This is a genomic window from Streptomyces sp. NBC_01390 (assembly GCF_045040105.1).
In the GTDB taxonomy this organism is placed as follows: domain Bacteria; phylum Actinomycetota; class Actinomycetes; order Streptomycetales; family Streptomycetaceae; genus Streptomyces.
The window spans coordinates 1,552,184-1,667,100 of record NZ_CP109551.1 but is presented as its reverse complement, the minus strand read 5'-3'; the positions used below and the strand labels follow the sequence as shown (position 1 = coordinate 1,667,100).

Genomic DNA, 114,917 nt, shown 5'->3' with positions numbered 1-114,917 from the left:
GCGACTACTTCGCTCGCCTCGCGAGCACCGCACGCCACCATCTGGGCGCCGACCATGCTGACGTCCTTAGTGTCCGGAGCCAACTCGCGACCTGGCGAGGAAGGGCGGGAGACGCCGCAGGAGCAGCTGACGCCTTCGCCGAGCTACTGCAAACCCGCCGCAGGATGCTGGGGTCCCGGCATCCCACCAGTCTCGTCACGTACGCCGCTGTTGCCGACTGGCAGGGTGTGGCGGGGAATCCGTCCGGAGCCGCGCAGGCGTACACCGCCCTGATCCCGGAACTCGAGCAGCTTCTGGGCAGCGATTCCCAAGACGTCCACGCCGCCCGGAACAACCTCGCCCTTTGGCGAGGAGAAGCTGGCGATGCGCAGGGGGCAGCCGCCGCATTCGAAGACCTCCTGAATGACCGCCTGCGAGTGCTGGGCCCCGACCACCCCGAAACCTTCGCGACCCGCGCCAGCCTCGCCTCCTGGCGAGGAGGAGCTGGCGATGCGCAGGGGGCAGCCGCCGCATTCGAAGACCTCCTGAATGACCGCCTGCGAGTGCTGGGCCCCGACCACCCCGAAACTCTCACCACCCGCGCCAGCCTCGCCTCCTGGCAAGGCCGGTCGGAAGGCACCGTCGCAGCCGCCGCGAATACCGTCGCGCTGCTCGTTGAGCTGCTTCCCGGCATAGAGCGGGTTCTCGGCGCCCACCACCCGAACATCCTGAGCATCCGTGCGAGCCTTGCCTACTGGCGGGGAAGCGCAGGAGATGCACCGAGAGCCGCGGTTGAACTAGCCACCCTGCTGCCCGACATGCATCAGGTCATGGGAGCACACCATCCAGTGACCCTCACGACTCGTGTTGACCGGGACTGTAAAACGTTCGGTGTAACTCCCGATCATGGAAGATGCATCGATGACCAGCAACAACGTGACTGAGCCCGAGGCCGTCGAGCCGTCTGAGGCGCCGGCGAAGTCTGTGGACAACCGACTGATTGACGAGCTGGTGGGCCGGGCTCAGGCCGAGGGCCTTCAGCTGACCGGCGAGGGCGGGCTGCTCCAGCAGCTGACCAAGCGGCTCCTGGAGTCCGCTCTCGAGGGTGAGATCACCGACCATCTCGGCTATGACAAACACGATCCGGCCGGGAAGAACGGCGGCAACTCACGGAACGGCACCCGGGCCAAGACCGTGTTGACCGATGTCGGCCCGGTGGAGATAGCCGTGCCCCGCGACCGGGAAGGCAGCTTCGAGCCGAAGATCGTCAAGAAGCGGCAGAAGCGTCTGTCCGGCGTGGACGAGATGGTCATCTCGCTCGCGGCGAAGGGCCTGACGACCGGTGAGGTCCAGGCCCACCTGGCCGAAGTCTATGGGGCCGAGGTGTCCCGGCAGACGATCTCAACGATCACCGACAAGGTTCTCGACGGGATGGCCGAATGGCAGAACCGGCCCCTCGACGCCGTCTATCCCGTGATCTTCATTGACGCCATCCACGTGAAGATCCGTGACGGGGCGGTTGCCAACAGGCCCATTTACGTGGCCCTGGCGGTCACTGTCGAGGGTCGGCGGGACATCCTCGGGCTGTGGGCGGGCGACGGCGGCGAGGGCGCCAAGCACTGGATGCACATCCTCACCGAGATCAAGAATCGCGGTGTGAACGACGTCCTCATGCTGGTCTGCGACGGGCTCAAGGGCCTGCCTGACGCGGTCGAGGCCGTCTGGCCCCGCACCACGGTCCAGACCTGCGTGGTGCACCTGCTGCGGAACTCATTCCGTTATGCCGCCCGCCAGGACTGGGACAAGATCGCCCGCGTCCTCAAGCCCGTCTACACCGCGGCGACCGAGGAGGCCGCACTCGAGCGGTTCGCCGAGTTCGCCGATGCCTGGGGCCGGAAGTATCCGGCGATCGTGCGGCTCTGGGAGAACGCGTGGGAGGAGTTCACCCCGTTCCTCCGCTTCGACACCGAGATCCGGCGCATCGTCTGCACCACCAACGCGATCGAGTCCGTCAACGCCAGGATCCGGCGGGCGGTCAAAGCCCGCGGACATTTCCCCACCGAGCAGGCCGCATTGAAGTGCGTCTACATGGCCATCACGTCCCTGGACCCCACCGGCAAGGGACAAGCCCGCTGGACCATGCGCTGGAAGACCGCACTCAACGCCTTCGACATCACCTTCGACGGCCGCCTCTCGGCAGCCCGTCAGTAACTCCAACAACCCCAGTTACACCGCTCGTTTGACAGACCCTGTTGACCTTGCCCACTGGCGGGGAAAGATGGGAGACACGGCAGGGGCCATAACAATGATGGCCGGTCTACTACCGCTGATGGACCGCGTGCTCGATCCCCAACACCCGATCACTGTCGCCGCTCGCAAGGCGTTCCTGCACTGGTACAACATGGAATTCGAACGCCTGGGAGAGCTGCTCCAGTCGCGTTTGAGTTCGAGAGGGGACTGAGCGCCGGCTGATAACAGGTTGAACCCTCCCGCAGCTCGTGTGACGGATCGGTGGGGCCGTCTTGAGGTCGCCCCATCGATACGGCCATGGACCGGATCGGGGGCGGGGCGCTGTGTCCGTGTCAGAACTCGGCGTACTCGCGCAGGGCCGTGAGGAACACGGTTGCGTCCGCTCGTGCCGGGCCAAGGCCCCGACGGATCTGAGTGCTCTGCTCGATGAGGAACGCTCGCTGTTCTGTGGGGAGATGGTCGAGGACTGTGCGGTGCGGGCTGCGGCGTGACGGCTGTGGAAGCCTGCCCAGTACCGGCATTCCGTGGCGGGCGAGCTCGGTATCCACCATGGAGTCGAAGGCGTCCGGACCGGGCTCCTCGTGTGGGCCTTGAAGGAGTAGGCCCGTCATGGGTAGGTCGGCGAAGGGGACCCTCGCCAGGCGACGGTGCAGCCAGGCCATGGCGGATTCGGCGGGAGTGAGGGGGATGGTGCGGCGCTGCAGTTCCCCGGCTTGCGCTGTGGTGCTCTTTGTCGTTTTCGGGAACGTGCTGCCTGTGACGACGAGGTGGTCGTCGGCCAGTGGGGAGAAGCCCAGCAGGGGCATGTCCGACCAGTGGAGCTTGACCATGATGATGTGGTCGAACTCCGCGCGTGCTCGGGCGAGGGCGGTCTCGAGGGCGTCGCCCATGAAGTCGGCCGTCCCTGTGAACATGGCGCCGGATCCGCCCGTCAGGCGCGCACGATGCCACGAGGCTGGGGCCAGACCGTGCGGATACTTACTGTCCACTCGGAGCACCAGTGTGTGGAGCCCCTGGTGCGCCCAGACGGCGGCGAGTTGTTCGGCGGCGTCCGTCGGGCCGTCTCCCCAGGGATCGAGCAGCTGGAGTACGTGTCCTGCACGGCTTGCACCGGCAGTATCTGCTTCGGGGTGAGGTTCCTTGAGGAACGTGGACAGGACATGGGCGCGGGCACGGCCGGGCCGTCGAGCGGGGCGGTCGTCTGTGCCGTGCACGGTGTGGACGGTGAGCCGTGCCGAGTTGAAGGTCTGAACGCACTGCAGCTGGTTGCAGCGGTGTCCGTCGGCGTCTGCGATCAGCCCTGGTCCGGCTACGGATTCGGCGAGTGCCGTCGTCACGTTGTCGTCGTGCATGCGGTGGCTGTTCGGCAGGCAGCGCTGCACCGTCCAGGCCAGCCCTGTTTTGTGCGGCTCGGCGGTGATGGTCACCGTGCTGCCGGCGGCAAGGGAGTTCCACAGATGCAGACGGCGCAGCAGCGCACTGGCCAGGCGTGGCTGGACGGTGTGCGGGTCTACGGGCTTGGCCGTCTTGCCTGTCGTCTGCCCGGGGCGGCTGCGGCGCATGGGCCGCGGCATCGGGTCGTGTGGGGTGTCCTTGGTCCACAACGGCACGTGTCCCCGGCCCTCCACCTGTTGCCGGTGCGCGTCCAGAGCGGCGGCAAGAGGGCAGTCCTGGGGTCCAAGGACCACGACGCGTCCGCCACCAGTTCTGCCGAGGACCAGCTCGATGCCCCGGGGAACGGTTGAGGCCCGCAGGTCGACGACGCCGTGCCGGGACCTGCGTCTGTCCCGGTGAGGCAGCAGAAGCAGCAGCGGGGCGAGCAGTTCCTCGGACTCCAGGCGCAGCACCAACTGGTCGGCGTAGGGGACGACTTCGTTGATGCCCAGAGGGTGACGTCCACGCCCCCCGCCGAGAGCTTGCAGCAGGTAGGACTCCAGCCGGGCCTGGTCGCTGTTCTTGGCGGCGGGCAGCAGCTTGGACCAGTCCCGAAGATCACTCAGGCGATCTCGGGCTCCCATCAGGCTCTCGCCGGTGAACTGGCGGCGGACGTCGACGACGTACTGCTCAATGAGCATCACGCTCTCCTTTGTTCCTGCCCCGACCCGGCAGGAGGTGCGTGAAGAGCAGAATCCAACGGCCCGTGCTGACATTCTTTGAAGAGGTGTTCTCCGTCGGTGACAGGGTCGGTTCGCGCCACCCGGAACTGGCCGCCACGTACAGCCAGGCAGGCAGCAGACAACCGTGCCGCCCTGTGCCGACGCAAGCTCGGGGCGCGTGAGGAAGGAGAGTTCCCCCGAACGGAGGACGGCCGGTCCTCTCAGGGCCGGCGGCGGGTGCGGGCAGGCGTATCGGGCCCGCGGATGAACTCCGCGCACGGGACGGCCACTACCTGTGAAGACTCCCCGACCGATTCAGGACGTCGTCACCTTGCCAGGGTGGGGAGTCACCGGCTCCGCCTGGAGCGGAGGGGTTCTGGCAGCGCAGGCGCTGCGCCGGCCTGGATCGTGCGCGGAGCCTGGCCTTCCGCAGGCGCCGGTCGCACGGTCCGTACGCCATGTCCTTCGGCGAGTTCGAAGGCGATGTCCTGGAGAAGGGGTGCCGGGGAGTGCGTGGACAGTTCCAGGGCCCAGGTGGGCTGGTGGATGGCGTTGCCGCCCCACACCGTCCAGGTCGGCAGAGCGCTGCCGGGGCGCTGTCCTGCGGCGAAGGCGTCGAACTGGATGCCTGCGGCTTCTTCGCCGGGAGCGTCCCAGCGGATGTAGCGGCCTTCGATGGTCTGCTGCCAGCCCGCGTCGGCGAGCGGGCGCGTCGCCTGCGTGAGGGTGGTCTCCGTGATGCTGGCGGCTGGACCCCATGCTGACTCGCTGGCGGCGGAGTTGAGCAGGGCGAGCACGATCTCGGCGGGGGCGGCAGCGGTGGCGGTGGCGTGCCACAGGCGCTCGCTGACCGGTGTCTCGTACGCCACGAGCGTCCATTTGGTATCGCGCCCTTGGGCCTCGTGGTCGAAGAGCGCCCGGAGGGTGAGTGATTCGTGGTTGGCGATGGTGGTGTTGTCGTCCCAGGTGCGCCATTTCTCCCAGTCGCCGTGTGTATCGAGGAAGGCGTCGAGCAGGGCGTCGTGGTCGCCGGCATCGGCCAGGTAGGCCGCAACGGTCTCCGGCTCCGGGTGGGACGGTTCGGCCGTGGTCGGGGTGAGGTCGAAAGTGGCACGGGCCTCGGCGGCGGCGCGTTCGGTTTCGGTCAGGGGCGCCGCGCCGGGGAGCATGTCGCCACCGTGGACCTTCTCGAAGGCGAGCAGGGCCTGGGCTGGGGAGTCGAACGTGTCGGCGATCTGGCGCAGGTGGTCCTCGCCGTGGAGGTAGACGGACGTGCCGCCCCGGGAGAGGTAGGTGCCGACGGCGACGGTGGTGTGGCCGTCGTGGGCGTGGGCGTGGGCGTGGATGAGGAGCTGGCCGTGGCGGATGTCGTCGTGGATCTTCTGGGCTTCGTTGGAGACCGCGCGGATTTCGCTGCGGGTGCACCAGGACATCGGGTAGTTGGCCCAGGTCCATTCCTCGTCCATGGCCTCCCGGAGCCGGGGGGTGATCTCGACGGCGATGCCTTCGGCGGACAGGTGCTTGGCCGCGTCCTGGGCCCAGTAGGGCTCCTCATGGTCGATGCGGACCAGGACCAGCACGTTGTCAGCGACGACCGTCCAGTCGGCAGCTTCCAGGCCCAGATGGGCAACGTGGGCTTGGGAGCCGGTCAGGACGGCGGTCACGGCGCTGGGATGGGTGGGGTGGCTGTCGAGGCGGACGTGGGCGTCGATGGTGGGAGTCACGTTGGGGTGTCGTCTCTTCTGCCGGTGGCCGGGCCTTCGGGTCCGGCCACCGGCGTGTGCGGGGGCTATCGGGTTGCTCGCGCGGCGCGGGTGGTGTGCGCGGGCGTGGTGGTCGGCGGGCCGGCACGGGTGGTGGGTGCCGGGCGCGGTCGCTGCGGCGGGATCGTTCCGGTGGCGTGTTGCCAGCGGGTGCGGACGGCGCCGATGTCGGCGAGGGAGCGGCGGGCGCCGACGACGAGCTGGAACGGGGTGTTCGCCGGGTCGGCGGCGTACGCCTCGATGTGCCGGCCGGTGTGCTCGGCGGTGGCCAGGAGAGAACGCTGCAGGGCCCGCTCGCCCCAGTGCTCCACGGAGCCGGCCGGTTCGGCCAGCAGGCGCAGTACCTCGCCCGGTTCGCTTCCGTCGTCCAGCAGACCGCGCTGCTGGGCTTCCCACAGAACGGTGACGGGGTCGACGGGCTCGCGGCGGCGGGCGAGGGTGGTCAGGCACTGCCACAGCCCGGCGTGCAGCGGCCGGTTGAAGTCCTCGGGGAGTAGCCACCGGACGGATTCGACATCTGCGGGGTACGCGGTGGCGGTCGCGAGCAGCAGCTGCTCCTCCTCGACCGCCTCGGTGTAGTCGGGCGCGACGGTCGGCGGCGGTGCCGTGGTGCGGGGCAGGACGCCGGCGCGTGGCGGGAAGCGGCTCGCGATGTCGTCCACGACTGCGGCGAGCACGTCGGCCTCGGCGAGCACCGTCTGGACGGGGTGTGGGAGGGAGACATCGTGGACGGTCTGGACGAGGTGTTCCGCGGCGGCCTGCAGACGGCGGCGGGCGTGTTCGGCCTCGACCATGCGCGCGTAGGCCGACGCGTGGCGGGGCCAGGGGCAGATCTGGATGACGGCGTGCAGGTATGAGGCGGTCAGTCCGTGCGCCTGCTCGCGGCCTGCGGCGAGCAGCTGGTCGAGCCAGTTGGTGCTCTTCGCGTGTTCGGTCGGATCGGGCGGGGGCAGGGTGCTGATCGCGGCGAACAGGGCGGCGTGCGCGGCGGTGGAGAACGAGTTGGCGGTAATCCCGGTCACGTCGCCGAGACGGTGCGGGGCGAGGAGGAGGGCACCGAGAAGGGCCTGCTCGGCGTAGTGCACGGGCGGCGGCGGATGTGTGTCGGGCAGGTCGTCTTCGTCGGGTTCGGGGCTGTGGGGCATCAGGCAGCCAAGGTGAAATCGTCGGGGTCGAGGGTGACGCCGAGGTGCGGGGCGAGGAGGTGGCCGGCGAGCAACGGTGGGACCGCGTTGCCGATCTGGCCGAAGACCTGGCCTTTGTTGCCGGCCCAGGGGTAGTCGGCGGGGAAGGTCTGCAGGAGGCCCGCCTCGCGGGCGGTGATCCGGATCGGCTCCGGCACAGCGGGGGCCTCCGCGTCCTGCGTTCGCGTAGCGGCTGGTTCTGCGACCCACGTGCACTCGTTCGCGCGGTGTCCGAAAAACAGCGTTCCCGCCGGCTCCTCGATGGACCGGACGGTGGCGTTGGCCTGGTTGTTGCTGCGCAGCGACCAGGACCAGCGGTGGGCCTGGGCGGTGAACGTCGGCGCCGGAGCGCCGGCGGCACGGTCGGTGCCGTGGCGCGCTGCCCACCCTGCGCCTTCGCGGCGGGACTGCAGAACCACTCCGCCCGGCCTGGGCATCCAGGTGCCGCGTTCCCGGGCATTGGACAGCGTCTTTCGGGAGCCCGAAGGGAAAGGCTCGGGTCCGCCGCCGGGTCCGCCGCCGGCGCACACGGTGGGGACAGGCCGGTCGGTCGCGCCCCACCCGAGTGCCTCAGCCATGCTCACCCAGCGGGCGCGGCCCGGACCGAACAGCGATTCGGGCTCAGCGACTTGGGAGTGCGTCGGCGTTGGAGGCTGTGCCGTACGGACCCGGGAGGCGAGCAGGATCGCCCGCCTCCGCGTCTGCGGAACGCCGAAGTCGGCGGCATTGAGGATCCCGTACCAGACCGAGAAACCCCAGCTGCGAAGGACGGCCGCGTACTGGCGCCACAGCGGCAGCACGTCGGGGACCTCCTCCATGGCCACCCATTCCGGTTCGCCGACCGTGTTGAGGGCGTGCAGGTAGCGCATCGGCTCGGCCGCCAGCAGGGAGCGCTCGTCACGGCAGGCGGCCAGGAGCTGTGCGCGGGTGTCGCGGCCGGTGGCGAGGTCGGCGACCGCCTGGTGGACCAGGGGCTGGTCCACCAGGCCGAGGCGCTTGCCGGCCATGGACCATGCCTGGCAGGGCGGGCTCGCGATGAGCCCGGCGGTTTTTCCGAGGAAGGGCCGGACGGGATACAGCGCCACGTCGGTGCGAATCGTCAACTGCCCTGCCGCCGCACGGGTTTTGCAGGCCCACTCATCCCATTCCAGGCCCACGTCCCGTACGCCGAGGACGTCAAGCGAGTGGCTCCATCCCCCCGGCCCCGCAAACAGGTCCAGGATGGTCAAGAGGCCAGTCCGAAGTCGTCCTGTACCGGCTCGGCTTCACCGCGGCAGGCCCACGGGGAACAGCCGTCGACGACGCCCTGCTCCAGCTCCTGAAGGTCCGGTCCGCTCTCGGTGAGTTCCTGCTGCATCGCCGCCCATTCGGCGGCGGTCACGTGATCGATGGGAGCTTCGCTGAGAGGGACGCGGGAACGGTGGAGAAACGCCTCGCCGAGCAGACGGTTGCCGGTGGCGTTGGCGCGCGCGTTTCCCTTGCGGATGGCCGCGTCGAACTCCACCACGTCCTCCCATTCCTCCGGGGAGTTGTCGCGGATGTTCCGCCACTGGGCGTTTCCGTGGAAAGGGCACCCGAGGCAGCTCGATTTCGGGGTGTCGGCCAGACCGAGCGACGTCAGATAGCGGACGCAGTCGGACCGCGACCAGCCCATGTCGATGAGCGGGTGTCGGTTGCGCATGTACTTGACGTCGGCGTCCTTGGCCCGGTGGAATTCATCGGTGGAGATGCCGACCCACTGCTCGACGAAGATTCCCTTGGGGATGCGTGTCGGATAGGGATATCCGAGTAGTTCGCGGACCTTCTTCTTGATCGGCTTGATTTTATATTCCCCGGTACATTGTCGCCTGGTCATACCCGGCTTTCCGTCCTTGTTCAGGACGTAGAGCGGCATTGACGCAAACCTGTGGTCGGGGTCCAGGGCATCCTTGCGTATGTTTCCGGACGATACGCGGAGAACGGGTATGCCTGCGGGTCCGGCTATTTCTCGCTCCAGCCGGTCGAGATGGGAATAGACGCCTCTTGGCTCCCAGCCCGTGTCGGCGAAAATTGTGTAGTCGACCTTCGGGAGTATGCCTTGTGCGGAGAGGGCGAGCATGGCGCTGGACTGGATACCGGCACCTAGTGAAATTGCCCGGAAGGCAGGGAGTTCGGAAATGATCGGTCCTGGGGGTGAGGAGGGTGGGGGCCCGGATCGGCGGCGAGGCGGGCGATGCGGTCGCTGATGAGCGCGGGGTGGCGGATGGGCAGCGCGTGCGTGGTGCGGGGGAGGATCTCCAGGCGGGCGGCGGGGAGTTGGGCGGCCATCTGCCTGGTGTGGGCGGCGGGGATGTGCCGGTCGTCGGCGCCGGCCATCAGCAGGAGTCGGTCACCGAACTGGTTGAGCACGGTGGCGTCGCGCGGCCCGTAGGCGCGCAGGCACTGCCACAGGTCGGCGAGATCGCGGGTGTGGGTGTGGCGGATGCCGTGGCGGCACGGCGGTGGCCCGTCGGCCGGCCGGTCGGGGCGGGTCGCGAGGCTGTAGGGGTGTGCGCTGGGCAGCCGGTGCCGCAGGAGGTCCACAGCCCGGGGAGCGTGGGTGCAGGTCAGGGCGAACAGGCTGCGTCCGGCGGCCAGCAGCAGGGCACGCGGACTGCGGCCGGGCAGCACGCTCGCCCCGCGTGCGGTGGCCGACAGCAGCACCATGCCCCGTACGCGGGCCTGGTGTTGGGGGTGCAGTGCGGCGAGTTCCTGCAGGACGAGGGCGCCCAGGGAATGGCCGGCGAGGACCAGCGGTCCGGCGGGGACGATGCTGGTGAGGATCTGGTGCAGGTCGTCGGCAAGCTGCCGGATCGTCAGCGGCGCCTGGCCGCGCGGGGTGTGGCCGTGCGCGCGCTGGTCGTAGCGCACGACGGTCAGGCCCAGGCCGGTCAGGTGCCGGGCGTGGTGGCGCCACAGGTCGGCGGTGACGGACGCGCCGTGCACCAGCACGACCGTCGCGCCGCCGGGACGCGGGCGCACCGGGGTGTCGCGGTAGACGGACAGGCGAGTGCCGTCCGCGGCGGAGACCGACAACACCTCGGTGGCGGACGGAGGGTTGCGCACAGGTAGGACTTCCAAAAGGGGGATCAGTAGGGGGCAGCCGTTCGCCGTCCGCGCCGGGTTGGGGGAACCGGCGGTTCGGCACCGCACTGCGCTTGCCGCAGTGGGGCGGGCGGATGCCGGGGAGGCGGCCCCGAAGGGGCGCGGGCAGTCAGCGCCGCACGGAGTCTTCGGCGGCGTGCTCGGGCGGCGGGACGGGGGTGGCGCTGCCGGGTACCGGCTCGTACCACGGCCGGGCGGTGCCGTTGCCGTCGGAAGTGGCGAGGAGGCGCTTGTGGCTGGGCTGGTGGCGTGTGAGCGCGCGGTGGGCCTCGGCGGCCGTGTTGCGCTGGATCCCGGCGGGGATGCTCAGCGGCGCGGGCCCGGCTTGATGGCGGGGGCAGCAACGGCGGGCGGCCGTGTCGTGGTCGACCGGCGCGGAACGCTGACGGTTGCCAGCGCAGGACCGCGAGCCGCCCGGGCACGGGAGAGGTCCCGCGACGTGGGCACCGCCGCAGTCCAGCGTGCTGCGGGGGCGTCTGGCATCAGCGGGCGCAGGTGGGCGTGGCACTCGCGCGGCACGCAGGCGCGTTCACGGGAGACCGGCGCCGGATCGGCTGGCGCCGTGGCGGGGGCCACGACCAGGTGGGCGGGGGTGGCGCTGTGGAAAACGGCCTTCTACGGCGCCCGCCGCGCATCCGGGGCGGCAATGATCCATCCGTTGGCGGTCGAGCCGATGAAGGCGTCGTGGTGGTTGGTGAGAGCCATGGTGCTTCGGAGGGTTGTGGTGCGGTGAGCGCGATCCGGGGGTGTGGCGCAGCCCGGTCAGGCGGCCGTGCCGTAGTCGTCCTGCCGGGGTGCGTGCTTGGCGATGGCGCGGGCGGTGATGGCCTTGGACGCGCGGGCGGAGGCGGCGGACAGTTCCTCGGCGCCGGGCTCCAGATACCAGGGACGCAGGTCGAGCATAGCGGCGCGCATACCGGTGGCGAAGCAGAGCGCGGTGCCCTTGGGCAGGGCACGGATCGCGTCGGGCGGCAGGATCCGCTCCTGCCGCATCGACACGGAGGTCGACTTGCCGGACTCCGAGTGCGAGGTCGAGGTGGTCTCGACATCGTGGTCGCCGATCAGACGGGAGAGCTTGTCGGCGAAGTCGGGGTCGTCGATACCGCTGCCGATGACCTTCACGGTCGAGGCGGACCACAGGGCGTCCATGCCGGCGTCCCCCCAGACCTTCTGGCCCTGGCGGTAGGACTGCAGGATCGTGACCGGGATGATCCCGCGGCTGCCGAGGTGGGAGTACAGGTCCGGCAAGTCGCTGATCTTGCAGACGTTGGCGGCCTCGTCGAGGATCGCCAGCATGGGCGGGTCGAGGCGCCCGCCGGCGCGTTCGGCCTGGGCGGTCGCGGCGCGCATGACCGAGTCCGCGCACGCCGCGATCAGCGCGGAGGCGCCGCCGCCTCCGTCTTTGCTGAGCAGGAAGAGTGTGTCGGTGGAGGTGACGAACTGCGCCGGCTGGAATTCGGGGACGTTCTTCTGCGGTGTCACCCAGGCCGCGATCTCGGAGTTGAGCAGCGCGGCGGCGTACTGGCGGGCGGTCTCGTAGATGCCGTCGCGGGTCTCGGGCGGTCCCTCGACGGTGCCCTTGAGCTGGGCGGCGACGGCGGCGAAACCGTGATCACGGAGGATGTCGAGCGGGGTCCGGTCGGCCGGGAAGGCGAGCCACTGCATGATGTCGGTGATCGGCCGCTCGTCGAGAGCCGCGGCCAGGAGCAGCTGGGACAGGATGTTGCTGCCGGCCTTGGACCAGAAGTCGCCCTGCTGGGACGCATCGACGCTCGCGGCGAGGAAGTGGCCGGCCAGCCGGTTCGCCCCGTCCAGGGTGGTCGCGCCGGCCAGGGGGTTCCACCACATCTCGCGGGCAGCGTGGGCGATCTGCTGCGGGTCCATGGTCCACACCCCTCCCGCCTTCGCCCGCGCTTCGTAGGCTGTGGTGAAGGCATCGCCGGCGGCCTTGTTGCTGGTGAGCAGCACCGGTCCGGGGGCGTGAAGGATGGAGGGGATCGCGAGCGAGGTCGTCTTGCCGGACCGGGGCGCCATGATCGCGACGGCGACGTCCTCGAACCCCATGCGCACCTCGTGCCTGGTGCCCTGCAGGTTACCGAGGAGGACGCCGGTGTCCTTCGCGTCGATGTGCTTGGCGTCCTGAAGGCTCGGCCGCAGGGAACGGGCCTTGGCGGTGATCGCCCTGGCCATCAGGGGCTCGATGTCCCGGGCCTTGGCCATATCTGTGATCGTCTTTCTTCGGCCGCCGCCGCAGCTCTTGTGCCGGGCCCATACGACGCCGACCGCCGCCCCGAGGGCCAGGAACAGAAGGACGGGCACGATGCGGGCGCCGATCAGCAGGAATGTTTCTCCTGCAGTTGGCCAGACCTGCTCCGGGTGGAGCAGGGCGGCGGTCGGCTGGTACGGCGCCCAGCTGGCCCCGGTGAGGTAGGCGGTGATGTTGCCCGACAGCCAGGCGAGGTGGGCGAGGGGGACGACGATCGCGAGTACACCGAGGAGGAGGCGCAGGACGAGGTCGTAACCGTCGGTGGAACTGTTCGGGGAGGAGGGAGGTGACAAGGGCTACGTGCTTCCGGGCGGGGACGGAGGGATCAGCGGCTGCGGCCGTTCTTGGCCGGCGCAGGTGTCTCGGCCGTCGGTTTGGCCGGCGGGAGGGTGCGCCGGGCAGCGAGGGTGTGGACGCGTTCTTCCAGCGCCCCTGCGACCAGTACGGCGAGCACGTCTGCGGTCCGGCGTGCGACGACGTCCGGGTCGTGGGTCGGCAGACTGTGCACGCTGCCGGTGCGCGCTGCGGGGGCCGGATCGGCGAGCGCGGCGGTGAACGCGGTGACCAGGCGCGCGGGAGTGTGCTCGCCGAAGCGGGCCTGCCACACCTTCTGATGCAGGCCGAGCGTGACGGTGACGAACCAGGCTCCCGGATCACCGGGCGTTCCCAGGCGCTCGACGTACGCCGCCTTGTCGGGCGAGACGAGGCCGTCGTCGCCGTACGGTGACCAACCGATCTGCCGGAGCGGTTCGTACGGGTCGGACGACGCGCTCACTGCTGAGGCGGGGGCGGTGAGGGTGTCGGTGACGGCGGCGATGAGTTCGACCGGGGTGCGGGCGCCGAAGCTTGCGTACCAGGCGGGCCGGCCGGGCTCCGGGGCGTGATGGAGCGTCCACCACTGGCTGTCGGGGTCGGGCTCCAGACGCAACAGAGCTTTCTGGTCGGGGCTGGAGAGTAGGACGCGCGGCATCAGGGGGTCGTTGCCGTGGCTCCAGCCGCAGGCGCGGTGGAGGGGGACGGTGATCCAGGCAGGGTCACCGCCGCCGGCGAGGTGACGCGGTGTGATGAGGTCGACCTCGACGGTCTCGGGATTCAAGGGCATGCTCACCTCCGTGCCGCAATCCGCCGGACGGATGCGGGGACCGGTGTGGGGGCCAGAGGCGAAGGGGCCTTGAGAGCGGCGGAGTTGATCTCCCGGAGCGCCGTGCCGTGAGTGGCCCAGTCATCGAGGTAGCTCCACGATTCGGCGTGATGCCCGGCGAGGGCGTCGTCGAAGTCGGCGGTGCCGGGCTTGGCGGTGGCGGGGAGGGCGTCTCGGGTGGCCAGCCACTGCTCGTGCAGTTCGTCGAGCCGGTCGAGGGCGCCGCGCAGGACGCCCAACTGGTAGACCCAGCGGCTCTGCACCGTGTTCTCCCGCAGCAGGGCCAGCTGCGTCTCGGCGGTGGCCAGCAGGTGACGGGCGCCGTAGCGGAGCGGCTCGAACGCCGTGAGGGTGTCGGCGTCGCGCTGGCTCGCGCGCATGCCGTAGGCGTGATCGTCGTGGGGCCAGCCGTCCAGGTCGGTGTGCTCGTCGGAGTAGGCGTCCCAGGCGTCGAGGATCTTCTCGCTGTCGCTCAGATAGTCGTCGAGGTGACGGAGGAAATCGCGGTGTGCGTGGTGGTCGGTGGAGATGAGGTGGGAGTCCTGTCCGTTCAGCGGCGAGCGGCCAGCCGGGCTGGGCCAGCCTTTGCCGGGGTTGTCGTGGGCTTCGTCTGCTGCCGGCGGGCGGAGAGTGCCCGGGCACGGAGCGACTCGATACGGGTGGTGTGCGCGTCGACCACCTCCTGTGGGCGCAGTGGGCTGGCCTCCTGCACCACGCTGTAGTGGCCGGTGCGGTCGTACATCCCGCGCTGGAGGGGGCTGCGGTCGGCCAGCGCGGTGAGGAACGATCCGACCAGGTGGGCGGGGGTGTGCTCGTCGAAGTAGGCGTGCCAGATGCGCGGGCCGTGGAACTCTCCGTGGCCGGGCTCACGGGTCTCGACGTGCCAGGACGGCCGGTCGCGGAATTCGCTCAGCGGGCGCAGTTCGATGTGACACATGGAGTCCGGCGAGCGCGCTGTGCCGTCTGCGTCGCGGTGCCACCCCGCCGAGGTCACCGGCTGCCACGGGTCCGGCTGCTGTGGCGGCGGGACGACGAGGGCGTCGGTGAAGCCGGCGAGGACCTCGGCGGGCACGAGTTCACCGAACTCGGCGTACCAGCCTGGCTCGGTGTCGGTCGACTCCGCCCGCAGGCGCCACCACGCGGAGGTGGCGGACTGCGGGTCGAACTGGAGCCGGTGGCGCAGGTCGGGGCTGCGCAGGACGATCTCGGCACTCAGAGGGTCGGAGACGGCGCTCCATCCGGCGGCGGCCAGAGCGTGGGTGACGTGGCGGGCGTCTCCGGGGCCGGCGAGGTGGCGGGGGCTGGTGTCGAACGGGATGCGCCCGGCGTGCTTGTCGGCGAACGCGGCGAGCTGCCGTTCGCTCAGCGGCACAGGCCGCACCCCGGCTCACCGGCGCCGGAGTTGCCGTACAGGTCGCGGAGGTCGTCCAGGACGTAGTGGAGGGTGTGCTGGTCGGCCTGCTCCCACGCGGCCGTGCGCAACTCGGTGATCAGAAGGTCGACCTGAGCGGTGCGCGGGGCGTCCGGGGCCTCCTGCAGGGTACGGGCGAGGGCGCGCAGGGTGTCGGCGAGCTGGACGGGCAGGCCCGTGTACTCATCGAGAAGGGGCTCGACGAGGGCGAGGGCTTCCACGGGGTCGGGGTTCTCGCGCAGGTAGTCGGTGAGGTCAGACAGGGTCTCGGTCGCGGTGCGGATGGTGTCCGGGGTGAGTGCGGGCATCGGGCTCCTTGGGACGGGGCATCGGGTCAGCGGCGGGTCCGTGCGCCGCCGGCGGGCGTATGGGGACGTGCGCTGGTGCGTGGCCGGGTGCTTCGGGCGCGGCTCTGGGCCCAGGTCGCGGCGCGGGCAGCCGTGATCCGGGCCTGTTGCCACGCACGGAGCTGGGAGGGCTGGACGGAGACCGACCAGGTGCGGACCTGTGCGCTGTGCGGGACGCGCCCGCGCGGGCGCATCACGGGATCCGGGTTGGCGAGTTCGGCCGAGAAGGCGTGCACCAAGTGCATTGGGGTGTTGGGCGTGAAATTGGCCGTCCAGCCGTTTCCCTGCTTGTCCTTCGCTCCGGCCCACCACAACGCCGCGCCGTCGGGGCTGTGGTGGTACTGCATCCACGCGGCACCGTCGGGGCTGGTCGCGGTGTAGTGCTCGCCCTCGAAACGCGTGTGCCAGTTCTGCTCCTCCAACGGTGCCCAGACATTGGGAGCGTGGGCGGAGCCGGGGCGGGTGAGGGCGTCGGTCAGACCGGCGACGATCTCCACCGGGGTCTGCCGGCCCAGGTGCGCCGACCACGCGCCGCTGGGTCCCTCCGCTTGGCCGTGAACGGTCCACCCTCCGGGCAGGACGTAGGGGTCGTAGGCGACACGGACGGTGCGGTCGGGGCTCTCCATGAGCAGCGGGCCGTTCGTCTTGGACTTGTCCCGCCAGCCCGAGGCGCGCAGGAACTCCGAGACGTGCCGGACGTCGCCGCCGCCGGCGAGGGCACGGGGCTGGACGAGATAGTGCTGCTCGGCCTGCTCGCCTGGCCCCCAGCCCTGCCACTGCTTCTCCTTCACCGGTGCCGCCGTACGACGAGCGGTGCGGGTGCCGGGGGCTTCGCCGCGGTGGTGGCGGGCTGGGTGCCGACGTGCTGCAGGGTGTCCTTGTGTTCGTCCAGGTCGAGGGTGATGTCGTGCAGTTCGTTCGAGGCGCGGCCTAGAGCGAGCCATACCTCCGCGGGGAGGGCGCCTCGTTCGGCCTGGTCCTTGGCGAACACGCTGCCGGTGGCGACGAGGTGGGTGACGGCGCCGAGGACTCCGGCGTCCGGGTCGAGAACGCGGGCGATGACCTGCGCGGCCTGCGTCGGGGGGAGCTGAGAGAGGTGGTCGGCGAGCTGGCCGAGCTGGCGGGTGATCTCGTCGGCCAGTCTCACCGGGTAGGGGGCGGGGTGGGACATGCTCCTCCGGGTCAGGGGGACGGTCAGTGGTGGTGGCGGTTGCCGACGCGCTGCGTCTCCGCGAGGACGGCTTCCGGGCGGGCGCCGGCCAGCGGGGAGGCGCGGTCGGGGCCGGTCGGGATACAGGCGCGCAGGTAGCGGCGGAACAGGGCCGTCGCGAGTCGGGGCTTGAGCCGGTGGCTGATCGGTGGGGGTGTGCGGGGTGCTACGGGGTTTCTCCGGGGATCGAGCGGTGCGGTGGGCGGGCGGCCCCGGCAGGGTGCCGGGGCCGCCCGGGCGCCTTACGGGGTGCGGCGGGCCGGTGCGGGGCGTGAGGGGGAGCCGGCCGGTGCCGGTTGCTGCGCGGCAGGGCGGGCCGCACGGGTGCGGATGTCGTGCACGGCCTGCCGGTAGGTGGCTTCGTCGAAGACGTCGGGGGTGCAGTTGACCTCGTACCCGGCCAGGAGCAGAGCGGGGATGGCGCGGGTCGCCAGTCGCTTCTGCTCGTCTGCATCGAGGTGTTCGGGCACGGTGTGCCAGATGTACAGCGGCGCGTCCGTGGGGTATTCGTGGCGTTCCAGGCCGAGCTGTTCCAGCAGGTCGTGGAGTTCGGCGGGGGCGCCGGTGGGGGTGTCGGCGTGGATGGTGGTCGTCAGGGCCTTGATGTAGACCTCGACGTCCGTGCCGTATTCGTCGGCCAGGTTGGCCATGTGTTTCTCCCCGGGTGCAACGGCGGCGGGAGGCCGGGGGCTGGGCGTTGCTCGGCGGCGGTGTGGGGGCCGCCGGTTGCGGAGCGCGGGCGGCGTGGTTGCGGGCGCGGAGGATCACGTGCGCGGCCTGGCTCAGGGAGCTGACGGTGTCCCCGAGCCGTGCGAGGGGTTCGGGTTTCTCGCCGGGGGCAGCCCGCTGGAGGTCACTGGCGGCGATCCAGCCCCGGACGACCACTTCCCTGGTGAGCGGCAGCAGCCCGTTGACCGGGGCGGCGATCTCGGTCAGCACCTCGGCCACCGCACTGCCGGTCTCGGCGGCAGCGACCCGCTCGGCGAGCTGGGCGAGGTAGCGCAGGGCCGCGTCATGTTCGCTGTCCGGCGTGGCCAGCGCGTTCAGAGCGGGGTCGAGGTGGACGCTGTGACCGGCGGAGAGCAGGGCGTGCGAGGCGGTGGTCGCCTTCAGACGCTGCTGCTCGACGGGCAGGCCGTGCGGAAGCCGGTGGTAGTCCCCGCGGGGTCCGGGGACGGAGAGGAAGCCGCCGGTTCGCTGGAGGATGTCCGCCGCCTTCTCGGTGCCGCCGATGGCGACGACCAGGCCGGTGCGCGGGTCCTTGGTGATGGTGATGTACTCCAGCACCCAGAACTCGGGCTCCGTCTGCTTCATCGAGCCCTGGCGGTCGGCGTACGGGTGCTTGCCGGGGAGGGCGGCATGGAGGCTGGGGCGGAGGTGGGCGCGGTCCGGCCTGCGGGATGCTGGAGGGCGGTGCCGATGCCGAGGGCGTCGAGCTGCGGGCCGATCTCTCGCAGGGCGCGCGCCTGCGCCCTGGTGTCGTCACCGCTGAGGCGGTAGATGCCGCCCTGCGGGTCCTGGACGAAGCCGTTGGCCACGAGGACGGCGCCGGCACGGTCGTCGACGGGTGCGGTGGCGACACTGCCGTCCTGCTGCCAGGTCAGGACAACCCGGTCCGGCTGGGAGGGCTGGATGCCGCCCAGGGCGGTGTGCCGGACCTGGGCGAGCGCGCTGTCGTAGCGGGCGAGCAGGTCGCCGGCGATCTGCTCCGCGCTCAGGAACGGGTCGTCCGCCAGGGCGATGCCGTTGGGCTCGGGGACGGCGCGGTACGCCTCGTCGGGCAGGGCGCGAGGGGCGGTGGCGGCGATGAGGAAGCCGTCGCGTTCGTCGTGCCGGTCCACAAGGACGAGCTGGGCGCCGTCGGGGCGGCTCAGGACGGCTGCCTGCCGGAGCGGGTGCTCGGCGAGCAAGGCGGCGACCAGGTCCAGGTCCCAGATGCGGTCGGCGAGTTCGGCGAGGTCGTCCTTGGCCTGCGGCGGGAGGTGCGTGCTGGTCCAGGTGCCGGGGAGTTCGCCGGCGAGGACGTCGGCGTACGAGGCGAGGCGCTCGGAGGTGTCGTAGTCGTGCATGGTGTCCTTGAGTGAGGTGGGAGTCAGCGGCGCAGTCCGGCGGCCACCGGTGGCGGCGGGGCCGGGAGCGTGCGCGGCGGGGGCGGGCAGGCGCACACGGCGGAACGTTCGCGTTCGGTGGCGGGGACATCCCCGGTGCAGGTGCTGCGGCCGGGGTGCGGTGCGTGCCGGTCGGCCAACTGGTTGCGGGTGTGGGCGAGGTCGGTGCGGATGAGGTGGAGGTGCTCGTCGGCGAGGTAGCGCAGCCGCCGGGCGATGGAGGGGTCGGCCGGCTGGCCGAGCCCGTCGTGGAAGTCGGCGGTGGCGGTGAGGACGTCGTCCAGCGCGGCGAGGATGCCGTCGTGGGCGGCGGTCAGCTCGACCAGGGCGTCGGCCGCTTCTTCCGTGGTGGTGGCCTCGCGAATGCGCTCGGCGAGGTGGGCTACGGAGGAGCCCAGCGGCAGGTAACTGGCCGGACGGTAGTCGGTGTCGAAGTCCGTGGTGCAGTCGACGTGGTACCCGGCGGCCCGGAGGCGGGCGACGGCGTCGGTGGCGAGATCGGACTCGTTGTCCTCGGTGAGGCCGGTGGGGGCGCGGTGGTAGGTCTCGTGGGTGCGGACGACGGCGACGAAACCCGCGCGCTGGAGGATGCTGTGTGCCTCGGAGTCACCGCCGCGGGCGAGGAGTTCGTCGGAGTGCGGGTCACGGCGGATGTCCAGGAAGCGGTCGGTACGGGGCAAGGAGACGTTTCTCCTACGGCGATCGGTGGGCGGTGTACCGGGCGGCGGGCGGTACGGCGGCGATCGAGGGCTGGACCAGGTGGGCTGCGGTGCTGTCCAGGTCCTGCTGGATGGCGTGGAGGCGGCGGGCGATCAGCTCCAGGCGGTGCGCCGTGTCGGTGCCGGCGGCGCCGGGCTGGCGGGCGATCCGGTGCGCGGTGTGCTCGACGAGTCCGCGGACCGTGGCCAGCGGACCGACCTGCTCGTCGGCGAGCTGCGTGAGGACGCTCGCGAGCTGGGCCGATGCCGTGGGCGCCGGCCGGACGGAAAGCCCCGCCGTGGGGCCGGTGCGCACGGAGATCAGGCGGAGGTCCTGCTCGATGCGGCGCGCCTCGTCCGAGAGCCGCCGCAGGATGTCCGCGGGCGGGGTGTGCCACGCGCCGTCGAGGTGGATCAGGTTGGCGATCACATCGAGGCGTCCGGGCTGCGCCTGAACGGCAATCCACCGGCAGCCGTGCTCCTTGCCGGGAATCTCGATGCCGGCGGCCCGGGCGAGCCGGTGGGCTGTTTCGGCCCACTCCGGTCCGGTCAGCTCCCGGTCGTCCGGGTGAAGCCGGATGTCGAGGTGGAGGATCGCCCGCCGGTCGTCGTCCGGGCCGGCTGCGAACGGGTGCTCCAGGTAGGGGTCTTCGAGGTGCTCGGCCCACTGGACGCATGTCCAGGTCTTCTGTTCGTCGTCCAGGGTGAAGTAATCCAAGCCCGGCCAGTGGGCGACGACCGTGTACGTGGTCAGGCCCTCGTTCGGCGAGACCGGCCGCCCCAGCGCCTCGGCGAGCGGGTCGTGCGGCGTGTGGGTCCGCTCGTGCAGGCGGGCAATCACCGGCCGCCCCGGATGTCGGCGATGTGCACCAACTGGTTGAGAGCGGTGGTGGTGTACCAGCCGCAGTCGATAAGCTCGTTGCGGCCGGCGTACCGCGGCAGGAGAGCGTCCTCCATGGCCCGCAGGTAGATCAGGCAGTCCGGGCAGCGGCGCGAGAGGTGCACGAGGTAGCGGGGGTTGCCGGTGACGTAGGACTGGGCGCCGCCGGTCGCATCACGCAGCCGCCATCCGTCCTCGTCGGTCGGGGTGTGCCAGGACGGGGCGACGACGCGCATCGCGTCGCCCCACAGTTCCCCGCCGGCCACCCCCTTCAGGACGACGACGGTGTCACCGGCCTGGAAGTGCTGGTGCGTGATGTCCCGGTCAGGGGTGAGCGGGTCGGGTGTCGGCGCGAAAGCCGACGTGGGCGGGGGCTGGGACATGCGGTTCCTTCCACGCAATCGGTAGCGGGGTGGGAGGAACAATGGTCCGGAGGAACGCCGGTTTGGCTAACCGGCGTTTCCCGGCTATGTTCCCCCGCCGTCAACGGAACGGGTTCTCCGTACCGCGGTCGTTCTCGCCTACAGCGTCGAGGAGTTCGAGCAGGTCAGCGCCTTCTGTGGCGAGGTGAAGCCGCCATCAGGAAGGACCCATGCTGGGCACTGGTCCGGCATCTCGATCACGTCGAGCAACTCCAGGTCGCCGACCGGGCCGCCAGCCTGCTGCTGTGGTTCGCCCCGTCCAGCCGACGGCTGTATCGACCGCCTCACTACCGAGCACATCGTTGACGGGAGCGGCACACCGGCTGAGAAGCCCAGGCGGGTCCGTGCTGAGACTCCCTTGCCCTTGGGTGATCTGACCCGTCGGCTCCTCGGGCGCTGGAAATCCTTCTCGGAGCCTGGTTCGACATCGCCGAAGGCGGCTTGGTAACACGGGGGTGGGAAACGCCACGCCGAGGATGATTCCGGGGCCGGGCACGCCGACGATCACGTCGAGGAGCGACCATCGGAAACTGGCCTCAACGGCCATGTCGGGCGGGCGGCATGCGAGTTGAGGGCCGACGCCTTCTGTATCGGCATGTTCGGCAGCGCGGCGGCATGTCTCGCAGGGCTGGCTGGTGTGCTGCTGTTCGGCGTCCGGGGCGGAGGACGCGCGGGTTGCGTAACCAGGTCTTCAACCGGCTGCTGCCGAATCGTTCCTGTGACTCTGTCCGCCTCCCGCGCGACCGGGTTGACCTGCTGACTTTCTGCTGCCCGCCTTCTGGGTGTGTCGTTTTCACGTGCGTTGGCAACATGTCCCCGGATTCATCTGTTTGAGCCATTCTTCCGAGGTTCACATGAACGGCTTTTGGGGGGAGCTCGGGGCGGCAAGTCTGCGTTGTGGCACGCGTGTTTTCGATATGAGCCAGGAAGTGATCGGAAAGGAGTGCGAGTTGTCGTGATGAGGGGCCGAGAGGGGCGACGAGGTGAGGCCGCTCCGTTTTCATGGCCGAGATGTGCCGATGCGATGCCAGGGAAGGGAGCTATAGCGTTCCGGCGCCACACATGAGTCAGGGCCCCGATGCCGCGGAGCCCTGACAGTGAACCATGTGTGCTTCGAACGAAAGGAATTCGAACATGGCTCACTTGCGCCGGCTGCTCGAAAGGCTGCTTCCGGCTTCAACAGAGGTTAGCTTTCCGCTGAATTTCATGACCCAAACCAGGTCGCTGAGTTCCCTTGCCGTCAAGGTGCACTGGAGTGCTGCTGCGATGACGTTGCTGGCCGCGACGACGGCCGTCTGCGGTCCCGTGGTACCCGAGAAGGTGTGGTGGGGCGTCGTTGCGGGGGCGCTCGCAGACGGATCGGTGATCAGTTACCAGCGCTTCCGGCGCCGTTGACACATGTGGTGCGGGCGGACGCCGGTGAGGCGTCCGCCCGCACCACAGGGCCTCTTTGTCTTCCGGGTGGCGGGGCCGCGCTGGTTTCCACTCCTGGGAACGCCACAAGTTCAGCGGATGGACGAAAATCATGCAGCAGGGAGCAACTCGCCGGGGACGCGGCGAGTCGTACGAGTACAGCGTGTGCGCTTTCGCCTCGTGCGGACGCCGGTTTCGCCGGCCCAGGAAACCGGGCCGGCCACGTAAATACTGTCAGGACGCCTGCGGACGCCGTGCGCAGCGCCTGCGCAACAGGGAGGCGACCGCCGAGTCGGGGGTGGTCTATGCGCCGCGCTGGGGGCCGGGCGTGGCCCAGGACCTGCAGGCGCTGGCGGCCGAACTGGTGGAGGCCGAACGCCGCGACGCTGGTCTGGAAGAACTGGTCGAGCGGGCCCTGGCGGTGGGCGCGGAGGTGACCCACTATCTGGGCGCGGCTGTACACGATGCCCGGGAGCGCGGGGCGAACTGGAGCGAGGTGGCGCGCAAGGCCCGGGTCAGTGAGGCCACTGCCCGCGCCAAGTGGGGGCCTCAGAGTGTGCGTCGGCAGATGGGTGTCCGTGCCCAGCGCACGGCCGTGCCGGTGACGGCTGTCGAAGCGGACCGGTCCGCTGGCGCTTCCTCGCACCGGCAGAGACTGGGCGCTGCCGTGTCCTTCCTCCTGCGGGTGCGCGGTCGTACGGCGCAGGAGGTCGCGCGGGAGGCGGAAGTTTCCCCGTCTTGCGTGTCACGGCTGCTGGCCGGGCAGCGTGTCCCGGACTGGCCGACCCTCTACACGGTGGTGGTGGCGGCCGGCGGGGCTCCGGCGGAGTTCCGGGTGCTGTGGGAGTGGGCGCGCGGACACCGCCAGCCGCGGCGGCGCTCCGCCGCCGTCGCCCTGACCCGCTTTCAGGGCACGCTGCGCGGCTTGCAGTGGGCCGCGGGCACGGCCCACGCCGGGCCACCGGCCGACGGAGTCGCCCCGGACATTTTGGATGCCGTCCTCACTGGTGATCTCGTTCCGGACTGGGAGACCACGCACCGGATCGTGCTGCAGCTCGGCGGTACGCCGGCCGAGGTGCGGTCCTTGTGGGAGGACGTCCAATACACGTTCCTGATCGCCCACGATTTCTTTCCGGCGCAGGGGGTTCCCGGTGCGAGCGACCTCGTCTGATGCGGTGCCACCGGGCCGGCCGCGCCGGGGGCCCTTCGTCCCCAGGCGCAAACCCCCAACGCCGTACGCCCGCCAAGGGGCCCGCCTGGCGGTGACAGCGGCCCGCGGCCTCGGCGAAACGGATGTGGCGATCGGCATGCCCAGTGCCTTTGCCGCGTTCTGTGTGCGCCACCTGGATATCTACACCCGCTACGCGGCCGTGCGGATGAGGGATAGCGGCCAGGCCCAGGCGCTGGCACAGGCGGCGCTGGGCGATCTGGCCATGATGTGGGCGGAGGCGTTGGAGAGCCCGTCCCCCTCCGCGTTGGCCTGGAGGCTGCTCGCGGCCCGCACCGGCCGGGCCGCGGCGGGGGGAGGGATGGAGTTATACCGGGTGCTGCCGGTGGCGCAGGCGGATGCGGTTCTGCTGCGCTACCGGCTGGGCCTGTCGGCGCAGGACGCTGCCGAGGTGATGGGCTGGGAGCCGGGTGAGTTCACCTGTCTCCTCAAGGCCGCCGTACGGACCGGAGCCGCCCGGTAAATACCGTTGGTACCCGGCGGGATGTGGTGAAAGCGCCCGCGCGCGCCGGTGCCGGTGCATCAATTCTCCGGCGAGCCGGATTGCAATTTCACTCCTGAGTGTCAACCGGAATGTGCTGCCGGGGTGGAATGCCTGGTGCATAACTCCTAGCATGGTGCCCACTTGACGCGCCGTCTCACAGGTCCTCCTGTGCACTAGCGCGCGGCGGGCAAACGGCATGCGGGGGCAGATGCTGATGATCGATGTGACCCAGGCCAGCGACGCGCGCATCTACAACCGCCTCTTAGGCGGCACGGACCACTACCCCGCGGACCGCGAGGCCGTCAGACGCCTCCTCGCGCTCGCGCCGAATGCCCGGGAACTCGCCCGCATCAACCGCCAGTTCCTGGTGAGAGCCGTGCGGTATCTCGCCGGGAACTGCGGGATCGGGCAGTTTTTCGACCACGGCGCGGGCTTGCCCACCCGCGACAACGTGCATCAGGTCGCCCAGCGTGCCAACCACGGCGCCCGGGTGGTCTACATCGACAACGACCCGGTCGTCGTCGCCCACGCCCGGATGATGCTCGACGGGGAACGCACCCTCATCCTTGACGCCGACATGCTCGACACCTCCGACGTCCTCGCCCGTATTCGGCAGGCGGGCTTCCTGGACGAGGATGCCCCGGTGGCGGTGCTGTTCGTGTCCGTGCTGCACTGCGTGGCCGACGAACGCGATCCGTGGAGGCATGTGCGGGATCTGATCGACCAGCTGCCCTCCGGAAGCCACCTCGTCCTGAGCCATCTCGCCTGCGACGACCAGGCGCTGCGTGAACAGACCGGTGAAGTGATGCGGCGGCTGACGGGGCGGCAGTGGGCCCGGGTGCGTTCCTTCGCCGAGGTGGACCGGTTCTTCGAAGGACTGCAGCCGGTCGGCGGCCCGATCGGCGATGTCGCCGCGTGGAGACCGGGCACCGACCTGAAACTCCAGCTCGCCGACCGCACCTGGATCGCCTACGGCGGGGTGGCCTGCACGCCGTAGGCGTCAGCCGGCGAACTGGTCGATGTACCGATGGATCATGGCCAGGGTCTCGTCCCGGGTGGTTGCCCTGGACCACAGGGTCGTCAGCGCCAGACGATAGCGCTGTACACCTTCGGGATCGGTGAGGTAGCTGCCCCCACTGGGGACCTCCAGATACACCATGTCCTCCTCCCGGTCGGCCGGGAAGGACAGCAGCGTGAGGGCCGGCGCGGGAGCCAGTCCCTGGGCACCCGCTCTGAACGGCAGGATGCGGATGTGGATCCGCTCTTCGTTCTCCTCCATGTTGTACAGCGCGCGCAACTGGCCGCGCATGACGGAGTCTCCGCCGACAGCCCTGGCGAGGATGCTTTCGTCCATGAGCGCGAACAGATCCGGCGCGCCGGGCTCGTTCAGCAGACTGCGCCGTGTCTGACGTACTCTCCCGGCTCGTTCGAGCCTTGCCTGGCGCTGGTCTTCGGCGGCCGGTGAGACGGCGGGGATGGCCTGTTGCATTAAGGCGCGGGCATAGGAGGGGGTCTGCAGCAGGCCCGGCACATACTGCGCCTCGTAAGTGCGGATCTCCTGGGCGGACGCCTCGACGCTGATGAGGCGTTCCAGCCAGCCCGGGATGGCGTCGCGGAACTCTTCCCACCACTGGGGGGCTTGCGAGGAGCTGACCAGCCTCTCCAGCGCGTCCAGTTGGGCCTGATCGGTGACCCCGTAAAAACGGGCGAGCGCGAGGACCGTGTCCGCCTTGAGAGGTGTGGACCCGTTCTCGATACGGCTGAGTGTGGGGGCAGATCCGACTTGGCCGACCTGGCCCACCACGTCCTTCAGCCGCAGACCGCGTTCCTTGCGCAGCCGGCGCAAGTGGGTGCCCACCACCATCCTGCCCGCGCCGGGCTGCGGGCTGCCCGGGTCGTCGTCCCTGACAGCCCGCAGAAATTGACCGCCCGACACCCAGACTCCTAGGTCACCAGTGGTTTCGACATGAGACCCCAGACTGGGGATCGAGCATGGCTGACCGCAAGTCCGGAACGTCGAAATTCAGTCGGCCAGGCCGTCGAACTCGCCCTGCTTCGCACCGGCGAGCATCGCATCGATCTCCGAACGAGTGAACACCAGTGCGGGTCCGCCGGGGAAACGCGAGTTACGGACTGCAGTGCCGCCGTTCGGCAGTGCTGCAAATTCTACACAGTTGCCGCCCTCGGGAGTGCTCTTCGAGCTTTTCACCCACCGCACCTCCTCGATGGAGTCACCCGCCACACCATTTGCGTAGTCTCTCAATGGTCGCCCTCTCACTGTTCCTGCCCTCACGGATTCCGTGCGGGCCGCCCATGCGGAACCGTGTTCGGGCAGGCAGGGCGACGTCCGCGTACGCCCCGTGAAATTTCATGGGGCCGTGGAATAACGTCGATATTAGGGGGTCGATTTCATGAATGCCGTCCCTCGGAAGGGTGTTCTTTCTCGTATGGTGATCCAATGAATTGGGGTGAACATTTGTGCGACAAGCTGAGGGTGCGTCGTATGTCAGCTTGGCTGGATCTGCAGGGGTAGCGCTTCCTGGCGAAACCTGGGCGCTCGACTGGGGTCTGGCCATGGGGATCTCAGTCGCCAACTTCGCCGCCAGCAGGGTCGACGCGAGCGCTGAAGGACTCCTGAATGCCCGGGCGTTCACCCGCTGTCATCTTCAGCGGTGGCACCTGCAGGACGCCGTCGACGACGTGGTTGCGGTCGTGGGCGAACTCACCGCCAACGCCGTGCGCCACACCGCCGCCGCGACAGGCGGAGCCTGGCTGGCCCTGGCCACGAGTCCCCGCACGGTCATGTGCGTCGTACGCGACCCCAGTTCGCGAGTCCCCGTCCGGCGCGCCGCCGTGTATCCGGCGACCGAGGGACGGGGCTTGAACGTCATCGCGGGTCTGTCGTGCGTGTGGGGCTGGAGCGTGGAAGACGACGGCAAGGCGGTGTGGGCCCGCGTCCCTATCTGACCGCTGACCGCTGACCGCTGACCGCTGACCGCTGGCCGCTACCGGTACGGGTTCTCGGTGCCCCGGTCGCTGCCGGTGGCTGCGTCGAGAAGTTCCGGCAGATCGGTGCCCTCGGCATCCCTTTGGTCGATCCACCACCCGGCCCGGCTGATCGTGCGGATCTTCTCCTCCAGGAGCGCCCAGTCGGTCTCGTCCCAGGTGCCTTCGGCGACCAGGGCGGCATACGCGCGGGCGGCCAGCTGGTGGCGGGAGCGCTCGCCCCAGTCCAGGGCCCGCTCGGGTCCTTCCAGCGGCGGCATGCCGAAGCGGGCGGCCCACTCCGCGGCGGCCTGCTGCTCGGCGGCCCGCTTGGCGGCGAGCCACTCCTCCTTGCCGGCGCTGTCGGCGTCGCGGGCGGCCTTCCAGCAGTCGGTGCAGTCCCGTCCCGTGAGCCAGCGGGCGAAGGCGGCACGCCGGTCGGCGGGCCGGTCGGACAGATCGTGAACGACCTCGTGGCCGCAGGCGTGCTCGACAGGCCACTTCAAACGGACCCCCGGGGAATTCCGTTTGATGGGCGTTACGTTCGAGGTCGGGCTGCTGGTCTGGGGCTTCAAATCGGGTGCCTTTCGTTGGCGGTTGGGGTGGTGGCCTGCGTCGTTGCGGAGGGTCGTGCATCAGATGCACGATTCATGCGGCGGACGGAGGTGGCCTGGAGTGCTTGGCGGTGGTCTCGGGGACGCTTCCGCCTTCTGCGTCGTCTCAGCGTGTCCTGCGGATGGCGTCTGTGGCCGCCGTGGCGATGGCGACGGGAGCGCTGGAGGGCTGGGGCAGGTGCAGCAAGGTGGTCCCCGGCAAGTGGCGGGACTCCGCGGTGAGGGTGAGCTGGAGTACGGCGCAGCCGGCGGTCGTGAGCTGCTGGACGCGGGTGACGGCTTGAGCGGTTTCGTCGCTGGCGTACCGGGCGTCGGTGACGATCACGAGGAGGCGGCCGGCGCCGGGGCGGCTGAGTTCGAGGCCGTGGTCGAGTGCGTCGATGGCGTCGCCGAGGTTGTGGTGGCCGCCGTTGGCATCGAACGTCGTCACGCGCTCTGGTGCTCGGTGGGTGGGTCGGGTCAATGCGGTCAGGTGCCTGTCATAGGCGATGGTGGCGGTAAGGGAGTCGGGGTCGGTCAGGGCTGCTGCGCGTGCCACGATCCAGGCAGCGGACGCGACGGGCGCGCAGGCGGCACGCATGGAGCCGGAGACGTCGACGGCGATACCCACACGCAGCGGTGGGGTGGGGGAGTTCCGGCGGCGGGTGTGGGTGAACGGTTCCGCGGTGGGGACCGACCCGGCCGCGCGCTGAGCGTCGCGGGCGAGGGCAGCGCGCATGTTGAGGCGGCCGGGTGGTGTGGGGCTGGTGGTCCGCTCCTCGGTCCGCTCGCGGTAGGCGGCGGCACGCAGGGCGCGGCTCAGGCGCGCGGCGGCACTCTGCTCGGCGGCGGTGGGCCTGCGGGTGCCGGTGACCGGGTTGCCGTAGGGCGCCGGTGTGCCGTCGGGGGTGACGGTGGTGCCACGGGCGTTGAAGACCGACTTGGCGGTGGCGGCGGCTTTGCGTCGCTGGCCGGCCCGCTGGGCGCGGTCCTGAGCCTGCGCCTTGGACTGCGCGGCCATGGCGTTGGTCGCGGCGGCCTGTGCCGCGAGGTCGGCGGCGTCGGTGGCGGCCGTGCTGTCCATGACGACCCCCACGGCGCCGGACAGCAGATCGGTGAGGTTCTCCGGCACGGGCAGGGCGGGGGCCGAGGTGTCCAGAGCGTCGCACCATTTTTGAGCGTGCGCGAGCATGGTCGTGGCGTCGTGGTCGGCGCACTGGTGGGCTGCGGTCCAGATGCGGGTGAGTGTGGCCAGCAGGTTTGCGCCCAGCACCTTTTCGCACAGATCGGCGACGGCCCGGGTCTCGCCGGCGTCCAGGATGCCGACGTCACGGCGGCCGAGGACCAGGGCCGCCACGGCGGCGGCGTGCTCGATGCCCTGGAGGGTGGGGTGGGCGATGTCGGGCATGACCAGGGTTCGGGCACTGGTGCGCAGGTACGTGCGGTCCGTGGGCCGCGTGATCAGGTGTGCGCCTTCGACGCGGCTCTCCTCCAGCAGGAGCGCGGCCTCGACGACACGGGGGTCCGCTCCGGCAGGCTGTGTCCAGACGGAGTGGGCCGCGTGCGCGGCCTCGTGGACGAACACTCCCCAGGCGGCGGGATACCGCTCCTCGTCGCCCACGATCCGCGGATGGATCTCGTGGGGCTGGAGCGGGGCGAACAGGCCGGCGTCGAACTCGACTTCGCCCAGAGTGGGGAAGAACGCGGCCGGTGCGCCGCTGCGCGTGCCGGGGCGGCAGGTGACGAGGAGGTCCTGGCGGCCGGAGAGGGCGACCAGCCGATCGCCGAGTTCGGCTCCCACGCGCAGCCACGCGTCCGGGGAGGAACGGGGTTGCGCGGGCGGCGCGCCGTCGTCGTCCCATCGCGCGAGGTCGGCGTCGTCGTCCGGCGTGGTGGCGGGGGACTGGACGTGGTGGTGGGCGCTCATCGCGAGCGGCCCCGGTGCGCGGAGCCGGTGCTGCCCGGAGGCTGCCGGACGGCCGAGGCGGGGAGCTGCTTGCCGAGCGTGAGGGGCGCGATCTTCTTGACGCCGACAGCCTTGATGACGGCGGCGGCGACGGCGTCGCGATCCTCCACAGGAGCGATGCCGACGAGGTTCGCGAGCGCGGCTTTGGTGCCGAGGACGGCCTCGGTCTTCTGGTAGCTGAGCAGCTCCCGCAGTTGGGGGGCCCAGCCCAGCTCGCCGAGTTCGACCTGGTGGGCGAGGTGTCGGGCGACCCGGACCACCCGGGCATCGATCCTCAGCGCCAGGGCGAGGTCATAGTCCGTGCCGATCTGGATCTGCACGCTGAACCGGCTCGCGAGCGCCTCCGTCAACACCGCCCCGTGGACGCCGGGATTGTGGCCCGCCACCACGTAGAAGCCCGGCTCGGCCTTGATGGTCTCGCCCTTGTGGGCCTTGACCTGGATCTGCCTGCGCCCGTCCATCGCGGGATACAGCGCCGCCAGGACCTTCGGCGAGATCAAGGTGGCATCGTCGATCAGCAGGGCGCGGCCCTCGGTCATGGCGGTGACCAGCGGACCGTACTGGAAGACGTAGCCTCCGCTGTCGGCCTGCGTGTACTCGCCGATCAAATCGCCGACCGTGGTGTCGCCGTCACCGGCGACGGTGAGCAGGTCCGGGAACGCCGCCTCGACCAGACTCGTCTTGCCGGTGCCCGGAGGGCCGTAGAGCAGCACCGGCACGTCGGCGTCGCGCAAGCGATTCAACGCCTCGACGTCGGGCAGATCGGCCAGCTCCCGGGGGTGGTAGACCTGGCCCCCCGCGCGGCGGATCGGGCCGGTCTGCCTGGGCGTGGCTGCTGCGGGAATGGTCGTGCGGGCCGTGACCGCCTGGGCGCGGGGAAAGTGGGTGCCCGGTGGGCTGATCACAGCGGTCTGCGCGGCTGCGGCGGTTCTCGCGTTCGCGCGGAACTCCGGTTGTCCGGTTCCGCCTTGATCGGCCTCGCCGCGTCGCACCAGGGTGAGGGCGGAGTTGCGGACGGCGCCGTGGGAGTGGCCCAGCTGCCTGGCCATGTCCCCGATGGTGAGCGTGTCCGCCGGCCGGTCGGCCAGCAGTCGGGCCACCTTGGCCCGTAGCTCGCCGCCCTTGGTGCGCGCCGGACTGGCAGGCGTTCCGGGTGTGGTCAAAACGAGGCCCCTTCAACAGGCGCGGGTGCGGGCGGGGTTGGCGATGCGCTGGAGAGGCTGGCCGCTCTCGGAGCGGATCACGGACTGTGCCGACATCGGCGACCGGGCCAACCGGGGCGTACCTCATCGCTCACCGGCCGACCGAGGGCTCGGTCCAGGTGCACGGGATGGCCGGCGACGAGCAGCTCGCTGGCTGCCGAGCAGGCCCGTGCGTCCGCTCCGTACCGGGTTCCGTCGCTCGGCAGGCGCAGCCTGGCGTCTCTTCGAAGCCGGCCTGGAGCAGGATCCGCCGGGCGGCGGCGTTGTAGCCGGTGGTGGTGATCTCGCCGGTGATCGTGTGCCGGATCGTCATGAACGGCTCTGCTGGTGCTTCGGGCAAGGCGGGCCTCCTATCGGTGGTGGCGTGAAAGCGGTGGGGTGTTGGGCGGGTGCGGCGGGGGCCGTCGCGCTCGGGCCCGCTGAGCCGGTACAGCCCGGGTTCTGCGGGAACGGCCTCGAACTGCTCGCGTTCCAGGTACCAGTGGGTGAGGTGCGCGGGCATGGAGGCGACGAAGCCGTGCGTGTCGTGGTCGCCGAAGACGAAGTGAGTGCTGGGTTGCAAGGGGGCGGGGTTCTCCTCACGTTGTCGGGGTGGAGCTGTCAGTGGCTGCGGTGCGCGGCGATCTGGTCGGCGACATCGCCGAGATACGGACGGCCGCTCACCTGGAGAGAGGCCCGGTGGCGGCGGGCGATCGGCAGCAGCTTCGTCATCGCCACCGGCACGCTGTCGCCGGGCGTGTGGAAGCTGCCGGCGTCCCGCTTGGTGAAGCCTGCTTCTGCGAGGGCGGCGTGTGCCCATCGCCACTGCTCGCCGTGGGAGAAGGCGATCAGCCCGTCGAGATGGCGGCTGTAGGCCACGGTGATCTGGGCGGGAGGGTGTGGCGGCAACTCGGCTTTCCTCGGAGGGGAGTTCATGAGCGGGTCCGCTGCGGCACGGCGGTACTCCGGGCGGCCGGGCGGGTCGAGCGTGACGTGGGGGGAGCGGCAGGGGGCGGCGCAGTGCGCAGGTCGGCGGCGGTGTTGCGTAGCTGGGCACGGGCCGTGACGTACTTCTCGGCCGTCAGCATCCGCAGAACCTGCGGGTCGTTGCGCAGATGCGAGTGGGCGAGGTCCGGTACGGCTTCACGCTGGAAGCCGGTCGTGGCGTAGGCCAGGGCCTCGGCCAGGGTGTCCAGAGCGCGTGCGATGCCCGCGGCGGCCTTGGCGAGGCGGACCAGGACGAGGCGTTCCGGGGCGTGGACAGTGGCCGGGGCGGTGAACCGTTCCTGTGCGCGTTCGGTGGCGTGTTGCAGATGCTGGGTCAGCGTGCCGATGTCGTCGGCGAGTGTGACGAGGCCGACGGCCTCGGGGCTGGTGGGAAACTCGGCAGCCAGCTCGTCCAAGCGCCGGGCCAGGTAATCGAGCGTGGTCTGGGAGACGGCGGACGTCAACGCACCACCCCGACCATCTCGTTCGTCGCACGGGCGGAGAGGGCGGCTCGCAGGCTGCGCCCGTAGTTCCACGCCTGCCGGCGGGCGGCGGGCTCCAGGACGTCGTGGGCGTCCTGGGCGGTCATCTGGCCGGGGTGTTTGCGGTAGCGGTAGACCGGTACGGGCAGCAGGACGCCGGGCGCGAGGCAGGTGACGCCGATCGCGGCCATGTAGTCCTCACCTTGGACGAGTCCGCCCATCGGGGCGGCCCGCACCAGGTCGGTGCGCGCGAGGATCGTGGTCGGACCGATCGGGATGGTGTCGGACGGTGTCTTCCAGTACGTCCATACGTCGCCGGCCGCGTGTCGGCCGGGCGGGGTCGGGCAGCGCCACAGGGAGGTGGTGCCGTCCGGGTGGAGGTCCTCGCTGTATCCCGCACACCAGCCCAGGCCGGTGGACTCCAGCACGCGCAGTCGGAGGGCCATCGCGTCCTCGGTGAACAGGTCGTCGTCGTCCGCCCAGTTCACGTAGATGGTGCCTACCTCGTTCAGCGCGAGGTTGCGGGCGCAGGCGGCACCGACCGGCCTCGGCAGGGCGAGGATGCGGACGCGTGGGTCGTCCGCGATGGGTGCGGGCAGGCAGCTGGGGTCGGCGCCGTCGAGCGCGATCACCGCCTCCCAGGGAACGCTCTGCCGGGTGAGGCTCGTGTACATGGCCGTCAGGTGCCTGAGCCGGTCGCTGCGCAGTTGGGTGGCGATGACGACGGTGATCTCGGTGGCGAGCTGGGTGCGGATGACGGCGTCGTCGGTGGTGCTCATCGGCGGCGCCCCTGGCGCGGGTTGCCCGGTGGAAGGGGTGGGTGGGAGCGCGGGCCGTCCAACGAGTGCACGGTGATGTGGAAGTCGCGGTGCCGTAGCCGCTGCAGGCTTTGGATCAGCTGACGCCTGGTCTGCTCGGGGGTGAGCGTGTCGGGCAGATGGCATTCGCCGGTGGCGGGGTCGAGGAGGAAACCGCCGCGCGCGAGCAGCTCGATGAAAACGGGGATGTAGCCGGTGCGGATCCGTGGGCGCTGCTGTGCGTCGAGAGCGACGTGGACCTGGAAATGTCCGGGACTGCTGCGCCGGATCGGGGTGGCAGAGGCGAGACGGTAGTCGGTCAGCAGCCGGCGGTGCAGCCTGGCTGCGGCCCGGGCGGGGTCGGCCGGTACGACGATGCCGCGCGGGGCCCTGAGGCCCTGGACATGCTGGTGGCTGGTGTTGGCCGGCAGCATCGGAAGGACGAGGTACTCGTCCGGGCGGTGGGGGCGGGGCATGACGTACAGCTGCAGGCCGAAGTGGTGCGTCAGCACGCTGCGCTGGACGGTGTCCGTCTGGAAGGCGCTGTAGGGCAGGGGGCCGCTGTCCCAGATCCGGTTGCTGGCCGGGTCGTCGGCGATGGGTACCGCGGTGGCGGCGGGCTGCCAGCCGGGCAGGCGCTCGGCGAGCGCGTGGGTGAACTCGGTTACGTGCAAGAGCGGTTCCTCGTGCGGCGGGTTGTCTGGGCGGTGCTGGTCACGAGGAAGTGGCCATGCCCTGGGCGTCGGTGCGGCGGCACGTGTAGCCGAGCAGCGTCGACTTGCCCGGCGCGGTGGGGACGGTGGCGGCGTCGGAGCAGGTGAACGTGTAGGTGAAGTACGGGGAGTTGGTGGTGCCGAGCCAGGCGCGGTCGTCCTTGTCCGGGATGATCTCCAGCCCGGCGGCGACGGTGTCGCGCTGGGTGTGCGTGTGCGCGAAGACGACGAGGGCGCTGCCGTTGGTGGTCCTGAGCGCGTAACTGTCGGTGAACTCCGGGCTGGCCGCGGAGAACGCGGTGCTGCCCCGGGTGCCGAACTTGCGGATCATCTTGTCGTGCACCGTGATCTGCCGCGTGGACGCCTTGGCCGTGGCGAAGACCTTCTTGCCGCTCAGGTCTCCGCCGGTGGCGAAGTTGTCGCCGACAGCGGTACGCAGGACATCGACCGGGGCGGCGACGTTCTTGGTCGAGGTGGCGTCGAGGGCGGTGGCGTAGCCGTCGGCGTCGAGGGCGATCTTCGGGAGCTGCTTCTTGTCGTCGAGATCGACGCAGGAGACCATCTCCCACCGCTTCGTCGTCGCCTGCTCGGCCATGACGAGGAGACGGGGGGATGTGTCGGCCTTGCCGTTGTAGGTGATGGCGGCGAACCACTGCTGCTGGCCGGCGGTGAACCGTGGGATGTAGACGGTGGTGAGATCCAGGTTGTAGGACCACGGCTTGTACGGTTCGCGGTCGGCCCGGGGCAGGCCCTCGTCCTGCGTGTAGTCCGCAACCGACATTGCGTACAGCGCACCGTCCTCGATCGTGTCGAGCACCCGTCGGTTGTGAGTGGCGTTGGCCTCGTTGTTGATCTTGGAGTAGTGGGCGATCTGCGCGAGGGCCTCCTTCTTGGTCAGCGCCGGTTCGGCTGCCGGCGTGGGAGAGGCGGTGCGCGTGGCCTTGGCCGTGGTGTGGCCGTCCTCGGCGCTGTCTGAGGACGTGCAGGCGGTCGCGGTGAGTGTGACCGCGACGGCGGCGGTGAGCCGGAGGGCGGTGCGGCGGGCGGAGGCGTGCAGGGGAATGAGGTGCTCCGAAAGGGAAGAAAGGGTGGGTCAGCGGGTGCGGGAGGGGTCAGCGGAGGCCGCGGGCCGGGGCGGTGTGGTCGCGGACGGCGTGGTCCGGGTGTCGGCGGCGGCGCGCAGCTGCTTCGCGGCGCGGGCGAGATGCGTACGGACTGCGCCCATGGAGTCCACGAGTCTCTGGTGCGCGTCGGCGGTCGTCCGGGCACGGGCGGGAGTCGGGGACTGGTGGGTGAGGTCGGCGAGGTGGCCGAGGTGGTGGACGGCCGAGCCGAGGGCGGCGAGCGCGGCGCCAGTGGGCTCGGCGGCGGCGGCGAGCGCGTGGGCGGTGCGCCGGCCGGTGGCAGTGACCTGGGCGGGGTAGCGGGTGGCGGCCCGGTGGCGGAAGGCGTGTTCCCCGGCCAGGTAACCCAGCAGGCTGGCCAGGTGGCGGACCTCGTCGTCGAGGATCTCGCTCAGCCCGGGATCCAGACGGATCTGGTCGGGCATCGGGAGATGGTCCATCACGGTGTTGAGACGGTCGGCCACGGTGTGCAGCAGCATCCGCTGGTCGAGATCAGACACCAAGGGCAGCTCCAGGCTCTGGGGCGGGATCATGGCAGTTTCCTGACCTGGCAGGACGCGTCGTCGGAGGTCTGCCCGCGGAGGCGGAGCCGTCGACGGCGCGTCGGCGACGGCGAAGGGCTGTGTGCCGCCGACGAGGGAGGGGCGGCCGTCGAGTTCGTCGAGCCAGTTGAGGAGCTTGGGCAGGTTCTTGTCGGGCCCGTACGCGAGGTAGGTGCCGTCGGCGCTGTCGCAGCCGAACCACTCGGCTACCCCCAGACGTAGCCGGGAGTTGACACGGCCCATGTGCACGCCCTTGCCGAGGGCCTTCGCCTCGCGGGCCAGCCGCTCGGCGACGGGGCCGAGTTTCCACTCGGTCGATCCGGCCAGGAACAGCACGTCGAAGCCGTCCCACGGCAGCAGCCCGGGCGCATCGCAGCCGTCCTGGGCCGCGTAGGCCGCGGGGATGCCCAATTCGCGGATGCGGGCCAGCCACGGCAGGGACTCGGTGAGGGTGCCGGCGGCGTCGAACGGCTGGTCCGGGGCGAGCGCCCACAGACAGCGATCGGGCCCGTACCGTTCCACGGTCCGCAGCAGCCAGGCGAACCACGCCTCGGCGCCGGGCCAGTAGCGGCCCTTGCCGTCGCTGCCGAACCTGGAGTTGTCATAGGCGTCCAGCGCACCGTCGGGGATGCGGCTGCCTTGCGCGGGCGTGGTCATACAGCCGATGCGTCCGGCGCTCATCGCGGCCCGTATGTCAGGTCCCGAGGGAGTGCCGAGGTACAGCACCGGGCACCTCCCCGTCAGGCGGAAAGCGAGGGCGGTGGGATAGGAGTATGGCTCGGTGCTCGGCGGAGGACGGGTCTGTTCGACCTGCGTGGGGCCGGGTCACCGCCTGCGGGGACGGGCCGGGCGGGGGCGTATGGCGGCCGGGTCGGTCTGGTGCCGGGCTGCGGGTGGATTGGCGTGTGGGGAGGCGTGGAGGTCTTCGAGCCCGAAGGCGGGCAGGGCGCGGCCGTCCTGGGTGAAGTGGATCTCGACGTACTGCGCGTGCAGGTCGTCCTCGGGATCGGTGCGCCGGAAGACGCAGAGGGTCTCCCGCCAGGCGCCGTCGGGGCCGTGGCAGGTGCTGGTGATGCGCAGAGACCAGGGGTCTTCAGGCGCGGGGCAGTCCTTGCCAAGGGGGTGGTCCGGCAGATGGGTGTGAGCGAGCAGGGCTTCGAAGAAGGCCAGGTCGTCAGGGGTGAGCGTGTGATGATCAACGTAGGAGAAGGACATGGGCCGTTGGATCGATTCGTCGGTCGGTGAGGGTGTCGGGCGCCGTGCACCTGACGCTGCTTCCATGCCCTGCGGGCAGCGTCAAGGGCGGCCCGGTTGCGGGGCAGCATGCGTCGGTTGACCGCGGCGGCGCGGACCGGATCGGTGGGGACGGTGATGCTGTCCGGTTCACACGCTGGGGAGATCTGGTGGGTTTTGAAGCCCTCGGGCTCCAGTGCGGCCACCACGAACTGGTGCCGGTACAGGGGCCGGTCGTGATGTAGAACTGCTCTCCGTCGGGGCCGTGCAGGATGGCGTCATGGCTGAGGACGTACTGGCTGACGATGTAGTCGACGTGGCCGGCGTCCCAGAGCTGTTCGGCGATGGGGAACTGATCGGCGTAGGGAAGGTGGCGGGGGTACGCGCTCGTCCAGGCGCCGGGCAGGCGCACGGCCAGGGCGGCGGCGAAGGCGGACAGGTCGCTGCGGGGTGACGTCATGTGTTCCTTGAGGGAGTCAGCGCGTGTTCCGCGGCTGTGCCGGCGGCAGGGCGCGCAGGGGAAGCGACGGCGGTCGGGCCGGGGCGGACGGGAGCCGCGGTGCTGGCAGGAGCGGGGTCAGTGCCCGCATCCGGTCCTCGGCCACGTGCAGGACCTCTGTGAGGTTGCGGATCTCGGCGGCGGCGTCGGCGAGGTCGTAGGACAGGTCGAAGCCGTCGTCCTCCCCGGCTTCCTTGGCTTTCTCCCCGGCTGCTTCGAAGAACTCGCCGAGCCGTTCGAGCAGGCCGTTGATCGGATCCAGGACCTGGTGCAGCAAGGCAGCGGCGTCCGCGTGTGACTCGGCTGCGTTGAGTCGGTCGGTCAGAGCGAGCATCGTGTCGCCGCAGACGTAGACGGGGGCGCGGTCTGCTGTGTCGGGGACGTCCGGGGCCTGGGGTGCGTGGAGCGTCGGCGTAGCCGGGAGCGCGTGTGGGTTTCCCGCGGGTGAGACGGGATGTGACAGCAGCCCGAGCTGGGCAAGGCGATGGTCGATCGCCTCGATCAGGGGCGTGGCGCTGCCGCCGTGGCGGGCCTCGGGCCGCTCAGGGGCACCAGGGTCGGCGGAGGGAGCCGAGTCGTAGATCACTTCGAACAGCGCCTGGTCGTCGGGATGCTGGCGGGTCACGATCCACCCCCGCGGGTCCCCTGGGGGACGGTCGCAGGAGGGCTCCTGCGGCGGGCCGATGATCAGGTAACTGTCATCGGGGAGCGATACGCGCACGATGTACGCGCTGAGGCCGAACTCGATGTCGCACTCCAGCCCGCGCTGGCGCAGCGGCGTGGTGATGTGCGCGTGGCGGCGCCACAGCTCCTGCCACCAGGCGGTGTCCACGTTGCAGTGGTCGGGGAGCGGCGCGAACGCAGACGCGTCGACGGACGTGCGGCGGGCGTCGGCGTGGGCGGCGGTCGGGGTGTTCTTGTCCTCAGCGACCACGGCTTCTCCCGCGCGAGGGTGCGTGGCGCAGCGGCGGGGTCCGGCGAGTGGGACTGGGCTGTGGCTCCGGAAGAGGGGTGAAGTCGAATTCGTACTCGTCGTAGGCGTTGATCAAGCCGTGTTCCATCTGGGCTTCGCGCTCGGCGACCTGCGCCATGAGGTCGTCGTGCTCTGCCTGGCACTGCTGGTACTCGGCCCAGTCGGCGTCGCTGAAGTGGGCGGGGCGGTTCAGGGGACTCCTTGAGAGGGTGATGCCGGCGTGGATGCTTCGGCGCGGGCTTAGCGGTGGTGTGCGCTCGGCCTGGGCGGCGCAGGCGCCGGGCTCTCCTGACGGGAAGGTGTGGAGAAGAAGCGGTGGAAGTCGAGGTGGGCGTCGAGTTCCTTGACCGCGTCGCGGAGCGATTCCGACGTGCGCCGCAGGAGGGCTCGCGCCGCCGCGTGATCGATGACCATGCGGTTGCTGAGGTAGTACCGGTCGGCCGGGTGGGAGGCCCGCGGCAAGGACAGGGCGTTCTCCGCGGTCTCGGTGAAGTGCGGTGCCGCGTGGCTCGACAGGGAGGCCGCCGTGGCGAGATGGGCCAGGACGGCACCGCCGGCGCGGGTCGTGCCGTGCGGCCCCCGGGCGAAGTCGGCCGTCAGCCGCAGGACGTCGCGGGAGAGATTCTGCGCGTCGGCAGCATGTTGGAGCAGCGCGGTGTAGGAGGGCGCGGCCGGTACGTGGCCGCTCCCGTCCAGCAGCTCCCACTGCCGGGGGGCATCGAGGAGTCTGCCCTTCATCGCGCTGAGCACGCCGATGAGGTGGACAGCGTCGTCGCGCGGTATCAGTTCGCGTTGGATATCGGTTTTCACGGGCTTCCTGCGTTTTCAGTGCATGCGGGCGTCGGTGTCGAAGAGCGCCAGCTCGTGGCTGTGCAGGAGGTGCTGCACGATGAATGATCGTCCGGCGACTTTCCACAGGCCACGCCCTCGGTTGAGGTGGGCGATGGCGTCCATTTCGACGGACGTCAGGCCGAGCAGGGAGGCCGCGGAGTGGAGTTGGTCGGTTTCCTGGCGGTAGATGATCCGGGTGCTGCAGTCGGCGAGGAGGCCCTCGGCTAGGGCGCGGCCCTGTGATCCGGCGTCGCCGGCGGTGAGCAAGTCGGACAGCCGGTGGATCACCATGAGGTTCGCGATGCCGAGGCCGCGGCTCAGCTTCCACTGGGCCTGCATGCGCTGCAGTAGGCCGACGTGCCTCATCAACCGCCACGCCTCGTCGTACACGATCCAGCGCCGGCCGCCGGACGGATCGGAGAGGGCGGACTCCATCCAGGCACTCGCGCAGGTCATCGCCAGAACGAGGGCGGTGTCGTCGCCGGAGCCGCCGAGGCGGGACAGGTCAATGGTGAGCATCGGCGCGTTCGGGTCGAAGGCGACGGTGGAGGGGGCGTCGAACATGCCGGCCAGGTCACCGTGGACGAGGCGGCGCATCGCGTGGGCCAGGTCGCGGGCGGCGTCGCTGAGTTGGCCCGACATCATCCCGGTGGCCTCGTTGAGCGCACTCGGATTGTTGAGGGTGGCGGCGACGTCGCCGAGGAGAGGGGTGCGGCCGGTGGCGGTGGCGCGGGTGACGACGGCGTCCAGGGCGACGTCCAGGGCGGTGTGCTCCATGGGCATCAGGTCCCGGCCCAGGACGGTCCGGGCCAGGGAACCGAGCAGGAGCAGGCGTCGTTTGCGGATCTCACCAACCCAGTCGGCCTCCGCCACGCTCTCCGGGCGCGGGGCGGCGTCCAGGGGGTTGAGCCGGCCGGGCAGTCCGGGGCCGAGGGCGACGGATCGGCCGCCGAGGGCCTGTGCCACCGGCGTCCACTCGCCCTTCGGGTCACACGGGACGTAGACGCGGTATCCGAAGGCCACCGAACGCAGCGCGAAGCTCTTGGCGAGGGCGCTCTTGCCCTGGCCGATCACCCCGGCGAGCAAGAGGTTCGGGTTGGTGAATCCCTCCACCTTGCCGTATAGGGCGAACGGATCGAAGACGAAGGACGCTTCCGCGTGGACGTCGCGCCCGATGTAGATGCCCTCGGCGCCGAGTCCGCCTTCGGCCAGGAAGGGGTATGCGCCGGCGACCACGGCCGTCGTCATGCGGTGGGCGGGCAGCTTCAGCCGGTTATGACGCGCGGAGGCGGGTCCGGGACGTCCGCTCGGTGGGTAGAGCGCGGCGGGCATCTCGTGGGCGGCGGATGCGCGCTCGGTCTGGTGGGCGCTGGCTTGTGCGCGGGCCTTGGCGGTGGCCTCGGCGAGCTGGCGGCGGGCGGCCTTGCGGCTGGCGCGGTCGGTGCCGTGGGGGGTGAAGAGCGGGCTGGCGGACGCGCGCCGGGCGGGCCGGTGGCTCATCGGTGGCCCTCGTTTCTGCGGGTGGTGCTCATCGCACGCAGGCCGTGGTGTGCGGGCGGAGGTCGGTGGGGGTGGTTTTGCGGCGGATGATGTGTCCGGCGGCGAGGTGGCGCTGGCAGATCGTGAGCACGGGCGGTCCCTCGGGCAGCCGCTCTGGATGGCATGCGCTCGACTCGGCTTGTGCTGCTGTGTTGTTGGGCAGCAGGTGGAAGGCGGAGTGGACCTCGCTGGTGGCCTGCCAGAGGCGGGTGTGCGCGGTGGCGAGGTGGCGGCCGGCGGCGGGGTGTGGCGGACGGGTGGTTTCGGCGAGGCGGTCCAGGAGGTGGTGCAGGGCGGTGAGGTGGGCGTGGAGCACGTCAAGGTGCAGACGGTCCGCCGGCCGGGGCGCGGTCGCGTCCGACGAGGCAAGGGCCCGGGTGTGGTGGCGGACTCCGGCGCTCGCGGCGCGGAGGTAGGGGTGCGCGTCGTCCGGATGTGTGCGAGGGGTCAAAGGTGGTGGTCCTTCCTGCCGCGAGGCAGGGGAGGCGACGGGTGGTCCGCCGCGGGTGAGCGAAGAGCAGCGGGCCGGCGGGGCCGGCTCATGAGGCGGTCCGGGCGAGCGGGAGCGCGGCGAGGGCGAAGGCGTCCGGCTGCTGGTAGTTGAGCCTGCGCAGATCGACGCCCGAGGTGACGGCCTGGGTCTCGATCTGCGCGCAGGCGGCGTCCAGGAGGGCGTCGGTCTCGGCGGTGACGGTGACCAGGCCGGTCAGGGCCACGTCCGCGTGCCCGGCGATGAGCTGGCGCTCACGCTGCTTGACGTCGGCGTACTCGACGGAGTCTTCCTCGCTGTCGACCTGCCCCCGGCGGGCCCGTTCATTGGCGTCGGCGATGATCGCCGCCTTCTTCCTCTGGACGTCCCGCAGCGCGGACTCGAGCCCCTGCGGCACGTAAATAAGGGAGAGGCTGCGGCGCACGCCGGCCGTGAACATGATCCCGTGCAGGAACCCGGCGTGGGCTTCGGTGCGCGGCCAGTTCTCCACCCAGTACGTCGCGTGCCGTGCGCTGTCGGTGGCGAGGCGGTCGTACTCCTCGAACTGGACGACGGGTCCGGCGGCTGCGGGGTCGGCCTCGGCGCGGCCGGTCGTGGACCACTGCTGGAGGGCCGCGAGGGCCCCCGGATCGTAGGCGGTGCGGATGACGGCGGCGATCTCCCGCGAGGTCAGCCACCCGGTGACCTGGAGTCCGGAGTTGCGGGCGGCCTGGGCGATGGAGGCGGTGGTCTGCTCCATGACGGTGAACGCCCCGGGCAAGCCTCCGCCGGCCTGGCTGATCAGGCGCCGGGCGGCTTTGAGGTCGAGGGAGATGGCGAGGTAGGTCTCGTGCGGGGCGGCGGCGGGGCCGGCCGAGGAGACCAGTTCGGAGTAGATCTGTCCGGCGACGGGGGTCTGGGGCTGCCCGTTGTGGGTCCAGTGGCGGGTGAGGGTGTCGCCGCTGTCGGGGACGGTGCGCTCCAGCACCTGCACGGTAGCGATATGACCGGTGCGGGCGATGCCTGCGAGCGCGCGTCCCCAACTGCTCACGTTGTGGTTCTGGGTCGCGGGGTCGAGGAGGGCGAAGGCGCGGCTGCTGACGCGGGCGACGGCGGTCAGGGTCTGCTGGTGCGGGTCGTGGACGGCCGCGGCGCCGTTGGCGGAGTCGCCGGGGGTGACCACCTTGAGAGAGGCGGCGGTGCCGGGCAGGTGGAGGACGCCGTCCTGCCGGGGCCGGGTGACGGGCCGGGCGAGCCAGAGGGTCTGGCCGGTCCGGCGGCGGTATGCGTAGCGGGTGACGATCGGTGCCCAGTCGATGAGGGAGCGGCCGTGCCGGCGGATCGCGACGAGGGCACCGGAAGCTGCCCACAGTGGGGTCAGGGCGACGGCGCCGAGCAGTCCGATGGAGACCACCGTCATCATCAGCACCGCCAGCGTGCAGGAAACGAGGATGAGTTGGAGCAGAGAGAGGCCGAGGAGGATGCCGCGGCGGGACCGGTGCGGGAACTTCACCGTGACCGCGGCGACGGAGAGATCAGTCAAGGGGGCGGGTCCTGGAGGCGCGGGTGGAACCCGGGGGCGGGCGGTGACGGGCACGTCCCGCCCCCGGTAGGCGGGCAGGGGATCAGAGGCCGGTCGGAGGCGGAGGCGGCGATGCCGGCCCGCTCGACGTGGCGTTCTGTGAGCCGGAGGACGGGGGTGCGCCCTGCGGCGGCGGCGTCGTGGTCGGCGGAGCGGACTGCCATCCGCCGCCCTGGCCGGACGCGGCATGCGCGCCGGATCCGCCGGGCCCAGGGCTGCCGCCCACCTGGCTACCGGTGTCGTCGCCCACGCTCGTCGGCGCGGGCTGGACGGCCTTGTCCAGACCGGACTTGACGGCATCGGCACCGGGCGAGCCGCCCGTTCCGCCGCTTTGCGAACCTTGGTTGCCCTCTCCGCCTGCGCCGGTCGGGTTGGCGGCGATGTCGCCGGGGAAGCCGCCCCCGCCGGCGTCGGGGCCTAGCGGCGCGGCGCCCGCTCCGGCGGCAGCGCCACCGGTTCCGGCGGTGGCTGCAGCTGCGGCGGCCTTGCGGGTGGCCTTCTCGGCATGCGCCTTGGCGATCTGCGCTCCGGCGCCGCCGGCGCGGTGGATGGACTCGCCGTCGGTGCCGTCGGCTGCCCAGTGGACGAACTTGAAGACGGCGTACGGGCAGAGCAACACCAAGACCATGATCACGATGCCGGACATGACGTCGGCCAGAGCGGCGATGCCGTCCTTGGCCTCGGTTTGGCCCATGGCGGCGATCCCGAGTACGAAGATCACGGTCATCAGCAGCTTGGAGACCACGAGGGTGGCGGTGGCTTCGATCCAGCCCTTGCGCCAGCGCCGGGCGACCTCCCAGCCGCCGCCGGCGGACGCGAAGACGGCCAGCGTGACCATGACGAGGATGCCGACCTTGCGGACCATCATCACGCACCAGTAGAGGATGGCGCCGATGGCTGCGCCGAGGCCGGCGACGACTGGCACGAGCCAGCCCAGGCCGGACAGGCTGGCGATCTGGTTGACCTTCACGATGCGGCGCACGGCCGACTCGATGTCCAGGTGCGCGGTCTTGAACAGGCCGTCGCTGACGGCGTCGACCACTTCGACGGCGACCGTGGTGAAGGCGATGGCACAGAACGCGAACAGGACGCCGCTCATGGTGCCGGTGAATGCCTGTGCCAGCGCTTGTCCGTCGCGCCGGACGGCTGCCCGGACCAACTGCGCGCAGAATGTCGCGACCAGCAGGACCAGGCCCAGCGGCAGCAACATCTCGTAGTTGTCGACGAACCACGTCGCGTTCAGGTCCACCTTCGTGGTGGTGTTGACGGCCTCGGCGGCCAGATCGGCTGCGGCGGCTGCCAGTTCACCGGCGGACTTCGCCATCCAGTCACCGATGGCCTTGCCGGGGTCCGAGGCGAAATCCACCGCGTCGCCGACGGTGCACAGCTTGTCTGCCAAGGGGAAATCACAGAAACCCACGAGGAGTTACTCCTGCTTTCTTGTCTCAGGCGCGGGTCACTGCGTGACGCTCGGTGCGATGGCGGCCAGGGTGCAGTCGTGGCTCGGGCGGCACTGCACGGCGAGGGTCACGGCGCGTTCCTCGGCTCCGCCGCCGCCCTTCTTCCAGCTGAGCGTCTGCTTGCCGTTGGCGGTGACGACGTAGATGTACGCCTCGGTGATCGCGGACGGGTCGTCTGCCAGAGCCGCTTTGAACGCGGAGGGGTAGTGGCCCTCGGTGATGCTGGCGGTGGCGTGCTGGTCCTGGTCGGCCATCCGTGACCACAGCACTGGATCGGGGACCTGGCCGGAGACCGAGGCCCAGTCGGCGTACTTGGTCTCGGCGGTCATCCAGGCGCGCATGCCGGCCAGTTGCTGGTCGCGGCTGGTGCCGCGGGTGTCGTAGGACCACAGCATCTGGGCCGCAGCCTTGGCGTAGGCGACCGGGTCGGCGATCTGCGGAGGCTTGGGCACCGACCCGGATCCGGAGGACGGCTTCGGGGCGGCCTCGGAGGAGGCCGGGCTGCCAGTCGGGGCAGGCGCGGCGGAGTCCGGGGGCCGGTGGCCGTTGCCGCCGCCGGTCAGCAGGGCGACGATCCCGGCGATGGCGAGCAGGACGGCGACGGTGGAGGCGACGATCGTGATGCGCCGGTTGGCTGACCAGCCCGCGCCGTACGAGGACAGCGAAAAGGAAGGGAATCGGTTCCGCATCAGTGGACCTGCGACCCCAGGCCGGAGAAGAAGGCCACGATGCCGTTCGCGGCACCCAGACCGAGGGCAGCGCCGGCGGCTACGACCGCGCCCTTCTTACCGTTGGCCTCGGCCTGGTGACCACCGGTGTGGTGACCCCAGGCCCATACGCCGAGCGAGACGGCGAGGGCACCGACGACGGCGATGATCCCGAACATGTTGATGCTGTTGACCACGTTCTTCAGCACACTCAGGCCGGGCAATCCGCCGCCTTTGGGCGAGATTCCTGGGTCGTAGGCAAGCTGGATGACGCGGTCTGCGAGAGGGACGGACATAGGTGTGGCGGGGCTCCTTGCATACGCGGGCCAGGCGAGGGCCGACGGGGAGGGGAGGGAAAGCGGAGGGGGGAGGTGCGCTCGGGGCGCGGAAGTGGCCGCGGCGGCGCCCCTCCCGGAGCGGCGTCGGGCGAAGGCGAGGGGAGGTCACTCCTCGGGCCGGGGCGCGGCTTCCAAGCCGCTGTTTCGGCTCGAGGTCAGGGAGGGCTGCCGGGGCGTTCTACTTCGGGATCGACGGCTTCGGCGCCGGGTTCGACTCGTATGGGTTGGCGCAGTCGTAGATCATGTATCCGCGGAGCTTCTTGCCGTCGGACTTCCGGGTCACCGTGCCGCGGGTGTACCAGGTCTTCTCGGCGCGCTTGTACGCGAACTGGTCATAGGCGACCTTGTCGTGCCGGTAGGCGATGCCCACGACGGTGGACTGCTTCGAAGGATCCTTGCGGACCTTGACCGCCTTGCACGAGATCGTCGTGTGGCCGGTGTCGTACGCCTGGGCTGTGGAGGCGCTGGCGAGGCCGCCGGCCGCAACTGCGAGGCCGATCAAGCTGGCCGCGAGGGCGCGCCGGACGCGGGAGTGGATGGTCACGTGGATGCTCCGGGGTGTTGGGGACAGGGAGTGGGCCGTCGGCTCGTCCTGCTGGGCGGCCGTCGGGCGAAGCGAGTGAGGGAAATGGGGAGTTGGCCACCGAGTCCAGCTATCGGGCAGCACCGGCGAGGTCCTGGTGACGGCGGCTCGCGGGCCTGCGGGCTGTCCGGGGTCAGATGACGCGGCGGGCGGCGAGGATCGTCCAGTCCTTGATCGGGGTGATCCGGACCGGCTTGGTGGTGCGCGGCGCCTCGATCACGAGGCCCTCGCCCATGTACATGCCGACGTGCTCGGGCCGGGCGGCGGTGCCGCGGCTGAAGATCAGGTCACCGGGCTCAAGCTGGGCGGGCGATACCGCCTTGCCCTCGTTGACCTGCGTGTACGTGGTGCGGGTGAGCGTGACGTTGGCGTGGGCGTACGCCTGCTGCATCAGGCTGGAGCAGTCGCAGCGCCCCATGGGGTCGGGGCCGTGCGCGTTGGTGCAGGATCCGCCCCACTGGTAGAGGGTGCCGAGCTGGTGCATCGCCCACTCGATGGCCTTGCGCGCTGTCGGATCGGCGTCCTTGGGGATCGCGTAGCCCTTCGGGACGCTGCCTTCGGGGATGCGGCCGAAGCCGGAACCGTCCTGGCCCGGCGCGCAGCCGGTCGTACTGGTCGACGGTTCCTTGCCCTGGTTCGCATCGTTACCGCCGCCGCCGGGGAAGGTCTTGGCGATGGCTTCCTGCAGTGCGGTGGCCAGGTTCTCCCACTGCGCGTACGCGTCCGGCAGGCCGGACTTCTGCACGGCTTGGGCGGCCTGGGTGACGGTCATCTGCTGCCAGCCGTTCACCTTGAGCAAGTGCTTGTAGAACTGCTCGCTCGCGTAGACCGGGTCGCGGATCTGCTGGGCGCTGCCCCAGCCCTGGGAGGGACGTTGCTGGAACAGGCCGAGGGAGTCGCGGTCGCCGTAGTTGAGGTTGCGCAGCCGGCTTTCCTGCATTGCCGTGGCGAGCGCGACGATCTGTCCCTTCTTGGGGACGTCGAGCGAGAGGCCGGCGGCCACGATCGTCGCCGCGTTGGGGACCTGCTCGGCGGGCAGGTCCAGGCCCTCGATGTGGACGTTCTTGCCGGACGCGCCGTCGAGGATCTTGGTGACCTGTTCGGCGACCTTGTCGGTGTCGAGGTCGGTCAGGCAGTTGCTGAAGGAGCCGCTGCTCTGCACGGCGTCGGCGGAGGTGGCCAGCATCATGCCGGTGCCGGCGATCAGGATCGGGGAGAGGAAGACGATGCCGATGCCGGCGGCGAGCCACTTCAACCGGAGCGGACCGCTCGCGGGTCAGCGGTTTCGGGCATGGGTGGGCAGCGAGACGTCATGAGCGTGTCCTTCGGGGTGCGGTGTCCGGGCAGCCGCGTGCGCGAGGCGTGGTGGAAGGGCGCGGCGGCCGGGGTGGGCGATCAAGGCGGGCCGGTACGGGCGAGTTGCCGCTCGCTCCGCGTGGCCGGGCCGTGAGCTAGGTGTGCCGGGGCAGGGGGTACCTCCGTGAGGCGTGGCGGGAAGTAGCCAGCGGCGGTGTGCGCCGGGCGGTTCAAAAACAGTAGGCGCCAATCGGCGGTTGACCAAAAAGTTGGCGTGAGGTGCCGGAATCCGGCACCTCAGCAACGCACTTCTTGGTCGTCGGCTGATTCGCCTCTACAGTTTTTGGACTCCCCCTCGCTCTCCTCGGTCTGCGGCCCTGGGCTTCTGCATGCCCACTTCCGGCCCGCGAGGATTCCTGCGCGAGGTGATGAGTTCCCTCCGCGATTCCGCACCCGAATAGGGGTTCCTCTTTGCCTTTTTCCCTGCACCAGGGCGACGCCCTCAGCGTTCTCGCCGGCCTTCCGGATGACTGCGTCGACTCCGTCATTACCGATCCGCCGTACAACTCGGGCGGTAGGACCGCGAAGGAGCGCACCACCCGCTCCGCGAAGCAGAAATACACCTCCGCCGACGCCCAGCACACCCTGCCGGACTTCACCGGCGAGAACATGGACCAGAGGTCCTACGCGTTCTGGCTGACGCAGATCATGACCGAAGCCCACCGCCTCACCCGCACTGGCGGCACCGCGCTGCTGTTCACCGACTGGCGTCAGCTTCCCGTCACGACGGATGCGATCCAGGCGGCCGGGTGGCTGTGGCGTGGGGTGCTGGCCTGGCACAAACCGCAGGCCAGGCCCCAGCGCGGGAGGTTCACGCAAAACTGCGAGTTCATCGTCTGGGCCAGCAAGGGGCCGATCGACGGCTCCCGCAACCCGGTCTATCTCCCGGGCATGTACTCCGCGTCGCAGCCCTCCGGGGCGAAGCGCCAGCACATCACGCAGAAGCCCGTCGAGGTGATGCGCGAACTCGTCAAAATCAGCCCCGAGGGCGGCACGGTGCTCGACTTCTGTGCCGGCTCCGGCTCCACGGGGGTGGCCGCGCTGCTGGAAGGCCGGGACTTCATCGGCGTGGAGAAGACCGAGCACTACGCGTCGATCGCCGAAGCTCGGCTTTTGGAAGCGATGCAACAGACCGCGCGGCGCGAGGACTTCATTCTTGCTGGTCCCGAGGAATAGTGACGTCCTGAGCGAGGCGAGTCTGGAGCATTCGGTCAGGGGACTTACCGCTCACACAGCGGAGTGCAACAATGTTGCGCTGTACGCATCATCCGGGGTGGTGGTGAGCATGATCGAGACTCCGGGCTCGGCGCTGCTGGTGTTGGCAGACGGTGTCGTGCCGTTGGACCCGGAATCGATGGTGTTCCGAGCGATGTTGGAGGGCTGGGCCTGTCAGCAGCGGGCGCGGTTCCTTGACGAGCGGGAGACCATCGATCCGCGTCTGGCCTTGGTGCGGCGCATGGTGGCGTTCACCGGGCTGTATCCGTGGCAGTGGACGCCGGCGGAGGCGGAGGCGTTCATCAGCGATCTCCGCTCGGGGCTGCGGCCGATCATGGTGTCCACGGCGCGGAGTTATGAGATCACGCTGCAGCTGTTCTGCGCGTATCTGACTGACGCCCACTACCAGTGGGGCCGGGTCTGCTCGGAGCGTTTTGGGGCGGCGCCGCAACAGGTGTTCCACGAGTGGAACAGCGTGAAGCACATCGCGGATTACGAGGGCGATCCGCGGCGGCGGCCGTTGGACTACGACGAGGTCCAGGCCCTGTTCGATGCGGCGGACGGCCGGGTGGAACAGATTCGGGCCCGGCGCGTCAAAGGGGCGCTCCCAGCGATGCGGGATGCGGCCCTGCTCAAGACGGTGTACGCGTTCGGGCTGCGTCGTCAGGAGACGGTGGGGACGGACTGCGTCGATTTACGCCGCTGTCCGAAGACTCCGCAGTTCGGGCAGTTCGGCGCATTGAACGTGCGGTTCGGCAAGTCGAGCCGGGGTGGTCCGCCTAAGCGGCGCACGGTGTTGCTGGTGCCGGAGATGGACTGGATCGTGCCGGTCCTTCGGCAGTGGACGGAAGAAGTGCGACCGTTGCTGGCCGGCCGGAGTCATCCGGCGTTGTGGGTGACCGAGCGGTGCGGGCGGCTGCACCGCCGGTCGGTGAACGACGCGTTCGAGAAGGTGGCCCGCCTGGCGGGGCTTCCCGCCGAGCTCGACCCGCACTGTCTGCGCTACTCGTACATCACGCACCTGGTTGAGTTCGACTACCCGCAACGCTTCATCCAGGAGCAGGTCGGTCATCTGTATGCATCCACCACGGCCTTGTACACCGGGGTGAGCGACGAGTACCGGACACGTCTGCTGCTGCGGGCGCTGGCGGAACACCGAGACGAGTTGTGGGGTGAGCAGGGATGATCCGGAAGATGGGCTGCGGCTGGAAGCTACGGCATCTGATGGCGGAGCGGGGCATGTTCCAGACCTCGGACCTGGTGCCGCTGCTGGCCGAGCGGGGCGTGATCCTCTCACGCGAGCAGGTCTACCGACTGGTGACGCAGGTCCCGCAGCGACTGAGCATGGACACCCTGGCCGCATTGTGCGACGTGCTGGAGTGCACCCCGAACGATCTCATCGAGATCAAGGTCGTCGACCGTCAGCTGCCCAAGGCCGCGGGCGAGAAGGCGAACGACGTGCCCCCAGTGCGGCGTTCGGTGGTCCGCCGCCCCGGCCAGCCATGAACCCGCCCAAGACGCCGAAGGAATGCGCGCGCTGCGGACGCCCGGGGCGTATCAACGCGCGTCGGCCGGAGGGCGGCATCTGCCACCGCTGCTACCGGCATGACCCACAGGTCGTCAAAGAGTGCGCCCATTGCGGCCGCGTCCGCATACCCGCCGCCCGCACCGCCGATGGACAGCCACTGTGCGAACGCTGCTGGCAGCCGCCAGAACGAGACTGCGCAGGCTGTGGTGCCCGCGCGCCGACCAAAGCGTTCACCGAGGCTGGACCGCTGTGCCCGCAGTGCTACCGCCGACGGCGTCAGCCGCAGGCGGTGTGCGACCGGTGCGGCGATCTCGCTCGCATCGCCCGGCGCGGCACCGACGAGGACGACCAGGTGTGCTACCGCTGCTACCGGCGCCCCACCGTCCTGACCCCCTGCGCCGTCTGCGGCAGGACCAAGGAATGCCTGCAGCTGGGGGACGGGCGCCAAGTCTGTGTGAACTGCAGACCGTTGCCTCGCCGATCTTGTGCCGCCTGCGGCACGGAACGCATTGTGGCTGCCAACTGGCCTATGGGATCGGTGTGTTCCGCTTGCTATCGCAGGATCCGCTTCGCCCGGGCGCCCTGCCCCGGCTGCGGACAGGCCAGACCGCTGATAGCTCGAACACCGGACGGGGAGCCACGCTGCGGACCCTGCGTCGGGCTGCCCCTGCCGCCTCCATGCCGGTTCTGCGGCAGCCGCGACACGCCCTATGCCCGGGGCACCTGCGCTCGCTGCGTCGCCCGCCAACAGTTGGGTGACCTGCTCACCGGCCCGGACGGTGCCGTTCCTGATCAGCTACTGCCGCTGCTGCACTCCTTGGGGGCCGCCGACGCTCCTGCCCGGATCATCAGCTGGCTGCAGAGCAGCACCAGCGCCCGACTCCTCGCCGAGCTCGCCGCGGCTGGCAAGCACTTGACCCACGACCTCCTCGACACCCTCCCTGCCGGCCACGACGAGTGCTACGTGCGCGCCCTCCTGGTCCACACCGCCGTGCTTGAACCTCGAGAGGAAGGGCTCGAACGCATCGCCCCATGGCTAGAGCGGATCCTCGTCGACCGGCCAGCAGCCCACGCCCGCCTGGTGCATCCGTACACACACTGGGTTCTGCTACGCCAGGCGCGCACCCGGGCCGCCAAAGGGCTTACTACGACGAGTAGTTGGGGCCGCATCCGTGGCCGTGTCACCCTCATCCTCTCGTTCCTGGACTGGCTCGACGAGCAACACCTCGCCCTGGCTACTCTCACGCAGGACAACCTCGACCAATGGCTGACCTCCGGCCCCCGGCGCCTGCACGACATCCGGTCGTTCCTGACCTGGGCCCACCAGCGTGGCCTGACTAACGAGCACCACATCCGACCGTCCCCCGAAGCGCCCGACACCCTGATCCTCAGCGAGGACCAGCGCTGGCAGGAATTGCGACAATGCCTGAACGGCGACGACTTGCCTCTGCGCGTGCGCGCCGGCAGATCGCTCACCCTGCTCTACGGCATGCCTGCCAGCACGGTGCGGCTCCTGACCGCGAACGACGTCCGTTACGGCCCCGACGGCATCTACCTGGACCTCGGGCGGCAGCCTCTATTCGTCCCGCCCCGTCCTGCGGCCTTGGTGGTCGGTCTCGCTGATAGCGCCCGCCAATCAGCCTCGATGACTGCCAGCACATCATCGAGGGCCTGGCTTTTCCCCGGGACAGTACCCGGCCAGCCCCTCAGCACCGCTGGCTACAGCCTGCTGATGCGACGCCACGGCTTCCACATTGTTCCCGCGCGCAGTGCGGCGTTGATCGCCCTGGCAGGGCAACTACCATCCCCGGTGCTCGCGGAACTCCTCAACATCCACGTTCACACGGCTCGGAAGTGGGCCTCCTACTCACAACCTGACTGGAGCGCCTACCTGGCCGAACGCGCTGCGGATGAAGACCTCCGGAAGTGATTGTGGCTGTGCTTCTGCGACGGCCAGAACTGGTACCGCACGGCCGAGATAACCCGCGAGCGGGTTTCCGGTGTCCGTTCGGTGGGCGTTATGTGCCCCTGTGTAGAGCTGGTCCCTGAGTTCCTCTACGCCCTATCGTCGTCTATTCGCCTTCCAGATAGGAAGTCGAGCCAACAGAGTTGAAGCCCGACCAAGACGGCATAGTAGTCATGACCGCGATGCCGATCTGAGGGCTCCTGAAGTCGGGATTCCGTGAAGCCTTCTGGGCGGGCAGATTCTGGTGTAGCGGCTGAAGTTCCATTTCAGCCAGGGGTTCGTCAGCCCACCTCTCGGTCCATGTGTAGGGAGGGACAACCTGTCTACGGGACCGAGGCACGGGTGCGTCGCCTAGCGGTAGACGGCCTCCTACCCAGGCCGCGAAACGCTCAGCGTCGTACCAGGAGACATGGGTCACCGGATCGTCGTCTGGCGCATCAAGCGGCGGACCGCCGTCCACGCTCAGCCGCCCCGCCAAGTCTTCTGACGGACGCCATCGATCACGGATGCGCTCTTCCGCAGGGTGGACGCCCCAGCCAATCCCTCCTCGCCATTTCGTGTCAGCCAGGAATTCCTTGAACTCTCCGACCGTCACGATCCTGAGTTGCTGGCTAATCACCCTGGCTCTATAACGTCGACCACGGATGAGTTGCGGCACGAGGAAGCGGTTGATGTTCGAATCGAACAACAGGTTAAGTCGTGACAACAGAGCAGCCCTGTTGCACATGAGTTCGGAGGCCAGGTGCCTGGCCAGGAAATACTCCTGCCACGAGAAGTGGGTGAACTTCAAGCGGCCCAGCTGATCGGGGCTGAGGAACCCCGCCAATTCGGCGAGCCTGTCCAGCTCGGGAGATGCCTGCACGGGACGTACGAAGGATGCCGAGCGCTGCTCCAGGTACGCCAGGAGCGTCGACCAGTCTCGGCGTTCTGTACGCTCCAGGAGCGGCACACTCCGCTTCCAAGCGAACGCCACCTGCTCGTAGATCTGATCCAGAGAGAGTTCGTGCGCCTTCGCCCGGGGGCTCTGGCCCAGCGTGACGAGTAGCTGGATCAGCTGGGGAGTGAGTTCTACGGGCAGCGGCCAGCCGACACTGGCGAACCACTCATCCGAAACCCCCTGTCGGCGTAGAAACGCCTCGGCCTCGTCCTGTTCCACGGCGTCGAGCCCCAACAATGTGGATGCCAAGGCATCAGGACTGATCACCTGCCGCACCGCAAATTCCGTTTCCTCCATGAGAGCGCGCCGTTCGACTGCATGGTTGGAATCCGGGTAGTTGAGCGCGACCGCGCGGCAGCAGACGAGGATGCGGATGTTGGATTCGAGGGAGGCGAATGCCTGGCGTAGCACACGGCGTGGTGAGTCGAAGCCAGCAGCCGTCAACGCACCGACTTCATCCAGGTCGTCGAGGATGACCACGGCGTCGGTGGCCCCACTGTCGATACCTTCCTTCAGCCGCTGGGGGAGAGGCGGATCGGCAAAGCACAGCAGGGACATGTCAGTGTCGCTGCCTGTGCTCCTGTTCTGGCCTGCATCGTCCAGTACTCGGCGCGCGGACACACGCACAGGTACGGGTAAGTTCGGTTCCTGGGCCAGCTCGTGCGCCAGCCACACGGCAAGCATCGACTTCCCATACCCGACGCCGCCCACGATCGTGCCCAGACGCTGCGTCGAGGCGAGCCATGCTCGCAGGGCTTCACGCGCGTCGGCCGTCCCATGGAAAGGCCGCCAGGCCGTGAGCGGCAGCGAAGGCTCTCGCAGAAGGCTGCTGCACGCAAGGCGGACATCCCGGCGGTAGATGGCCGAATCGGTGTCATCGGCGACGGCCCCGTCACCGCGTTCGGCGTCATATCGCGCATTCCACAAGAGCCGTAAGGCTTCCACCTGCCTTTGCGGCGGGCGCCGTTGCAAATCACCCAACACCCACAAAGTTGTGTAGACCTGGGCCCATTGAGTGATGAGTTCGCCCTTGAATAGACGGCTGAGGGTGGCCAGAGGAACGCGAGCGGGCTGCACGTGCGGCTTGGTGAGCTGCGCTGTGCGTTGCGCCTGGTGTTGTCGCATCAACTGGTCTGTCCGAGCCGCGATTTCGCGGAGAGACGGCGTTCCTGCTGCCTTGCGCACCTGACTCAGCAAGTCGCCGACGGAGCCCGGCTCGTCGCTCCTGTCTTCTGCGCGTTCTGCTCCCGCCACTGCCGACTTCCTCACCTACAGCACTTTCCTGGTCACTGCATGTTCCACGCTAGCAAGCCGTGAACCAGCCTGTGCCGACCCGTTCCAGCTTGACGCAGAGACGGTCGGAACGGACTCCGACATGGTCGATTGGTAGCGCGAAGAGCTCACGTGACGAGGTTGATGGTCCGAACCAATAGTGAAGGCGGCAGATGTGACGGATAGGAAGAAGCGAGTGGGTTGGACTGCCGCGGTGTTGGGCGTTACCGCAGCGGTGTGCGGACTCGTGCTCGGTGACGTGCTGGACCCCGACCGTGCAACTGCAGCAGTGACAGTGGCTGGAGCCGGGGTTGCCGTAGCTGTCCGTCTTCGTGAGCGGCGCCCCCATGCCGGGCGAGATGGGCATGCCTCGCCGGCACCTCCCGAGGACGGAGGACCGGACGCCTCTTCTGCGGAGCGTTCATGACCGGTGCCGCCTTGGCGCCCTCTCTGGGTAGTCGGCCGGAATACCGCCGATGGGGAATAACCCCACTCCACCGGTAGCCGACCGGCTCACCGAAACGATCCGCGAGACCCTCACACAAGACGACGTGATTCTCACCGCCTGAGCCGCGAGCGCACGTCCCGTCAAGGCGCCCGACGCCCAAGTCGGCAATCCAGCGAAGCAGCCTTGCAACTCGCTGGCCGCTCCGCATGCCGCCGCTTTCGCCCTTCTCTCATTCCGCGTCTCGTAGGAGGCCAACCTCTCCATGCCCGAATCCACAAAACCCTCTGACGATGGGGAGTTGGAGCCGGTACGTATTCCCGATCCACAGCTGGAGGGAATCGAGGCGAGCGTCCGACGGCTCATGGAGCAGTCGGCGCAACAGGCGCAGCAACTCGACCACCTCGCGTCCGCCCCGGAGCCGAACGGATCGCCGTTCGCCGCGTTCGGCATGCCGGGGCTCGGCGGGCCGCCCGCCGCCGCTCCGCCGGAGCCCCGCCCGATCCTGGAACTCGACGGGGAAGAAAAGGAGGACGAACTCGACGCCTTGGCGGACTGGGTCGACGACTTCTTCCTCCCCGTGTACGGGGCGGAGGTCACCACCGCGGCCCCCTGGTGTCTGCAGTGGCAGGAGCACGACGATGTCGTGGCATGGCTCCACGCCCTGTGGCTCGCCTACCAGCAGCACAAGGACCCTGAAGCCGGATTGAGCGGCCTGTTCGTGTGGCACCGGGACTTCCTCACCCACGCCGTTGCGGCGATCCGCGCACCGGGCGGTCCGCTGTCGGCATGTATGACCTCTCCCGACCGGCCCGCGCACCGTCTTCTGCCCGGTCCGCCGCCGTCCGTGCGTACGGAGAGGGCATTTACGGCGGAGGCCGCGGGGCCCGCCGAGGCGTACGAGCTGACGTCATGACCGCGGGAGTGGGACAGCCCGCTTTCGGACTGAGCTTCGACCCCCGCGCGCTGACCGATCTCCTCCAGGCTCCCAGCGACATCCGCGACCTCACCCTTGCTTACCTGCAGGAAGTCGTGAACGCGCAGCGCTTCGGGCTACGTCTCGACGGTGACCTGGATGGTTATCGCAAGCTGTTCGTGGACTCGCGCAGGGACTGGCGCGTTGTCTACGGCGTCCGCCTGGCGCCCGCGGAGTCCGCGCACCCGAAGGAGATTCACGTCGTCGCCATCCGGCCGCGTGCGGGCAACGACGTCTACGACGAGGTCGGCCGCCGCCTGGGGATGACCCGCCGGCCGCTGAGCGCCCGCACCCACGCGGCACGCTCCCGCTCCCCGCAGCTGACCACCCGCACTCCCGTACCCCGGCCCGGTCCGCAGCCCGCCGCACTGCCGGGCCTGCCCCGTCCCGCACACAACCCTGCGCACCATCACAGCCGCTGAACGCACGGAGCCTCGCCCATGCCCCCTGAACCCGCGCCGACGCCAGCCCGGCGTGCGGTCTCCCCGCTCGACCATCACATCGAAGCCGTCACCGGCCACGACATCGACACCCTGTGGGCCTACCGTGACCGCGGCGTCCTCGACGAGCCGCACGCCCACCTGGTCGACCGGCACCGGGAGTTGGCCAGGTCCCAGACCGGCGTCACCTTCTATCTCCGCCTCCTGGGACGCCTTTCCAGCGGCGAGTTCGACGTCGATGACGCCCTGTTCACGCGTATCGACCGCACGGTGGACCAGCTGGAGGAGGCCACTGACGCGCGGGACGCCGCTGCCCGGAAGGTGCTCGCCGCTCTGGAGCCCATCGAGGCCGCTGCAGCGGCCTCGATGCCCGACGCGGAGCCGCTCTCGACGGACGACCAGGCGGCGCTGCTCGTCATCGCCGGCGGCGCCAAGCTCTACGCACACCTGCTGACCGGCCGGATGTCCGTCACAGCCGCCTCCGGCACCCGCATCCCTCGCGCCAAACTGCAGCGGCTGGAGGACGCCGGCCTGGTCGTCCGGGATACCGGCCACCCCGTGCACGCCGGCCAGCCGGTCGCACTCACCGACGCCGGACGTGCCGCGCTGTTCGCCGCCCGGCGGACGCCGACGACCCAGACACCGAAGGTCCCGGCTCGACCCGGCACATCACCGTCCACCCCGGCGCAGCGCCGCTGAACTCCACCGAAAGGCCCTTGTTGTCTCCCACCGAACCGGCGCCGGCCCGGAAGCCCGTCCCCCAAGTCGACTTCGCATTGGACGACTTCGATGCCGACGAGGAGATTTATCTCGACTTCTACCGCCAGGTCGCCGTCCGCGAGGACATGCTCGTCCCTCTCGCCGAACACCACACCCCCAACGGCGCGCACAGCTACTACGTCCTCTTCGACCGCAGTGCCACCTACGGGCACCCGGGCATGCCGCAGTACGTCGCCGTTCACTTGAAGCGGGACCGGGAGAAGGTCACGTTCGACTTCGAGCAGAGACTGCTGCCGCTGCCCGCGATGGCGCAGTCCTGGCTCATCCACCGCGGCTGCCCGCACGACGCCATCGTCCTCGACCCCGAGCTGGGCCCACCGCCGGCGGACGAGGCCACGCGTGCGCTGGCACGGCGCCTTGCGGGCGACGGCGACCACTACGCCATGGGCTACTCCTACACCGTCGACGCCCCGGACAACATGGTCACTGTCGTGGCCCTGCGCGCCCTGGACGAGCGAGCCCCCAGCCCGTTCCGCGTCGTGGTCGAGGAGGTCGACACTGACGCGTGGACGCACACCCTGCGCGAGGGTGGCTTCGACACGGTGGGCGAGGCCCTGCAGTGGTGCGATGACCGGCTCACCGGCGAGGCCGGTCCTCTCCCGCCGATCCGCCCGGCAGCCGCAGCCAGCCGCCCGGCCGGTGTGGCGAAGGCCCCTGCTCCGCGCCCTCCCGGCCGTTCGCACTGAGCGCCACGGCGGAGGCGGGCGGCGAAACATAGCCGACGATCGCCGGTTAGCCAAACCGGCGATTCTCCGGACTCTTATACAGCCGCCGGGACAACTCCCGCGGCGCTATTCCACGCAATCCCTCTGGCTTCACGGAGGTTTCTTCCGCATGCGCTCCACCCGAATTGCCATCTCCGCGGCGATGCTCGGCGCACTCGCGCTATCGGCGCTGTCCGCCACCACCGCCGGCGCGGCCCCCGCCGCCGTACCTGCGGCCCTCGCGAGCAGCTGCTACGACCTGTCGCCGCTGCCGTACGCGGTGCACGCCAAGGCCGTGACCATCCGGTCCAAGGCCAGCGCGAAGTCCACCGCGCTCGGAGTGCTCTACAAGAGCCACAAGTTCACCGTCCGCCAGAAGAGCGGCAACTGGCTCTACATCACGGACAAGTCGACCGGCGTCAAGGGCTGGGTCTCCGGCACATACGTCTACCGCGACACCCGTATGTGCCTGGACTGACAGGCATTCAGCAGGTGCCCGCAAGCGGCTGAGCCGCCGGGTACGGCCGCCCCTCGCATTCCCCCAGGCACCGGTCTTTCCAGAACAGGAGTTTCTCTTTTGGCCGACGGCATATCCGATGGCGCCGAGGATGTCGTGGGCGTGTTCACCGAACGGATCGAAGCGCGCTTCGCCATGGACATGAACCAGTTGAAGGCCGCGGTCGCCGCCGCGCCGACCGCGAACCCTGACGCAACCGACGTCGTCAAGTGGCACGGCCTTCTCGTCCAGGCCCAGTCCGCGCTCGACCGCGCGGAGGACGACCTCCTCGCCGCGCTGGACACCCAGCCCAGCGAGGTCGACGACCCAACGATGGGCCTCGCCCACCGCGTGAACGCGGCCGTCACCGCACGCGACGGCCGGGCCCTGGTCGTGCGGTGGCTCCTCGACCCGGACGCTCCGGGCAAGAAGGACCTCGCCGCCGAACGGCTCGCCCGCCTGCGCCCCCGGACCGGGCCCGCGGTGCAGACCAGCGCTCCCCACCGACCCGCAGGTACACCCGCGCCGGCGTCGGCGTGGCGGGCGGGAAGGCCCGTCCGTTGAGCCGGGGCAAGGCCAGCACCATGGACGGCGACCTGCAGAAGGTCTTCGGGAACCCGATTCCCGAGCTGTACGAGGCGGCTGTCGGTCCTGATGCCTCGCCCGCGCTCGCCCGTGCCCTGCAACTGCGCTCCTTCCTGGCTCTGACCGAGGAGCAGGTGGCCCGCGTCCGCGACCGCGTGCGCGCCGACATGGATCCGGACCGCGACATGGGCGAGTTGTCGGCGGACACGCTCCGCTTCGACGCGCAGTGGCTGAAGGCGGCGCTGGAGGCCCGCGACGGCTACCGCGCAGCCCTCGGCGAGCTGCTGCGCACCATGCCTGCGCACGACCAGCGGGCCCGGCCCGTCCGCACAGCACAACTCAGGGCCACCGCCACTCTGCCCCCGTCCGCCGCCCCGGCACCCTCGCGTGCCGGGGCGGCCCGGGCCCGCCGACCGTGAAAGCCCCCGCTTGTCCCACCTCACGTCCACCGAGATAGCCGGACGGATCGAGGACCTGTACGGCGCACCGCTCGCCGACCTCGAAGCACACGCCCAGGACCAGCCGCCCGGCATGCTCTCCGCCCTGCTCGGCATGCACGACAATCTCGCTCTCGCCGAGCGCAGCATCGACTTCCACCGCGACCGCCTCGCCCGGCTCATCCACCCCGAGCGGCAGATCGGCCAGCACGAGGTCTCCCACCTCCTCGACGGCTCCCGTCGGCTCGCCGAAGCCGTCGCCGTGCGCGACGTCCAGGTCACGTCGGTCGCCGCCGTTGTGCAGAGTCTGGCCCGCGTCGCGGCCCCAGCGCCGTCCCCGCCGGCTCCCTCGCTGCCCGTTCCGGCTCCGCCCCTTCCGGCCCAGAGCACGGCGCACAGCCGCTGACCCGCAGACGATCCCCCTTCATTCACCCAGGAGTTCCTCCCTTGGCCATCACCGCTCTGCCTCCCGACACCGACGCCGACATCGCCCGGGTCACCGAGGCCCTCGCCATGATCACCCCGCGCTGGAACGTGAGGATCCTGCTGGCACTCTCCGGCCCGCCGCTGCGTTACAGCGAGCTGGCTGCCAAGTTGTCTTGGCTGCAGAACGGCCAGCTCCACCCCAAGCTCAAGTCGCTGTGCGACGCCGGTCTTGTCGAGCGCACCGAGCACACCGCACGGCATGTGAGCTACGGCCACACCGAGCGTGGCGCAGCCCTGCTGCCGGTCCTGCCGATGATCGTCACCTGGGCCGAGGAACATCTGGAGAAGGCGGACCGCCCGCTGCTCGCGATCGAGCAGATCGAGGACAGCGTCACCCTGCTCACCCGGCGGCACGCCGCCGCCATCCTGTGGGTGCTCAAGTCCCGCCAGGAGGTCAGCGGGCGGGCCCTGGCCCGGATCGTGATGCCCAGCAGCGACTGGACCAACGTCTACCCGCCGCTGCGGCAGCTCGTCGCCGACGGCCTGGTCGGCACCGAGGGCATCGGCCGGCCCTACCGGCTGTCCGCGGCGGGCGACGGCCTGGGCCCCGTTCTCGGCGCCCTGTCCGCGTGGTCCGCCGGGCAGCCCCTCGACCAGGCGGCCCAGCACCCGGTCTGGGGGCACCCGCAGGCGAAGCCGACGCCGAGGCCGTGGGTCAGCAGCCAGTCCCGGCCGGCACCCGCACCATTCCCGCAGGCCCGGACGGGTGAGTCCTCTCCGGCGTGGCACCACCGCGATCTCTTCTCGCACGCCACGCCCGCCCGCCCGCAGGCGGCCATCCCGGCGGGAGGCCCGCGCCGATGACCACCCCCTTCGCCACGGCGGAAGTCCGCAACGCTGTCGAGCTGCTGGCTTCTCGTTCCTTGATCCGCCTGGTCATCGAGATCGACGACAACGGGGCGATACCGCCGCGACGGCTGGCCGGTACCCTCTCCGACCTCTCCGCGCACCAACTGCGCCGCGCTGCCGAAGCGGCTCGTGCCCACGGTCTCGTCCGGACCGTGCCCGGCGCCGGTCTGGAACTCACCGATTCGGGTTCGGAGTTGGCCGACCTGTACGACGCGGCTGCGCACTGGGCCCGCCGCCACTACTTCCCGGCACCGGTCTGCGAGTTCAGCAGCCGTATCCGCCACGTCCTCGACCTCCTGGCGCCCTCGCTCGCGACCGAGTGCGTCGACGGCCTCCCGAGGCCGTCCGCCGCGCAGCTGCCCAGCGACGAGGCCGAGGCGGACCTTGCCCGTCCCCGCGCTCTCCTGATCCAGTGGCTGGCCGGCAACCCCCAGGCCACCCGGGTGTCCGAGCCCGAGCCGGTCGCGTGAGCGCTGCTGTCATGCCCCGGCATGCACGCCACACTGCCGGGCTGATGCGCAGCATCTACCTGCCGCGTACGGCGGACGCTCTCGCGTTCGCGATGTCCACCTTCGGCATCCCACTGCTGGTCTTGGCCACCACGCGCTCCGCCGCGTTGACGGGGGCCGCGTTCGCCCTGGAGTGGATCCCGCGGCTGGCGGCATTCGGATGGGCCGGATCGATCGTCGACCGGCGCGGGGCGGCCGTCGTCTTCCACCTCGCCTCCCTGGGACGCGCGCTGGCCCTCGCCATCGGCGCGGTCCTGCTCCACCTCCATCCGTCCGGCACCATGGCGATCACAACGGTGATGGTGCTCGCGGCGGCGACCGGCGTGCTCACCGAGTTCAGTTACATCGCGGCCGAGACCGCGGGCGCCGCCGCCGGCCGCCGAGCAGGGGCGCGGGCCCACCGCGTCCAGGCCGTCCTGCTCGGCATCGACCAGACCGCGACCCTGGCCGGCCCGGCGCTCGCAGGGGTACTCCTGCTCGCCGGGCCACCGCCGATGCTCGCGATGATCACCGTGCTCTCGCTGCTCGCCGCGCTGCTCGCCCTCCGCACACCCCCCTCGCCCGTCGCCCCGGCCCGCGCGCCGAAGGGGCGGCTCGGCTCGGGACTCCTCACCGGGTGGCGCACCATCCGCTCGCTTCCCGTACTCGGCTGGCTCGTGACCGGGCTGGCCCTGTCCAACCTGGCCACCGGCCTCCTCCAAGCGGCCGGTCCCGTGATCGTCGTCCAGCACTTCGGGCAGTCCACCACTGCAGTCGGCCTGGTCTGGTCCGCCGCCGCGGCGGCCACCCTCGTGGCCGTCACCATCTGCCGGTTCGCGCTCGACCGCCTGGGCCTGTGGCCGGTCGGCGCCGCCTGCGCGGCCCTCGCCTCGCTCGCCTGTCTCGCCGCCGCCCAGGCCCCCGACTACCTGTCCTACCTGGTCCTGGTCGCGGTCCTCATGGCGGCAGACGGCGGCATGACGGTCGTCCTGCGCACCCTGCGCTCCCGCCTGATCCCCCCGAACCAGTTCGGCAGCACCCTGTCGGCGACCATCCTCATCCTCCTGCTGCCCTTCCCCGTCGCCGGCGTGCTCACCGCGCTCACCCCGCCCGACGCGCTGGGCCACGTCATCACCGCGTGCGCCGCCCTGCAGGCCCTCGGCCTGTTCTGCGCCTTCGCCCGCCTGCGCACCGATCCCGCCCTACGCACCTGACCCTGCCGCGCCCCCAGCCTGTGGAGAACCTGATGCCTACTGCCGTCCTCGGGACGAACCGCGCGAGCGGTCGCACCATCACCGAGCAGTTCAACGCCTTCGACGCGCACCACCCGCACGTCTACCGCGCTCTGGAACGCATGGCGGCCCGCCGCCTGGCCTCCGGCGCCACACGGGTCAGCTTGAAGGACCTCTTCGAAGACCTGCGCCGCCAACTTCCGTACGGCGTCGCCGGGCTGAACAACAACTTCACCGCCCTCTACGCCCGCCGCCTGATCGACGACCACCCCCACTGGGCCGGCGTGTTCGAGCTGCGCCGCCGCCGCGCCGCCTGAGACACCCCTCTTTCTCTTCCCTGGTCCTGCCGCCTACCGACTCGGAGAACCCCTTCTTGTCCGCTCGCCCCCTCGTACTCGTCGTCTCTCCGGGCGATGAGGCGGATCGCGGCTACTGCCTTGAGCAGGTCGCCGCCGCGTACGACATCGTCCTGCTGACCGGCGCCGAGCCCTCATGGGAGAAGCCGCACATCGTCGACCATGCCGTCGCCGATCTGAACGACACCACCGCACTCCTTGGCGCCGGCCGGGCTCTGGCCGAGCGACACGACCTTGCCGGCGTCGTCACCTGGGACGAATGGAACCTCATCCCCACCGCCCGCCTCGCCCGCGCGCTCGGTCTGGCCGCGAACTCCGTCGAGGTGATGCGGGCCTGCCGCAACAAGGCCACCGCCCGGGCGCTGTTCGCCCGCCACGCAGTGCCGTCGGCCGCGTCGATGAAGGCCCGGACCCTGCGGGAGGCTGAACTGGCGACGAGGACCATCGGTTTGCCCGCCGTCCTCAAGCCCGCCGCAGCGGCCGGCAGCATCGGCGTGATCCGCATCGACCGGCCCGAAGAGCTGCCCGCTGCCTTCGCGTTCGCCTCTGCCGGCGCACGCCGCAGCCGCGAGGACAGCGGCGTCCTGGTCGAGGAGTACCTCGACGGCCCCGAGGTCTCCGTCGAATGCGTCACCCACCGCGGCACCACCACCGCCGTCGCCGTGACCCGCAAGCGCCTGGGCCCCGCACCCTACTTCGACGAGACCGGTCACACCGTCGACGCCGCCGACCCGCTCCTCGCCAAGGTCGCACCGACCGCCGCCGCTGCCATCCAGGCCCTGGGAATCACCGACGGCGTGCAGCACGTCGAGATACGCCTGGTCGGCGGCCGGCCCCGGCTGATCGAGGTCAACGCACGCCTGGGCGGCGACATGATCGGCCACCTCGTCCACCTGGCCACCGGCGTCGACCTCGCCCGGGCCGCCGCCGACACCGCCTGCGGACGCACCCCCGACCTGACACCCACCCGCCACCAGGCCGCGGCGATCCGCCTCATCTACCCCGCCTACTCCGGAACCCTCACCGCCCGCCGCCTGAAGGAACACGGCGGGGGAGTGGAGCGCGTGAGCTTCCAACGACAGGCCGGCGACCAGCTCGTACTGCCACAGGACGGCGGCAATCTGTACACCGCCCGTATCGGCTTCCTGATCACCACCGGGCCGAGCGCCGCCGTCGCCGAAGCCCGCGCCCAGGAGGCGTACCGCAACCTCGACATCCAGGTGGCCCCGCTCCCGCCAGCGGCCCGGACCACCGGGGAGCACGCCGCGTGAGGCAGACCGCAGCGCCCGAGCTGGTGCGCAGCCGCCGCCTACTGACCGGGTACTTCGCCGGCCTGGGTGTGGTGATGGCCGTCTGGGGTGCACGCATGCCCGCCGTTCAGAACGCCGCCGAGGCGAGTACCGCCGGACTTGCCCTGGTCCTGCTGGCCGCCGCCCTCGGCATGGTCGCCGGACTTCAGGCGGGCGGACGCCTCGCCCGCCCGGCCCGTCTACCTGGGCTGCTGACCGGCGGTGCCATGGCCCTCGCCGCCTGTCTTGCCGTCCTCGGGATCTGCCGCACTCTGGAGAGCCTCCTGGCGGCGGCGTTCGCCTTCGGGGCCGCGCACGGCGTCCTTGACGTCGCGGCCAATTCCGCGGCGGTCCGCTGCCAGGACGCCCACGGCCACCCCATCATGGGCCGACTGCACGCGAGTTACAGCTTCGGCGCCCTCCTCGGTGCCGCGCTGGCCGCGGCCACCGCTCACACCGCACACGCCATTCTGTTCACCGCGGTGGCAGCGTGCGCCGCGGCGGCGGCAGGCACGGCCACACGGCTCACCCGCACCGTCGCCAGCCCTGCACTCGAACCCGTCCACCCCGGTGCCGCACCGGGCTCGGACGGGCAGAAGGGGTTGTCCCGGCGCCGATTGTGGCTGCTGGGCGCACTTGCTGCAGCCACGCTGCTGGGCGAAGGAGCTGCTGCCGACTGGGCGGCTGTCCACCTGCATGACCTCGGCGCGACGGCCGCGACCAGCGCCGCGGCGTACGGCTTCTACAGCGCCGCCATGGCCGCCGGCCGTCTCGCCGGAGACCGGCTCACCGCCCGCTTCGGCGCGGACACCGTCGTGCGCACCGGTGCCGCGCTGGCCGCGCTCGGCCTCGCCACCGGACTGGCCGGCTCCACCATCGCCTTCGCCCTGCTCGGCTGGACGGCCTTCGGCCTGGGCCTGTCCGTCACCATCCCCAGCCTGATCACCGCCGCCGGCACCGGCGGCCCCCGCGCGGTCGCCACCGTCGCGGTCACCGGCTACGTCGGCCTGCTCGCCGGCCCCGCCCTCATCGGCGCCCTCGCCACCCTCACTGCACTGCCGCACGCGCTGCTGCTGCCCGCCCTCCTCGCCGCAGCCGTCGCCGCCCTCGCCCCCAAAGCCCTGGAGAAACCCACCCCTTGAACCACACCTCCGCCTCCCCGACCGGCGTGGACGCCGTGATCCTCGACTACAACGGGGTCCTCGGCCTGCAACCCAGCACCCCGATGTGGACCCGTCTCGCCGACCTCGCCGAGTGGCCCGACCGGCACCTCCCCTCCTTCCAGGACGCCTTCTGGGCTCACCGCAACGCCTACGACGCCGGGGAGCTGAGCGATCTCGCCTACTGGGCGAAGGTGCTCGGGCACCACCCCGGCCCGCGGTGGCTGCGCACCCTGCGCGATGCCGACACCGCCATGTGGACCCGCACCGACCCGCGCGTCCTCGACACCCTGCACCGCGCCCGGGCCGCGAGGCGGCTGCCCATGGTGCTGCTCTCCAACGCCCCGGCCCACCTCAGCGACGTCCTGGACGCCACCGTCTGGCGGCGCGAACTGATGGACGACGCCCAGTACTCGGCCCGCCTGGGCCGGTGCAAACCCGATCCGGCCGCGTACGAACACGCCCTGGTCGCCACCGGCATCACCGGCCCGGCCCGTGTGCTGTTCGTCGACGACCGCGAGGACAACTGCCGGGCCGCTGCCGAGCTGGGCCTGCGCACCCTGCACTACACCGGCCGGATCGCCGACCTCGAAGCAGCACTGCTGCACATCCCCGGCTGAGCCACCCTCCCCACCCCCTCACCCCTTCAGGACCCTTGTGTCTTCCCACGACGACCTGTGGACCGGCGGGGACGTGTACGTCTCCCCGCGCCATCTCGCCCTCGCCACCCTCAGCGGCGACCCCGCCCTCGCTCCGCTGTACCGCCTCGGCTGGCCGCTGACCTACGACGAGCGCGGCAATCTCTACCTGAGTTCACCCGACGGGACGGTCCGCCTCGGCTACCTCTCGGAGGGCCCGGACGACGGTCTGTGGCGCATCAACGCCTATGAGGACCCGTTCGGCCCGCCGGCCTGGGGCGTGTGCTTCAACGACCGCTGTCCCACCGAGTTTGTCACCGCGTTCACCACCGCGCTGGCCGCAGCATACGAGCAGGGCCCGGGCTCCTATCTCGCCAAGCCGGTCGTCGGCCGCAGCGACAGCGACTTCTTCCTGGCCTTCGTGCCGCTGATGAGGCGGGGCTGGCAGATCGACCATCCCCGGTGGGGGATGGTCGCGGTCGAGTCGAGCGACGGGCTCGCCACGGTGGAGTACGCCACCGGCGCCCTCGACCCGGCGGCCGAGCTGACCACCCGCGAGGCCCGCTGGCACCTGTGGGCCGGACCCTCCACCGAACACCCGCTGTGGTACGCCACCGCCAGCACCGACACGCCCACCGCACTGATCCGCGCGGTCACCGAGAGCCTCTGCGACTCCGCGCCCCTGCCCCGGTGGAGGCAGGAAACCCACACCTACGCCGAGGGCCTGGCCCAGCTCACCCCCGTCCTCCCGCCCGGCCCGCCGATTCCGACGCCCCTCGATGTCCGGCGCACCGCCTCCCACCGCCCGGCCGCGCTCCCCGCCGCCAGCGTCCCGCGCTGGAGCACCGCCAGCCGACCGGTACTGCCCGGCCCGCGCCGATAACCGTGGCTCGACTGCGACCGGAGACCCTTCTTGTCCCTGCAGGCCCCCGCGTTCTTCGCCGAACTGTGCCTCCCCTTGCACGACCACGCCGTCGTGGGCAACACCTACTACGCCACCCCCGTCCCGGGCCTACCGCTGCGGCTGCGGATCGACTTCACCGCCACCATCCACGCGGACACCTACGGCGGGCTCCGTGCGGCGATCATCCACCCGGACCGCGGTGAGATCGATGCGGTGGCCCTCAGCTTCGTGGATCACGGCACCTTCCACCGTCGCGACGAAGCCCACAACACCCGGCCGAACACCAAGCATTACGGCACGTTCGACACCTACCACCACCCCGGCCGGCCGCCGTGGGACGGCGCCGTCACCACCGGGCTGCGCGATGCCATCGAGCAGTACACCGCCGTCTGGTTCCCCGGCGCCTGGACCGCGACCGCACCGAGCCGCCCTGCGGGCCGGACCGCGCACACGTCTCCCGCCATGCCGGTCACCCGCAGCGGCGCCCGCGCCCGCTGAGCCGCGCCCACACCGGCCAGCCCCGGCGTCCCGCACTCTCCAGCAGGAGCCCCGCCCGTGATGACCCACCCCTTCGAACACCTCGACCCCGCCCAGACCGTGCAGGTCCTTCCCCGCCACCTTGCCGGGCCCGGAGCAGCGGACCCCTGCAGAGCTTGGGCCCTCCCCTTCGACGAGGGCTGGCCGTTCGCCCAGACCGACAACGGCACGGCCGCCGCCTTCAGCCCGTGCCTGCGACTGCAGACCACCTATGAACCTCAACCCGACAAGCCCAGCAAGGGCACATGGACCATCAGCGCGCACCGGGCCCCGTCCACCCCACCGGCCTGGCGGATCACCTTCGACGCCACCACCCCCGTCGAACTGCTCCACGACGTCCACACCGAACTGCTCGACCTCTACCTCGAAGACCGCCACAGCGACCAGGACCGGCTGTTCCAGCACGAGACGGCGCCGCACGAGGCGTACGTACCGCTGCTCACCCGCGGCTGGAGCCACGACGTCAAGACCGACGGCACACAGACCTTCCTCACCCCGGAAGGACTCGGCGGTCTACGCCACCGCTACGCCATCAGCGGCTCCAGCGAGCCGGCCTGGAGGGCCTGGGCGGATACCCGAGCGAACCGTACTGGCAGGCGCACTTCTCGTTCGCCACGCCCACCACCCTCGTCGCGGCCTTCACCGCCTCACTGATCTCCACCGAGCCGCTGCACCGCACAGTCCAGGACGTCCCCTTCCATACCCGCCGCCACCTCTACGTCGCCACAGCGGCAACCAAACAACCGCCCGGCCACTCACCTGCCGCCCCGCCTTCGGCGACGGCCGCTGGCCGGACCCGATGACCTCCCCACCACCCGATCAAGGAGTCCCCTTCTCGTGCATGCCCGCTTCGCCCGTGGCGCCGGCAGATCCGCTGCCCTCGCCGCCGCGCTGATCGCCACCCTCACCTGCGCCACGGCCGCGACCGCCCAGCCGACCGAGCCGACGCCCTCGGCCACCGCCGATCCCGCCGAGACGCAGACAGCGGATGCGGGCAGCGTCGCGATCACCACGAAGGACACGGCCGGAGATGTCCTCCCCGGCGCGGCCTTCCTCCTGCTCGACTCCACCGGCCAGGAGGCCGGGCGCGGGAAGACCGACGCACAGGGGAAACTGACCTTCCCCGACCTCGCACCCGGCGTCTACCGGCTGAAGGAGACGGACTCCGGCAGCCCGCTCCACGACGTCGCCGCCGACCAGGACGTCATCGTCACCCCCGGCGCCACCGCCCCCGCGACGGTCATCGACCCCTTCAAGCCCGCCCATCTCACCCTGAAGACCAAGGACAACAAGACCGGCAAGCTGCTGCCCGGCTCCACCGTCAACATCGGCACCGGCGATACGACCCTCCTCACCCTCACGACGGGCCCGAAGGGCACGGCCTCCGGAGACCTACCGATCTCCAGCCGTACGACGAAGTTCTGGGTCAAACAGACCAAGGCGCCCTCCGGCTACGCCCTGTACAAGCCCTCGAAGACCTTCACCGCAGGGCCCGGCACCTCGGTCACCGTGACCGTCGCCAACTCCAAGACCTCGACCGGGTCGAGCCCCGATCCGACCGAGAAGCCGACGGGTACAGCGACCAGTACTCCGCCCACGTCCGAAGGCAAGAGGGCCGACGACACCCCCGGCGGGACGATGTCCACCCGGCCGCACTCCACGGCATCGGACGCCTATTCCTTGCCCAGCCCGTCAACAGACGCCACCGGCGAGGCAACGCCGAAGGCGCTGGTGGGCTCCCTCGCCCACACCGGAGCCGACGCCACCGCGTGGATCCTCGGGGCAGCAGGACTCCTCGCCGCCAGCGGCATCGGCGCTGTCGCTGCCACCCGTGGCCGACGCACCGGCAGCGACGAGAACACCCAGTCCGGTGAGGACTGACACCACTGCACTACCCCGTGACGGCGACGCCCGGGAGTCCGTACACGGACTCCCGGGCGTCGCCGGGTTTTCACCAGGTCAGCGGATGTGGATGGCTGCCATCAGGTAGTTGACCCCCGCTGTCGTGAGGGCCACGACGGCAGCTGCTGCGCCGGCCCGAAGGCAATGAAGCAGGAGGCAGCCCGCCGGCTCCTTGGGGCGCTGGCGTGGCCGATGAGGTCGGCTTGGGCGGCGCGTACGGTGGTGCATGTCAGCCCTCCTGGGGTTGTCGGGCCCCGTGCCGCCGACTTCGCGAGAGGGAGCGGCACGGGGTGCTGTGTCTCCACAGTGGGACAGCTGCCCCCGGCAAGTCGCCGTCGGACGTGCCGATCTCGGTGTAAGTTCCAGAGCGTGACGGACTGGCGCGACGCCTGGCCGGCGGGAACCGCCGCTGACCTGGTCGAGGATGCCCGCGCTCTCGGTATCAAGGCGAGTCCGCGCATGGTCACCGACTATGTGGAAAAGGGACTGCTCGCGTCGCCTCTGTTCCGGAAGACGACGCAGCGAGGAAGCGACCGCCGTGTGTTTCCGCCCGAGCAACGCCGCCTGTTCCACGAGCTGAACTGCGCCAAGCTCCGTTCCCCGCTGGCCCGTGTCCCGCACCGGACCATGGTCCCGGTCGTTCTCTACCGGTGGTGCCTGGACGACACCGTGGTCACGGACACGCAGGCCCGCCGCGCTCTGCGGACCTACGCACAGAGCACCGGCCTCAGCTCCGACGCGGGACGCCGGAGTACGGCGCGCACGATTGTCGAGCAGTTCGCCCACCCACTGGCCACGACCAGCCAGCTCCGCGCCGCACAGCAGTGGATCCGGGAAGGAGAGCGAGCACGAAGGCCGAACTGGGATGCTCTGGCGGACAGCCTGAGCACGGTCGCCAGCCCGTGGCGCTCGCGTGGTCTTCTGGAGATCGTGCGGGGGATCGGGCCCCCGGACGCGCCCGTCACGACGGACCACGTCGTGGCGAAGTGGGAAGTCGACTGGCAGACCAACCAGCAGTTGGTCGTGGAATCCGTCGACGAGCGGGTACTGCGGCGCGCCCGGGACGAGCACCGGGACGACTGGCAGCAGTACCAGAGGGTGCGGACCGACTTGGCGTCCCGAGCCGGATCATTGGCACACATCTTCGATCTGCCAGATGGTCAGGAGCAGGCCGCCCGACAGCGCGTGAACGCGTTCGTCACCATCCTTGGCAACACCCTCGACCTCGCCAAGCCGACCTTCGCCCGAGCCCAGGCCAGAGCCCGAGCCCGCTAGCAGCGGGGGCGAAGGCTCCACCGCATACTCCCGCTCATCACGACCGGCGACACGTCAGAGCTTGCAACACGATCCTGTTGAAGCGCCCGGATCAGGCGGGGCCGAGGCGACTGCTCGGCCATTCAGGAGGGCGCGCGCGTGCTCGGCCATGGACCGTGGACGATGACGTGTGCCGATGGCGGTCGTACTGCTGCCGTCCCTGGCCGGAGCGGTTGCCGAGGCCGTGTCCGGTGAACGGCCCGGTTGAGCCCGGACATCTTGGGCAGCGGCTCCCGCGAACTGCACCGGTACGGGTCAGTCCTGTGGGCAGATGGTTTCGCCCGCCAGCCGTGCAGCCAGACTTCTGCCGGACCTTTGCCCGCCCTTTCTTGATTGCTCCCCGCAGCCGGGCGCCGCTGTTCTATCGTCAGATCGGCGAGGCTCACCAGGCCAGCACGACGGCCCCAGTTCCGGTATCAACCTGCGTGCCTCATTCGCGGCACGCATCGTCGAACTGGAGGTGAAGCGTTGGGTAAAGGGAAGCACCGCCGCAACACGGAGAATGGCCGGCCACCAGCCAAAGCGTTATTCCTGACCTCGTTCACAGCTCGCGTCCTCGCGGCGCTGATCTGGAACTGGTTTCAGGATCGCTGACAGCAGGTAGCCGACCTCTCCAACGCTAGGACGGGCGGCCGAGTACACCGGTCGCTGGACTCGCCGCCGAAGCGGCGAGACCACGCGCGGGGTTGGGCTGCCAGGCCCACCCCGCGTGCCATGCCACGAGCCCCCCCGACGGAATGACAGTGCATGTCGAAAGGGGATTGTGCAACGCGACGCTTAAGACTTTACGCATCCGCGGCGTCTCCGTCAGGTTTTACGCGTCATCTGGGTATGGAAAACCCTGCATCCGTAAAACCATTTAAGCAATCGTCCCTGGCCAGCCACATGCCAGGGAGGCAGCGCACACAACTCGTTGGGCCGGGCACAGACCGGCGAGAGCGATGGCCGGCAGACCGGCCGAAGCTCCGCGTTGCGATCTACGGCCAGATGGACACCGCTGCACTCACCGCAGTCAGTACGGCGGATGCTGCGAGGAACAGGCCAGGGGCGTGGATCGCATCGTGCCCGGTGATGACTACTGAAGAGACCACCCTTCAAGCACGTGTCAACGGCCGGCTCCGGAGGGTTATCCACAGGCCGCCGCAGGGGTGTCCGTAGCGTCGTACCGTGCTGCCGGAGCTGATCACGAGCACGGGGGTACGCGATGACGTACAGGGTGGAATTGGCAGTCCGGGTCGAGGACGCGCTGGCTGAACTGCCGGGGGAGGGACGGCAGGAGGTCATGGAGACGATCGCGCAGGCACTGGTCCGCAGGGATGCGTGGCCGGAGCCGGGCGGCTGGGAGGCGGCGCTTTGGTTCGGGCCGCGGACGTGGGTGGCCTTCATCGCTTCACTGGACGGAATCGACATCGTCAACATGGGGTGGGCAGGCTGACGGACCCCCGCCCCGTACCGGGGCAGTGGCACGCCGTTGGGCTGCGGCTGACTCCGGACAGCGACTTGGAGACGCAGAGAGTGGCTGCCGCCCCAACCAAGAGGAGCGCTCACCGAGTTCGGCGGTCGGTAAAGGGCGGTGTCGGCTATGGGGCGAGGTCGTCACGCAGCCGTACAAAGCGACCGGATGCCGGTAGCGGTCCGCGTCAATGGCGGTGCCGGCGACGGATTCGGCGGCCAGGTCTGGGCTGGCGGGGTGGTGCTCCATCAGTTCGCGCCGCTCCTACTCCGGCAATTCGGCCAGCGCTTCCTCAACCTGGAGCCAGAGTTCCACTCTGTACAGCACCGCACCCCCGTGCTCGTTACCAACGGAGAGAGCTACCGTAGGACGGTCGCGACGATCACGAGCGTGCCTGTGGATGACTTGGCCTCTGTCTTAAGCCGGGGCCTGCACGCTGGTCACATGCCCGAACTGATCGACAGTGAGCGCCACGCGTACCTGCTTGGTTGAAGCGATCAGTACCAGCCAGACGAGGCCCCACACCAGGCAGGTGACGATCGTCAGGATCGCGTGCAGCACGTGGTTTACGGGTTCCCCGCGAGCCATCACGGCCTGGGTGGGCGAGCGCGACTCCAAGCGCCAGCCACGCGCGACGTAGCCGTTGACCATCCAGTCCAGATTGATCGTTCGCTGTTCCGCGCTCAGCGGCTGATCCGGCTGGGCGTCCACCAGCTCGCGTGGCGGCGGAGGAAGCGGTGGAGGTCCGTCCAGGTTGCTCCAGCCTTGCCACTCAGGACTTCCCGGCATCAAGACCACCCCACTCTTCAGGGCCACCACCACGCCAGTCGATCCACGGCACCGTCGGCACCTCGGCCGGGTCGACTTCGCGTCCGGCCCGCCGCAGGAACTCGGCGACGTCGGAGATCTTGTGCGCCAGGCCGAGGATCTCGCCGTCCACGCGCACGCGCCGGCCGCCCGTCGGTGACGGCGGATGCACGACCACGCGAATCGGTCCGGCCATGTCTTCAGGATCATCCGGGCAGTACGCCCCCGCACCCGGGCCGCTCATTCGAGGATCCCCAGGGCCGTGTCCGGTCGGCAGAACTCGCAGGGGTGGAAGAACCGCGCGTCCTTGCTGAGTGCCCCCCGCGCTTCCTCGGCGGTGAGGCCGGTGACGGGCCGAGTCGCCATGACGCAGCCGCCGACGTGGACGGTGCAGCCGAGCGGATGCCCTTGGTGGATCGCCTGCTCGGAGATGTACGCGCTCTTCGGCCTCGAGGGTGATTGGGGGCGTTGCTGCGGGGTGGGAGCAGGATCCGCTGCGGTGAGGGCGCGGTGTACGGCCTCGCGCTGGAGTCGCAGGTAGGTGGCGATCGTCTCTGTGGTTGCGAGTTGCTGGTCGAGGTGCGACAGGATCGCGCGGAGACGCGGTGGATCCGGAGGCAGCTCGTTCATATGTTCGATACTAGCTAACGAGCTCACGCATGGTTGTGTGACGTTTGTAGATCTCTCGCAGCGATTCCTAATGCCGTTTGTCAAGCCGCGAGGGCGGCCAATCGTTGCCAGCCACAAGCGGCAGAAGGTTGAAAGCCACACCCGACATCCCTGGGTGGGTGAACCGTACGAAGGGCTCGCCCGGTCCCGCAGGGCAACGTAGGGAAGGTTGAGTGACGCAGAGACGGGCCGAGACTCGCCGGGCGGCAGCTTTCGGCTGGGTAGGGCCGCGGGGAGTTCGCGCCGGTCGGGCTACGCTTGTGGAGGGTGCCGACGGAGACGCCGAGCAGCTTGGCGATCGGCTCGATGCTGTTCTCCGGGTTGGGCCGCATGCCGCGGGCGCCGTGACGCACGTCTTGACGATCGGCGATTCTGATCCTTCACCGTGCTGCGGCGGACGCTTCGCTAGTCTGCCGCAGTGATCGAGTCCTCCTCACTGCCCGGCGACCCCACCGAGTTCCACCTGCGCATCTCCTACGACGACGAACTCTGCGACACCCCTCAGGCCGACACGCTGGAGCGGTGGAATGTGACCATCCTCCACCGCCGACGGACCCACAACGGCGGGGCGGGCCCCGCGGGGGCCGGTGCCTGCGTCACTGCAGACTGCACTTCGTGCACCGCGGACGACGTCGCCTAGGATCGATGGCCTTCTACCGGGTGCATCTCGACGGCGCGCGGAACGCCTTCTGGGCCATGGAAGAGGAGTCCGAGGAGCTGTACGAGATCGCCCAGGTCGTACTCGATCCAGAGACCGGCTCTTTCACCACCGAGGTCGGTGAGTTGCTGGAGTACGTGGGCTCCGCCTTGCTCGTGATGGACCGGGTGACCTTGGATCCGCCATGGCGTGGCCACGGCCTGGCCTCCGTTCTCGTCATCGAGGCGATCCACCGGCTCATGGCCGGATGCCGGGCCGTCGCGTGCTCGCCCGGCATCACCGACCTCGAGACCCGCAGCGTGATGGACCGGTCTGAGTGGGACCGGGTGAACGCCAAAATCACCCAAGGGTGGGAGCGCATCGGGTTCCGCTTGTACCGCGACAACATCTATCTTCTCTCGCCCAGCTCGCAGGACCTGGAGGAGCAACGAGGAGTGCTCCGGGGGCGGCTTGTGGAACTAGGCGCCTCGTGGAGGAGCGAGAGGTCCGTACCATCGCGGGAGTGAGCGGGAGGGAGCCTTCCGCTGTCCTTCGATGGAAGGCGACCGCTGGTTGATGTCGATGTCCCGGCTCGTTGAGAAGCTTGCTGTACGCATACGACGCATACAACGCGAGGCCACCTTCCGTGACGGCGCCGAGCGCGGTCTGATCGGCACCCATGAAGTGCCGGTGGCACGAGCGTTACCAGCGCAGCACGCGCTTCCCTTTCGTCCGGACTAACGGGGACAAGCCTGCGCTGGACCGGCGGGCCGAACGGCTGGCGCAGCGCATCCAGGGCATCGGCATCTGGATCGCCTACGCCCTGCTGCCCATGCTGCCTGGCTTATCTGGGGGTCGAAGGCTTTCTGTGCAGTTCATAGGCGTGATCGGTGGTGCAGGCAAGTAAGGCACGTAGCCGGGAACGGTTCGGTCGAGCCGTTCACAGGGCTCCGTCTGGCCGGGGCAAGGCCGTCAGCGTTTGATGCGGTTGCGGACGGCGAGGACGGCCAGGCCCAACAGGACGGGTTCGGTTAGGCGGGAGGTCATCTCGATGTAGGTGCCGGCGGTGGTCAGGTCCTGGCCGGAGGAGCGGAACACCACCGAGTTGAGGGTGACGTTCAGGGCCTTCTCGAAGCGCTCGCCGGTGAACCGGCTGCCGGTGGGGTTCTGGGGGTCGTCCTTGTCGATCTCGAAGGTGACCTTGCCCCCGCCGGCCGGGACGGTGCCGGTCGCGGTCTGTTTCGGGGTGTCATGGGCGATACCGACGGCCATCAGCAAGACGATGGTGAGGAGCATGGCCGACCCGAGCCAGGCCAGGGTCCGCGAGGCGCGCAGACCGTAGCCGGACAGCGCCCAGTACGCGGTCAGCAGCCCCCGTTCACTGCGGGGGATGTCGTCGGCGTGGCGGCGCATCTCCATCTCCCCGTAGTAGAAGTCCGCGGCCCCCGGCTCGTGCTTGCCGTCCTCGAACGCCTTGCGCAGAGCCCGGTACACCGGAGCCAGCTGCAGTGGCCCAGCGCGTCCGGCGCCGAGGACTGCCACGTTCCAGCCCCGCACTGCTCCCGGCTGGCTGGCACGCCACTGGTGTTCCTCGGCCAGGATGCGGCGCTCGGTGAACCGCACGGGCGGCCAGTGCCACCACACGGCGGGCGGAGCCGTGTCGAAAGTGCAGGCCCCCTCCAGACGGAGTTGGTCCAAGTGCACGGTGCCGGCGAACAGGCACTGCGACAGGTCGAGGTCTGAGAGGACCAGATGGGCCGCGTCCACCCCACGAAGCGACGCCATCCGCACCCGGGGGGCGCGGGGATTCGAAAAGGGATCTTCGGCGAGCTGTCGGCCGTTGGTGAGCATGAACGGATCCGGCTCGGCGGCGATTGTGAGGGGGTACTCGAACACCGCATGAGCGAAGTCCACCGTGGCGTAACGCAGGCGGATCTCCGCTGTCGATGACCAGCGAGTGCGACGGCACTCCAGACGGCGCGCAGCGAACGAGAGGGTCACCGGGCCACCGAACGCCGCACCGGACAGCACAACCCGTCCAGCACACACCAAAGGTCCGAGCTGGTCAGCTGTTACGAAGGTCGTCGACTCGAACCAGGCGTCTCCGTTGAAGGTCGCCGAGTTGAACCAGGTGTTGCTCTCGAAGGTCGCATCCATGAACAGGGCGTCACCCTGGAAGGTGGCCGAGATGAACCTGGCGATATCCTTGAAGATCGCCATGAGGAACCCGGCGTCGCCCTCGAAGGTTGCCGAGTCGAACAGGGCGATGCCCTCGAAGGTCGTCAGGCCGAACTCGGCGCGGCTCTCGAAGGTCGCCGCCTCGAAGGTCGCCGAGCCGAACCCCGCGCTGCCCACCTCGAAGGTCGCCTCGCCGAACAAGGCACTGTCCTCGAAGGTCGCCTGGCTGAACCCGGCTTGGCCCTTGAAGGTCGCCTGGCTGAACCCAGCTTGGCCCTTGAAGGTCCCCCGGTCGAACAGGGCATTGTCGCCCTTGAATGTCGCTGACTCGAACAAGGCGTCGCCCTCGAAGATCGCCGACTCGAACAAGGCGCAGTCCTCGAAGGTCACCGACTCGAACGATGCAGCGCCCTCGAAGGTGGCCAATTCGAACTTGGCATGGCCGAGACGTGGGTGCCCGGATTCAGGGTCGCGGAGGGCGTTGAGGAAGGTATTGAGAAGGGATTCGGTGAAGTTGGTGCCCCGGTGGTCGATGCTGGCGCCGGGAGTCAGGGCGGCCAGGTAGGCGTCGCGGTCGTCGTCGGCGAGGTGGGCGAGGCATACGGTGTGGCCGGGGACATGGATGCCGCGGCAACCAACGGGGTCTACACCGTGTGCGCAGTGCGGCCAGGGTGGCGGTTCGGATGTGCTCATGGTGCGGCGGCTCCACGGTGTCAGGGTGCCCGTATGGACGCCCTACGGACGGGAATGGTTCAGGCTCGACGGTGACAGGCCGCGTCGGGGAGGTTCCCAAACTGCGAAGATGCCGTACGTGCCTGAACAACCCGTTGATATCCGTCAGGCACGGAGCATTGAGGGACACATGCCACACATGACTTCTCTGGAATACAAGATCTCGGCCTCGACCGGGTTATGCGACCGTGCTCCGGCATGGCCGTTCGCTCGGTCGGGAGTGCGCTGCAGTGGCTAGAGTCGCGCCATGGGACCTGGCGAGTTGAGCGAGGAAGCCCGCGCCGCGATGCGCCGCGCTCTAGTGGATGAAGCCCATCGGGCCGCTCGGCACCAGTACGTATCCACGACCTTGGACGCCATGGTCAACATCGAGAGCTGGCTTGCCGTCGACTCTTGGCTGGGGGCTGGCAAGCTCGCAGACACCAAGCTGCGACCGACACCCGATGAGGTGAGTTACTCAGCGTTCCGTGCGGTGTCCACGGTCGTATGCATGAGCACCGAACTGGCTGATGCCGCAGTCGCGATGGCTGAGAAGGAGCGGTATTACGCAGTAGGTGCAGTGATCCGTCAACTCATCGAGTGTGAGTACCTGCTGGCACTGTTCAGCGAGGACCTAGACCATGCTCGCGGGTGGTTCGAAAGTACGCCTGAGCAGGTCCGTTCGATGTTCGCGCCGGCAAGAATGCGGAAGCTGACCGGGAAGTTCTCAAACGAGGAGTACTGGAATCACTGCTCCACCGGCGGACACCCTGCTCCGAAGGGTATCGGCTTGCTGCAAATGATGGATCTTCCCCGGAAGCAGTGGCCATATGTCAGCGCTGAACTCCTGATTGACTTGGGCCTGCATCTGCATCGCATCTGGAAGGCCATGGATCAACTCCTCATGAACCACCATGCCAGATATGAGGCCGTTCGAGCCGATCAGCGTGACCAGGCCGAACGTGCATGGGTGACTTGGCAGGAGGCGGATCCTGTAGTCGCGGTTCTGATCGAAGCGTGGCGAATCGGCTGAACTAACTTAGGCAGCACGAAATGCTTCGATCCCTGTCGGGGCGCTATTCACCGGGCATGCTGGGAAGCTAGCAGAATCCTCGTCTGGCCTGCGAGAACTCGTGAGTTAGTTCGGTCAACACGTCTGTCGCCCGCTCGACACCCGAGATAACAGGAACTCTCGTCCGATCAGCGGAGGTGGCGCTCGATCGGCCAGTCCGACGACGAGGTGCCCCGCTTCGGCGCATGACCCGCAAGAATCGGACCTGTTAGGTCCAATAGGTCCGACCACCTGTGATCTGGTGAATGAGACTGGGGCCTGGTGAGTGAGGCGAGGAGCCGGTGGCGATTCCACCGGCCCCTCGGCGCTGTGTCGGCGGGTGAACGAGCCGACAGTCGCGGGGGCCCTCGCGGCAACGTGGCCGACCACGACGATGTCCCGAAGTCGAAGGGGGAGCCCACAGACCGACGGGATGCCTGAGTGCTTGGCACTTGAGGCGACACCAAGAATCACCTCGTACGCGCACGTGGCACAACCTTGATTGAGACGGCTGCGGTGCAACGCCGGCAGAGTCACGGCGCTGACCTGCGAAATCCGGGTGTGCGAGGTTCTGGATCCACAGCGCCCAGTCTGAGACAGGGGTGGTCCTATACCCCGGCGTAGGTAGAGAACGGGTCTTCGTACCCCCGGGGGTGCGTCAACATCGTGGAAGGTCACTCGTGTGGGCGACGGCAACCGCTCGTGCGCAGAGGCCAGTTGGGGAGCCCGAACAGACACCGAACGGGAGAAAACTATGTCTCACACCGTCCATGCCGCCTGCGTGGTGCCCGGCGACCGGCCGCTGACCGGTCCTGAGGCGACCGTCGTTGTGGTCGTCTTGGTCCTGGCCGTGCTGCTCGCCCTCGCGGGGATGCCGGCCTTGTCCGTCCTGGTCCTGCTCGCCGAGGCGACGGACACGGGCGTGCGCCTGGTCCGCCGGGCGCGCTCCGGCAAGCAGGCCGCGGTGGAGGGCTGAGCGATGGGACGACGGGAGAACCCCATCGCCCCGTGCGACCGGGAACTGGAGAAACTGGTCCGCTGCCTGCGCGATCACCGCAGCCGCGCGGGTCTGAACTACAGGGAGCTCGCCGCGCGATCCGGGTGCAGCGCCTCGACGCTGATCCGGGCCGCGTCCGGTGAGCAGATGCCGAAGCTGAAGACGGTCCGGGCCTACGCTGCAGGGTGCGGCGCCGACCCCGGAGAGGCTGAGCGGCTGTGGAAACGCGCCCGCTACCGGGCTGTCCGCGGCTGCGAGGAGCCCGTTCCGCATCCCCGGTACGTGCGGAACTTCGCGGAACTGCACGCAGCGCTGGCCGACCTCTACCGGAAGGACGGCTCGCGGCCGTACCGCGAACTGGAGGCGGCAAGCGACGGCGTCCTGGCCCACGCCACCGTCGGGCGCTTCCTCCGCCAGGAGGGCGGACGCCCCACCCGGCAGTTCGTCAGGGAGTTTGCCATCGCCTGCGGGGCGAAGGGGATGGCGCTGCGCGAGTGGGAACAGGCGTGGGACCGGGCCGAGGAGCAGCGGCTGGGCGGCAGACCCGCGATCGTGACACGTCGCCGGGTCTCCGAAGTCGTGTTTGCGGACGGCCGTCCGGTGTTCTTCCACTCGGACCCCGAGCGCACCCCCGACGGGCAGGAGGTCCGGCGGATCACCCCCGCCCGCCCGCAATCGGACGGCCATGACGTCACCAAGCTGATCCGGGTGATCAAGGGGATGTCCACGTCCTGCCTCGTCTGCACGCAGAACACCCGGCCGTCCGGTTCTGTGCCGCCGGTCCGATCCCCGCAGCCAGTGCGCCGGAAGATGGCCGTCGCGGCGGCCTCAAGGGCCATCGGAGCAGGGATTGCAGGACCGGCCAGAGCTCCGTCACACCTGAGAGTGACGACCGTCAGCAAGAGTCTCGGCGGTACGGCGATCATCGCGTAGCGGCGTTCCCGCCGGAAGCGCAGTCCACCGCTGCTTTGTCCCGTTGGAGGCAATGGGACAAAGCAGTTGGCGGAGTGACACGCGGTCGGGTAGTCCGGCGGATGCGTTGTCGTCCCATTCGGCGGCGGAGTGCCGGTACCCGAGACCGTCTGCCCAGCGCTCACGGGCGGAATGCCTGCTCAACGGAGCTGTCGCCGCCATCTACGGGGGACGAGAAAGAGTGGCAGTCCACCCGGATCTTCGTCGAGACACCCGAGTCTGGTCCCACCCGGCGCAGGAGCCTGATGGTGCTCCACGAACTTGGCCGAGCCCGGCGACTTCGGCTGGGGCTACAAACGGCACCGGCAACATCAAACGCTGCCGCTGCGATCCTCACCGACGCCCTCGGCTTCGGCGGCCCTGTGGGATGCGGCATCCGCTTCACCTCCGAACCGGAGGGCATGAACGTCCGCCGACTCCGTGAAGACTTCTGCCGCGACGTCCTGTCCCCGCTCTGCGACGAGTGGCGTCTTCGCTGCGGTGTCGTGCTGCGCTGGTCCCTGGCCTGGTATCCCCAGAGCGGCATCACGGAACTGCCAGGTGCCCTACAGGAGATGCCGGCGTTCTGACAGAACGGGCAGAGCGAGCGTGGACAGGACGCGTAACAGGTTCTTGATCACTCACTGGGTTGTAGTGGGGCCGGCCTGCGACGCGCAGGAGGACGGCCAGGCCGTCACCTGAGTGGACGTCCCCTTTCACCGATGGATGAAGCACTCGTCCACGAGGCCAGCCCTGAGGGTCAACTGGCCACCTCACAGGTTGTGACCGCTCCTGCGTAGCGGCTGGGGCGGCTGATGCCCCAGCCGCTCGGCGACCAAGATCTCAAAAATGTGGGTTAAGGGGTGTCGTGCCTGTTCAGGGCACCCGTCTGATCGGGTTGGACAGGCGCTGAGAGGTTCTTTGGCTTCGGTCTCGTCGAAGTTGACGCGGCGTCGGGGAGTGAGGTGGTCATCCTGGGGCGGAGACGGTGGGCGTTGGTGGGCAAGGGGGAAGCCGGTACCTCGGGTGAGGCACCGGCTTCGGTGTGAGGTGGAGGGGTCGCTGTTCAGTGGTTCTCAGGGACGGCTCCGCCTGCGGAGGTGATCTGCCGTTTTCAGGTGGGGTCCGGTTCGAGGTCGGGGATCTCGAACATGGTGTCGGTGGGCGGTTCGAAGTGGAATCGGCCGCGCATGTTGATGTGGCTGTACATCATCCGCGAGAGCTGGCGGAGGTCGCTGTGGGAGATGGCCTGGCCCTGGGCGCGCATTTTCTCGACGATCTTCTGGATGTAGACCGTGTTGAAGAGGGCCACGGTGTTGAGGACGAGACCGAGAACGCCGAGCCGGTTTTCCAGACCGGGGTAGTAGTCCGGGAAGGGGCCGTCGATGCCGTGGCAGATGCGCCTGGCGAGGTCGGAACGTTCCTTGTGCAGCCTGCTCTGTGCTTCGATCCCGTGCCGATACTCGGGGTTGTCGTAGAGACGGAGCAGGTGGCGTGTTTTGGCGATGCGGCCGAAGGAGACGATCGCTGATCCGAGGCCGGTGGGCTGGCCGTTGTGGGTCACGATCCGAAGGGCGTCGTGTGCGCTGATGGCTCCGTGGTGGATTGAGCCGATCACCCGCAGGATGTCTTCCCAGTGCGCGGCGATCTGGGATAGGTCGATCTGCCGGCGTGTTGCGCTTTGGAGAGGTCCGTAGTCCGCTGACCTGTCGATGCGCCAGAGCCTGGTGTCGTTGATCTGGTGCGGGGCGGGCTGGTAGGAGTAGCCGGAGAGGGTCAGAAGGCCGAAGACGAGGTCCTCGTGTGTTCCGGCTTCGGCGACGATGGCTTGGGGGTGTCGGCTGTCCGGGACGTTGGTCTGGTCCCGGTAGGTCGTAAGGGTGTTCAGCGCTTCCAGCGCGGCGCTGGGTCGGCCGCTGACCATGCGCCCGGACAGTTGGATGGCCTGCTCGGTCAGCATGGTGAGCCAGGTGACCTCGGAATTGCCTTCGGGTGCGATGAGCAGGCCGGGCTTTGGGGTGGGGATGACGAAGCTGTGGCCGTCCACGGAGGCGAGGCGCTCCCCGTCCAGCTGCAGGGTGGTGAGTGCGTCATTCTCTGCGCCGAGCATGAGGGTGGTGCACGCCTCGATCACATCGGGGCGGAAGTATTCGCGGCTGATGCTGGTGAGGCGGTCGAGTTTGAGGGCGTCTTTTTCTTCGTTCGCGACGGCTTCGAGGCCGATGTTGCAGCCGTACGCGACCATCACGGCGGCTACGGACAGCTCGAATTCCGGGTAGGGGGAGGGGTTGCCGTTGCGGGTGGTGAACGCGGCGATCGCGCCGGTCCGGATCAGCACGTCCAGCACCACTTGGGGCAGCTCTACCTTGGGGAGCATCTTCGCCACTTGCCGGCTCAGGCTCGATGGACGCGGTGGCCGCCCCTTGGGCAAGGCCAAGTCGCCGTTGCCGAGCGCGATGTGAGCGCCTTCGGGCATGCGGGAGGCGACTGTAACGAGCTCGGCGTGCAGGCTGGTGGCAGCGCGGTCGAGGTAGGCGCTGGGGTCTTCGGGCAGATCCAAGCTGGTGAGCAGGCTGGGCCGGGCCCGTGCCCAGACCTCGCCTGACAGGAGGCGCGCAAGGAGGTCTCCCCAGCGGGAACAGCCCTGAACGAAGATCTCTCGTTTGCACAGATGCCGGTGGAAGGTCTTCACCACACACAGGGCGTATGCCGACAGGTTCACCGGGCCGTCGGACTGTTCCGGTTCACCTACGACAAGGCGTCTCCAGGAGCCTTCCAACAAGGTGGTGTCGATGTCTTCGAGCTGGACGTCCTCACGATCCAGAAGCAACGGCAAGGCGTGGAGCGCGTTAAGTGCGGCCTGGCCCGCGGGACGTGCGCCGAAGCGGACCTTGTCGACAAGGACGGGTACGAGCGTTCGTACGTCTCGGAACCGTTCCAGCGCCTTGGCGCGACGGACCTCGTGAGTGTCGGAGTCCCGGGCTGGCATGTACTCTAGGAGGTTCTTGGCCGCCCGCAGGAGAGTGTCCCGGTCGGCGACCGTCTCCAGCACGGTGCGCGTGGAGTCCGTGTCGGTGACTGGGTCGGTGATCTCACCGCTGTCGTGATCGATGCTCTCCGCCACGGATTCCAGGACGGCGAGCAGTGCCTGTCCGGTCAGGGTGCCGTCCGGGGCGAACGTCGGGTAGGCGTCGACCAGGGCCTTGTCGGCCCACCTCTTGGGTTTGGCGATGAAGCCCTCGGTGATCAGCTTGTCGAGCATGTCGATGGCATCGTCCAGGGCGCTCGTCTCCAGGCGCTTGACGGCCGCAAGTACCGCAGCCCGCTTGCCGGTCTGCTCCTTCAGGCGCGGTACCCGCTCGGTCAAGGCGTGATCGGCCAGCTGCGCCAGCTTGCGGTCGGGGACGGACGAGACATCCACATCAACGAACCCGAGAGCGCGGATATCGTCCGCGCGTTGCAGCGCCTTCTCGAAGTTCGCCCAGGAGGGCACGCCGACACCGCGGCGCAGCCCGTCCAGACGACTGGTGCGCTCGTCGGGGGGGACCTCCATCAACCAGTCGATGGTGCCGACCTGGTGAGGGTTCAATTTGGAGACGAGTTCCTTCGACACTGCGTCTTCGGCTCTGCTGCGGCAGAGCGTCACCAGGTCGCGCAGAGTCGAGTATCGGGGGAGCAGCACGCGCTGCTCGCGGAGCCAGATCAGGGCCTGGAGTGTCATCGCCTTCGGGCCGTCCGTGGAGTACTTCAGCCGGTCTTCCAGCCAGGCCACGAGCTGGGCCTCGCCCTCCGGGAAGGAAGCCCAGCCGTGTTCCCGTCTGATCTCTCGTACGTGGTCTCGAACGGTGTCGCCGTTCTCCCCGTACAGGATGATCTTGGCGAGCGGGTCGGAGATGCCGAGTTGCTCGCCCACGCGCAGCACCAGGTCCTTGGGGATCCTCTCCATGTCGGTCTGGAAACGGCCCAGCAAGCGCAGAACCGTCAGCTGCACGGCGAGGCCGAGACGATTGTGCTCGCCGCGCTTGCCCTGGATCAGCCGCTGGTCTTCCTCGCCGAGCCGGAGATGGGGCCAGTCGCGCTCCGGGATTCCATTGACGAACGACGGGTACCCCGCGCTCACCTCCTGCCGCTCCTCTGCGCTGAGCATTGCCTCTCCTGACGATCGGATTGTCACGCGGGGCAGATTCAGGCCGCCGGCTGGGTCGGGTCAAACCGGACTCCGGGGGTGATCGGCCTTAGGGCACATTTTTGAGATCTTGGTCGTCGACCCGTTTTCTGCGCGGCTGTTCGAGTGGCTCGCGTCCATTTCCGACGGCTCGGACTTCTACCGTCCTCGGCCATGGAGAACGTGTGGATCGAGCCGGGCGCTAGCGCAGAACCCGGCTACACCGACGATCAGCTCAAACGTGCGAGAGGGTTCGCGGAGCAGGACGTCCAGGCGACGCGGGTGCAGCTTGCGGCGCGCTTCGGACTCGGCGACGTGTGCGCCGAGATCGCCGAGCAGTCCAGCCTGGCGGTGAGCAGCGCTCTGGAACCGCTGGCACGCCAACTCGGCTATGCCGCCGACACGCTTGAGCGATACCAGCGCGTCACGGTGTTGGCGGGCGCGGAACTTCGTGAACGTCTCGCCACGTCGTCCGTCCACGTGCCGTGGAAGTGCGTGGTCGCAGCCTGCGTAACCGACCCGGCCGAGCGCGCGCGTCGTATCGGACTGCTTCTCGGGCGGCTCGCCGGCGCCGAGCGGGCGGGATGGCCGGCCGTACTCGACGCCGGGGAGTACTGCCGGGCCCTGGGCCTGGCGGACGGAGCGTCCTGCGGCATGGAGACGCCGGGCGAGATCGTCGCTCAGCTCGGCCGTGCAGGCGTGCGGGAGGCCGTCGTCGCGGAACTGACCAAAAACCCGGAAGCCGTCCTGTCCATCCTGCGGGAGCCGACCGTGCGTGACGTCCTCCAGGACCAGGAGATCGCCCGGTACGTGCGCGAGCAGATGCGCCCCGTGTCGGATCCGGACCAAGAACTGGTCAACGAGCTGATCGGCGACGACGCACGCGATCCGCGTGCCGCCTGGACCATCCGCTACTTCGGCCTCGCCCACAAGTGCAGAGAGATCCTCCTGCTGGGTCCCGACGATTTCGCAGACGTCGACGACCCCGACGTGTGGCAGTCCGTCGAATCCATCCGTGACTCGGTCACCTCCTGGGCCGGCCGCGTCCTGGACAAGCGCCCCCGCACGATCCGACTCCTCTCCGGAAAGTAGAAACCCGTGTCTATCCCCAATGCCGCCGGCCGCTACCCCAACGCCGTACGCGACGTCCTCGACCGGGAGGCACTGCGGTGCATCCGCCAGGGTGGGAGCGAAGTCGAGCAGCTCGCCCGGATGCAAAGCGTCGTCGGGTCGAAGATCAACGTGCTCTCTACGGAATACCGTCCGGTGTTTGACCGCGCCGTGAAATCGATGTGCACCACCTCGTTCAACAAGGTCTGCAAGGAACTTCGCATCGCCGCTCTCGCTGGTCCGGCCGGACCCACACAGGGCGGCACCACCGTCACGGGTCCGAACTGCGGGACCGGAGCATCGGGTCCTGGCGACAATGTGGTTCCCGGCCCGCACAGTGCTGGATCCGACGACGAAAGGGTCGTGGCGAAGGTTCTGATCGGTGAGGGCGGCGAACTGACGGAGAAGTCGGCCCAGCAACTCGTGCTGGAAGACCTCGACCGCATCATGGAAGTCCTGCCTCCTCTTGCCGAGCGCGACTTCATGGAAGCGGACCGGCTCGATAGAGCGGCCAAGGAATCCGCCCTAGGAGCCAAGGAGCACAGGGCCCGCGGAAACCGCATCCTCGCCCTGTTCAAGCGCTACGACCGGCTCGTCGTCGGCATCGACAGCATCCCCGGCATCTTCAACCTCGCCGACTACCTTGCCGAGGTCGGAGCCCAGGCCCTTGGCCTGGACGACGAAGACGCCGAGCTCCTCCGGTACGCGGGCGCCCTGTGACCGAGTCCACATGGCACAAAGAAGTCAAGGACTGGGGTGTGGCCACCGAAATCCCGCTCGGGAACCGCAGAGCGGACTGCCTGCTGCGCTGTGGCAAGCGGGCAGAGATCCAGGCCCATCCGCTCGCCCCGGTGGAAGTCGCCGGCCGGGAGGCCCACACAGACCTGTGGATCCTCGACTGCCGAGCCGCCCACGCGCGCAACCGCCTCCTGGTCTGGGACGACCCGGAGTTCGGGACGCTGTTCCGCTGGGACCGCGCCTGGCAGGGCTTCGCTGTGGCCAAGCGGCCCGCCTTCCTCAACACGGAACTGGACATCAGCACGGGATGTGGCACCTTCCTGGAGGTGACCGGCTGGATCTTTGACGGATACCGCGCTCTCGGTTCCGGCAGGCTCCATACCGCTGCTGCCATGCGTTCCTGGATGCGCTACGACACGCCGCTCACCTCGCGCCCGGCCGTGACCCAGTGACCTGGCAGCCACTCCACGGATGGACGGGAATGCACTACCGCACCGTCGTGATCGAGCTGGACGGTCTCCTCCAGCAGGTGCCGGCCGAATACCACGCGACCGGTGCACGCGCGGAACACATGGTGACAGCCAGGGCCTTCCACGCCGACTCCGTATTCGGTGAATGCCCGGTTCCCGTGGCCCTACCCTTGCACCGGCCCACTGCCGGCACCCACCCGGCACTGATCGTCGTGGATGACCGGGCCGAGTCCTGGGTCATGGACTTCAACATCTGGCACAACCAGATCCGCTATCACGTCACAGGCTTCTACCCCGTCGGACAACGGGCGCCTCGACCACACTCCATCTTCGGCAACTTCGCGGTGCCGAAGCGTGATATCGCGGGCGTTCGCAATTCATGACGCATTCGACATCGCCGGATTAAGGCGGTAACGCGCATCTGCCGAAACACAAATGATCGGCATGTTCATCCGTGGTAACTTCCGGGCCTTCGTGACAAGTTGGAGGGCATGTGAACGGCGAGTTCCTACTCGGCTTGATGGCTGCGGGAGCGGCGTTCGGCGGAGCACTCCTAGGCGCCGGTGGTACAGCCATAGCCGGACGCAGTCAGGCCAGTGCGGCCCGATACCAAGCCGACGCCCCCTGGATCAGGGAACTCCTGCCCACCCTCTGCGCAGAGTTCCTCCTCCAGGCCGAGCAGCTCTACCAGGACTATCAAGCCATGTATGAGGACGCGTTCCATGAACGCTGGGACGAGATGGAGCGCCGGGCCCGGGAGCTGGACTCGCAACGGTTGAAGCGGGCCTTCGCCGCACTCGAACTCCGCGCTCCCATGGACGTAGTCGATACGGCCACTGCGCTTCAGCAGTCTCTCCTCTACGACCATGCCCCAGAACCAGTCTGGCTTGGCACAGCAGGAAGAGACCGGGGCCAACAGATGGCGGCTCGGACCAGGCTCTCCGGCGCGTACCACAGCCAGCACAACCTGTTCTTGAAGGTGGCCAGAACCGCTCTCAAGGTTGGCGCCTACGAGGCGCCGGCCCGGAGAGCGTGGCTGCCCCTGCGGCGCCGCCAGCTGTAAACGGGTTCGGTGTTTGGTGAGGGAACGCTCACCTTCGAAGCGACAGGACGGCAGTTGTCCTTTGACAGCGAAGTTAGTCGTTCACAGCGCGCTGACCTGGCCCGACTGAGTTGAATGTCAATGAAATCATCGACGTAAAGGTCGCACAGGCGCTGCGTGAGGCGCCGTACCTGGGGACGCCCAAGGACGTGCGAGGAAGGCGCTCGGTAGGCGGTGAAGTCGGCGCTGACGCGCTGCTGCTCATTCGCGCGGAGGGAGGCACTCGTCGAGCAGAGATTAGGGGTGAACATGGACGTTTTCGAGCGGGCGGTGGGATCCGGGGCGGACTGCGCGAAGCCGCCACTCCGCTACTGCTTCTTGCGACTCCTACGCAGTGCGTCGTCGAGTTGAGCACGGATCTCTCGCTCTGCTGTCGCCTCACTCGGTTCGTCCGGAGCCAGGCGTGGAGGATGGGGGTTGGCAGCCTCGGCTTGTTCCTCCTCTTCGAGGCGGCTACTCGTGCGCAGGGTGTGAGTGGGAGCTGGCTCGGAGGGCCATGCCAACAGCAGATACTCCTCCGGGGGTACTGGAGTGGTCTTACTCTGGGCGACGGACCTTCCTATGGCGTGGACTCGGACGCGGTACTGGAAACAATCCGCAGTCGTCAGGAGAGTGCCCGGGGCAGGGGGTCCGAAGTCCAGGGATTCGAGCCGGAGAAGATTGTGGGGAGCGGTGACGGTTGCCTCCACGATCTCTTCCCAGGGCCGTGACTCGTCGATGTCTTCGGCTGGTTCCCTCTCGGTGCGGGCGCATACGCGGACGTATCCCGTCTGGATGCCTGTGCGAACTAGGGCGCCACCTTGCAGCATCGGTGCGATGAGACCGTTGGACCAGTCAGCGGAATGTACTGGGATATCCCCGTTATCGAGCAGCCCGAAGGTGCCTTCCGATACGAAGACGTCGTGCCAGGGGGTGTTCATGGATCCTCCTTCCGCGTCAGGTTAGCTTTGCTGGAGCCGGTTGTGCCCGTGTGTGGCGCCGGGACGGCCGGGAAGAGGCCGCTCCGCTCCCGGCGCCTTGGTGCGTTACATAACGCGCCGCCTGCGGAGTTAGGGGATCACAATTACACGGAACGGGTCGTCTTGAAGGACGCGTTCAGACCGATACAGGGCCGAGTGGAGTCCGCCCTGCGAGCTATTCTCCGTGGCGGTGATCATGCATACGCTGACCCCGGTGGGGCCCTGCCCGGCCGGGATAGCAGGGAACCCGCATCCATCGAAGGTGCGGCGTGTGCCGCCGGCTGAGAGTCCCTGCTTGGAGCTGGCGACGGGGTATTCGTCACATGATTTTCCGGTGACGCTGGGTGCGTCACCGCATGCCAGGTCTCGGTTGGCCTGGTTGACGGCCGGATCCGTGGTGCGAGTCAGAGGAGCCTCGAAGGTCGCACCGGGCAGTCCCGAGGCTTGGGCACGGGAGACGTGCGCGGCCAGTGAAGGGTTGGTGGCCTGGCTGTAGTAGACGGCCGAGGCGTACCAATCCACCACGCAGCCGGGATCGGTCCTGCCGGCGGTGTTGTTGTCGCACCGGAACTCGGCGAAGAGGGGGACAACGTACGTCGACGAGGTGTAGCCCGGGTTCGTGAAGGTCAGATTCCACCCTGTGTAGCAGTCGCCCTTGGCGCCGGCGGCTGTTGCTGTCGAGTCGTAGAACGCCTCGCCCGTGTACCACTGGCTCAGCGGCTGGATCGGCTTGGCGGGGAATGAACCGCTCTCCTTGGTGCAGGAAGCGCCGACTCGCGCCGTGCCGCTGTAGGAGCCCTTGAGCGCGTCGCCCCAGCCGCTGAAGGCTGTGACGTCGAGCTGATGGGCTATGCGGGACTCGCTGGTGCTGCCATAGCTGTAGTTGATGAGGAGGAGATTGGCCTCACCTGTAGTAGTCCGGACGCCGTTGCGCTCGACCCACGTGTAGTAGAGGACCCCGTTGATGCGGCAGGCTTGAGTGCGCGTGGCATACACGACGCCCTGGGCGTCTTCGCACCACTGAGGCGGAGAACTGCCGCGAGTTTCGAGTTGGCTTCGCCGCTGGGCAGGCCCGGTATGGTGTCGGCATTTTTGTACTCGATGCAGGAGCCCCGGCCGTTCTCATCGGACGCTGTGCAGATCTCGCTTGTGGCGGAGAGTCGGCTTGCGCCGGTTTCCCTCGCAGGTTCGTCGGAGCCCGGTGTAGTTTCCGGGATCAGAGGGGCTAATTCCGAAACAACAGCGGATCTGCTGTTGCTGTCCTGGCTCTCAGTTACGGCGCCAGCCGGTGCCGCACCAGCGAACGCAGCGAAAGCCACGGTTGTCGCTGCGATCACTGACCAGCGTCTCTTTCGGTACTGCTGCATGACAGTTCCCTTCAGATGACACGCAACACGCGTGGGTGCGCGCATCACTGAAGCCTCACTGAAGATGGAAGGTCAAGACTTAATCGCTCTGAGGAACGATTACGCGCCAGGGCGGTACCTTGTGACCGCGACGCTCATTTGCCCTAGGTTCACCACGTATGCGTGACTACTTTATTTTCCGGTGTCCTGGTTATTGACAGTTATCTCCTGATGCCGGGCGCCTTCGGCGTCGTGCGTATCTGATGTAGTGGCGGATGGAGTCGTATGTGATCAGGTAGTCGTGGTGGTCCAGGAGTTCGGTCCAGATCTGCCTTCCGTTGAGCCTTCTGCTGATCATGCTCTCGATCAGGTCGGCGAGTTCGCCTGTGATGGGATCGGTCACCGGACCTGCCTCTGCAGTCGTGAGGCGTGGGATCTCCAGGGCGAACCGGACATCCCAGCAGCGGAGGTTGTAGCGCTTGGCGAGCGTGCGGATCTGGGTGCCTTTGAGGGCCTCTTGGGCGATGCGGTGGGCCAAGCCCCGGCGCCGGGTGAAGGGATTCTTCTTGGGGAGGCGTCGGCGTGGTCTGTTCGTGCCGCCCAGGGCGTCGGCGTCAGCAAGGGCACGTTCGAGTACTTCGGGCGAGTGCCCTGCGGCCGTGGCGAGGTTTTCGAGGAGCGGCTTGCCGAACCACTGTGGTGGGCCGCAGAGATAGCAGTGCAGGAAGCTGGGCTTGAGATGGTTGGCGCGAGCCAGACGCCGGATGTAGGAGTTGGCGGACTCTCCGAGGCAGGGACGGAGTCGGACCGGCAGCGGTGCGAACCGGGGCGGTAGCTCGCTGTTCATCGGAACGTGGCGGTCTTCGTGGCCAGCGACGCCGTGGTGTGGGCGGTGTGGTCGAGCGGAATGGCCTGGAGGCTCTTCTTGGTGATCTTCTCGGTGCCGGTGAGGATGGCGTCGACCGCGGCTCCGCGGATGGCGTGGGAGAGGGACCCGATCATGCCGCCGGATTGGTCGTGCAGGAAGCGGTCCAGGCCCGTGAGTGTGCCGGGACGGTGGTCGTGCAGCCGCAGGGTGTCCTCCATGGCGGCGACCAGGCCCTTCCATTCGCTGTTGTAGGGGAAGGGGCGGGAAGGGATCAGGGTGAAGCGGCCGGCGATCTGGGCGCCCCGTGTCCCGGACAGCAGGCCGGATTCGGCGATGTCGATGCCGGCATAGACGAAGGTGGCGGCAAGGCGCTCGGAGAAGTACTTGAGAGTGTCGGCGACTTCGGCGCCGTGGCGACTGGCGAGTGAGATGTTGTGCAGTTCGTCGACCAGCACCAGCCCGGTGCGGGTGTCGGTGCAGACACCGACCACGGCCTCGATGATGTCGGTGATGTTCGAACGTGCCCGCACTGGCAGGCCCAGGAAGCGGGCGAACTCGGTCGCGATCATGCGGGCGGTCGCGGCAGGCGGGACGGTGACGTAGACGACCGGGATGCGGTCCGTGACCTGTGGGTGCCGGGCCCGGTCAAGGAGTTCGTGGGAGCGCCCCAACTGGGTGATGGCAATGGTCTTGCCGGTTCCCGCAGGGCCGGAAACGATCAGCCCGCGGCGGGCGCTGATCGCGTGGCGGTTGAGCAGGACCAGCCGGCGGCCGCAGATCGCCGTCTTCTCGACGAACGAGGTGGCGACCGTGAGCATGCGGGCGTGATGGTCAACGCGGTCCTCGTCGTAGAGGCCCCGCTCGGACACCGACATCCGCTGCCAAGCCCTCCGGGACGACAAAGCCGGGGGTGCGGGTGGCCCGTCGATGAACCTCCGCCACCCGCCCAGGGTGTTCAGCTGCCGCCCGGCCTCGGTGTCAGCCTCCCGCAATACGGGGCGGCGGGCCGCCGGCTTGGAGATGGTCACGAGCGCCTCCAGGGGTCGGCCAACGGGTCGAACAGTCCCAGCCGGACGACCTCGGCCAACGAGGTGTCCTTGCCCTCATCCATCGGCTCGCTGTCGGCTGGCGGATCGGGAAGCTCCCGCCCTGGGGCGGTCGCCCGGGTGCGGGCGGCGATCCGGCGATCCCGCCGGGACCGCTTCGCCGGAGGGCCCTCCTCGTCCGGGGGGCCGTCGTGGGCGCGTTTGAGCAAGGCGGCTGCCGCGTCCGCGATCTGTGCCTCGTTCCCATTCCTCGGGGCCTGCTGACGGGCGTGGTCCCAGGCCAGTTCGCCGAACGGGACGCCGACGCGGTGCAGGTGCCGCCAGAACACGGTGATCCACCGGTCCCTCTCGCCGCGGCGGTCGCGTACCCAGATCCGGGAGACGTCGTAAGGGTCGTAGTGGACCTCCCACAAACCCTTCTTCTCCGCGACCCCGGAGCGCTGACGGCGCAGCGGGTTCAACTCCGGGCCGTCGTAGGTGCGGTGGTTCATCCGGATCCCGTAGGCGTTGATCGCCTGCCACCTTTCCGGCAGCAACTCGATGTAGTCCTCACCGCTCAACGGAGCCGGAACGTAGCCGCACGACTCCAGCAGCATCGCGTACTTCTCGTTCGGCGAGTAGGCCCGCTTCGGAGCGCTGGGATCTCGCAGGGCGTCATGCGGCCGGTTCTGCCAGACCGCGACGATCCACTCGTCCAGCAGTTCCTGCAGCTCGGGCAGCGACCACAACGGTCCGTCCTCCAAGCGCCGACCGCGACGGTCCACCGACCGGCCGGTGTAACCGGCAACAAACTGCGCGAACAGCGTCGACACCGAACCCAGGGTCCTCTCGATCACACCCTTCTCGAAGGGGGACGCCTTGTGTGTCGGCTGCAGCGTGACGCCCAAGAAGCGACAGGAGGCACGGAAGTTGTGCGAGATGAAGACCTTGCCGTGGTCGCAGACGATCGTCTCCGGAATGATCACCGGTCTTGCCGCCGCGTGCTCCAGCCGCTCGTCCAGGGCCAGCAGCCGCTCGTGGGGCAGCGCCGACCGGGACATCCGCAGCGCCTCTGGCCAGCCCGGACGCATTGTCTCTGGTGTGATGCTGCGGGCCATGAGGGCGGAGGCGTCGGCTGCCTTCGTCGTGGGCCGCAGGACCGCCGCAGTGATCGACCTGGAGGCGATGTCGACGAGTGCGGTCAACTCGACCTTCTCCGCGATGCCGTTGTCCAGCCGCACCAGGACATCCAGCGGACTGGAGTCGATCTGCATCAACTCGCCCGGCGCGATGGCCGGCACTTCCCCGAACGGGCCGGCCGGACGTGCATGCAGCGAGCGGCGAGTGGTCGCCGAGCCGGTCGCGTGTGTGCCGGCAGCCAACTTGTCGAAGAGCCGGTAAAGCGTGCGCTCCGTAGGCAGTTCGATGTCATGGGCCTCCTCACGGGACGCCAGGATCTGCTTCGTCCGCCAGATGGTGAATCGGACCGTCCTTGAGGAGGCATCGGCTGTCTCGGCGATCGCCTGCCGCATTGCTTCGACCACCGCTGGGGCGATCCGCCCGAAGGCCGGCAGTTGCTTGGCCGACCGGCCGTCGGCCAGCCCGACAAGCCCGTCGCGGTGATATCGCTGGCGCCGCTGCTTGATGCCGCTGGCCGTCATCGGATGGCCAGCTGCCGTCAGCTCGGCCGCCTTGGCTCGCTCGCGTTCGGCCAGTGAATGCCGCCTGGGGTCGAACTCCGGTCGCGGCACTGCTCCTTGGGGTGTATCCGACGGCAGACCGTGCAGCACCTCCAGGATGTGGTCCTCCCACCAACGAGCCTGGTCAGCGGCCGTCTTGGGGAACTCTGCGATCCGGGCAGTCGGCGGAACCCGTCGCCGCTTCTCCTTCATCCGGCACTCTCACTGGACAGGCGCACGACCGTGAGCGGGCCCAGCAGTTCGACCGCTATCCCCTCGGCGGACAATTCCTGCCTCCACAGCAGGTGGAACAGCACGGGCAGCGTCGCGAGCCGGTCGCCTGCCGCATCGGCCCCGGGCATCAGCGGCCCCGGTTGCGAGAAGACGTCCATCAGCCGGGCAGCGACCGGACCCTGCCGACAGCGGGGATGACGGTAGCGCGACAACCACCGCACGTTCGCCAGCAGCACCGCCTCCGGCGTCCCCACCCGCTCGAAGTCCCACCCGGCCTCGGCGCAGGCCAGGCGCGTCACTTCGAACGCTTCGGCATCGCGCGGCGCGATCCAATCGTCGGCGCGGACATCGACGACCACGGCCGAGCCATCCGCCCGGCGCACAAAGAAGTCCGGAGCATGCCGACGCTCACGCGAACCATCGTGCCAGTGCAGCCAGAACGGCTGGGACGCGATACCCACCACGGCGGGATCGAAATCCATGAGCACGAGATGGTCCCGCTCCAGCCACGACTCGAAGCCGACATGCTGCCCGGTCGTCGCCGCCCAGTACCAGCCCGGGAAATGGCGCCCACCCGGCGGCCACCGAAACGGCCGTACCGGAACTGCGTCCTCGAACCTGACCGACACGCAGTCCAACAGCGGACGCCGTCGACGCTCGCGCCGGCCATCCATGCACGACACCTCGACGTACGGCACGGCCCCGTCCGCCCCAGCCGGTACGGCCATCCAACACCCCCAGCGTGCTCACCCCGCACGACTAGGTTCGCTGTCAAATAAGCCGAAACGACTGTTTTCGTTGTCAAACGCCTCGATTGGATGACAAAGGACAGCAGTTCGTGTCCTTGGACAGCGAATCCAGTCGTCCGCCCCGCGCTGACCTGTGGCGACTAACTTGATTGTCAAGGGCGTTGTTGAGGCCGTCCCCGCTCACCAACGTCATGACCTGCTACGACTGCGTTGGATGTCAAGGAATTCCACGGACTGGGTTCGATGTCGGCGGACAGTTCGCCGGGGGCAGACAGGAAAGATCGCGGAAAGACTGGCCAACGTGCGCGAATGCATGTCAACGTAGATGACCTTACAGGAAACCCCAGGCCAGAAAGGTTATTGCCTGTGACCGTAGTGCCCGCGGGCCCTGGTTTCTCCACCACCGTCGAAGCCCTGCGGCTTCGCGAATGGCAGCTCGGCCCCGGCCAGCCCACGCTGGTCATGGACCAGTTCTCCGCGGAGGAATTCCACCTGATCGTGGACGACCGCGCGGACGTGCACGTCAGCTCCAAGGACGGTCGCTTCTACCTCGGCTGGTTCCCGCTCGGCCGCCCCGGCACGGACGGTGAGGGATGGAAGATCGCCGTCACCGGCACCGCCAAGGTCCGCGGCTACCGCCTGTCGTTCGACACCGAGACGCCGGCCGACGTCGTCGCCGCGACCGTAGCGCGCGTGCTGGAGACCTCACGCCGCCTCTGACAGTACGGACACCGACACGTAATGCCCGCTCGGTGAGTGCTGGCCGTACCGAAGGCCGGCCCCTCCCGTTCCACTGCCCCGTTTTCCCCGCACCCCAGGAGGCTGTTCGTGACGTCCCCGGAGATGACCGTCGGCGATCTCATCGACCTGTTGTCCCGCTGCGACCGGAGTGCTCCGGTCCGCCAGGCCATGAACCCGTTCTTCCCGATGGCGCACCGCTTGGCGCAGGTCCTGCAGTCGGTCGACGAGACCGGCCGGAGCGTCGTCTACCTCGCCGAAGGACGGGACGAGGACGCACAGCTCGGCCACCTGCCACCGGAAGTCGCCATCGAGCTGACGTGGCAGGGCCCGGTCCAGGCACCCGCGCGCCGCGCCCGCCGCCGCGCCGGCGGCAGCTAGACCCGCACCGAGCCCTTGGAGGCGCCCCTGTACCCCGACTTCCCGCCCGACTCGTCCACCCCGCGCAGCGGCCAGCCCGCGTTCTGGGTCGGCCCCCGGCACCTGGCCGGTGACGATGGACGCCTCTACGACGTCGTCGCCGACGCGCTCGCCGGCCTGGGCTGGACGAGCCTGACGATCGTCCGCGGACGGCATGAGCCGGACGAGGCGCCGGAGGACCGCCAGGTCCTGCGCAGCACCGTCCTGCACATCAGCTCCGACGCCTTGCGCTGGGCCCAGTGGATCCTGGCGGACGAGCCGTTCCACCTGGGTGAGCTGCCGATCGCCTGGCAGATCTCCGCCCGCGCCGAGGAGAGCAGCCCACTCGCGCAGTGGTCGGCCTACTTCACCCGTGACGTCCCCGGCGAGGCGCTGGTCGACTTCCTCGTCGCGCTCGACGCAAGCGACCAGCCTGCCGTTCCGCTCGCCGGACCTGATCTGGTCCTTGACGCGGTCGCCGCCCACGGATGGCTCCGCGACATCGACCAGCCCCAGGCGGCGGCGACGGACCCGACGTTCACCTCGCACATCAGCCTCGGCGAGGTCCCGCCCCTCATCCAGGACGCCAACCCGCGCGCTCTGTCCGCCGAGGACGACGAGACGGGACCGGCCGGATGGCAGGCGTGGGCCGAGCCCGCGCTCGGCGCACCGTGTCTGTGGGCGGCATCGTTCGCCGCCAGCGCCCCGCACGATCTCGTGGCCGCCTTCGTCGCCTCCCTCAGCTCGACCGCACCGGTCCTGCGGCGGGTACTGCCCGAGGCCACTCAGGAGCGCCTCCTGCGCGCGCCGGCCAGCTGACGTCCCGCGCGCAACTCCCGACGAACGCAGTCCGGCACCCTCCCAGTGGGGGTGCCGGACTTTCTTGCTTCTCGGGTGAAGCGGCCATTGGCTTCGAAGCCAGGAAGAACTGCCGCCCGCCGATGGAACGATGCGGGAGGCGGCAATGCACCCCAGCCTCGGCGCCTTTATGGTCATCGCTCTCATCGTCCCCGGCCAGGTCCGGGCCTGGGGATCAGGCCAAGCCGCTTGCGCCACTCAACGCGTCAGCCGGTAATGCGCTGCTGCCCCCGATCTGCGGTGGTCGGGGGCAGCAGTGTGACGTGCACGCAGGTCAGCTCGTTGCCGTGGCCTTGGCGAGGGCCTTGTCGAGGTGGCGGTCGACAAGGGCCGGGGAGCCGGAGACGACCAGCAACAGGCTCCCGTCGCGGATCGCGGTCTGCTTGACCACGGTGCTTCGTCCCCCGGCGGTGAACGTCAGAAGATGGCTCCACTGCTCGTCACCGCCGGCGTGGGATGCGGGCAGCTTCTGCGAGGCCACATCGACCGGGGTGCCGCCCGCGACAACCTGATACGCCGGGCAGCCGGTCATGGCGTCGAAGATCCGGTCGATGCCGGCGGAGAGCTTCTTCGCGCTGTCGCTGTAGAGCTCCTCGGAGATCTCCGAGGAGCTGCCACCGTAGGTGAAGTCCGCCTTGGCCTTGTGCGGGAAGGCGAGGGTGCCGCCCGTCGCTGCGTCGCCGCCCAGCTTGCTGAGGGCCGGGCAGCCGATGACGGTGACGTCGTCGTGCTGGGCCGGATGCTCCGGCTTGGGCAGGTAGCCGCTGCCGAGGTCGCTTGGGTCGAGCAGGCGGGACGTGAGCGCGGCCGAGGAGAGCGCGGCCGTCTCCTGGACGGCGTCGGCTGGCTTTCCCGTACGGGAGGAGGGGGCCTGGTGCTTGATCCCGGTGTCGTTGGAGCAGACGGGCAGGGCGAGGAGGGCGGCGGTGATGCCGAGTGCGGTGGTGGCGACGCGAACGCGCATGACGGAACTGACCCCTTGGTGCTGGGTGACGGGTGGTCAGTGCGGGCCCGCGGGCCCGGTGGGGTCGTAGGGGTGGTGGTCAGTGCCCGAGGTGGCGCAGGCAGTCCTCGAACGTGGCGTGCGTCGCGTCCGCCGGTCCGGAGTGCCGGTTGTACCAGGCGGCGTCGAGGCGGGTCTCCTGCTGCTGGTGGCCGGCCCGGCAGCGCAGCCAGATTTCGCCGCGGGTGGAGAGGATGAGCCAGTCCCGGTACGCGCCGCACTCGGCGCAGGCGACCATCGCGCCGTCGAGGACGAGCGGCTGCTTCCACGGCATCATCTTGCCGTCGACCTGGTCGTGACTCGGCACCCGCAGTTCCGGCGGGAGGAAGTCGTCCACCATGGCGGCCGGCTCGGCGGACTCCGGCTCAGGCGCCGGCACTCCGAAGCCGGGCGGGACCTGGCCCTGCAGCTGCGCGTGCAGCTCGGCGAACTGTCTCTGGGCTTCGCTCGGCTCCTTGGCTCTGCGGCCTATCCGGTGAAACACCCTGGCGTCCTCCTCTACCTCGGCACCTCGTCCTGCGCGTTTCATGATCGTGCCCCAGGCCCCGGGTGGTTTCAATTCACAAAGTTCACAGTCCCTCCGGCCAGGTCAGTAGGGGCCACGGCTGGGCACGGATGCCGACAGCCCCCACATCGGACCGGGTGGCCACCGGGGTTCGACGGGGCGCACGACCATGCTCCGGGTTGCGGGCGGAGCGGTGGCGCTGTCCCTTCTCTCGGTGATGCGCTGAGGCCGCGTGCCGGCACCCGGCGGGCTCACAGAGTCTTGCGCGATGTGTCCTCTCCGCTGCGCCGCCTGCCGGGCGTGGAGGGCCTGGTGGCTGTCCCGCGCGTTGCCGACCGGCGCCCTGCGGTGCTGGTCTCGGGCAGGTGGGAGGCGTCGGCGGGCAGAGCGGCCATCCGCCGCATCCGCCACATGAGTACGTCGCTGACGGAGTCCGCGGTGCCGAGTTCGCGGCGTTCGGCAACGTCGGACAGAAGGACGGCCGTGTCGTGGCCGGCGGCTTCGGCTTCCGCGATGGTCGCCGCCAGGGCGTACCAGCCGGGCTCGGCGAGGATCTGCTCGGCCAGCTCCGGCAGCGCCTCGCGCAGCAGCACGGTCTGCCGCTGGAGCATCGGCCGGCTCAGCCGCCGCCCGCGCTGGTGGAGCACGCCGAGGGGTTGTGCGGCGGCGGTCCGGTAGGCGGTGCGCAGGTGCTCGGCGGCCCGGGTAGCGGCCTCGGCCTGCTGGGCGTGTTCCTTCCGGGCGTGCCAGTGCGCGGCGGCGGTGATGAGGAAGAACAGCATGTCGATGGCCATCGCGGTGGTGGCGCCGTCCTCACCGCGGCCGAGGGCCGGGCCTCCCTGGACGAGGTCGCGGGCGGCCTGCCGCAACGCTCGGTCGTGCCCGCGTACGGCGCGGACGTGGGAGCGCGAGGCCCGTTCGAAAGCCGTTGCGGCGTCGCGCAGTTCCCGGCGGGTGTGGGCGGCGGAAGTCTTCGCGAGGGCATCCAGGACCTCGCCGGCCGCTGCGATGTGGGCGGCGGCGACCGTGTCCTCACCGCGCTCGACGACGAGCACGGCCTGCCACACGGCCGACGCCGTCCCGCGGCGTGCGGCGGCCGGACTGCCCGGCCCCGTACGGATCGCATCCTCCCGGCGGGCAGGCGGAACGTCCTGCGCGTCACCGGCCCAGCGCTCGCGGATGCGGGGCAGCGACAGGTCGGGGGCCAGGCGCGCGCCGGGGTAGAACACCGGCTCGCCGTCCTTGTTCAGGTCATCGGGCAGGGCGACCTTGTAGCCGAGCAGGTCCCCGGAGGGAGCGGCGCGCTTGCGGATCAGGAGGCCGGCGGCGGCCAGCCGGTCGAAGAACTCCTCCTCGCTCGTCGCGCCGGCCACCGCGCGCCGGACGGTCTCGCGCAGTTCCTCCCGTGCGGGGCGCTCGCGGCCCTGGCGCTCGGCTTTGTGGCGTTCGGCGCTGGTGGGCCGCTGGGCGGCGGTACCGTCACCGGGGGCGACCTGGTGCAGGCCGAGTTCCTTCTCGATGAGGCGGCACTCGGCCTGGGCGCGCTTGCCGGAGCGGAAGTCGTCGGGACGGCTGCCGTCCTCGCACACCAGGGTGGCGACGATGTGGATGTGGTCGTCCGCGTGGCGTACGGCGGCCCAGCGGCAGCCGGGCTGCCCGTCGCCGGGGTCGATGCCGGTCGCGGCCACGATCCGCCGGGCGATCTCGCCCCACTCCTCGTCGGACAGGACCCGGTCGTCCGCCGTCGCGCGTACGGAGGTGTGCCAGACGTGCTTGGCCGGCCGCGCGTGTCGGGGGAGGGCTGTCACGGGCTGGTCGAGGAGGAGTTGGAGGTCCTTGAGGGTGGCGTGCGAGTCGCGGCCGGGGTCGGGGGACATGCCGTCGAAGGAGGCCACGAGGTGCGGGTCGATGTGCTCCTCGGACTTGCCCGGACCGTAGAGGTAGGCGAGCAGGCCGATCGTCCGGGAGCCGGACTTGTTGACGCTGGGGATCACGTGGCGTGCTGCTCGATCAGCCGGGCGGAGGCTTCGCGGACGCTCTCCGCGGCGCGGTGCACGGTGGTGATCGCCGCTTCCAGCTGGGGTGCTTCGACACCGGAGTTGAGGGCCTTGACCGCCTGGTTGAGATTGCTGCCGGCCCAGCCGAGCTTGCGGCGGCTGTCGAACAGGGCCGTGATCACTTCGCGTTCGCCGGCGATCTCGACGCTGGTTCGGTCGAGGTCGCGGGCGGCGGCGAGCGCGGCACGGGCGAGGAACCCGGCGACGGACAGGTTGCACCGGGCGGCGGCGGACTTGATCGACGCGAACTCGTCGTCGTTGAAACGGGTGTTGGGCTGGTGCAGGCGCTTCGTCTCGCGCGGCTGACGCGGACGCTGACGGGCGCGGTCAGCGCGCTCGCGGCGGTGGCGACGCTCGGTCGGCTTCTCCTCCTGTCCAGGCTTCGATCCGCCCCCGGTCGAAGCCTCACGGACCTGCGCCCCCCGGTGCAGGTCCAACCCCGCCCCCTCGGGGGCGGGGTTGGCGGAAGCTACGCTTCCGCCCCAACTTGCTGTGCGACGCGAGGCCGCATTTTCCGAAGTGAGGTGATCCTCGTGGAGAGGTTCTGACAAAGGAATTTCCTCCGAATCAGTGTCTGGATTCATCCCCGCGCTCACATGCGTCGCTGGTAACGGCGGGGTGTGAAGCTGAGCTTTCAAGCCCAAGGGCGTCTCGGCCATCGAGAGGCCACAGGCGAGGGGAAGACTGGACGGGCGAACACGTGTGAACCCCTGGTTAATGCCTCGGTATGTGGAACCCCCGCGGATGGCTTGCTCTCAGCGGGGCAGGGCCCGGCGCTGAAAGGCGCCAGCGGCTTCCGGTGCAAGCAACACCGGAAGTGAGACACCGCCGGCCACGGGGTAGAGGGGGCGCCCACCCCAGTCGCATCTTCGAAATGCGGAACACGGAAACCCTGACGGGGTCCGGAAGTAGTTCCGGTAAGCCGACCGCAAGGAAGGCCCAAGTCCCCGGCAGGAACAGGATGGTCCAAGAAGCGAAGGCCGGTAGGCCGAAAGGCCAGGGGAAAACCGGGCGGCGGCCCTCTCTGCCCGCTGTTCGCTATAACCCGCCGGATACGGGCCCTTGTGGCCCGGCCTGAAAGGGCGCCCACGTGGACCAGGTGAGCCTTTGGAGCACCAAGGCAAGGCAACCGGAACCGACGGACAAGTTAGATACCGGAGGCGGACATGAGCACCATCAGGGCGGCTGCAGCCACCCGCCCGCCCGAGGGGAACGGACCCGAGGGCGGGGCCTCCGACTGGCACGGGATCCACTGGGCCAGATGTGAGCGCGACGTACGGCGGCTGAGGCAGCGGATCTTCAAGGCGACGCAGGACGGGGACCTGAAGAAGGTCCACAATTTGCAGAAGCTCATGCTGAGAAGCCACAGCAACACGCTGGTGAGCGTGAAGCGGGTGACCCAGCAGAGCCAGGGCCGCAAGACGGCGGGCATCGACGGGGAGACAGCCCTCACCCCAGCGGCGAGGGCGCGATTGGTGGCAGAATGCCGTCAATCGTCCGCCCCGTGGAAGGCCCAGCCGGTCAGGCGGGTCTACATCCCCAAGGCCAACGGCAAGCAGCGCCCACTCGGGATCCCGGTCATTCGTGACCGGGTGCTCCAGGCACGCGTGAAGAACGCGCTGGAACCGGAGTGGGAGGCACGGTTCGAGTCGCGATCCTATGGATTTCGCCCCGGCCGTAGCTGCCAGGATGCCATCGCTTCCATCTTGCAGACGGCGCGCGGCTCGCGAGCGAGGCGTCGTTGGGCGTTGGATGCGGATCTGGAAGGGGCCTTCGACCGCATCAGTCACGATCATCTGACGGCCATGCTCGGGCAGTTCCCCGCCAGGGACCTTGTCCGGGGCTGGCTGCGGGCGGGCGTGATGGATGCCGGGAGATGGGCGCCGAGCGTGGAGGGCACTCCACAAGGCGGCGTCATCAGCCCTTTGCTGCTGAACATTGCGCTGCACGGGATGGAACAGGCAGCGGGATTCCGCGCCGACGGGTATCGGACGCGTGCTCACCACGCGTCCGCCGGTGTGCCCGTACTGGTCCGCTATGCCGACGACTTCGTGGTGCTCTGCCACGACGAGGAGGAGGCATACCGGGTCAAGGAGGAGCTGAGTGTCTGGCTGGCGCCGCGAGGTCTGCGCTTCAACGAGGCGAAGACGAAGGTCGTTCACCTCGATGAGGGGTTCGACTTCCTGGGTTTCACGATCCAGCGGCACGGCGACAAGCTGAACATCAGGCCGAATAAGGCGGCTTGCAACGCGCTGCGGAAACGGCTGCGGACGGATATGCGGATCCTTCGGGGTGCGCCTACCCAAGCGGTCATTGTGAAGTTCAACCCGCTTGTGAGGGGTTGGACGGCGTATTACCGCAGTGCGGCGTCGCATCAAGTGTTCTGTTCCATGGACGCTTACATGTTCAAGCTGCTCTACAAGTGGGCTAAACGCGGTCACGAGAACCGTTCGGGGCTGTGGATAAAACGCCACTATTTCGGCAGGTTCAACAAGACCAGGCGCGACAACTGGGTATTCGGTGACCACGCGAGTGGCGCCTACGTTCAGAAGTTCGCCTGGACACGCCATGTAATGCATCACCCCGTCAAAGGCGCGGCATCTCCGGATGATCCGGCCTTGGCGGATTACTGGCAGAAGCGTCGCCGCAGCACAGCGCCACCGCCGATGGACAAGACGAGTCTGGTTCTGGCGGCCCGGCAGAAGGGCCTGTGCCCTCTCTGCGGGCGGGCGTTGATCGAAGGAGCGGAATACGAGCCGGACAATCTGCGGGAATGGATTGACTGGTTCGCCGCGACGAAGAAGATGTTGAACAAGCATCACTTCGTCTACCGCAGCAGCGGCGGCACGGATAGACGGACCAACCTCCGCCTTGTTCATGCCGATTGTCACCGTTCGTATCATGCAGACGACGGAAATCGGGACGTAAGTTACCGTCCAGCGGAGCCCTCGCGGCTTGCTTGAGCCGGATGCGGTGAAAGTCGCACGTCCGGTTCTGAGGGGGCCGGGACCCAGCGATGGGCCCCGGCTACCCGACCGCCCTGAGACCGAGTTGGAGTCGGGATCAGGTTCCGGGGTGGTGCCGTTCTGGGCGGGGTTCGTCATCGGGTTTCGGGCCTCATGGTTCGGGTGCGGTGCTGGATGGTCGCCGCCAGCGCGACGACGTCGGCCGGTCCCATGAGGACGCGGACGGGTCCGTCGGGCCGGTCCTGGACGAGCCACTGGTCGTTCGGCGTGAGGACGGCCGCGTGCAGGAGTCGCCGGCGGACCAGGACGTCCGCCCAGGCGCCGGCCTCGGCGGCGGTGGGCTCGGATGAACGAGGGGGACGCGGAATCACGGCGTACCTCCTTAAACGGGCCGGTGGCCCTGCACGGAGCCGGGCCACCCGTTGCGGATAGGGGCGTTGAGCTGGGGTTTGGCCGGTTCAGCCGCACTCGAGGCAGCGCCCGACGTGGCTGCTGAGCGCCTGGGCCATCCGCTGCTTGGTCGAGGCAGCCTGCTTTGCGCTGGACTTCGCCGCTGGCCTGCCCTCGTGCCGCTTGGAGTGGGCGAGCATGAAGCTGATCTCCCGCTCGTACTCCGCGCGGACGGTGTCGAACTGGTGGCAGGTCTTCATCGGGCGGTGCTCCTTGTCTTGGTGGTGTCGTCGCTCCGCAGTTCCTGGAGGACGAGGCTCAGCCGGTCGTTCCGGCCGCCCTTCAGGCCCTCGCGGCGGAGGATCTCCCGCAGCTGGACCCGGGTGACGGACTCGTTGCCGTCCCGTTCGAGCAGTGCGGGGACGTGGGGGAGGACCTGCCGGACGAGCTGGTCCACCGACTGCTCCAGCTCGCCTGGCGGGCGCTGTGTCTGCGGGGTGCGGGACCGGCCGCGCTTCCCCCTGTTCTTCGTCCTGGTCTTCGCGGTCGTCTTCCGCCGGAGGGGGACCTTGTGTCCCCGGTCCCCGGTGGGTTCGGTCCCCGTGTCGGCGGTGGTCGGTCCCCGGTCCCCGGTGGGTTCGGTCCCCGTGTCGGCGGTGGTCGGTCCCCGGTCCCCGGTGGGTTCGGTCCCCGACTCGGCGGCGCTCGGTCCCCGACGTGAATCAGGGCCCTGAGCAGGCGCTTCTCGCGTCAGGAGCTCAGTCCCCACGCCTCGGGCGTCCCCCTCCGAGGTTTCCGGATTGGCGGGACCGGTCCCCGGGACCGCGCCTGCTTCTGGGGCCTCGGTCCCCACCCCGGTCCCCGCGTTCTCGCCTTCGGTCCCCGCGCCTGCCGACGCCTTCGAGTCCGCAAACTCGGGGACCGGTCCCCTCGGGGCGCTCGGTCCCGTGCCCCCGTCCGACTCGTCGGGACCGGCTACGGGGACCGGCGCCTTCGAGGCTGACTGGGAGGGGACCGTGGCTGCCGTTGCGGTGCTCTGTACCGGGGACCAGGGCGAGGGCAGCGGGACCGTGGCGAGCGCGAGGGCGTGCCGGCGGGCGGCGAGCTGGTCGAGCAGCTGCGCGCGCTGGAGGGGGTCGGTGCCGACCGAGGCCCTGCCGACCGCCTTCGACAGGCGTCGCGTGAGCCGACGGCCGCGTCGGCTCCGCTGTTGCTCGGGTGTGCGTTCGGCGAGGCGGGCGGCGAGGGCGACCGCGCGGGTGGTCGCCCGGTCCCGGGTGATCTGTGCGGCGTCGCGGTCTCGCGCGGCGATGCCGAGGCGGGACAGGAGTCGCTCGCGTGCCTCCCGGCCCAGGATGGCGATCAGCCCGTGGGAGGCGGCGCCCGGGGTGCGCAGGCGCAGCTCGATTCCCATCGCGAGGTGCCACAGCATCGCCGCCATGACCGGCCCGACGAAGGCCCGGACGGTGCCGCCGACGGGACCGCTCTCGGCGTAGGCGGGAATCACCTGCACTCCGGTGATCACCCAGACCAGGGTGCCCGGCATGCCGGGGGCACCCTGAGTGGCCAGGTTCTGGCGTGCCATCAGCGCGGTCGCGAAGAGCGCCAGCTCGGCCGCGGCGAACATCCCGGCCCGCTCGGCGGTGCCGGCCATGTCGAGGAAGTCGGCCGCGAAGCGCCACGAGGTGTCGGCGCTGTAGGCGGTGCAACCGAGGGCAGCAACGGCAGCGACCTTGACCGCCGGAGTGCCGAGACGTTTCTGCGGGCGCGTACCCCGGCGCCGGATCGTCCAGGCGGCCAGCACCAGCACGAGGGCGGCGGGCACGCCGGCGGCGAGGAGGAGAGGGAGGTCCGGAGCGGCGCTGAGGGCGAGGACGGGGTGGATCATGCGGCCTTTCCGAGAGAGGCGTGCGCCGGAGTCGACGCCGCCGGGCGGGCTACCGGCTGCTGTGTGCCAGGTGCGGCGGGCGCGGGGCTGCCTGCTGCCGGATTGGTCGTCTTCCGCTTCTTCTTGGGCCGCGGCACGCCGTAGGTGCGGTCGCGGTCGAAGACCTTGTTGGCGGCCTGACGGAGCAGGTCTCGGGCGTGCTTGTGGCTGATCTGCAGGGCGGCGGCGAGCCTGCCGGGCCGCCAGCCGCGTACGTAGGCATGGTCGATGACGACCTGCCGCTCGACCTCGGTCAGGTGCACGTCACGTCCCTGGAAGAAGGCCGTCACGCGCCGGTAGTCCAGGCGCTGGTGCAGGTTGTCGTGCAGAGGGCGCCGCTCGGCTTCGGTGAGACCGCCCCAGACGCCCTCCTTGAGGACGTTCTCCAGGGCGAAGTCGAGGCACTCGCGGCGTACCGGGCACCAGCCGCACAGCTCCTTCGCCTCCGCGATGTCCTCGTGGTCCCGGGGCCCGGGGAAGAAGACGGCGTCGGCGTCCTCGACGTCCATGCCGTGGCACGCTCCGCTGGTGTGCCAGCTGGTGTCTCCGATGCCGCGCAGTCCTGTGGCCGGCGCGTCGTGGGTGGTGATGTGGCGCAAGGAGATCTCCGATGTGCTGCCGCGGCGGCCGACAGGGGCGGTGCTCGGCGGGTGCGGCGTCGGGTGCCGGCTGCGGTGCGCGGGCGTGCGCCGCAGCCGGGGCGGGACGGTGATGTTGGGAGGCGGTGCATCGGACGGGATGTACGCGACGGATGCGCCGGTCAGGCCATGGCGGGCTGTTGAGCCTGCTCGTTCTGCTGGGCCTGCTGGGCGGCGGCGAGGTCGAGCCGGCCGGGGTGCGGGGTGGCGCGCGGGGCAGTTCCGCGTACCCCGTCGTCGGGGCCGATCCGGCGGCGGCGACAGGGCTCACCGGGCTGGGCCTTGCACCATTCGCAGCGCACGCTCAGGGCGTCGGGCTCTCCTAGCGCGATGGCCATTTCACGGGCTGCCCGGGCGGGTCGGTAGGGCGCGAGGGCGGCTCGGGCAGCGGGCGGGATGCAGGAGCCGACTCGCTCCAGCATCGCCTCCAGCTCCGGGTCGGTCCCCTCCCGACCGCTGGTGATCGCCCGTGCCTGTGCGGGCTCCGCGAGGCCGGCGGCGACGGCGCGGCGCATGCCGGCCAGCTCGGCGGTCCAGGCGGCCTGGTCGTCCGGATCGGCGGACGGTGTCGGGTCGGAGTGTCGGGCCAGGCGGTCGCGCCGGTAGCTCGCCCAGGGCCGGACCACGTCCGCGGGCAGGATCTGGTACGGCGAGGTGCGGATGTGCTGACGGGCGGCGACGCGGGCGTCCCAGCCGTGCGGGGTGGCCATCGGCACGTCGCCGAGCAGCTCGTGCCACTGGGCGAGCTGGTCGCGGGCTTCGCCCTGGTCGGTGCGGATGGTGCGGGGGTCGAGTCGGCCGAGGTAGGCCAGCAGGGCGGCGGTTTCGCGGCGGTCCACGGTCAGCCCTCCGTTCCGGTCGGCTCGTCGAGGGCAGCGAGAAGGGCAGCGGTGTGGGCCTCGGTCCGCGTCATGCCGCTCGGCGCGGAGGAGCTCTTGCCGGGCCCGGCGTAGAGGTTCGGGCGGCTGGGGGCGTGCTCTCGGGCGATCCAGGAGCGCCAGTCGGCAGCCCAGGCTCCCGCCAGCCTCGGGGCGTGGCCCGCCCGGTGGGCACGCCACTTCGCGTCGGCGGCCCGCAGGCCCTGCTCGCCCAGGCGGTCGAGATGTCCCTGCTGGCGGGCCCAGGTGTGGGTGGCTGGGTCGACCTGCCACTCGGCAGCCGAGGTGACGGCAGCACCACCACTGCTGTACCTACGGTTCAAATCCGGTTCACTACGGTTCTGTGTGCCGGTTTCCGGTACATCGCTGTGCCGGTTTCCGGTACATCGAGGTGCCGGTTTCCGTCGGGACCTGCCGGATTCCGGTACTGCCGGTTTCCGGACCGTCGCGGGTGATTCCGGCACCTCACGGGGGCGGATTCCGTACCGCCGCAGGGCCGAGATCCGGAGCGCCGGGATGGCTTCGGGCCCCTCCGGCGGCGCCTGGTCGGCTTCCTCTTCCTCCGAGGTCTGTGCCACGGCCTTGGCGGCGAGGGGGAGGCGGTAGACGGTGCTGCGCTGCGGGCCGGTGAGGTCGTCGAGCTGCTCCAGCTCACCGGCGTGGACCAGGCGGTCGATGGCTTCGCGCACCGTGGAGACGGAAGCGCGCGTGCGCTTGGCCAGGCTCGACAGCGAGGCCCAGGAGATGCACTGCTCGTCGGCCACCCGGTCGGCGATCGACAGCAGGACCAGACGCGCGGTGCCCCGGCTGGTGCTGTGCTCCCATACCCACTCGCGGGCTTCGCTGCTCATCGGCCACCCCCGTACGGGAAGCCGGACCAGCGGTTCGGCGAGGTGGTGGTGTTCTCCTCGGGGCTGGACGACGCCGAGGAAGTGATGGCTGCCGCGCAGGCCAGGCGCCTGGGCCTTTCGCGCAGGGCAGGAGGCATGCAAAAATCTCCTTTGCAGTGTTGCCACGCTGATGCGCCCCGTGGAAAGGGATCAGCGTGGTGAAGGTGGGCAATCTCCGCCCTTGCCGGGGCGGGTTTGCCGCTGAGTGTTCGGCGTCCGGGAGTTAGCCGCTCTCGGGCGCCGCCGCTGTATGCGGACCTACGTGACTGGTCGGTACGTGCTCCTCACGTTCGCAGCCCGGCCAGGGGTGCCCGGGGGGACGACGAACATACTCACGGACCCTTGGCAAGATCCAGAGTTGGTTCTTAACCTCTGTACTAGTTGCAGAGCGTGACAATCTCAGGGCATTCCGTGCCCACGCGTGAGGTGGAGCGGTCTGCCGCGCGGCCTCCGGACGGACGGCAGCCGCGGTTGCCCGGAATCGTCGAAACGCTCTTGGGGGGACTCGCTCGTGGAGTCTCCTGCGTCGGCGCTGGACAGTGGCTCCAGCGATCCCGCTGCCCCGGCGCCTTCTGCTCGAAGATCGAATACAGCCCGCAATCCCGGACGTGACATGCGTCGCCACCACGAGTGGCACGTGTCAAGCCATCCGGCATAAGAAGTGCTGCGGCATTGTGCGGGATTCCTGACGGGGAGGGGGTGCGGTGGCCGCCGTGGAGCGAGGGGCGGCCGGCCCCTGAGTGTGCGGTGGACTGTGCCACGCCTCCGCGAAGAGGGGGCCTCTCGCGTGAGGTGCGGTGCCTCGCCCCGGCCATGGAAGGGGTGGGGCGAGATCGAATCCAGAGGGCCGGCGGTATGCGAAGGCGCCCTGTTTTCGCTACGCTGAAGTTATTCCCACTCGAAGTGAAAGTCAACAAGATGCATTCACTTCAACTTGAGGAAAAAGCGAGGTCTGATGCCTGCCCGTCACGTCGACCGACACCGTGCTCGCGCGGTCCGGCGAGCTGCCGACATCCTCCAGAGTGAGGTGGCGGCGGAGCTGGGAGTGTCCGTCTCCGCGGTGGCGAACTGGGAGGCTGGCCACTCCTCACCTGACCCGGAGAAGCTGCCCGCATACGCGGCGGCGCTCAGGGTCGACCTGGACGATCTGTTTCCCCGTGCCGGCCTTCCCGATCTGGCTGATCTGCGCTGCGATGCGGGCATCTACCAGTTCGCGACCGCCGAGGTGATCGGCACCAAGAGCGCCGGCCCGGTCGCGGGAGCCGAGCGCGGGGAGCGCCGGCTCAAGGACAAGTACGTCCCGGCCCTGGCGGAGAGGTACGGCGTCAGCGAAACGGAACTGCGCCGGGCCGAGGACCGTTCCATGGCCGCCGCAGAGGCGAGGAAGAACGGCACGGCGGGGGAGTCCGGATCCCAGGGGGCCGCCGCTGCGGACCCGATCGGGCCGCCGGGATCCCTCGCCGAGAAGATCACTCTGATCCTGCAGCGTTCCTACCCCGGTCCGCAGGGACCTCCTTCGGACGCCGAGATGGCGGCCGAGGTGAACGCCTATGCCGGGGCGACGCTCATCACAGGGACGGACTTCGGGGACCTGCGGACCGGTGTCACGGACACGGCAGCCCCTGTGGTCTTGGACGCGCTGGCGGCCGTCGTCGGTGTGTCGCGAATGTACTTCGATGCGGACGAGGCCGTGGCCGCCACGGTCTACGAGGGACTGCAGCTGCTGGCCGCCGCGAGGCAGGGTGCCGTGGGCCGGGTGAGGGCCCGCGGGCTGGGCGAGCGGGGTCTGTCGCCCACAGCGATGGCGCTGGTCAACGAACTGGTGGCGGAGATGGCGGAGAAAGAAGTGGGCACGGGTAAGTAGGCAGTACGGCCCGCAGCATGTGGGCTGAACGCCGGTGGCGCAGCTACTGCTTCCTCTCTGCCGGCGAGATCGCCTCGTGGGCGCGTCCTGCCACGACTGCGCCGCGGATCTGCCGGTGGGGCTCCCAGGTCGTGCAGCGAATCTCCGCCGACCGGTACGAGTCCGTCGCCTCGGTCGGCTGAACACCCGCGCCGGTTGCGGCAATGAGCTTGGCGCTGTCCTTGGCTTGGCTACGGCGTTGCCATTTGGGACCACCGTGGCGTCTCGAATTGGCCCCGTCTTGTGAAGATCGCTGCCCGTGAAGGCCGCTCGAAGTAGCTGCCTCCGTTGCGGATTAGGTGCCTACGGCTGTGATCGTGAGGCACCGCAGGCAGGTGGCCCCGGCTCTGGCTTCCACGAAGAAGCCGTAACTGGCCTTCGGCCAAAGGCATGATGCCTGTTTATGGGGATGCGAGGCCGGTGGGGAGTCCGGGCGGCGATCGCGGTGTGCGTGGCGCCCGGGGTGTGGCTGGTGGTGACGGCACTGCGTGGTGGCTGGGGTGAGGCTGACCCGGTGGCCAGTGTGTTCGGTTCCATCGCGGGGCTAGCCGCTCTGGCGGTGTCGTTGCGGCCTGCCTCGATAGGACTAGCAGGGTCTGTTTGGCGTCCTCCGCCAGCTGAGGTTCCGCAGGGGTGGGTCGACCGGGAGGAAGCCGATGCCGTGATCAAAGCGGTTCGCCGACGGTCCAGGCGATGGCGATCCGGCGCTCCTGTGGCGATCACAGCCGGGCTACACGGCGCCGGCGGGTTCGGGAAGACAACTTTGGCGAAGTACGTGGCCACGCAGCGGTCGGTGCAGCGGCGGTTTCCCGGCGGTGTGCACCTGATCACCATCGGCCGTGACGTCCGTGGCCGTGCCGCCATCGCCGCGAAAGTCGCGGAGGAAACCCATCTGCTGACCGGCGACACTGGCGGGACGAGTTCGGACCCCGAGCGCGCCGGGAGCTATCTCGGCGCCCTCCTGGCGCAGCGACCGCGCACCTTGCTGATCATCGACGACGTGTGGGAGTCCGAGCAGCTCACGCCATTCCTGCGGGGCGCAGAACGGTCCTGCGTGCGACTGGTGACCACCCGTCGGCCGAGCGTGCTGCCCGACACCGCAGTGCGGATCGAGGTAGACCGCATGACAGTGGAGCAGGCTCGCCAGCTGCTCACACACCGTCTCCCAACTTTGCCTGAGCCGAAGGTGGTGGAGCAGCTCGTTAAGGCGACGGGGCGGTGGGCGCTGCTGCTGAGCATCGCCAACAAGCTCCTCTTCGACCAAACTGGCACCGGAGCTGATGCGACCGTCGCAGCGAGAGACCTGCTGCAGCGGCTATCCACGGCCGGGCCTGCGTTTCAGGACACGGACGACGACACGCTCGACCTCAGCGACCCTGCCCAGCGCAATACCGCGATCCGGGCGAGCATTCGCGCTGCCACAACCCTCCTGCAACGCGAGCACGCCGAGCGGCGTTTCAGTGAACTGGGCATTTTCGCCGAAGACGAGAGCATTCCGATGGGGCTGGTGGCAACGCTTTGGGAAGCTACCGGTGGTCTCGACGAGACGGCCGTGCGCTCGTTGTGCAAGCAGATGGCTGACCTGTCGTTGATCGGCATCGACACCGCTGTGCCAGGCGGTGCGGTTGCCCTTCACGATGTCGTCCGCGACTACCTGCGTACCGAGTTGGGAGAAGAAGGCTGCCAGACAGTCAACCGTGAGCTTCTCAATGCCGTCGCCGCCAGCCTCCCCCCGCCTGAGGACGGTCAGGTGCCCTGGTGGCAGGTCCAGCACGGCTACCTGCTGGATCATCTCATCGAGCATCTTCTGGACGCCGGACGCGCGCTCCAGGCGCACCGCCTCGCGGAAGACTTTTGGTGGGTACGGGCCCGACTGCACCAACGCGGGCCCACCGCGCCCTGGCACGACCTCGACCGCATCGGTCTTTTCGCCCGCGGCCTGGCCCGCCAGCTCGCCCAGGCTGCCCACCTATTGACCCCCACCGAACCCGCCCACGCCCTGGATGCGATTCTGCTTAGCCGCATCGCCGACACCCCTCACTGGCCCGCCAATCCCCTCCACCCTGGGACTCCCGCCCTCATCAACCACTGGTCGCCTCCCGATTTGCCGGATCCCGGCCTGGTCCGCACCCTCAGCGGCCACAGCGACTGGGCAAACGCGGTGGCGTTCAGCCCTGACGGAACCTGGCTGGCCTCCGCCAGTAACGACCGCAGTGTGCGGATCTGGGACCCCGCCACCGGAGAGACACTCCACATGCTCACCGGCCACACCGGCGGAGTGTATGCGGTGGCATTCAACCCTGACGGAACCTATTTGGCCTCTGCCAGTAACGACCGCAGTGTGCGGATCTGGGACCCCGCCACCGGCAGGACACTCCACATGCTCACCGGCCACACCGGCGGAGTGTATGCGGTGGCATTCAACCCTGACGGAACCTGTTTGGCCTCTGCCAGCAGCAGCAACAGTGTGCGGATCTGGGACCCCGCCACCGGCAGGACACTCCACATCCTCACCGGCCACAGACACTGGGTGCGTGGGGTGATGTTCAGCCCGGACGGAACTCGCCTCGCCTCCGCCAGCAGCGACCACACCGTGCGGATCTGGGACCCTGCCACCGGAGAGACACTCCACACGCTCACCGGCCACACCGGCGGAGTGTATGCGGTGATGTTCAGCCCGGACGGAACTCGCCTCGCCTCCGCCAGCAGCGACCACACCGTGCGGATCTGGGACCCTGCCACCGGAGAGACACTCCACACGCTCACCGGCCACACCGGCGACGTGTATGCGGTGGCATTCAACCCAGACGGAACCTGTTTGGCCTCCGCCAGCAGCGACCAGAGCGTGCGGATCTGGAACACTGCCACTGGCAGCACGTTCCGCACGCTCACCGGCCACAGCGACTGGGTAAACGCAGTGGGGTTCAGCCCGGACGGAACCCGGCTGGCTACCGGCAGCTGCGACCACACCGTGCGGATCTGGGACCCCGCCACCGGCAGGACACACCACACTCTCGCCGGCGGGGTGCGTGGGGTGGCGTTCGCCCCGGACGGAAACTGTCTGGCCTCCGCCAGCGAGGACCACACCGTGCGGATCTGGGACCCTGCCACCGGCAGCACGTTCCGCACGCTCACCGGTCATGGCGACTGGGTAAACGCGGTGGCGTTCAACCCTGACGGAACCCGACTCGCCTCCGGCAGCTGCGACCACACCGTGCGGATCTGGGACCCTGCCACCGGCAGCACGTTCCGCACGCTCACCGGTCATGGCGACTGGGTAAACGCGGTGGCGTTCAACCCTGACGGAACCCGACTCGCCTCCGCCAGCGACGACCGCACCGTGCGGATCTGGAATCCCACTAGCGGCTGGACACTCCGCGCCCTCACCGGCCACACCGGCGAGGTGCGTGGGGTGGCGTTCGCCCCGGACGGAAGCTGGCTGGCCTCTGCCAGCGACGACGGCAGTGTGCGGATCTGGGACCCTGTCACCGGCGAGACACTCCACACGCTCACCGGCCACACCGCCGGAGTGTATGCAGTGGCGTTCGCCCCGGACGGAAGCTGGCTGGCCTCTGCCAGCGACGACGGCAGTGTGCGGATCTGGGACACCGTCACCGGCGAGACACTCCACACGCTCACCGGCCACACCGCCGGAGTGTATGCAGTGGCGTTCGCCCCGGACGGAACTCGCCTCGCCTCCGCCAGTAACGACCGCAGCGTGCGGATTTGGGACCCCACCACTGGCAGGGCAACGACCATGATGCGGACGGACAGCAGTATGTCTTCTTGCGTCTACAGTCCTGATGGGCGCCTCATAGTTGCAGGTACGACCGCAGGACTCTGTGCCTACGTGTTGCACCCATAGGTTCCCTGACGGACAACGACGAGCCAGTTCACCGCGCGACGTCCCCGCCCTCACGGACTGTACGCAGCCTGGAGGAGGTGGCCGATGTGCCTGTACGGCGCCTTCTTCCGATTCCTTTGAGGCAACCCCAGGGTGTGATGCTCGCTCCAAAGCGCGCTGAATTGCCCCCGCCCTTGACGGGGGCAGGTACTTCAAGCCGCCTTCGCGGGCAGCGATCTTCACAAGACGGGGCCAATTCGAGACGCCACGGTGGTCCCAAATGGTGACGCCACAGCCACCTTGGCTCCCGCGGACCAGGACGAACATGACCGCCGTTCGCTCCTCTCCGAAGAAGCGGGGCTGTACTGTCACCGTGGGCTGACGGCCGGGGAAACCGCGACGCCCAGGTCGATGATCTTCTTCAGGGCGTCCTGACGGAGGGCGAAGCCGTCGCTCGCCGTACAGGTGCAGCGCTCTATGGTGACCAATGCCGGGGTACTGGTGTCCGTGGCGATGCCGTCCCGGACGGCCGCCACACGCAGTGCTGGCTGAGTGCATGGTCCAGCAAACCGACAGGTCCTGGCGCAGAGTCACGTCCTGAGCCCCCTGAGTACCAGTGGAGAGTGACGCCGACCGCCGTTGAGCTGGTGGGTACTTCGAGGAGACCAGTGCCGCCATGGCTGATGGCATGTCTACCTCGACAAGGAACGCTCAGCGGACCGGAGCGCATCACCGGGCGAGTTCAGTTCTGAGGACGATGGATTTTGATGGTGTGGACGATGACATCCGTGATGGGGCGGCCGTTGTGACCGGTTGGGATCACGGCGATGGCGTCCACGACATCTTGTCCCTGGATCACTTCGCCGATGATCGTGTGCCGGTTGTTGAGCTGGGGCGCCGGCCGGACAGTGATGAAGAATTGCGAGCCGACGGTGTCCGGGGCTGTGGTGGCCATGGCCACCATGTGGGGCCGGTCGAAGTTCAGAGCGGGGTGGAATTCGTCCGGGAACGCCCAACCGGGGTCTCCGGTCCCATCGGCCCGTGGATCGCCTCCCTGGATCATGAGGCCGTTGACCACGCGATGGAAGATGGTTCCGTTGTAGAGCGGCCCCCAGCCCAGTGCATCCGTCCGTGGGTCCAGCCACCTCATGGTCCCCTGGGCCAGCCCGATAAAGCTCGAGACCGTCTGCGGCGCGTACTCCGGAAACAACCGCACGACAATCTGTCCCACCGAGGTATGCAGCGTCGCAGTCAGTTCTTCCACCATGGACTCCCATCCTGTCGTCAGATGCCGGCCCACAAGGGACAGGGCAAGTGTGCAGGCCAGAGCGGGGAGACGCCCGGTCAGACATGGGGCCCGCTGAACCGCGTCCGGCGGGATGAGCGCTCGCCGATGCCTGCCGGTGGCTGTCCCGGAGCATCGCCGTCGCCTGCCTCGGGAACACGCTGCCTCGCCGCCAGGACGTCCGGTCCGGGTTCCCGCCCGCGCCCATGCGGCGGGCACCATCCGTCGCATGGGCGCGGGCGGCCTGTCACTGAAGATCTTGGCACTGGCCCATGTGTGAGCGGTGGACCTGGAGGAGACGGGGCCGGCCCCGCAAGACCGGCCACCAATCCGCAATTCGCGGGCCGACGAAGGGCTACGGCTGCCCGGTCCGCGAACCCGGCTCGAATACCCGTCCTGCGGCGATCACCGCGCGAACCTCCTTGAGGGCATCGAGGTCGGCCAGTGGATCTCCGCCGAGGACCAGCAGGTCCGCGCGGAACCCGGACGCGATGCGCCCGGTTGACCCGCCGAGACCGAGAGCGTCCGCCGCGTGGACGGTGGCCATGTCGATGATCCGTTCGTTCGGGATGCCCAGGTGCGCATAGAACGTGAGGGCTCCGGCGAGGGAACCGTCGAATCCGGTCCGCTGCACGCCGGCATCAGTGCCGGCGATGAGCCTGACGCCAGCCTCGGCCATTTCCCGGACCTGCCCGAAGAGGACCTTCGCTCGCTCCTCGCCGAAGAAACGAGGCACCATCTGCCAGTGCGGACTGGTGGCCGGACACACAGCGATGCCCTGGTCGATGATCTTCTTGAGGACGTCCTGGCGCAGACCGAAGCCGTCCTCCGTCATCCAGGTGCAGTGCTCGATGGTGT

Annotated in this window: 118 protein-coding genes (2 of these 118 running past the window's edge); 51 read left to right on the top strand and 67 right to left on the bottom strand. The window is 69.3% G+C overall.

Annotated elements, in window-relative coordinates; translation table 11 throughout:
• The 3 genes from OG241_RS07310 to OG241_RS07300 form a co-directional block, all read left to right on the top strand.
• Positions 1–923, top strand: the 3' portion of a protein-coding gene (locus OG241_RS07310; RefSeq protein WP_405814397.1) for a tetratricopeptide repeat protein. 1,336 nt of this gene lie to the left of the window's left edge; 923 of the gene's 2,259 nt are visible here — the last part of the coding sequence; the start codon falls outside the window, past its left edge; the stop codon is at positions 921–923.
• Entirely contained in the window at positions 901–2,190 is a 1,290-nt protein-coding gene (locus OG241_RS07305; RefSeq protein WP_405812607.1) for an IS256 family transposase, read from the top strand. The genes OG241_RS07310 and OG241_RS07305 overlap by 23 nt, the downstream gene beginning before the upstream one ends.
• A gap of 118 nt (positions 2,191–2,308) precedes the next feature.
• Positions 2,309–2,440, top strand: a complete 132-nt coding sequence (locus tag OG241_RS07300; RefSeq protein WP_405814396.1) for a hypothetical protein — start codon at positions 2,309–2,311, stop codon at positions 2,438–2,440.
• Positions 2,441–2,561: 121 nt separating this feature from the next.
• Here the strand turns inward: OG241_RS07300 and OG241_RS07295 are convergent, their stop codons facing one another.
• The 18 genes from OG241_RS07295 to OG241_RS07210 form a co-directional block, all read right to left on the bottom strand.
• Complete coding sequence (locus OG241_RS07295; protein ID WP_405814395.1) at positions 2,562–4,304, bottom strand: hypothetical protein; 1,743 nt, start codon at positions 4,302–4,304, stop codon at positions 2,562–2,564.
• 368 nt (positions 4,305–4,672) lie between these two features.
• Positions 4,673–6,049 (bottom strand): DUF317 domain-containing protein, encoded by a 1,377-nt coding sequence (locus OG241_RS07290; protein ID WP_405814394.1) that lies wholly within the window; start codon positions 6,047–6,049, stop codon positions 4,673–4,675.
• 65 nt (positions 6,050–6,114) lie between these two features.
• The gene (locus OG241_RS07285) at positions 6,115–7,233 is read right to left on the bottom strand and encodes a DnaB-like helicase N-terminal domain-containing protein (protein WP_405814393.1); all 1,119 of its coding nucleotides are present in this window, start codon (positions 7,231–7,233) and stop codon (positions 6,115–6,117) included.
• Positions 7,233–8,501 (bottom strand): DNA cytosine methyltransferase, encoded by a 1,269-nt coding sequence (locus tag OG241_RS07280; RefSeq protein ID WP_405814392.1) that lies wholly within the window; start codon positions 8,499–8,501, stop codon positions 7,233–7,235. Before OG241_RS07280 ends, OG241_RS07285 begins: the two co-directional genes overlap by 1 nt.
• Complete coding sequence (locus OG241_RS07275) at positions 8,498–9,370, bottom strand: hypothetical protein (protein WP_405814391.1); 873 nt, start codon at positions 9,368–9,370, stop codon at positions 8,498–8,500. Before OG241_RS07275 ends, OG241_RS07280 begins: the two co-directional genes overlap by 4 nt.
• Before the next feature lie 23 nt (positions 9,371–9,393).
• A complete protein-coding gene (locus OG241_RS07270) occupies positions 9,394–10,356 on the bottom strand; it encodes an alpha/beta fold hydrolase (protein WP_405814390.1) in 963 nt (320 codons plus the stop codon).
• An 801-nt stretch (positions 10,357–11,157) separates the two neighbouring features.
• Complete coding sequence (locus OG241_RS07265; protein ID WP_405814389.1) at positions 11,158–12,954, bottom strand: type IV secretory system conjugative DNA transfer family protein; 1,797 nt, start codon at positions 12,952–12,954, stop codon at positions 11,158–11,160.
• A 32-nt stretch (positions 12,955–12,986) separates the two neighbouring features.
• The gene (locus OG241_RS07260; protein ID WP_405814388.1) at positions 12,987–13,763 is read right to left on the bottom strand and encodes a DUF317 domain-containing protein; all 777 of its coding nucleotides are present in this window, start codon (positions 13,761–13,763) and stop codon (positions 12,987–12,989) included.
• Between the two features lie 2 nt (positions 13,764–13,765).
• Positions 13,766–14,182: a hypothetical protein gene (locus OG241_RS07255; protein WP_405814386.1), complete on the bottom strand. Its 417-nt coding sequence runs from the start codon at positions 14,180–14,182 to the stop codon at positions 13,766–13,768.
• A gap of 170 nt (positions 14,183–14,352) precedes the next feature.
• Complete coding sequence (locus OG241_RS07250; protein WP_405814384.1) at positions 14,353–15,174, bottom strand: DUF317 domain-containing protein; 822 nt, start codon at positions 15,172–15,174, stop codon at positions 14,353–14,355.
• Complete coding sequence (locus OG241_RS07245; protein ID WP_405814383.1) at positions 15,165–15,521, bottom strand: hypothetical protein; 357 nt, start codon at positions 15,519–15,521, stop codon at positions 15,165–15,167. Before OG241_RS07245 ends, OG241_RS07250 begins: the two co-directional genes overlap by 10 nt.
• 26 nt (positions 15,522–15,547) lie before the next feature.
• Positions 15,548–16,351, bottom strand: coding sequence for a DUF317 domain-containing protein (locus OG241_RS07240; protein WP_405814382.1), 804 nt, complete (start codon positions 16,349–16,351; stop codon positions 15,548–15,550).
• Positions 16,348–16,731, bottom strand: a complete 384-nt coding sequence (locus OG241_RS07235; protein ID WP_405814381.1) for a hypothetical protein — start codon at positions 16,729–16,731, stop codon at positions 16,348–16,350. Before OG241_RS07235 ends, OG241_RS07240 begins: the two co-directional genes overlap by 4 nt.
• Before the next feature lie 281 nt (positions 16,732–17,012).
• Positions 17,013–17,420 carry a hypothetical protein gene (locus OG241_RS07230; RefSeq protein ID WP_405814380.1) on the bottom strand — a complete coding sequence of 136 codons (408 nt, stop codon included), beginning with the start codon at positions 17,418–17,420 and terminating at the stop codon, positions 17,013–17,015.
• Between the two features lie 660 nt (positions 17,421–18,080).
• Positions 18,081–18,839, bottom strand: a complete 759-nt coding sequence (locus OG241_RS07225) for a hypothetical protein (protein WP_405826089.1) — start codon at positions 18,837–18,839, stop codon at positions 18,081–18,083.
• 23 nt (positions 18,840–18,862) lie between these two features.
• Positions 18,863–19,558 (bottom strand): hypothetical protein, encoded by a 696-nt coding sequence (locus OG241_RS07220; RefSeq protein WP_405814378.1) that lies wholly within the window; start codon positions 19,556–19,558, stop codon positions 18,863–18,865.
• Positions 19,559–19,571: 13 nt separating this feature from the next.
• The gene (locus OG241_RS07215) at positions 19,572–20,417 is read right to left on the bottom strand and encodes a relaxase/mobilization nuclease (RefSeq protein ID WP_405814377.1); all 846 of its coding nucleotides are present in this window, start codon (positions 20,415–20,417) and stop codon (positions 19,572–19,574) included.
• Positions 20,414–20,839: a hypothetical protein gene (locus tag OG241_RS07210; RefSeq protein WP_405814375.1), complete on the bottom strand. Its 426-nt coding sequence runs from the start codon at positions 20,837–20,839 to the stop codon at positions 20,414–20,416. Before OG241_RS07210 ends, OG241_RS07215 begins: the two co-directional genes overlap by 4 nt.
• A 1,173-nt stretch (positions 20,840–22,012) precedes the next feature.
• Here OG241_RS07210 and OG241_RS07205 point away from each other — a divergent pair.
• From OG241_RS07205 to OG241_RS07190, 4 genes are all read left to right on the top strand, one after another.
• Positions 22,013–22,273 carry a hypothetical protein gene (locus OG241_RS07205; RefSeq protein WP_405814374.1) on the top strand — a complete coding sequence of 87 codons (261 nt, stop codon included), beginning with the start codon at positions 22,013–22,015 and terminating at the stop codon, positions 22,271–22,273.
• A gap of 346 nt (positions 22,274–22,619) precedes the next feature.
• A complete protein-coding gene (locus OG241_RS07200; RefSeq protein ID WP_405814373.1) occupies positions 22,620–23,462 on the top strand; it encodes a helix-turn-helix domain-containing protein in 843 nt (280 codons plus the stop codon).
• A 91-nt stretch (positions 23,463–23,553) separates the two neighbouring features.
• Positions 23,554–23,982, top strand: a complete 429-nt coding sequence (locus OG241_RS07195) for a hypothetical protein (RefSeq protein WP_405814372.1) — start codon at positions 23,554–23,556, stop codon at positions 23,980–23,982.
• A 235-nt stretch (positions 23,983–24,217) separates the two neighbouring features.
• Positions 24,218–25,000, top strand: coding sequence for an SAM-dependent methyltransferase (locus OG241_RS07190; protein ID WP_405814371.1), 783 nt, complete (start codon positions 24,218–24,220; stop codon positions 24,998–25,000).
• Between the two features lie 3 nt (positions 25,001–25,003).
• Here the strand turns inward: OG241_RS07190 and OG241_RS07185 are convergent, their stop codons facing one another.
• Both OG241_RS07185 and OG241_RS07180 read right to left on the bottom strand, forming a co-directional pair.
• Positions 25,004–25,939: a helix-turn-helix domain-containing protein gene (locus tag OG241_RS07185; RefSeq protein WP_405814370.1), complete on the bottom strand. Its 936-nt coding sequence runs from the start codon at positions 25,937–25,939 to the stop codon at positions 25,004–25,006.
• 87 nt (positions 25,940–26,026) lie between these two features.
• A complete protein-coding gene (locus OG241_RS07180; RefSeq protein WP_405814369.1) occupies positions 26,027–26,245 on the bottom strand; it encodes a DUF397 domain-containing protein in 219 nt (72 codons plus the stop codon).
• Positions 26,246–26,577: 332 nt separating this feature from the next.
• Between OG241_RS07180 and OG241_RS07175 the strand changes: the two genes are divergently transcribed.
• Positions 26,578–26,970 carry an ATP-binding protein gene (locus OG241_RS07175; protein WP_405814368.1) on the top strand — a complete coding sequence of 131 codons (393 nt, stop codon included), beginning with the start codon at positions 26,578–26,580 and terminating at the stop codon, positions 26,968–26,970.
• Positions 26,971–27,008: 38 nt separating this feature from the next.
• Here the strand turns inward: OG241_RS07175 and OG241_RS07170 are convergent, their stop codons facing one another.
• The 21 genes from OG241_RS07170 to OG241_RS07070 form a co-directional block, all read right to left on the bottom strand.
• Positions 27,009–27,494 (bottom strand): hypothetical protein, encoded by a 486-nt coding sequence (locus OG241_RS07170; protein ID WP_405814367.1) that lies wholly within the window; start codon positions 27,492–27,494, stop codon positions 27,009–27,011.
• Between the two features lie 214 nt (positions 27,495–27,708).
• A complete protein-coding gene (locus OG241_RS07165) occupies positions 27,709–29,508 on the bottom strand; it encodes a hypothetical protein (protein ID WP_405814366.1) in 1,800 nt (599 codons plus the stop codon).
• A complete protein-coding gene (locus OG241_RS07160) occupies positions 29,505–30,647 on the bottom strand; it encodes an AAA family ATPase (protein ID WP_405826087.1) in 1,143 nt (380 codons plus the stop codon). Before OG241_RS07160 ends, OG241_RS07165 begins: the two co-directional genes overlap by 4 nt.
• A 193-nt stretch (positions 30,648–30,840) precedes the next feature.
• Positions 30,841–31,062: a hypothetical protein gene (locus tag OG241_RS07155; protein WP_016572176.1), complete on the bottom strand. Its 222-nt coding sequence runs from the start codon at positions 31,060–31,062 to the stop codon at positions 30,841–30,843.
• Positions 31,063–31,349: 287 nt separating this feature from the next.
• Positions 31,350–31,637: a hypothetical protein gene (locus OG241_RS07150; protein ID WP_405814365.1), complete on the bottom strand. Its 288-nt coding sequence runs from the start codon at positions 31,635–31,637 to the stop codon at positions 31,350–31,352.
• Between the two features lie 23 nt (positions 31,638–31,660).
• A complete protein-coding gene (locus tag OG241_RS07145; RefSeq protein WP_405814364.1) occupies positions 31,661–32,179 on the bottom strand; it encodes a hypothetical protein in 519 nt (172 codons plus the stop codon).
• Entirely contained in the window at positions 32,176–32,871 is a 696-nt protein-coding gene (locus OG241_RS07140; RefSeq protein ID WP_405826085.1) for a glycosyltransferase, read from the bottom strand. The genes OG241_RS07145 and OG241_RS07140 overlap by 4 nt, the downstream gene beginning before the upstream one ends.
• Positions 32,872–32,972: 101 nt before the next feature.
• Complete coding sequence (locus OG241_RS07135; RefSeq protein ID WP_405814363.1) at positions 32,973–33,668, bottom strand: hypothetical protein; 696 nt, start codon at positions 33,666–33,668, stop codon at positions 32,973–32,975.
• 40 nt (positions 33,669–33,708) lie between these two features.
• Positions 33,709–34,524: a hypothetical protein gene (locus OG241_RS07130; RefSeq protein ID WP_405814361.1), complete on the bottom strand. Its 816-nt coding sequence runs from the start codon at positions 34,522–34,524 to the stop codon at positions 33,709–33,711.
• A 276-nt stretch (positions 34,525–34,800) separates the two neighbouring features.
• Positions 34,801–36,054 carry a hypothetical protein gene (locus tag OG241_RS07125; RefSeq protein WP_405814359.1) on the bottom strand — a complete coding sequence of 418 codons (1,254 nt, stop codon included), beginning with the start codon at positions 36,052–36,054 and terminating at the stop codon, positions 34,801–34,803.
• A 144-nt stretch (positions 36,055–36,198) separates the two neighbouring features.
• Entirely contained in the window at positions 36,199–36,588 is a 390-nt protein-coding gene (locus OG241_RS07120; protein ID WP_405814357.1) for a hypothetical protein, read from the bottom strand.
• Positions 36,589–37,082: 494 nt separating this feature from the next.
• Positions 37,083–38,039: a hypothetical protein gene (locus OG241_RS07115; RefSeq protein WP_405814355.1), complete on the bottom strand. Its 957-nt coding sequence runs from the start codon at positions 38,037–38,039 to the stop codon at positions 37,083–37,085.
• A 279-nt stretch (positions 38,040–38,318) separates the two neighbouring features.
• Complete coding sequence (locus OG241_RS07110; RefSeq protein ID WP_405814354.1) at positions 38,319–38,888, bottom strand: hypothetical protein; 570 nt, start codon at positions 38,886–38,888, stop codon at positions 38,319–38,321.
• Positions 38,889–38,903: 15 nt separating this feature from the next.
• Positions 38,904–40,409 (bottom strand): VirB4 family type IV secretion system protein, encoded by a 1,506-nt coding sequence (locus OG241_RS07105; protein ID WP_405814353.1) that lies wholly within the window; start codon positions 40,407–40,409, stop codon positions 38,904–38,906.
• A 28-nt stretch (positions 40,410–40,437) separates the two neighbouring features.
• Positions 40,438–40,899 (bottom strand): DUF6238 family protein, encoded by a 462-nt coding sequence (locus OG241_RS07100; protein WP_405814352.1) that lies wholly within the window; start codon positions 40,897–40,899, stop codon positions 40,438–40,440.
• Positions 40,900–40,987: 88 nt separating this feature from the next.
• On the bottom strand, positions 40,988–42,460 hold the full coding sequence (locus tag OG241_RS07095; protein ID WP_405814351.1) for an SCO6880 family protein: 1,473 nt from the start codon (positions 42,458–42,460) through the stop codon (positions 40,988–40,990).
• 82 nt (positions 42,461–42,542) lie between these two features.
• Entirely contained in the window at positions 42,543–43,919 is a 1,377-nt protein-coding gene (locus tag OG241_RS07090) for an ATP-binding protein (protein ID WP_405814349.1), read from the bottom strand.
• Positions 43,920–43,955: 36 nt separating this feature from the next.
• Positions 43,956–44,648 carry a hypothetical protein gene (locus OG241_RS07085; protein WP_405814348.1) on the bottom strand — a complete coding sequence of 231 codons (693 nt, stop codon included), beginning with the start codon at positions 44,646–44,648 and terminating at the stop codon, positions 43,956–43,958.
• Positions 44,648–44,962 carry a DUF6112 family protein gene (locus OG241_RS07080; RefSeq protein ID WP_011031268.1) on the bottom strand — a complete coding sequence of 105 codons (315 nt, stop codon included), beginning with the start codon at positions 44,960–44,962 and terminating at the stop codon, positions 44,648–44,650. Before OG241_RS07080 ends, OG241_RS07085 begins: the two co-directional genes overlap by 1 nt.
• Before the next feature lie 220 nt (positions 44,963–45,182).
• Positions 45,183–45,548 carry a hypothetical protein gene (locus tag OG241_RS07075; RefSeq protein WP_405814346.1) on the bottom strand — a complete coding sequence of 122 codons (366 nt, stop codon included), beginning with the start codon at positions 45,546–45,548 and terminating at the stop codon, positions 45,183–45,185.
• 172 nt (positions 45,549–45,720) lie between these two features.
• The gene (locus tag OG241_RS07070; RefSeq protein WP_405814345.1) at positions 45,721–46,842 is read right to left on the bottom strand and encodes a C40 family peptidase; all 1,122 of its coding nucleotides are present in this window, start codon (positions 46,840–46,842) and stop codon (positions 45,721–45,723) included.
• 512 nt (positions 46,843–47,354) lie between these two features.
• Between OG241_RS07070 and OG241_RS07065 the strand changes: the two genes are divergently transcribed.
• The 4 genes from OG241_RS07065 to OG241_RS07050 all read left to right on the top strand — a co-directional run bounded on the left by OG241_RS07065 (position 47,355) and on the right by OG241_RS07050 (position 51,616).
• Positions 47,355–48,119, top strand: a complete 765-nt coding sequence (locus tag OG241_RS07065) for a DNA-methyltransferase (protein ID WP_405814344.1) — start codon at positions 47,355–47,357, stop codon at positions 48,117–48,119.
• Positions 48,120–48,228: 109 nt separating this feature from the next.
• Positions 48,229–49,344: a tyrosine-type recombinase/integrase gene (locus tag OG241_RS07060; RefSeq protein ID WP_405814343.1), complete on the top strand. Its 1,116-nt coding sequence runs from the start codon at positions 48,229–48,231 to the stop codon at positions 49,342–49,344.
• Positions 49,341–49,664, top strand: a complete 324-nt coding sequence (locus tag OG241_RS07055; protein WP_405814342.1) for a helix-turn-helix domain-containing protein — start codon at positions 49,341–49,343, stop codon at positions 49,662–49,664. The genes OG241_RS07060 and OG241_RS07055 overlap by 4 nt, the downstream gene beginning before the upstream one ends.
• Positions 49,665–50,437: 773 nt before the next feature.
• The gene (locus OG241_RS07050) at positions 50,438–51,616 is read left to right on the top strand and encodes a hypothetical protein (RefSeq protein ID WP_405814341.1); all 1,179 of its coding nucleotides are present in this window, start codon (positions 50,438–50,440) and stop codon (positions 51,614–51,616) included.
• 142 nt (positions 51,617–51,758) lie between these two features.
• On the opposite strand, the gene OG241_RS07045 is transcribed toward OG241_RS07050, so the two are convergent.
• Positions 51,759–53,843 (bottom strand): SUMF1/EgtB/PvdO family nonheme iron enzyme, encoded by a 2,085-nt coding sequence (locus OG241_RS07045; protein WP_405814339.1) that lies wholly within the window; start codon positions 53,841–53,843, stop codon positions 51,759–51,761.
• Positions 53,844–54,670: 827 nt separating this feature from the next.
• Between OG241_RS07045 and OG241_RS07040 the strand changes: the two genes are divergently transcribed.
• The 22 genes from OG241_RS07040 to OG241_RS06935 all read left to right on the top strand — a co-directional run bounded on the left by OG241_RS07040 (position 54,671) and on the right by OG241_RS06935 (position 71,314).
• A complete protein-coding gene (locus OG241_RS07040) occupies positions 54,671–55,222 on the top strand; it encodes a DUF4913 domain-containing protein (RefSeq protein ID WP_405826083.1) in 552 nt (183 codons plus the stop codon).
• Positions 55,219–55,704 carry a hypothetical protein gene (locus OG241_RS07035; protein WP_405814338.1) on the top strand — a complete coding sequence of 162 codons (486 nt, stop codon included), beginning with the start codon at positions 55,219–55,221 and terminating at the stop codon, positions 55,702–55,704. The genes OG241_RS07040 and OG241_RS07035 overlap by 4 nt, the downstream gene beginning before the upstream one ends.
• An 18-nt stretch (positions 55,705–55,722) precedes the next feature.
• Positions 55,723–56,421, top strand: a complete 699-nt coding sequence (locus tag OG241_RS07030) for a hypothetical protein (protein WP_405814337.1) — start codon at positions 55,723–55,725, stop codon at positions 56,419–56,421.
• Between the two features lie 17 nt (positions 56,422–56,438).
• Positions 56,439–57,188, top strand: coding sequence for a hypothetical protein (locus OG241_RS07025; RefSeq protein ID WP_405814336.1), 750 nt, complete (start codon positions 56,439–56,441; stop codon positions 57,186–57,188).
• A gap of 148 nt (positions 57,189–57,336) precedes the next feature.
• Positions 57,337–57,684 (top strand): SH3 domain-containing protein, encoded by a 348-nt coding sequence (locus OG241_RS07020; protein ID WP_405814335.1) that lies wholly within the window; start codon positions 57,337–57,339, stop codon positions 57,682–57,684.
• A 99-nt stretch (positions 57,685–57,783) separates the two neighbouring features.
• Positions 57,784–58,266 carry a hypothetical protein gene (locus OG241_RS07015; protein ID WP_405814334.1) on the top strand — a complete coding sequence of 161 codons (483 nt, stop codon included), beginning with the start codon at positions 57,784–57,786 and terminating at the stop codon, positions 58,264–58,266.
• Positions 58,263–58,706, top strand: a complete 444-nt coding sequence (locus OG241_RS07010; protein ID WP_405814332.1) for a hypothetical protein — start codon at positions 58,263–58,265, stop codon at positions 58,704–58,706. Before OG241_RS07015 ends, OG241_RS07010 begins: the two co-directional genes overlap by 4 nt.
• Positions 58,707–58,716: 10 nt before the next feature.
• On the top strand, positions 58,717–59,130 hold the full coding sequence (locus OG241_RS07005) for a hypothetical protein (protein ID WP_405814330.1): 414 nt from the start codon (positions 58,717–58,719) through the stop codon (positions 59,128–59,130).
• A 41-nt stretch (positions 59,131–59,171) separates the two neighbouring features.
• Positions 59,172–60,014, top strand: a complete 843-nt coding sequence (locus OG241_RS07000) for a winged helix-turn-helix transcriptional regulator (protein ID WP_405814329.1) — start codon at positions 59,172–59,174, stop codon at positions 60,012–60,014.
• Entirely contained in the window at positions 60,011–60,529 is a 519-nt protein-coding gene (locus OG241_RS06995) for a regulator (RefSeq protein ID WP_405814328.1), read from the top strand. Before OG241_RS07000 ends, OG241_RS06995 begins: the two co-directional genes overlap by 4 nt.
• A complete protein-coding gene (locus tag OG241_RS06990; RefSeq protein ID WP_405814327.1) occupies positions 60,526–61,761 on the top strand; it encodes an MFS transporter in 1,236 nt (411 codons plus the stop codon). Before OG241_RS06995 ends, OG241_RS06990 begins: the two co-directional genes overlap by 4 nt.
• Before the next feature lie 32 nt (positions 61,762–61,793).
• The gene (locus OG241_RS06985; RefSeq protein ID WP_405814325.1) at positions 61,794–62,096 is read left to right on the top strand and encodes a hypothetical protein; all 303 of its coding nucleotides are present in this window, start codon (positions 61,794–61,796) and stop codon (positions 62,094–62,096) included.
• 56 nt (positions 62,097–62,152) lie between these two features.
• Positions 62,153–63,406 carry an ATP-grasp domain-containing protein gene (locus OG241_RS06980; RefSeq protein WP_405814323.1) on the top strand — a complete coding sequence of 418 codons (1,254 nt, stop codon included), beginning with the start codon at positions 62,153–62,155 and terminating at the stop codon, positions 63,404–63,406.
• Positions 63,403–64,566, top strand: a complete 1,164-nt coding sequence (locus OG241_RS06975) for an MFS transporter (protein WP_405814321.1) — start codon at positions 63,403–63,405, stop codon at positions 64,564–64,566. The genes OG241_RS06980 and OG241_RS06975 overlap by 4 nt, the downstream gene beginning before the upstream one ends.
• Entirely contained in the window at positions 64,563–65,204 is a 642-nt protein-coding gene (locus OG241_RS06970) for an HAD family hydrolase (RefSeq protein WP_405814319.1), read from the top strand. Before OG241_RS06975 ends, OG241_RS06970 begins: the two co-directional genes overlap by 4 nt.
• Positions 65,205–65,241: 37 nt before the next feature.
• Positions 65,242–66,105, top strand: coding sequence for a DUF317 domain-containing protein (locus OG241_RS06965; RefSeq protein ID WP_405814317.1), 864 nt, complete (start codon positions 65,242–65,244; stop codon positions 66,103–66,105).
• Between the two features lie 30 nt (positions 66,106–66,135).
• Positions 66,136–66,624, top strand: a complete 489-nt coding sequence (locus OG241_RS06960) for a hypothetical protein (RefSeq protein ID WP_405814315.1) — start codon at positions 66,136–66,138, stop codon at positions 66,622–66,624.
• A gap of 60 nt (positions 66,625–66,684) precedes the next feature.
• A complete protein-coding gene (locus OG241_RS06955; protein WP_405814313.1) occupies positions 66,685–67,317 on the top strand; it encodes a DUF317 domain-containing protein in 633 nt (210 codons plus the stop codon).
• Positions 67,218–67,466 (top strand): DUF317 domain-containing protein, encoded by a 249-nt coding sequence (locus OG241_RS06950; protein WP_405826082.1) that lies wholly within the window; start codon positions 67,218–67,220, stop codon positions 67,464–67,466. The genes OG241_RS06955 and OG241_RS06950 overlap by 100 nt, the downstream gene beginning before the upstream one ends.
• A gap of 34 nt (positions 67,467–67,500) precedes the next feature.
• Entirely contained in the window at positions 67,501–68,544 is a 1,044-nt protein-coding gene (locus tag OG241_RS06945) for a collagen binding domain-containing protein (RefSeq protein ID WP_405814311.1), read from the top strand.
• 390 nt (positions 68,545–68,934) lie between these two features.
• The gene (locus OG241_RS06940) at positions 68,935–69,840 is read left to right on the top strand and encodes a hypothetical protein (protein WP_405814310.1); all 906 of its coding nucleotides are present in this window, start codon (positions 68,935–68,937) and stop codon (positions 69,838–69,840) included.
• A 1,255-nt stretch (positions 69,841–71,095) separates the two neighbouring features.
• Positions 71,096–71,314 carry a hypothetical protein gene (locus OG241_RS06935; protein ID WP_405814309.1) on the top strand — a complete coding sequence of 73 codons (219 nt, stop codon included), beginning with the start codon at positions 71,096–71,098 and terminating at the stop codon, positions 71,312–71,314.
• Between the two features lie 435 nt (positions 71,315–71,749).
• On the opposite strand, the gene OG241_RS06930 is transcribed toward OG241_RS06935, so the two are convergent.
• The 3 genes from OG241_RS06930 to OG241_RS06920 are packed head-to-tail and all read right to left on the bottom strand — an operon-like array spanning position 71,750 to position 72,769.
• Positions 71,750–72,154: a hypothetical protein gene (locus OG241_RS06930; protein WP_405814308.1), complete on the bottom strand. Its 405-nt coding sequence runs from the start codon at positions 72,152–72,154 to the stop codon at positions 71,750–71,752.
• A complete protein-coding gene (locus OG241_RS06925; RefSeq protein ID WP_405814307.1) occupies positions 72,105–72,335 on the bottom strand; it encodes a hypothetical protein in 231 nt (76 codons plus the stop codon). The genes OG241_RS06930 and OG241_RS06925 overlap by 50 nt, the downstream gene beginning before the upstream one ends.
• A gap of 44 nt (positions 72,336–72,379) precedes the next feature.
• Positions 72,380–72,769 carry a DUF6233 domain-containing protein gene (locus OG241_RS06920; RefSeq protein WP_405814306.1) on the bottom strand — a complete coding sequence of 130 codons (390 nt, stop codon included), beginning with the start codon at positions 72,767–72,769 and terminating at the stop codon, positions 72,380–72,382.
• A 457-nt stretch (positions 72,770–73,226) separates the two neighbouring features.
• Between OG241_RS06920 and OG241_RS06915 the strand changes: the two genes are divergently transcribed.
• Both OG241_RS06915 and OG241_RS06910 read left to right on the top strand, forming a co-directional pair.
• A complete protein-coding gene (locus tag OG241_RS06915) occupies positions 73,227–73,448 on the top strand; it encodes a hypothetical protein (protein ID WP_405814305.1) in 222 nt (73 codons plus the stop codon).
• 5 nt (positions 73,449–73,453) lie between these two features.
• The gene (locus OG241_RS06910; protein ID WP_405814304.1) at positions 73,454–73,972 is read left to right on the top strand and encodes a hypothetical protein; all 519 of its coding nucleotides are present in this window, start codon (positions 73,454–73,456) and stop codon (positions 73,970–73,972) included.
• A gap of 445 nt (positions 73,973–74,417) precedes the next feature.
• Here OG241_RS06910 and OG241_RS06905 read toward each other — a convergent pair whose 3' ends face one another.
• Complete coding sequence (locus tag OG241_RS06905; RefSeq protein ID WP_405814303.1) at positions 74,418–76,316, bottom strand: pentapeptide repeat-containing protein; 1,899 nt, start codon at positions 76,314–76,316, stop codon at positions 74,418–74,420.
• Positions 76,317–76,602: 286 nt separating this feature from the next.
• Between OG241_RS06905 and OG241_RS06900 the strand changes: the two genes are divergently transcribed.
• The 4 genes from OG241_RS06900 to OG241_RS06885 all read left to right on the top strand — a co-directional run bounded on the left by OG241_RS06900 (position 76,603) and on the right by OG241_RS06885 (position 79,923).
• The gene (locus OG241_RS06900; RefSeq protein ID WP_405814302.1) at positions 76,603–77,367 is read left to right on the top strand and encodes a hypothetical protein; all 765 of its coding nucleotides are present in this window, start codon (positions 76,603–76,605) and stop codon (positions 77,365–77,367) included.
• A 772-nt stretch (positions 77,368–78,139) separates the two neighbouring features.
• Positions 78,140–78,361, top strand: coding sequence for a hypothetical protein (locus tag OG241_RS06895; RefSeq protein ID WP_405814300.1), 222 nt, complete (start codon positions 78,140–78,142; stop codon positions 78,359–78,361).
• A 3-nt stretch (positions 78,362–78,364) separates the two neighbouring features.
• Positions 78,365–79,315, top strand: coding sequence for a helix-turn-helix domain-containing protein (locus OG241_RS06890; RefSeq protein ID WP_405814299.1), 951 nt, complete (start codon positions 78,365–78,367; stop codon positions 79,313–79,315).
• Between the two features lie 284 nt (positions 79,316–79,599).
• Positions 79,600–79,923, top strand: coding sequence for a hypothetical protein (locus OG241_RS06885; protein WP_405814298.1), 324 nt, complete (start codon positions 79,600–79,602; stop codon positions 79,921–79,923).
• A 524-nt stretch (positions 79,924–80,447) separates the two neighbouring features.
• On the opposite strand, the gene OG241_RS06880 is transcribed toward OG241_RS06885, so the two are convergent.
• Positions 80,448–83,480, bottom strand: coding sequence for a Tn3 family transposase (locus OG241_RS06880; RefSeq protein WP_405814297.1), 3,033 nt, complete (start codon positions 83,478–83,480; stop codon positions 80,448–80,450).
• A gap of 192 nt (positions 83,481–83,672) precedes the next feature.
• Between OG241_RS06880 and OG241_RS06875 the strand changes: the two genes are divergently transcribed.
• From OG241_RS06875 to OG241_RS06855, 5 genes are all read left to right on the top strand, one after another.
• A complete protein-coding gene (locus OG241_RS06875) occupies positions 83,673–84,590 on the top strand; it encodes a hypothetical protein (protein ID WP_405814296.1) in 918 nt (305 codons plus the stop codon).
• A 6-nt stretch (positions 84,591–84,596) separates the two neighbouring features.
• Positions 84,597–85,328, top strand: a complete 732-nt coding sequence (locus tag OG241_RS06870) for a hypothetical protein (RefSeq protein ID WP_405814295.1) — start codon at positions 84,597–84,599, stop codon at positions 85,326–85,328.
• 38 nt (positions 85,329–85,366) lie between these two features.
• Positions 85,367–85,798 carry a hypothetical protein gene (locus OG241_RS06865; protein ID WP_405814294.1) on the top strand — a complete coding sequence of 144 codons (432 nt, stop codon included), beginning with the start codon at positions 85,367–85,369 and terminating at the stop codon, positions 85,796–85,798.
• Between the two features lie 29 nt (positions 85,799–85,827).
• Entirely contained in the window at positions 85,828–86,199 is a 372-nt protein-coding gene (locus OG241_RS06860; RefSeq protein ID WP_405814293.1) for a hypothetical protein, read from the top strand.
• A gap of 110 nt (positions 86,200–86,309) precedes the next feature.
• Positions 86,310–86,879, top strand: a complete 570-nt coding sequence (locus OG241_RS06855) for a hypothetical protein (protein ID WP_405814292.1) — start codon at positions 86,310–86,312, stop codon at positions 86,877–86,879.
• Positions 86,880–87,226: 347 nt separating this feature from the next.
• Here OG241_RS06855 and OG241_RS06850 read toward each other — a convergent pair whose 3' ends face one another.
• From OG241_RS06850 to OG241_RS06825, 6 genes are all read right to left on the bottom strand, one after another.
• Complete coding sequence (locus tag OG241_RS06850; RefSeq protein ID WP_405814291.1) at positions 87,227–87,838, bottom strand: hypothetical protein; 612 nt, start codon at positions 87,836–87,838, stop codon at positions 87,227–87,229.
• Positions 87,839–87,967: 129 nt separating this feature from the next.
• Entirely contained in the window at positions 87,968–88,873 is a 906-nt protein-coding gene (locus OG241_RS06845; RefSeq protein ID WP_405814290.1) for a hypothetical protein, read from the bottom strand.
• Between the two features lie 561 nt (positions 88,874–89,434).
• On the bottom strand, positions 89,435–90,070 hold the full coding sequence (locus tag OG241_RS06840) for a TniQ family protein (protein WP_405814289.1): 636 nt from the start codon (positions 90,068–90,070) through the stop codon (positions 89,435–89,437).
• Positions 90,067–91,119, bottom strand: a complete 1,053-nt coding sequence (locus OG241_RS06835; protein ID WP_405814288.1) for a TniB family NTP-binding protein — start codon at positions 91,117–91,119, stop codon at positions 90,067–90,069. Before OG241_RS06835 ends, OG241_RS06840 begins: the two co-directional genes overlap by 4 nt.
• A complete protein-coding gene (locus OG241_RS06830; protein ID WP_405814287.1) occupies positions 91,116–93,008 on the bottom strand; it encodes a Mu transposase C-terminal domain-containing protein in 1,893 nt (630 codons plus the stop codon). Before OG241_RS06830 ends, OG241_RS06835 begins: the two co-directional genes overlap by 4 nt.
• A complete protein-coding gene (locus OG241_RS06825) occupies positions 93,005–93,757 on the bottom strand; it encodes a TnsA-like heteromeric transposase endonuclease subunit (RefSeq protein WP_405814286.1) in 753 nt (250 codons plus the stop codon). The genes OG241_RS06830 and OG241_RS06825 overlap by 4 nt, the downstream gene beginning before the upstream one ends.
• A 387-nt stretch (positions 93,758–94,144) precedes the next feature.
• Between OG241_RS06825 and OG241_RS06820 the strand changes: the two genes are divergently transcribed.
• The 3 genes from OG241_RS06820 to OG241_RS06810 all read left to right on the top strand — a co-directional run bounded on the left by OG241_RS06820 (position 94,145) and on the right by OG241_RS06810 (position 95,734).
• Positions 94,145–94,498 (top strand): DUF317 domain-containing protein, encoded by a 354-nt coding sequence (locus OG241_RS06820; RefSeq protein WP_405814285.1) that lies wholly within the window; start codon positions 94,145–94,147, stop codon positions 94,496–94,498.
• Positions 94,499–94,606: 108 nt separating this feature from the next.
• Positions 94,607–94,897, top strand: coding sequence for a hypothetical protein (locus OG241_RS06815; RefSeq protein WP_405814284.1), 291 nt, complete (start codon positions 94,607–94,609; stop codon positions 94,895–94,897).
• A 15-nt stretch (positions 94,898–94,912) separates the two neighbouring features.
• Entirely contained in the window at positions 94,913–95,734 is an 822-nt protein-coding gene (locus tag OG241_RS06810; protein ID WP_405814283.1) for a DUF317 domain-containing protein, read from the top strand.
• A 313-nt stretch (positions 95,735–96,047) separates the two neighbouring features.
• On the opposite strand, the gene OG241_RS06805 is transcribed toward OG241_RS06810, so the two are convergent.
• The 4 genes from OG241_RS06805 to OG241_RS06790 form a co-directional block, all read right to left on the bottom strand.
• Entirely contained in the window at positions 96,048–96,737 is a 690-nt protein-coding gene (locus tag OG241_RS06805) for a hypothetical protein (RefSeq protein WP_405814281.1), read from the bottom strand.
• Between the two features lie 79 nt (positions 96,738–96,816).
• Entirely contained in the window at positions 96,817–97,260 is a 444-nt protein-coding gene (locus tag OG241_RS06800) for a hypothetical protein (protein WP_405814280.1), read from the bottom strand.
• Positions 97,261–97,532: 272 nt separating this feature from the next.
• Positions 97,533–99,275 carry a relaxase/mobilization nuclease domain-containing protein gene (locus tag OG241_RS06795; RefSeq protein ID WP_405814279.1) on the bottom strand — a complete coding sequence of 581 codons (1,743 nt, stop codon included), beginning with the start codon at positions 99,273–99,275 and terminating at the stop codon, positions 97,533–97,535.
• Entirely contained in the window at positions 99,272–99,775 is a 504-nt protein-coding gene (locus OG241_RS06790; protein ID WP_405814278.1) for a hypothetical protein, read from the bottom strand. The genes OG241_RS06795 and OG241_RS06790 overlap by 4 nt, the downstream gene beginning before the upstream one ends.
• A gap of 729 nt (positions 99,776–100,504) precedes the next feature.
• On the opposite strand from OG241_RS06790, the gene ltrA reads away from it, so the two are divergent.
• Entirely contained in the window at positions 100,505–102,301 is a 1,797-nt protein-coding gene (ltrA, locus tag OG241_RS06785; protein ID WP_405814277.1) for a group II intron reverse transcriptase/maturase, read from the top strand.
• Between the two features lie 137 nt (positions 102,302–102,438).
• Here the strand turns inward: ltrA and OG241_RS06780 are convergent, their stop codons facing one another.
• The 7 genes from OG241_RS06780 to OG241_RS06750 form a co-directional block, all read right to left on the bottom strand.
• Positions 102,439–102,675, bottom strand: coding sequence for a hypothetical protein (locus tag OG241_RS06780; RefSeq protein WP_405814275.1), 237 nt, complete (start codon positions 102,673–102,675; stop codon positions 102,439–102,441).
• Between the two features lie 87 nt (positions 102,676–102,762).
• Positions 102,763–102,954: a hypothetical protein gene (locus OG241_RS06775; protein ID WP_405814274.1), complete on the bottom strand. Its 192-nt coding sequence runs from the start codon at positions 102,952–102,954 to the stop codon at positions 102,763–102,765.
• Positions 102,951–104,582, bottom strand: a complete 1,632-nt coding sequence (locus OG241_RS06770; protein ID WP_405814273.1) for a hypothetical protein — start codon at positions 104,580–104,582, stop codon at positions 102,951–102,953. Before OG241_RS06770 ends, OG241_RS06775 begins: the two co-directional genes overlap by 4 nt.
• Positions 104,579–105,220: a WhiB family transcriptional regulator gene (locus OG241_RS06765; protein WP_405814272.1), complete on the bottom strand. Its 642-nt coding sequence runs from the start codon at positions 105,218–105,220 to the stop codon at positions 104,579–104,581. The genes OG241_RS06770 and OG241_RS06765 overlap by 4 nt, the downstream gene beginning before the upstream one ends.
• Positions 105,221–105,381: 161 nt before the next feature.
• On the bottom strand, positions 105,382–106,098 hold the full coding sequence (locus tag OG241_RS06760) for a hypothetical protein (RefSeq protein WP_405814271.1): 717 nt from the start codon (positions 106,096–106,098) through the stop codon (positions 105,382–105,384).
• Positions 106,099–106,100: 2 nt separating this feature from the next.
• A complete protein-coding gene (locus tag OG241_RS06755; protein WP_405814270.1) occupies positions 106,101–106,988 on the bottom strand; it encodes a helix-turn-helix domain-containing protein in 888 nt (295 codons plus the stop codon).
• A complete protein-coding gene (locus tag OG241_RS06750; RefSeq protein WP_405814269.1) occupies positions 106,985–107,125 on the bottom strand; it encodes a hypothetical protein in 141 nt (46 codons plus the stop codon). Before OG241_RS06750 ends, OG241_RS06755 begins: the two co-directional genes overlap by 4 nt.
• 857 nt (positions 107,126–107,982) lie before the next feature.
• Here OG241_RS06750 and OG241_RS06745 point away from each other — a divergent pair.
• Positions 107,983–108,891, top strand: a complete 909-nt coding sequence (locus tag OG241_RS06745) for a helix-turn-helix domain-containing protein (protein WP_405814268.1) — start codon at positions 107,983–107,985, stop codon at positions 108,889–108,891.
• A 442-nt stretch (positions 108,892–109,333) separates the two neighbouring features.
• Positions 109,334–112,795 (top strand): NB-ARC domain-containing protein, encoded by a 3,462-nt coding sequence (locus OG241_RS06740; protein WP_405814267.1) that lies wholly within the window; start codon positions 109,334–109,336, stop codon positions 112,793–112,795.
• Between the two features lie 347 nt (positions 112,796–113,142).
• Here OG241_RS06740 and OG241_RS06735 read toward each other — a convergent pair whose 3' ends face one another.
• From OG241_RS06735 to OG241_RS06725, 3 genes are all read right to left on the bottom strand, one after another.
• On the bottom strand, positions 113,143–113,310 hold the full coding sequence (locus OG241_RS06735; RefSeq protein WP_405814266.1) for a hypothetical protein: 168 nt from the start codon (positions 113,308–113,310) through the stop codon (positions 113,143–113,145).
• A 206-nt stretch (positions 113,311–113,516) separates the two neighbouring features.
• Positions 113,517–114,041 (bottom strand): peptidylprolyl isomerase, encoded by a 525-nt coding sequence (locus OG241_RS06730; protein ID WP_405814265.1) that lies wholly within the window; start codon positions 114,039–114,041, stop codon positions 113,517–113,519.
• Between the two features lie 373 nt (positions 114,042–114,414).
• Positions 114,415–114,917: the end of an amidohydrolase family protein gene (locus OG241_RS06725; RefSeq protein ID WP_405814264.1), read on the bottom strand. It continues 697 nt past the right edge of the window; 503 of the gene's 1,200 nt are visible here — the last part of the coding sequence; its start codon lies beyond the right edge, outside the window — the gene reads right to left on this strand; it ends in the stop codon at positions 114,415–114,417.

Coding starts and splice junctions, on each gene's coding strand:
- OG241_RS07305 (WP_405812607.1), top strand. CDS start 901: ATGACCAGCAACAACGTGACTGAGCCCGAGGCCGTCGAGCCGTCTGAG.
- OG241_RS07300 (WP_405814396.1), top strand. CDS start 2,309: ATGGACCGCGTGCTCGATCCCCAACACCCGATCACTGTCGCCGCTCGC.
- OG241_RS07295 (WP_405814395.1), bottom strand. CDS start 4,304: ATGCTCATTGAGCAGTACGTCGTCGACGTCCGCCGCCAGTTCACCGGC.
- OG241_RS07285 (WP_405814393.1), bottom strand. CDS start 7,233: ATGCCCCACAGCCCCGAACCCGACGAAGACGACCTGCCCGACACACAT.
- OG241_RS07275 (WP_405814391.1), bottom strand. CDS start 9,370: ATGCTCGCCCTCTCCGCACAAGGCATACTCCCGAAGGTCGACTACACA.
- OG241_RS07260 (WP_405814388.1), bottom strand. CDS start 13,763: ATGCCCTTGAATCCCGAGACCGTCGAGGTCGACCTCATCACACCGCGT.
- OG241_RS07255 (WP_405814386.1), bottom strand. CDS start 14,182: ATGCGCGCGAGCCAGCGCGACGCCGACACCCTCACGGCGTTCGAGCCG.
- OG241_RS07245 (WP_405814383.1), bottom strand. CDS start 15,521: ATGCCCGCACTCACCCCGGACACCATCCGCACCGCGACCGAGACCCTG.
- OG241_RS07235 (WP_405814381.1), bottom strand. CDS start 16,731: ATGTCCCACCCCGCCCCCTACCCGGTGAGACTGGCCGACGAGATCACC.
- OG241_RS07230 (WP_405814380.1), bottom strand. CDS start 17,420: ATGGCCAACCTGGCCGACGAATACGGCACGGACGTCGAGGTCTACATC.
- OG241_RS07225 (WP_405826089.1), bottom strand. CDS start 18,839: ATGCACGACTACGACACCTCCGAGCGCCTCGCCTCGTACGCCGACGTC.
- OG241_RS07210 (WP_405814375.1), bottom strand. CDS start 20,839: ATGTCCCAGCCCCCGCCCACGTCGGCTTTCGCGCCGACACCCGACCCG.
- OG241_RS07205 (WP_405814374.1), top strand. CDS start 22,013: ATGGCTCACTTGCGCCGGCTGCTCGAAAGGCTGCTTCCGGCTTCAACA.
- OG241_RS07190 (WP_405814371.1), top strand. CDS start 24,218: ATGATCGATGTGACCCAGGCCAGCGACGCGCGCATCTACAACCGCCTC.
- OG241_RS07175 (WP_405814368.1), top strand. CDS start 26,578: ATGGGGATCTCAGTCGCCAACTTCGCCGCCAGCAGGGTCGACGCGAGC.
- OG241_RS07165 (WP_405814366.1), bottom strand. CDS start 29,508: ATGAGCGCCCACCACCACGTCCAGTCCCCCGCCACCACGCCGGACGAC.
- OG241_RS07155 (WP_016572176.1), bottom strand. CDS start 31,062: ATGACGATCCGGCACACGATCACCGGCGAGATCACCACCACCGGCTAC.
- OG241_RS07140 (WP_405826085.1), bottom strand. CDS start 32,871: ATGTACACGAGCCTCACCCGGCAGAGCGTTCCCTGGGAGGCGGTGATC.
- OG241_RS07125 (WP_405814359.1), bottom strand. CDS start 36,054: ATGAGCGCCGGACGCATCGGCTGTATGACCACGCCCGCGCAAGGCAGC.
- OG241_RS07120 (WP_405814357.1), bottom strand. CDS start 36,588: ATGTCCTTCTCCTACGTTGATCATCACACGCTCACCCCTGACGACCTG.
- OG241_RS07105 (WP_405814353.1), bottom strand. CDS start 40,409: ATGAGCCACCGGCCCGCCCGGCGCGCGTCCGCCAGCCCGCTCTTCACC.
- OG241_RS07085 (WP_405814348.1), bottom strand. CDS start 44,648: ATGCGGAACCGATTCCCTTCCTTTTCGCTGTCCTCGTACGGCGCGGGC.
- OG241_RS07080 (WP_011031268.1), bottom strand. CDS start 44,962: ATGTCCGTCCCTCTCGCAGACCGCGTCATCCAGCTTGCCTACGACCCA.
- OG241_RS07060 (WP_405814343.1), top strand. CDS start 48,229: ATGATCGAGACTCCGGGCTCGGCGCTGCTGGTGTTGGCAGACGGTGTC.
- OG241_RS07055 (WP_405814342.1), top strand. CDS start 49,341: ATGATCCGGAAGATGGGCTGCGGCTGGAAGCTACGGCATCTGATGGCG.
- OG241_RS07040 (WP_405826083.1), top strand. CDS start 54,671: ATGGAGCAGTCGGCGCAACAGGCGCAGCAACTCGACCACCTCGCGTCC.
- OG241_RS07035 (WP_405814338.1), top strand. CDS start 55,219: ATGACCGCGGGAGTGGGACAGCCCGCTTTCGGACTGAGCTTCGACCCC.
- OG241_RS07030 (WP_405814337.1), top strand. CDS start 55,723: ATGCCCCCTGAACCCGCGCCGACGCCAGCCCGGCGTGCGGTCTCCCCG.
- OG241_RS07020 (WP_405814335.1), top strand. CDS start 57,337: ATGCGCTCCACCCGAATTGCCATCTCCGCGGCGATGCTCGGCGCACTC.
- OG241_RS06995 (WP_405814328.1), top strand. CDS start 60,011: ATGACCACCCCCTTCGCCACGGCGGAAGTCCGCAACGCTGTCGAGCTG.
- OG241_RS06985 (WP_405814325.1), top strand. CDS start 61,794: ATGCCTACTGCCGTCCTCGGGACGAACCGCGCGAGCGGTCGCACCATC.
- OG241_RS06955 (WP_405814313.1), top strand. CDS start 66,685: ATGACCCACCCCTTCGAACACCTCGACCCCGCCCAGACCGTGCAGGTC.
- OG241_RS06925 (WP_405814307.1), bottom strand. CDS start 72,335: ATGGCCGGACCGATTCGCGTGGTCGTGCATCCGCCGTCACCGACGGGC.
- OG241_RS06920 (WP_405814306.1), bottom strand. CDS start 72,769: ATGAACGAGCTGCCTCCGGATCCACCGCGTCTCCGCGCGATCCTGTCG.
- OG241_RS06910 (WP_405814304.1), top strand. CDS start 73,454: ATGGCCTTCTACCGGGTGCATCTCGACGGCGCGCGGAACGCCTTCTGG.
- OG241_RS06905 (WP_405814303.1), bottom strand. CDS start 76,316: ATGAGCACATCCGAACCGCCACCCTGGCCGCACTGCGCACACGGTGTA.
- OG241_RS06900 (WP_405814302.1), top strand. CDS start 76,603: ATGGGACCTGGCGAGTTGAGCGAGGAAGCCCGCGCCGCGATGCGCCGC.
- OG241_RS06895 (WP_405814300.1), top strand. CDS start 78,140: ATGTCTCACACCGTCCATGCCGCCTGCGTGGTGCCCGGCGACCGGCCG.
- OG241_RS06890 (WP_405814299.1), top strand. CDS start 78,365: ATGGGACGACGGGAGAACCCCATCGCCCCGTGCGACCGGGAACTGGAG.
- OG241_RS06885 (WP_405814298.1), top strand. CDS start 79,600: ATGGTGCTCCACGAACTTGGCCGAGCCCGGCGACTTCGGCTGGGGCTA.
- OG241_RS06880 (WP_405814297.1), bottom strand. CDS start 83,480: ATGCTCAGCGCAGAGGAGCGGCAGGAGGTGAGCGCGGGGTACCCGTCG.
- OG241_RS06875 (WP_405814296.1), top strand. CDS start 83,673: ATGGAGAACGTGTGGATCGAGCCGGGCGCTAGCGCAGAACCCGGCTAC.
- OG241_RS06860 (WP_405814293.1), top strand. CDS start 85,828: ATGCACTACCGCACCGTCGTGATCGAGCTGGACGGTCTCCTCCAGCAG.
- OG241_RS06850 (WP_405814291.1), bottom strand. CDS start 87,838: ATGAACACCCCCTGGCACGACGTCTTCGTATCGGAAGGCACCTTCGGG.
- OG241_RS06840 (WP_405814289.1), bottom strand. CDS start 90,070: ATGAACAGCGAGCTACCGCCCCGGTTCGCACCGCTGCCGGTCCGACTC.
- OG241_RS06830 (WP_405814287.1), bottom strand. CDS start 93,008: ATGAAGGAGAAGCGGCGACGGGTTCCGCCGACTGCCCGGATCGCAGAG.
- OG241_RS06825 (WP_405814286.1), bottom strand. CDS start 93,757: ATGGCCGTACCGGCTGGGGCGGACGGGGCCGTGCCGTACGTCGAGGTG.
- OG241_RS06805 (WP_405814281.1), bottom strand. CDS start 96,737: ATGCGCGTTCGCGTCGCCACCACCGCACTCGGCATCACCGCCGCCCTC.
- ltrA (WP_405814277.1), top strand. CDS start 100,505: ATGAGCACCATCAGGGCGGCTGCAGCCACCCGCCCGCCCGAGGGGAAC.
- OG241_RS06775 (WP_405814274.1), bottom strand. CDS start 102,954: ATGAAGACCTGCCACCAGTTCGACACCGTCCGCGCGGAGTACGAGCGG.
- OG241_RS06770 (WP_405814273.1), bottom strand. CDS start 104,582: ATGATCCACCCCGTCCTCGCCCTCAGCGCCGCTCCGGACCTCCCTCTC.
- OG241_RS06755 (WP_405814270.1), bottom strand. CDS start 106,988: ATGAGCAGCGAAGCCCGCGAGTGGGTATGGGAGCACAGCACCAGCCGG.
- OG241_RS06750 (WP_405814269.1), bottom strand. CDS start 107,125: ATGCCTCCTGCCCTGCGCGAAAGGCCCAGGCGCCTGGCCTGCGCGGCA.
- OG241_RS06745 (WP_405814268.1), top strand. CDS start 107,983: ATGCCTGCCCGTCACGTCGACCGACACCGTGCTCGCGCGGTCCGGCGA.
- OG241_RS06740 (WP_405814267.1), top strand. CDS start 109,334: ATGGGGATGCGAGGCCGGTGGGGAGTCCGGGCGGCGATCGCGGTGTGC.
- OG241_RS06730 (WP_405814265.1), bottom strand. CDS start 114,041: ATGGTGGAAGAACTGACTGCGACGCTGCATACCTCGGTGGGACAGATT.